Raw genomic sequence first — 111,049 nt, forward strand, 5'->3', positions numbered from 1 at the left:
GAGGGCTGGATCCTGAGCGGGCGTTCTGGCGGACGGGGTCACTGTCACGGCGATCTGTTCCTTTCGTCGGTGAAGGCGGTGAGGAGGTGGGAGATGGTGGTGGCGAAGTCGGCTAGGTCGGCGGCGGCGGCGAACTCGGCGGCGGCGTGGGCGTTGTTGGCGGCCAGGTCGCCGGGTCCGAGGACGACGGTGCAGGCGCCGGGCAGTTGCGCCGTCCAGATGGCGTCGCAGGTGAAGGCGGGTTCGGCGGCGGGCCACGGCGGGATGCCGGCGCGGTCGCGCAGCAGCGCGTGGCCCCACGCGTCGCGGTCGTCCAGCACGGGCAGCCCGTGCTTGCGCCACTCCAGGTGGGTGATGGCGCGGGCGTCGGCGGCGGTACGGCCGAACAGGGCCGTGCCTCCGAAGAGTGAGGCGAACTCGTCGAGACCCTCGTCCAGGGCGTCCAGCAGCCGCCGTTCCAGGCGGTGGGCGGCCTCCGGCGAGGCGTAGCCGATGTTCAGCAGGAGGGAGCCGCCCCCGTACACCTTGTTGTGCCGCGTGCCCGTGTGCAGGCCCGCGACGCAGACCGCCGCTTCGGACGCCGCCGGGTCGAGCGCGCGGCCCAGGTGCTGGGCGAGGAAGCCCAGCAGGACGCTGGCGTTGTGCCCGCCGCCCGGACGGTCGTCGACCGCGTCCGAGCCGTCGACGGCGATGCGCGCCGTCATCGCCGCCGTACTGCGCGGCAGGAAGCGCCCGCCGGTCGGCTCGCAGAAGACGTTCAGGCGTCCGGTGAAACCGCGCCGGACCAGGGGGCGCGTGCCGAAGACGCCCATGGCGCCGCCCTCTTCCCCCGCGACGGCCTGCACCAGCACGCCGATGTCGCGTCCCAGCGCGGGACGGTGCGAGCACGCCGCGCGGATGCCCGCGAGCAGCGCCACGGCGGGCCCCTTGGCGTCGATCGCTCCGCGCCCGTGGAACCGTTCGCCGTCGAAGCGCGCCGGTTGCAGCCCCGCGACGGTGTCCAGGTGGACGTTGAACATCACCGTGCGGGCGGCGGGCAGGTCGTCCGGCCCCAGCCGCAGCACGAGGCTCGGCTGGTCGGCGAGGAAGCGCGGGCACGCCATGGCTTCGCGAACCGGCGCGGGGACGGGCCCGGCGGCGAGGTCGGCCGGTTCCGCCGGGGCGTGCCGCACGACGCGCAGGCCGATCGCGGCGGCGTGGCGGCCGTAGGCGTCCTGGGCTTCGGCGAGGCGGGACGGCGGCGCGTCCGGTCCGGTCTCCAGCGGGCCGGCGGTCGGCAGGTCGAGGAGGCGGAGCAGCAGGTCACGGTCGCCGGGAGTCAGCGGCGGGGGAACCGGGTGCGCGGTCATCGTCCGCCGCCGGTCGGGGGCGCCGTCCGCGCGACGAGTCGTTCCAGGGCGCGCCCGCATGCGACGAACCCGGCCCGGTCTCCGGTGCCGGATCCGAGGTGCGGCCGCAGCTTCACGTGCGGCTCGATGGACAGCACGCCGCCGTACCCGTTCCGGAACAGCACCTCCAGGCACTCGGTGACCCGGGCCTCGCCTTCGCCGGGCGGGACGAAGAGGGCCTCGCCTCCGGCGCCGGCCCGCGCGTCCTTCACGTGGACGTGCACGACGTGGGACACGATGTCGCGCAGCATCGGCAGCGGCGGATACCCGTGCGCCACGCCGTTGCCGATGTCGAACAGGAGCCGCAGCGCCGGGCTGCCGATGCCGGTGACCAGGTCGAGCATCCGGTCGGCGCGGGCGCCCGCCCAGCCGGCGCAGTTCTCGTGCGCCAGCACCAGCCCGTGGTCCTCGGCGCGGCGCGCCAGCTCGCGCAGCCGCTCGCGGGCGCGGCGGCCCCACTCGGGCTCGTCCAGGCCGCCGCGCGGATACGACATGACCCGCACCAGCGGGGTGCCGAGCACGGCGCAGCGGCGGGCGAGGACCTCCAGTTCGCGGACGTCGGCGGCGAAGTCGCCGGTGGCCGGACGGGACCAGTCGCCGATCTTCGAGGCGACCCCGGCCACGGACGTGCCGGTGGCCGCCAGGCGCTCGGCGGCCCGGCGGAACGCGTCCTCGTCCAAGGCGGCGATGGGCGTGCCGTCGATGGTGCGCAGTTCCAGCCGGTTCCAGCCCAGCTCGGCGACCGCGCCGATCTGGCCGGCGAGGTCCGGTGCCGCCTCGTCACCGAGCCCGGCGAGGCGGACCTCCGCGGGCGCGGCCTCAGTGCACGGCATCCCGCACCTCCTCGCGCGGGCGCGTCCCGGCCCCTTGCAGGGCGCAGAGGTGCTTGGCCTCGGTGAGCAGCCGGACGGCGTCGACCTGCACCGGCAGCGTCCGGTGCATGCCGGCCGCCGGCCCCGCGTACCGGTCGTAGGCGCCGCGCAGGAACGCCGCGAACGCGTCGTCGGTGAACACGTGCCGGGCCGTGTCGCCGCCGGGGCGCACGACCCGCAGCTGCGCGGTGTGGTCGGCCTCGCTGCAGGGGTAGTGGCCGATGAGGACGGCCCGGTCGAATTCGAGGGTGATGCGCCGCTCGCGGACCGGCGAGGTGAGGTCGGAGTCGATCTCGGTGCGGGCGCCGGTGAAGTGGTCGAGCCGGAGCCGGGCGCGGCCGAGGCGCGGGATCCGTAACGGCTCGACGACCATGTCGTCCCAGGAGGCGGCGGCGATCCGCGCGCCTCCCGCGAGGCTCAGCACCACGGCGAGCGCGTGCGGCAGCTCGACGTCGAACGCGGTCGGATGGTCGTGGGCGGCGGCGCTGCGCGTGAACCGGGGCTTGTTCTGGATCACCTCGATGCGGCGCAGTTCCCCGTGCTGCCCGCCGCGCACCGCCGCGCGCAGCCGCCGAGTGAGGGCGCTGTCGAGCCAGTGCGTGACGACGGTGACGTCCAGGCCCCAGCGGCGCCGGATCCGGGCCACGGCCACCAGCCCGGCCAGGTCCACGGCCAGCGGCTTCTCCACGATGATCTTGCGGTAGCCGAGCCGGGCGAGGCCGGCCAGGACGCTCGCGCGGGCGCCGGGCGGCGTGCACAGGTGCACCACGGTCCGGGCCGGGGGACGCAGCCGCGCCGCCTCCTCCAGCGACCCGGCCGCGACCACCCCCGGGACCTGCACCGGCGAGCGGAACGGGTCGACGGCGAGGACGGGCGTCCGGGCCAGCAGGCCGGGGGCCGCGGCGCGCACCCGGGCCAGCGCCGGCAGGTGCAATCCCTGCCCCGACCTGCCCATTCCGACGATGAGAGTATGCAGCATTGCAGGTCAAGGCCCTTTCCGGTGCACGCGGAGAATCCCGCCGGACGGCACGGGAAAACCGGCGGTCCGACAGCGAGCCAAGCTAATTGACGTAACGTCACAGGTCAATGACGCTCCGTTGCGACGATCCTTATCCGCCGAGTAACCGCACGTCAGAGACCGACGCCGGATCGAAAGTAACTACAAACCGTTACAGCAACCTTGCTGAGCGTTATGAACGGAGAGTGCGAGGGCATCAACACCGCGTCCCCACCGCCACGGCTCCAGGAGCTCGCATGTCCAGTCCCGCACGCACCCCCGCCGCCATCGCCGCCGCCGCGCTCTCGGCGGTCCTGCTCACCTCCGCCGCCGCACCGGCGAGCGCCGGGGGACGGGCCGCCGCCCCGGAAGGCAAGATCATTGTTTTCGTGACCGAGGGCGCCCAGGTCTCCCTGGCCGGAACCAGGCTCAGGGAATATCCGGCGGCGACGACCTGCCAATCCATGCCTCCGGGCGCGCACGTGGTCGCCAACGACAGCAACGGGCGGGTGCTCCTCTTCACGGACCCGTTCTGCGTGTTCCCCACCCCACCGCCGTTCAATTTCATCTCCCCCGGATATGGCGCGCACGTCTCGCCGACCGGCAGCTTCCGGATCGGCTGACCGTCCCGCACCTCACTAGCCGTTCGGCTACTCGAAAAGTAGCCGAACGGCTAGACATAGGGGCGTCCTGATCACTAGCCTCGGGCCACTACTCGCAAGTAACCACCGGCGGTTCCGGAACCGGTTCCGGGGTGGGGATGGGGAGTCCCATGGCCGAGATCAGCCGCCGCACACTGCTCGCCGGCGCGACGGCGGCCGCGGGGCTCGCCGCCGCCGGGGCCACCGCCGCCGGAGCCCCGCACGCCCGGGCGGGCGCGCGCCGGCGCGTGCCGGTCACCCGCGCGGAGCACCGCCTCGTGATCATCGGCTCGGGATTCGGCGGCGGCGTCGCGGCGCTGCGGTTCGCGCAGGCCGGGGTGCCGTCGCTCGTCCTCGAACGCGGCATCTGGTGGCGCACCGGACCGGACGCCGAGACGTTCCCGCACGCCCTGAGCCCGGACAGGCGCGCGATGTGGATGGGCCTCGACCCGGAGCTCTTCGGGATCCCGATGCCCGCGCACGACCCCTACACCGGGCTCCTGGAGCTGGTGAAGGGCGACGGCATGAACATCATGTGCGCCGCGGGCGTCGGCGGCGGGTCGCTGGTGTACCAGGGCATGACCCTCCAGCCGACCGAGGACCTCTTCAACGCGACCATGCCCGAGGGGCTCGACTACGCCCGGATGGACCGCGTGTACTACCGGCGGGTGGCGCGCATGCTCAAGATCCAGACCGCGCCGGACGAGCTGATCGACAGTGCCACCTACCGGCCGTCCCGCATCTTCGCCGGCAACGCCGAACGCGCCGGCTACGCGGTGTCGAAGATCCCGATGCCGATCGACTGGTCCTTCGCGCTGCGCGAACTCAAGGGCGAGATGAAGCCGTCCTACACCAACGGCGACTGCTCGCTGGGCGTGAACAACGGCGGCAAGCACTCGGTCGACGTCACCTACATCGCCGCCGCCCAGGCCACCGGTCTCGTGACGGTCGCGACCCGGCACAACGTCACCGATGTGGCCAAGACCGCGGACGGCCGCTGGCAGGTCCTCGTCGACCGCATCGCCACCGACGGGACCGTCCTGGAGAAGAAGATCATCACGACGCGGGCCCTGGTCATGGCGGCCGGCACCGCCGGCACCACCAGGCTGCTGATGCGCGCCGCCGCGAAGGACCAGATCCCGGACATGCCGGACGGCCTCGGTACCAACTGGGGCACCAACGGCGACCGCATCTACGTCTGGACGGACTTCGCCGACGACTTCGGAGCCCCGCAGGGCGGCCCGGTCGTCTACGGCAGTAAGGAATGGGACGACCCGGCCACCGCGAACACCGTCATCCAGGCGTCCCTGCCGCCGCTGCCCGCCAACCTGCGCTCCACCATGCTCGTCGGCTACGGCGTGAGCGAGGGCCGCGGGCACTTCACCTACGACGCGAAGAGGGACGACGCCGTCCTGCGCTGGCCGCAGGGCGGCGACGGCCCGCTGTACGCGCGGCTCCAGGAGCGCGCCGGCAAGATCGCCGGGCCGGCGTCGCTGCTCCTCGACACGAACGCGGTGGTGCCGTCCACCTGGCATCCGCTCGGCGGCGCGTCCATGGGCATCGTGTGCGACCTCGCCGGGCGCGTCCTCGGCCACCGCGGCCTCTACGTCCTGGACGGGGCGCTCATGCCGGGCACCACCGCGGCCTGCAACCCGTCCATGACCATCGCCGCCGTGGCCGAGCGGGCCGCCGACGAACTCGTCGCCCGCGACGTGGGAAGCGCCATCTGATCCGCGCGCCCCCCGCGGCCTGGGTAGGCTCCGTGGTCTGCTGGACCATCGGGCGGGGCAGAGGAGCGTGCGCAGGTGGGGACGGCGCGGAGCCGTTTGCTGACGGCCGCCTTGGAGCTGTTCGTGCGGCACGGGGTCGGCGGCACCTCGCTGCAGATGATCGCGGACGAGCTCGGCGTGACCAAGGCCGCCGTCTACCACCAGTTCCAGTCCAAGGCGGACATCGTCGGCGCCGTGATCGCGCCCGCGCTCGCCGAGCTGGAGGCCGTGGCGGACGCGGCCGAGGCGCGGCGGCACCGCACCGACCGGCTGCGCGTCGCGCTGGACGGCGTGGTCGACCTCGTGGTGCGGCACCGCCGGCTGCTCGCCATGATCATGACCGATCCGCAGGTGGGCCGGCTCGTGCGGAGCCGCCCGCCGCTGCTGGAGCTGGAGGAGCGCATCGAGGCCGTCCTGACCGGCCCGGACCCGGACGCCGAGACGCTCGTGCAGAGCGCCATGGTCAGCGGCGCCCTGATGCTCGCCGGCCTGGATCCGCGGCTGGCCGAACTGGACGACGACACGCTGCGCGGCCACCTCAGCGCCACCGTCTACCGCATGCTCCGCCTCCGCCGGCGCACACCGCCCTCCCCCGGCTGACGAGGATGGCCCAGACTCCCAAGGAGGATCCCGTGCCCGACGACCGGCCCCTGATCAGGGTGAGCGACGCCGATCTGGACGATCTCCGGGCGCGGCTGCGCGCCTCCCGCCGGCCGGCCCCGTGGCCCCTGGACGGGTGGCAGGCCGGCACCGACCCCGCTGAACTGGGCCGCCTCGTGGAGTACTGGGCCACCGGCTACGACTGGCGCGCGCAGGAGGCCGCGCTCAACGCGCTGCCCTCCCACACCGCCGACATCGACGGGACGCCCGTCCACTATCTGCGCTTCGACGGCGAGCGGCCGGACGCCCTGCCGATCGTCCTGACCCACGGGTGGCCAAGCACGTTCCTGGAGCTCACCGCCCTCGCCCAGCGCCTCGCGGCACCGTCGCAGCACGGCGGTGACGCCGCGGACGCCTTCACCGTCATCGTCCCGTCCCTGCCGGGCTTCGCGTTCTCGCCCCAGCGGCCGTCCCTGCCGCCCGCTCTCCAGACCCACGAGATCTGGCACCGGCTCATGCACGGCGAACTCGGCTTCGACCGCTACGCCGCGCACGGCGGCGACCTCGGAGCCGGTGTCACGTCCCGCCTCGCGGAGGCTTTCCCGGACTTCCTCACCGGGATCCACGTCCTGGCCGTCGCCGTGCCCGCCGGCTACGACCCCGCGAGCCTCACCGCCGAGGAGCGGGCCTACCTCGACGAGGTCGCCGCCTGGAACGCGGAGGAGGGCGGCTACCAGCACCTGCAGAGCACCCGGCCGGTCACGCCGGCCCACGCCCTGTCGGACTCCCCGGCCGGCCTGCTGGCCTGGATCGTGGAGAAGTACCGCGCCTGGAGCGACAACGACGGCGACCTGGCGGCCCGGTTCAGCGACGACTTCGTCCTGACCCAGGCGTCGCTGTACTGGTTCACCAACAGCATCTCGACGTCGTTCCGGCCTTACTACGAGTACGTCCACGGCATGACCAGACGCGTCGAGCGGGTGGACGTTCCCACCGCCGTGGCCGTCTTCCCCGCCGATCTGAGCAGGCCCCCGCGTTCCTGGGCCGAGCGCACCTACAACGTCGCCAGGTACACCCGGATGCCCCGCGGCGGCCACTTCGCGGCACACGAGGAACCCGGCCTCCTCGCCGACGACATCACCGAGTTCTTCCGCCCCCTGCGTTCATAAAGGGATGGACGCGGTGGCTTGGGCATCGAGGTCGCCTTTCCCTAGCGGTGACACGCTGCCCTCACGTGGCGCGGGTGAGTCCTTCGTCGATTCGGGTGCGCAGGGTGCGCAGCGCCTGCCGGAGCTCTGCCGGTTCGATGTCCGTCATGTCGGCGTCGAAGGTCAGGAGCAGCCCGGCCACCCCTGCCCATGACCACGCGCCGAGCGTGAGCCGGCAGGTGGAGTCCGCGGTGTGCTCGACCGTCGATCCGCCGGGGGCGAACCTGGCGACGACGGGCGCGGGCAGCGCGATGAGCGCCGACCCGCGGCACGGCCACTCCGCCGGGGTGTCGCCGCGGTCGTGCGTGCTCATGACGAAGGCGGCCGGATCGCCGTGCGGGACGTCGCGCCGCTGGAAGGGCGTCCCCGTGGGCATGCGCGGTCCGAGGCGGTCGACGCGCACCGCGCGCCACCGGCCGGCGTCCGGTTCGAACGCGACGAGGTACCACCGTGCCGCCCACACGACGAGGTCGTGCGGTTCCAGCGTGAGCGTCACCGTTCCCTCCTCGCCGGAGTAGTCCGCGCGGACGACGTGCCGCCGGTTGATCGCGGCGCCGAGGGCGCGGACGGCCTCGGCGTCGATCGGCGCCGCGGGGAACTCCCAGTAGTTGCGGGCCGCGGAGACGGTGAACGACTCGGCGTGCGCGCGGCTGCGGGCGGGCATCGCCTGCCCGAGCGTGGCGAGGGCGCGGGCGGCGTTCTCCCGGATGCCGGACAGGATCGCCGGGACGGTCTGCAGCGCGACGGCCGCCGCGACGGCCTGGTCCTCGTCGAAGACGACCGGCGGCAGCCGGGTGGCGCGGCCGAGCCGGTAGCCGCCGCCCGCCCCGCGCACGGCCTCGATCTCGTATCCGAGTTCCCGGAGCGTGTCGATGTCGCGCCGCACGGTCCGCACCGACGTTCCGAGCCGGGCGGCGAGTTCCCCGGCGGTCAGCGTCGCGCCGATCCCGAAGATCGACAGCAGCTTCAGCGCCCGCGCGGAGGTGGCGGCCATCGCTCCCCACTCCTCACGCACAAAGCGGTCACTCGGCGGCAACTATAGCGGCGATGGTTCCCGGCATGACCGCTTCACAGATCCCTCACGAGGGCACGCGCGCCCCCGCCGGTTCGCCGGCGCCGGTCTCCGGCGCGGGCGCGGGCGCGGCGCTCCTGGTGGTGCTCTTCGCCTCGTTCCTGGACCTCCTCGACGGGACGATCGTCACCGTCGCGGCCCCGGCGATCGCCCGCGACCTCGGCGCCGGCGACGCCCAGATCCAGTGGACGATCGCCGCCTACGTCCTCGCCCTGGGCGCGGGCCTGATCACCGGCGGGCGGCTCGGCGACCGGTACGGCCGCAAGCGCCTGTTCATGATCGGACTGACCGGGTTCACGGCCACCTCCGCGCTCTGCGCACTGGCCGCCGGGCCGGGCATGCTCGTCGGCACCCGCGCCGCGCAGGGGCTGACCGCGGGGATCATGGTCCCGCAGGTGTTCGGGATCATCCGGGCGTCGTTCGCCCCGGGCGAGCGCGCCAAGGCGTTCGGCGCCTACGGGGCGGTCCAGGGCCTCGCGTCGGTCGCGGGCCCGCTGCTCGGCGGCCTGCTCGTCGACGTCGATCTGTTCGGCCTGGGCTGGCGCACCATCTTCTGGATCAACGTGCCCGTCTCGGCCCTGGCGCTCGTCATGGGCGCGAAGGTGCTGCCGGAGTCGCGCTCCACCTCGACCGCGCGGCTCGACCTCCCGGGTGCGCTGCTCGCGGCCGCGGGCATCCTGCTCCTGCTGCTGCCGATCATCCAGACCGGGCCCTGGGGGTGGACCTGGACCAGCTACGCCCTTCTCACCGCCGGGATCGTCATGCTGGCGGTCTTCCTCGTCCACGAGCGGCGCCTCGCCGGACGCGGGGGCGAGCCCGTCCTCGATCCGGCTCTGCTCCGGATCCGCGCCTTCACGGTCGGCCTGGGCGCGTCCGTGCTCTTCTTCGGCGGCATCGGGTCGTTCTTCCTCACCCTGTCGGTCTACCTCCAGGACGGCACCGGCCGCACCGCGTGGGAGACCGGCCTGGTGATCCTGCCCTACGCGCTCGGCTCGATCGTCACCTCGGGGCTCGGCATCGCTCTCGCCGCCCGGGCCGGGAGAGCGTTGCTGATCTGCGGCTCGCTCACCATCGCGGCATCGCAGCTCGTCCTGTGGGCGGTCGTCGGGGACGGCGGCGATCCCGGATATCCGCTCCTCGCCCTCGCGCTCTTCATCGGCGGCCTCGGGCTCGGTCTCTGCGCGCCCATCCTCGTCAACGTCGTCCTCGCCGGAATCCCCGCGCGCGACGCCGGTGCCGGGGGCGGGGTGCTGTCGACCGTCAACCAGATCGGCGGCGCCATCGGCATCGCCGTTCTCGGCACGCTCTTCTTCACCACCGCCACCGAATCGGCGACCGGCGCACCGGAACGGGGCGACTACGGCCATGCGCTCGGCACCGTCCTCGTCGTCTCCGCCGTGCTCTACGCCGTGGCGGCGCTCGTGATGTCCGCTCTCCCGAAGAACGCGGCCGAGCACGTCGACCACTGACGTGCGTGCGGGAGAACCGCACCGCTCAGCCCGCTTTGGGGGCTTTCCGGGACGCGGGTTCCCGGGCTGCCCCGCCGGATTCCGCTCCGGCGCGGTTCGCCTGCATCTCGATGCGGGCCGGGGACGGCCAGTGGACGTCGTAAGCCCAGCCCAGCTTTTCGAGCAGCCGGATCAGGGCCGCGCTCGGGTCGGTCTGGCCTTTGAGGACGCCGTGCCGGGCGCTGGTCGGCTCGACGTGGTGCCAGTTGTGCCAGCCCTCCCCGAAGGTCAGCAGCGCCACCCAGCGGACGTTCGAGGAGCGGTCCCGGGCGGCGAACGCGCGGTCGCCGAAGCAGTGCGCGATCGAGTTCACCGACCAGGTGACGTGGTGGACGATCGCGTAGCGGACCAGGCCGGCCCAGAAGAGGGCCGTCCAGAAACCCGTCCACGACCAGGAGAGCAGGCCGCCGGCGGCGGCGGGCAGCAGGAAGGACGCGGCCGCGATCGCCGGGTAGGCCGCGTCCACCCGGCGGATGTCGGGGTCGGCGAGCAGGTCGGGCACCCAGTGTTCGCGGTTGGACCGGCGGCGGGCGCTGTAGAACCAGCCGACCTGGGCGTGCAGCAGGCCGCGCAGCAGCGCGAGGCCGGTGTCGCCGTACACCCAGGGCGAGTGCGGATCGCCCGGTTTGTCGGAGTACTTGTGGTGCCTGCGGTGTTCGGCGACCCACAGTGTGGGCGGCCCCTGGAGGGCCAGCGCGCCCGCCAGGGCGAACGCCGTCCGCACCGGGCGGGGGCAGCGGAAGGAGCGGTGGGTCAGCAGGCGGTGGTAGCCGACGCTGATACCGAAGATGTTGACGGTGTACATCGCCAGGGCGAGCACGACGTCCAGCGGCCCGACCGCGCGCCCCCACGCGACGGGCACCGCCGCGATCACCGCGATGGGCGGCAGGACGACCAGCGCGACCAGGTAGGAGTGCCGGCGGGCCTCCGAGACCCGGACCGTCTCGACCTTCGCACGCTCCGCCATGCTGCTCCCCCCGCGATTCGACCCCCATTGAACTGCGGAAACAGTGCGCAAGGCAGTTGCCTGAGAGATAGGCAATCGTCACCGTATGAATTGACTTAACTACTCAAAGTGTCGAATCCCTTGGCGGCGGCAGCACCGGTTCCTTACTCTCTGGATCCGGCCGATCACGAGTTCGGAGTTGGTGCCATGCGGCATGACGGGTATCTCGCCACCTACGACGCCCTCGTCCGGGCCGATCCGCCCGGCGCCCAGGCCCGGCTGGCCGCGTGGTTGCGCGCCGACTGGCGGGAGCTGTTCGCCGAGCTGCGCGCCGACCGGCCCGTCCTCGCGGCCCCGGCGTTCACGCTGGTCACCCGGCACGCCGACGTCGTGGACGTGCTGTCGAGCCCGGCGTCGTTCCCGGTCAGCGCCTACCGGCCGTCGATGGAGGCCGCGCTCGGCGCCCCGATCATGCTGACCCGCGACGCGACTCCGCTGAACTGGCGCGAGAAGGGCCTGATGCAGGCCATGCTCGCGCCCGAGGACGTGCCCGCCGTGCGCGCGCTCGCCGGGGAGCTCGCCGAGCACGCGCTGGACGAGGCCGGCGGGGAGCTCGACGCGGTCCCCGGCCTGTTCCGGGGCGTCCCGCTGAAGGTCTGCGCCCGCTACTTCGGTTTCCCCGGGCCGGACGAGCCGACGCTGTCGCGCTGGTCGCGGGCCATCATGACCGACGTCACCGCCAACTTCGCCGGCGATCCCGGCGTGCGCGCCGCGTCGGCCGCCGCGGGCGCGGAGATGATGGCGTACCTGCGCGGCCTGGTCGCCGAGCGGCGGGCCGCACCGGCCGGCGGGGACGTCCTCGGCCGGCTGGTCCGCACCCGGCTGCCCGCCGAGCTGGGCTTCGACGACGAGCGCGTCGCGGTCAACGTCGCCGGGCTGCTGCTCGGGTTCGTCGAGAACGCCGCCGGGTCCATGACGAACGCGGTGTCGCTGCTGCTCGGCCGGCCCGAGCTGCACGCCGAGGCCGCCGCGGCCGCGGACGACCCGGGGCGGTTCGACCCCTATGTCTGGGAGGCGCTGCGGTTCGACCCCTTCCTGAAGATGATCGTCCGGTACTGCGCCCGCGACCACGTGCTGCCCAGCGGGGCGACCGTCCCGGCCGGACGCCTGGTCCTCGCCGCGGTCGCCTCCGCCATGTTCGACGGCACCGCCGTCGCCGACCCCGCGGCCTTCCGGACCGACCGGCCCGCGCACGCCTGGATGCACTTCGGGCACGGCCCGCACGCCTGCCTGGGCGTGCACCCCGGCCGCGTCGTCATCGCCGAGACCGTCCGCCGGATCATGCTGAGACCCGGCCTGCGCGCCGGCGGGGACGTCCGCCGCGACCGGGACGTCTTCCCGGACGGCTACCCGCTGGCGTTCGACGCCCCGGCACGCGAGGAGGCATGACCATGCGGGACAACCGCCCGAGCGCCCGGGGCTTCGCCTCCGACGGCGCCCGCAACCGGCTGAAGTACCTGGCGCTCACCCACGGCCGGCCGCTGTGGCGGCTCGCCGAGAGCTCCACCGCGCTGCGCCGCCGCATCAACGCGACCGTGATCGACCAGGCCGTCCGGGAGATGCCGCCGCGCCCCGAACCGCTGAGCACCATGGCGCCCTACACGTCCTGGTCCTCGCTGACCGACCGCACCTACAGCGGCCGCCATCTGCCGCCCGTCCCCGGCCAGGAGACCGGCCGCCCGACGGTGGAGCAGGCCGCCGACCTGTTCGTCCGCGACGGCGAGATGACGCCCTGCCCCCGCTCGACCGTCCTGTTCGCCTACTTCGCCCAGTGGTTCACGGACGGGTTCCTGCGCGGGGAGTCCCGCGAGCCCCGCGACCCGCGCCGCAGCACGTCCAACCACGAGATCGACCTCAACCCGCTGTACGGGCTGACCCCCGAGGCCACCGACGCCGTCCGCGCCCATGAGGGCGGCCTGCTGAAGAGCCGGCTCGTCAACGGCGGCGAGTTCCCGCCCTTCCTGTGCGAGGACGGCAAGGTCAAGGCGGAGTTCTCGGCACTGACGGCCGTGCGCATGGAGCGGCTCACCGACACGCAGCGCGACACCCTGTTCGCGACCGGCGGCGACCGCGGCAACGTGCAGGTCGGCTTCACGATGATGACGGTGCTGTTCCTGCGCGAGCACAACCGGGTCGCCCGGACGCTCGCCTCGGAGAACCCCGGCTGGGACGACGAACGCCTCTTCCAGACCGCCCGCAACATCGTCATCGTCGAGGTCATCCGGCTGGTCGTCGAGGAGTACATCAACCACATCACGCCGTACCACGTCCGGTTCCTGCTGGACCCGCGCCTCGGCCGGACGCTGCGGCACGCGCCCTGGCACCGGCAGAACTGGGCGTCGGTCGAGTTCAACCTGGTCTACCGGTGGCACAGCCTCATCCCGTCCAGCCTGGTCGTCGGCGACACCGAACTGCCCGCCGCCCGGACGCTCTTCGGGGCCGCCCTGATCCCCGGCCCCGGGCTCGGCCGGCTGTTCGAGGACGCCTCCGAGCAGCGCGCCGGGCGCATCGGCCTGTTCAACACCGACCCGCTGCTGCGCGAGGTCGAGGTCTCCTCGATCGCCGACGGCCGCGCCCTGGGGCTGGCCTCCTACAACGACTACCGCGCCCACTGCCGCTTCCCCAGGACCCGCGGCTTCGCCCAGGTCTCGGGCGACCCGCGCGTCCGGGACGCCCTCGCCGACCGGTACCGGAGCGTGGACGACCTGGAGCTGTACGTCGGCCTGTTCGCCGAGGAGCCCGGCTCGCCCGCCGCCGTCCTGCCGCCCCTCCTCACCAAGATCATCGCGATCGACGCGTTCTCGCAGGCGCTCACCAACCCGCTGCTGGCCCCGCGCGTGCTGACCCCCGCGACCTTCACCCGCACCGGCCTGCGGATCATCGCCGAGACCCGCACGATCAGCGACGTCCTGGCCCGCAACACCCCCGAAGACCCCCGCCCCCGCTTCGTGAGCATGACCTGGCGCGGAGCCCGCCGATGACCGCCCCCGACAAGCCCGGCCCAGCACTCGGCAGCGCAGCCGACGCGGCCGGCCCGGCGCCCGACAACGTGACCGGCGGCGCCGCCGGCGGTGCGGGGCTGCCGGCGGCGGCGCGGGAGCTGGCCGAGATCGCGCACGCGCTGCGCGAGGCGTCCGCGCACGCCACGGCCGTGCTCGGCGATCCGCAGGTCGCCGCCGCCGCGTGCCGCGCGCCGCGGGAGGGGTGGCGGGCGCAGCGGGCGCTGGTCCGGGCGATCACCGACCCGGCCGGGCTCGGCTGGGCGCCGTCCGGCGGCGTGCTCGGCGTCCTCGGGGCCAAGATCGGCGGGTTCGCGGGCACGTCCAGCCTGCCCGTCGCGGTCATGACCACGTCGCTGCGGCTGCGGATCGCCGCGGTCGCCCGCACCGATCCCGCGCTCACTGGCGACCCGCTGGTCGGACGCCTGATCGAGGCGGCCGGCGAGGGCCGCGCCGGCGTGGCCGGCGCACTGCGCGACCTGGTCGGGGAGCGCGGTGCGGCGGGCGCGCTGACCGCCGTGTCCCCCGTGTTCAGCGAGGTCCTCGCGCTGCGCGCGCTGCTCGACCGCAACCCGCTGAACGACCACACCGCCTGGCTCATCGCCACCGGCATGGGCGCCGCGACCGCCGACCCGCTGACCGGGCTGAGCAACCGCGCCATCGCGCGCCTGGACCGCGGCCTCGGCGCCGCCGTCCGCGCCGAGCCGTCCTCGCGGGAGGCCGCGCGGTTCTGCCGGGACGCGTCCCTGCTCGGCCTCCTCGGCGACCTGCGCGCGATCGGGCCGACCGGCCGGGCGCTGGTGCTCACCGTGCGCGGCCCCGACGACGTCGAGCGGTACGTCCTGCTGGCGCCCGGGATGCGGATGGGCGTCCCCGACGACGCCTCGCCCGCCGACCTGCTCGGCGCGTTCAGCAGCACCGTCCAGGACAGCGGCCCCTACAGCCGGTCCCTCGCCAAGGCGATCGCCGACCACCGCATCCCCGCCGGCGCCGACCTCGCCATGATCGGCCACAGTGCGGGCGGCGCGGCGGTCATGAGCCTGAGCCGGGACGCCGCGCTCAACGCCCGGTACCGGCTCACCCACGTCGTCGCGATCGGCTCGCCGATCGACTTCAAGGAGCCCGCGAACCCCGCGACCTGGGTCGCCAGCATCACCAACCAGCACGACATCATCCCCAGCCTGGACGGGCAGGGCGCCGGGAACTGCTTCGCCGACCGGCCCGACCGGTACGTCGTGGACTACACCGACCCGACGCACCTGTTCCCCGCCTGCCACAGCCTGGAGCACTACGCCGCCAACATCGAGCACGACCTCCCCGACGCCCGCGCGCACATCGAACGGCGGCTCGCGCCCTACACCGGCCCCGTCGTCCAGCGCCGGCTGTACCAGCTCTACGACGACCCACGGCGCCCCGCCGGCTTCCCCTTCCTCACCGTCGCCGCCCGCGCCGAGCCCACTCCCGACGGCCCGGTGGAACTGCCCGCGCGCACCTCGGACGCGGCGACCCTCACGGCCTGGTTCGCGACCGACGCCGCGGCCGACGCCGCCGCGGCCGTGCTCGCCGGGGCCGACGGCGCCGTCCCGGTCCGTGTCGCCGGACGATCACTGGTCGCCCTCTCCGTCCGGGACCACCGCGCGAGCACGCTCGGGCCGCACCAGGAGATCACCCTCGGCCTCCTGGTCCACGACCCGTGGTGCCCCCGTCCGGTCGGCGTCTGGCTGGACCTGCTGCGCCGCCCGCACCTGCGCGGCGCCGGCCTGTGGACGCTCGCCACGGCACTGAGCACGCCCGCCGCCGGTACCGCCCACCGCAACCTGTGGAGCGAGCATGCCTTCACCGCCACCACCCGCGTCCGCCTGAACGCCCGAAGCGCCGCCGTCACCGTCGACACCCAGCACGACCGCGTCCTGACCTTCGCCGGACCACTCGGCCCGAGCAGCCCGGCGCACTCCGGCGACCTGGTGCTCTACTCCACGCTCGCGGGCGCCACGCTGCGCTCGCTCGTCCACACCCACGGACCGTCCCGCCTGCACCCGGCACCGCGAGCCCGCCTGCACGCCGCCGGCGACCATCCCCTGGCCGACCTGCTGCGCGCCCTCGGCCTCGACGGCGCCCGCCCGGTCCTCTGCCGCACCGGCCGGCACCAGATGCTCCGGCGCGACGCGGGCGCCCCCGTCTTCCCCGCTTAGGAGGCCGCCTTGCCCACCCGCCGCCCGGTCGCCGACGCCGCCGCCCTGCTCCTCGCCGACGCCGAGGCCGTCGAACGCGCCACGGCCCGCCTGCGCGCCCTGGCACGACGCCTCCAGGACGACCCGGCGACCCCACCCTGGTTCGCCGCCGCAGCCGACGCCCACATCACCGCCGCCGCAATCGCCGCCACCGACCTGTCCGACGCGGCCACCCGCCTCCGCGCCCTCTCCGAATCAGCCGCCCGCACCACCGCCCCGCCCTCCCCCGCCTCGGGCGGCTGAACCGGAGCCTCCCGGGTGGATCACCAGGCGGCGATCCACCCGAGTGCTCCTCTGGCCACCGCGACTCACATGTCGGCGAACTCGAGCGGCACCGACTTGTATCCCTCGACCTCGTGCGGCAACTGGAGCTGTTGTGCCGAGGCGGAGGCGACCAGGGTGCGCATCACGGAGGTGAGCGCCCGGGACAGCGCCTTCTTGTTCTCCTCCTCCCTTCCGGGCTCCGCGATGTACGCCGCGAGCGTGCTCACCTCTTCCAGGACCGCCTCGCTGGCCGTGCCGAAGCCGTAGGAGACGAGGCCGGGGCGCCGGCGCCATCCGGGATCGCGCAGCGCGGCGAAGGACGAGCGCCAGGTCCCGCCGTCGCTCGGAATCCCGTCGGTCAGCAGGAAGACCACCGGCCGGTACGCCTGGACTCCACCGGCCTGCAGACCGCCGATGTCTCCGTCGATCCGGTCCCGCAGCAGGTCGAACATCGCACCGTACTGGGTCCTCCCCTGGCACTCGACCACCGGCAGCCCGGTGAGCTGGGAGATGTCGGTCATCGGGAGGACCACGTGCGGACGGGTGTTGAACGAGACGATCGACAGGTGGATGAACTCCGCGACCCTCGGGCTGGCGTAGAGGGTGTCGACGACCTCCGTCAGCGTGGCGTTCAGCAGTTGCTCGAACGGCTTCATCGAGCCGGACGTGTCGAGCACGAGGTAGGTCGGCAGGCCATTGCGGCGGCCGGTCTCACGCTGCTCGGCGCGTCCGGTGGGCGCGGTGTATCCGGCGGCGGCCGGCTCGCTGTGCGGTTCCAATTGTTCTCCTCGGGTCAGGATCGCAGGGCGATCACGGCGATGAATGCGATGAGCAGGAGGACGGTGACGATCCACACGGGGGAGCATCCCGAGCCCGTACGCTCCGGCGGACGGCTCCGGTCGGGTCCGGTCGGCGGGGTACCGGCGGAGGCGCCGGACGCAGGCGCGGACGGGGTGCGCTGTGAGGTGCGTGGAGCGTGCGGGGCACGAGCCGGGCCGGCCGTGCGGGGACCGGCCGGCGTGCTCCGCCGCGGCGTGGACGGGGGCCGAGGCACGGACGACGGCACTTTCGGCGCTTGTCCACCGTTCGGCCGCCACGGGACCGTTCCGGTCACGTTGGCTCCGCTGGGGACGCCGTGGTTCTGGCGCCCACCCGCCGACGCCGTACCGGAGCGGGGGCGGGCTCCCGTCCCGGTGCGGCCGCCGCCGATCCGCGAGCCGGTGGCGGCCGGCCCGTCCATCGCCGAGAGGATCTCCTCCAACCGGGGGCGGGCTTCCGGTTCCGTGGCGTCGACGCATGCGGCAAGGAGGGCGATGAGGTCCGGGTACCTCGGGTAGAGCGCGGCCATTCTCTCGACCGCCTTGCCTCGCTCCTGCCGGAGCCCGGTCGTCGTGCGCGCCACGAGCAGCGCCACCTTGTACCGGTCCGTATGGGTGGTGAGGGGTCGTGACTCGTCCGCGAGCGGGTCGTCCCAGTTGTGCGTCTCCAGGTGGTCGCGCCTGCCCATCCGCACGGTGTCCATGTCGATCACCAGGACCCGGTCGGTGCCCGGGGCCCAGAACGCGTTCGCGAAGGACCAGTCCCCGTAGACCAGGCCATGGCGCTCGAAGAGCGCGGCGACCGCGACGATCTCCCGCATCGCCGCGAGCCGGAGCGCCGGCGTCGGCACCGGCAGCCCGAGCCGCTCGATGTCCCGGTCGGCATTGGCCAGCAGGTCCACCTCGATGGTCTGCCGCCGGGTGCGGCCCTGCAGCAGCGCGACGTCCCCGGTGAACGCGTCGTCCGCGCGCGCCATGAGCGTGCCGACCGTGCGGTAGCCGTCGACCACCCGGGAGACCGGCCAGGCGATGCTCCGGTCGACCAGCGCCAGGTCGCCCGCGGACATCTGGCCGGGCAGCTCAATGAGGTCGTCCAGCGCGATGTGGCCGATGCGCGCCGCCGGCTTGTAGCGCTTGACCAGCCATCCCGGGTGGCCCGGGGCCTCATGGATCACCGACGACTCCCCGTTGTCCCGGGCGACGACGGTGGCCGCGTCGTAGCCCTCGACGTCGCCCGACCGGACCAGCCGGGGGAAGGGAGAGTCCGACCATGTCCTCACCGCGGCCCTCCCCGGTCCGGGCACCACACGACGACGGCGGTCCGGTCGTCCTGTTCCCCCCTCGCCTCGAAGCCGACGTCGTCCACGAAGTCGCTGATGTGGGGCGGCCGCGCCCACCGGCCGGCGAACCACGCGCCGAGGTCGGGATGGCCGAGCGCGTCGCCGATGCCGTCGGTCGCCAGCGTCAGCACCGCACCCGGCGCGAGGCGGAACGAGGTGCCGGCGGGATGCGGATGGTGGGGCAGGAACTCCTTCAGCTCACTGCGGCCGTAGCCGCTTCGCACGTCGCCGGCGACCTGCCGCCACGACGATTCCGCGCGGATCCACGCGCTCACGTCCGCGATCGACCACACCCGCACCCACCGGGTGCCGTCCGCGGCGGCGTCCAGGTCGACCGCGGCGGCGAGTACCGCCGCGCGCACCGCCTCCGGTCCGACCCCGCGCTGGTGCGCGGCGCCCGCCATCTGCCGCGCGGCCGAGACGAACCACTCCCGCGCCCGCGCGTCGTCCGGCCCGCCGGCGGCCTCCGCCCACAGGTGCCGGATGAGCGCGCCCGTCGCCACGCTCGCGCCGAGGTGGGAGTGCGGGCTGTCGGACATCCCGTCGGCGACCGCGACGACCAGGTGACGGTGGCCCTGGTCCACGGCGATCCGGTAGGCGTCCTGGCGCGGCTCGACGGGCACCTCGCACCGGTGTCCGGGGCCGACGATCGATGCCGCCCGCACCTGGAGGCCGCCGACCTTGGCGGAGTCGGCCGCGATTCCGGACGGGCCGGGCTCGGGCGGAAGCAGCCAGGGCTGCTGGTGGGCCTCGCTGGACGTTCCGAGCGGCCGGGGGAACCGGCCCGCTGCGGACGCGGGCCGCGCCGCCGGCTCTCCGGCCGGACCCGCCGCGTCGCTCGCGTCCGCGGCGGGTGCCCCGTCCGCGTCCGGTACGGGCGCCGGCGCGGTGGCAGGCGCCGCGCTGGGAGCGAAGGCCGGGCTCCGTCCGGATTCCGAGGGCCAGGCGTCCGGTGCCGGAACGCCGGTCGGTCCCGGAAGGGGCGGCGCTGGGCGAGCGGTGGGCTGATCAGCGGTCACGTACCTCTCCCGATACCGGAGTGTTGCGAGGTGGTCCCTTCGCGCCTGGAGCAGGAGCAGGCAGACGATCAGGACCCCGGCCGCGGCGAGGCAGAGGCCCGCCGCGGCTCTGGGGGCCCCGCCCAGCACGGCGCCCGTGATGCAGGCGAGCAGGACGAGCAGGGCACCGACCGCGACCGCGGCGCGTCGCCGCACGTACATCGCCTGTTCCGGTGCGGTGCGCGCGTCTCGCCGGGGCGGCCGATGGTGGCGGGTGGTATCGCCGCGCCTCATGCTTTCCGGCCTCCGTCGCGGCTCCCGAACGATTTCCAGCCGGCGACGCCGTCACTCCCTGAGGACTCTCCGGGAGCCCCGGACGCCGGCGGAGTCCCCAGCGGCGGCGGAACCGCGGGCGGTGGCGGAACCGCGGGCGGTGGCGGTGGCGGCGGTGGTGTAGACGGCGCGTCGGGGCGCGACGGTTCCGGCGCGGACGAACCGCTCCCGTTCCCGTTCCCGTTGCCGTTCGCGGTCGCGTTCCCGTTCGCCCCCGGTTTCGGGCCGGGGAGCGCCGGCGGTGCGGCCGGGGGCGGGGGGACGGCCGGTGCACCGAACGCGGTGACCGCCTCGCTGTCGGCGACCCGCTCCAGCGGTTGCAGCAGCAGCCCGCGCATGTTCTCGACGTCCGCTTCCTGGATGAAGCCCTTGTCGACCATCTTGTCGAAGAGCGCCATCTGGGCGTTCTGCGTCATCTCCCGGCGCTGGGCGATCATCCGCAGGATGTCGCCGACCTGGTTCGGGTGCCGGTCCAGGAAGAGGAACAACAGGTCGTCCTCGCCCTTGGCCGTCCGGCGCAGCGCATCGAGGCGCTGCCGCTCGAGTTCGACGTTCTGCCTGTCGGTCACCAAGTCGCGCTCCAGGCCGCGCGTCTTGTGCTGGAACTCGGCCGTGTGCTCGTCGATGTGCAGCCGGACCACGACGTTGAAGACCGTGATCCCCTCTTCCAGGGCGAACGGACCGCGCAGTTGCATGTCCAGCAGTTCGCGCTCGGCGGCGATGCAGTCGTCGATGTCGTACCGGCGGGTGACCTGGTAGAAGCGCTCGAGAAGGCGCGACTTCACCGCTTCCAGGGCGTCTTCGAGCGCGTAGGCGACGATGACCTCGGCAGCGGTCACGCCCCACGTCACGTCCGCTTCGAGCTGGAACCGCATCGCGTCGTAGCGGCTCGGCACGCTGGCGCTGATGGTGTCGTGGTGCCGGCGCACGTCGACCAGATACCAGTTCTTGTACCGGTGGGCGTCGAGCATCGAGGCCCGGCCGAACGGCGGGACGGCGACGCCGCCGCGGTCGGAGTAGACGAGCGCCATGCCCGGTGAGGGGGCGGGACCGCGGTCCCCGAACGTCACCGGGCCGGATCCGACGATGAGGCCGGACGGTGCGGGGCCGTTCCCCTGGTGCGGGTTCATCGGAGGGTCCTCCTCGCGTCGAGGGCCGCGCGGACCGCGGCCTCACATTTCGGGGCGTGCGACCATCGGGACACGGTGATCCGGACGATGCGGTCGGTGCGGCGGTCGAAACCGACGGCCGCGAGGAGCCAGCCGAGGAGGGCGGGGCCGGACGGGGTCTCCTCCAGCAGCCGCGCCCATTCTCCGAGCACGTCCTTGGCGGCCTCGTGCAGGTCGGGAGAGTTGAGCGTCGCGTGCCACAACCGGACGACCTTGTGCGCCGAGGCGGGATCCGCTGCGGCGTGGCACAGCAGCGTCGGCCGCCACGCCCCGTCCTCGGCGATCTGGCCGAGATCGGCGGCGGCCAGCAGGAACCCGAGGCGCCCCGTGACACGGACTCCCGGACGGCGGCTGGTCACCCAGTCGACGAGCAGGTCCAGCGCCGCGAAGGCGAACACGCCGTCCCGGTACTCCAGCATCTCGGCGACGCTGGTGCACACGGCCTCCTTGACCGCCGCACGGTCGTCGCCGGCGAGGAGCTCGAGCAGCGTGACCGCCTCGGCGCAGTTCCGCGCCGCGCCTCCGGTCAGGGTGACCCGCCAGGCGCGGGCGGCGGTCGCGCGCAGCAGCGGCCTCGTGTCCTCGGTGCTCCACGCGTTGACCAGGCCCGTCACGGCATCCCGCAGTTCCCCGCGTTCGGCGGCGACGCCGAGCGCGGTGGCCGCGGCGTCGCGCGCCTCGTCGTTCTCGGACCGCGCCCAGGGCAGGATGATCGCGGAGCGGATCTGGTCGAACGACTCCGCCGCGAGGATCCCGGTCGCGACCGCGGCCCTGATCCGGACGGTCGGGACCTCGGTCCGGACGCAGAGCCGCAGCCAGTTCAGCAGCTCCGGCCTGATCTCGTCGTACTCCTCCCAGACGTGCAGCAGCAGCCGCCGGGCCAGCCCCGGTTCCTGGAAGCGCACGACCCGCCCGGGAGCGGTGCCGCCATGCCGCGCGGGCAGTTCCGATTCGACGAGGTGCGCCTCGATCTCGCGCAGCCGGGCGCTGCGGGTGCCGCCGAACGGCGTGGGCGTCCGAGGCGGCTGGTCCGCGGGTTCGAGTCGCCGGGCCAGCAGATCCGCGGAGTTGGCGACCAGGTCGTAGTGCTCCCCGCCGAGCGTCGCGACCGCGATCGCGAGGGTCTGCGTGGCCGGGTCCGCCATCCCGCCGAACCACCGCTCCAGGTCGGGGACGCGGTGCACTGCCAGCCGGGCGCGCACGGTCTCGGCGACCGGGTCCCGCGCGGCGGCGAGCAGCAGGGCGAGCCGGACGGCCTGACCGGGCGAGGCGTCCCGCAGTTGCTCGCGGCACAAGGCGGCGACGGCGGGATCCGCGAGCAGGCTCCGGGCCCGATCCTGCGTCGCCTTCGCCCCGAGGTGCGAACGCAGCACATCGTGCGGGTCGGGCGGCGACACGTCCACGATGTGCCGTCCGAGGTCCGGGTCGGCGAGGCCGGTGGTGTGGGTGGTGGTGATGACGAGCCTGCGGTCGGCACCGAGCTCGGCGGCGAGCCGGTCGAGGTCGAACGCGCGGAGCTTCGCCGCGGCCTGCGGGGACGGGTCGGCCAGGAGGTGGCCGCCGGGGCCCAGGTCGGTACCGGCGAGGGAACCGAGGTCGGTCTCCGGGTGCAGCCGCCGCACCGTGCCGAGCGCGAGGCCGAGCAGCAGCCGCCGAGCCAGCGCGTACCTGCCGGTCCCGTCCGCGCCCCGGAGCACCACGACGCGGCGATCGCGCACTGCCGCCTGGGCGCGGCCGAAGCCGGGAGGGGGGACGAAGCAGCGGTCGAGCGCCAGGTCCTCGTCGCTGAGCGGCACCAGCCGGATACGCGCGGCCCGGCCCTCGACGGTGATGTAGTTGATCATGTCGCGGCCGACGAACCGCTCGGCCGTCACCGTGGCGCCGGCGAAGTTCGAGCGGGCGTCGTGCTCGGTGCCCAGCCGTTCGCCGGTCTCACCGGGGTGCGCGGCGCGGTGCGAGAACTCCCGGCCGAGGTCCTGGGCGTCGCGCGGCTCCGCGCCGTCGGGGTCCGGCTGCGCGGCGGCCTCGGGCTCGGCCGGGACGCCGTCCTGCGGCTCCGGTGGGGCGGCGGTCATCGGCCCGCCCCGTCCCCGTAGTTGATCTCGTCGCGGCCGACGAACTTGACCGCCTGGATGTTCGCGCCCGCGTAGTCGCCGGTGGGACCCTCCGCCTGCCGGACGGGTGGCCGTGCGCCGGGGGCCCGGGGGGCGGGTGAAGCCTCCGTGTTCGTGTCGGTGCCGGTATCGCCGGTGTCCAGGTCGACCCCGGCCAGGTCGTGTCCGGGAACATGGATCCAGGCTTGGCCCATGAATTCCTTCATCCGCACGGTGACCTGCCGGAAGTCGGCGGGGTCGAGTGTCGTGTGCTCCCCGGCGACCGTCCCGGTGAAGACCGGCTCGGAGAGGACGACCGCGAGCGCGGCACCCGTGCCGTCCAGCGCCCGGCGCAGCGCTGCGCTGTCGCACAGCCTGCTCGCGACCACCAGTCCCGCGCCGGCGTAGCCCTTCGCGGCCGGGAGCGCGGGACCGTAGTGGACGGCCATGCGCAGCCGCAGCTCGCGGCCGGCCGGGACGTCCCTGTTGTAGCGGCGCAGTTCGGCGTGCAGGTGCCGGACGTAGTCGTCCACGACACGGGGCTCGGGCTCACCGGCGGGGAGCACCGCGACCTCCCCGTCGCCCGCCTCCTGGATCCACCAGCCCGAGCGCCGGAGTCCGGCCCGGTCGCCCGCCTGGTCGAGTACCGCGCTCAGGCCGCTCTGCATGCGCCGCTGCCAGTTTCCGGTGGTGCCTCCGTAGCCCTTCGCGTCGACGGAGACCACCAGCCGGCGTGCGAAGTCATCGCCTTCCGCCACTGTGCCCAGCCCTTTCGTCGGTGGGTGTTCGCGGAGAAGAGTGCCACCAAGCACTGGGAGAGATGTCGCATAAATACGGCGTCCCGCCCTTCTGACCCCGGCAATCACACCGCTCACCACAGAACGCCGCATTAATACGTGATCTCTTTTCCCTCGGCGCGTTTCACTGGTTCCGAATCGAATGGAGGGGGCGCATGCACCAGCATGAGACGGGCACGGCGGATCCGGCGGCCGATGAAACGGCCGATGTCACGGCCGACGACGTGGTGGTCGCGCTGACCGTCATGACCGCCGGTCAGGCGTATGTGCAGCATGCCGACACGAAAGTGTCCATTCTCATCGCGCTGCAGGCCGGAGCGGTCGTGGGGCTGACCACCGCACGCGCGGCCGGCCCGGAACCCACGACGATCTCCACCACGCTGTTCGGGGCGTTCCTCGCCGCGTCCGTGGTAGCCGGATTCCTGCTGCTGCTGGCGCTGCGGCCGCGCCTCACCGGGGACGCGGCGCCCAGCCGCTACGGCATCGTGCGAATCCCGGAACGGCCGCCCGCGGGCGCCGCGGCGCAGCGTGACGAAGCGTGGGCGCTGGCCCGCACGCTCGCCGCCCTCGCGGAGGCGAAGTACCGGCAGATCGGGCGGGCGATCCCGTGGATCACGCTCGCGCTGATCACCGGAACCGCGGCCGAGATCCTCACCTGAGGAGGGTGTCCACCGCGTGACGGGCCGTCCGCATGCTCGTCCCGCCTAGGGCGTCGCGTCGGGCTCGGCCGCGCGGCGCAGGCCGGCCTCGTCGAGGATCACGACGCTCCGGTAGGCGGAGGTGATGAGCCCGTCCCGCTTGAGCAGGGACACCGCCTGATACACGGCGTCCTTGCCGGCGCCGATGAGCATGCCCAACTCCTCGTGCGAAAGTGCGACGCCAAGGGCCTTGCCCGTCGGCTCCACCGGCCGGCCGTGCTGGTCGGAGAGCAGCAGGAGGACGCGGGCGAGCCGGACGTGCACCGGGAATCCGGCGAAGTCCAGCCGGCGCTGGTTCGCCCACTGGAGCCGGTCGGCGATCGTGGCGTTGAGCGCGAGCCACGCCTGCGGATGCTCCCGCAGGAACGCCATGAGGACCGTCGCCGAGACCTTGTGCGCCCAGACCTTCGAGCAGGCGGTCACGGTGGCCGAGCGGGGCTGCCGGTGCAGCGCTCCGAGTTCTCCGACGATGTCGCCGGAGAGCCGGATGCCGAGCAGCCCGTCCCGGCCGTCCGCGAGACGGCCCGTCACCTTGACGCAGGCCGTCGAGTCCAGACTGTCGGAACGCAGGATGAACGCGAAGTCGGTGAGAGGGTCGTCCTGCCCTATCAAGACGGTTCCCTTGCGGAAGGGTGCCGCAGGCGCGACGCGGAGCAGCGCCGTCCGCATCGGGGGCTCCATCCGGGAGAGCAGCGTTCCCGTGACCCACTTGCCCATCACGTCGTTCATCGGCACATCCGCCCCCACGCAGAGTCTCTCGGTCCGGGAGCCCGAGAGCATCTTAAACGAGGGCAAGAAGTCCGTGCCGTCCCTTTACGAGTGAACCGGGAGCGGCCTATTCGTGCTCTCCGAGATGCTGTGCGGCCGGCCCGCACATAAAACGATCTTGACTGCGATCAGAGCTTATGGTCCACGTTGACAACGTTCCTGACGGATGGCTGGTGCAGGTGCGCCGCGGCGGCGCGGTGATCGGCCGGCAGCGGATCATCCTTGGGGGTGGGTGTTGTGGAGGAAGGTGGTGACTGTGCGGTTGAACTCGGCGGCGTGTTCGATCATGGCCCAGTGGCCGCAGCGGTTGAGGAGGAGCAGGCGGCTGTCGGGGATGTTCGCCAGCAGGTAGAGGGAGTTCTCGAAGGGCACCACGCGGTCGTCGCGGCCGTGGATGAGGAGGGTGGGGGCCTTGATCGCGGGGAGGAGTTCGGGCTTGACCCAGGTGGGCAGGGGGGTGCCCTTCGGGAGGCCCTCGACGTAGTTGCGCAGGTGCTCGGGGCGGGCGAGGGCCGCGTCCGAGCGGGCCCGGCACAGGTCCGGGGTGGCGAAGGCGGCCTTGTCGAAGCACATGATCTCGACGAGGCGGCGCATGTTCTCCGGGGACGGTTCCCGGTAGGTCTCGATGAGGACCTTCAGGCCCTCCGACGGGCCGCCGCCGGGGGCGAAGAGGGCGGGTGCCCGGGTCACCGGCGGGCCCATGGTGACCAGGTGGGTGATCCGGTCCGGGTGCTCGGTGGCCAGGCGGAGGCTCGTCTGCCCGCCCATCGAGTTGCCGACGAACGCGGCCTTGCCGATGCCGAGGGCGTCCAGGAACTGGACGGCGGCGTCGACGTGGTCGAGGCGGTCGACGGTCGCCGCGTCCGAGTCGCCCCAGCCGGGCATGTCCACGGCGTACACGTGGAAGTGCTCGGCGAGCGCCTCGATGTTGGCGGAGAAGTTGCTCCAGCCGGTGGCGCCCGGCCCGCTGCCGTGCAGGAGGACGACCGGGTGCCCGTCGCCCGCCTCGTAGTAGCGGAGCTTCCAGTCCCTGGTCGTGACCGTGCGGGCCGTTTCGGCCTGGGTCAGCGGCATCAGCGGGCGTCCTTTCCGGCGAGCAGGGCGGCGACGGCCGCGGGCGGGCGGTGGCCCCAGCTGTGCAGCCGGTCCAGGGTCTCGACCTGCCAGGTGTCGTCGTCGACGAGCAGTCCGCCCCAGCCGTACTCCACGCTGAAGCCGGACGGGGTCTGGACGTAGAAGCTGAACATGTGGTCGTTGGGGTGCATGCCGAGGGTCATCTCGAACGGCTGCCCGGCGTCCATGCAGCGGTCGTAGGCGGTGCCGACGTCGCGGATGTCGGTGACCTCGACCATGAAGTGGTGGGTCTTCTTGGGGTGCGGCATGTCGCCGAACGCCACGGAGTGGTGGCGCGGGTTGCAGCGCAGGAAGATCAGGTCGGCGACGGCGCCCGGCGCGAGTTCCTCGACGATGATGTCGGAGATCCGGAAGCCGAGGAGCCCCTCGTAGAAGGCCAGGTAGGTCTCGCGGGCGACGCCCCGGGACAGCAGCACCTGGTGGCCGGCGCCTCCGGTGCCGGTGACGAAGTCGCCGAGCAGCACGTCGGAGTGGAACGGGGTGGCGGCGTCGGCGAAGCCGGTGACGAGTTCGACGCGGTTGCCCATCGGGTCGGCGGTCACCACGATGCGGTCGACCTTGCGGGACGCGGCGAGCGCGGCGCCGCCCTCGGCGGCCTCGACGCCGGCGGCCCGCAGGCGGGCGGCGATCTCGTCCAGGGCGGCATCGCTCTCAACCTCGTAGCCGCTGGCGGCGAGGTCGTCGGCGGGGCCCTGCCGGACGAGCCAGCGGTACGCCTTCGCGTCGGTCCGGAAGGCGATGGAGTCGGCGGTCCCGTCCGCGGGTTGCATGCCCAGCAGGTCGACGGCGAAGTGCTCCCAGTCGCCGAGGCTGCTCGCCTCATAGACGACGTACGCCAGTTCCTTGACTCCCGTCATGGTGATCCTCTCCTTTTGTCTAGGCGGGCACGGCCAGGCCGGAGGCGTCGGCCGCGGCGACGAACCTGTCGGGACGCACCGCGACGGCGCGGACGCCGTACCGGGCCAGCCACGGCAGCAGGACCTCGTCGAGATCGACCAGTTCGTCCGGGCCCTGCGTGTAGGCGGTCTTCGGGCGGATCGCGAGGTACCGGGCGCCGAGCGCGTCCCACTCGGCCTTCTCCCCGGACGTGAGGAGCGTCGCCGGGTCGGTGTCGGCGCCGAGCAGCACGAAGCCGTCGCCGAGCAGGTCGTCGAGGCGCGCCATCCGTCCGGTCGTGTCGCCCGCGATGGGCTGCGGGACCATGCGGCCGACGATGCTCGCGTCCCCGACCGGGCCGCGCAGCCGGCCCGCGGCGAGGACGGGCGGCGCGATCAGCGGCGGCTCGAACGGGGTGACCGTGTTCGCCGGGATCCGGTTCATCTCCTCGATCTCGGCCGGGGTCGCCTCCTGCTTGATGACGCGGCCGAGCTGGACGGCCAGCCCGGTGTAGAAGGCCGCGTTCGGGCGCCGCTCGGCCTCGTAGGTGTCGAGCCAGCTCTCATCGAGGTCGCCCTTGAGGACACGGGCGAGCTTCCAGCCGAGGTTGTGGGCGTCCCGCATGCCGGTCTGCATCCCGGCCCCGGCCCACGGCGGCATGAGGTGGGCGGCGTCCCCGGCGAGGAAGACCCGTCCCGCGCGCCAGGTCTCGGCCATCCGGGTGTGGTGGCGGTAGAAGGCCCACTGGTGGATCGAGACGTCGTCGGTGCTGACGCCCATCGCCTTGAGCAGCGGCCAGACGTCGTCCTCGGACGCGAAGTCCGCCTCGGTCTCGTGCGGTTTGAGCGGGATCTCCCAGCGGTGGTTGCCGGCGGAGAGCGCGATGTCGACGACGGGACGCTGCTTGTCCGACCAGAACGTGAGGAAGTCGCGGTCGGGCCACCAGCGCTTGACGCGGCAGTCGATGACGATCCACTGCGCGTCGAGGGTGTCGCCGAGCAGGTCGGACCCGATCAGGGCGCGGGTGGCGCTGCCGCCGCCGTCGGCGCCGATCACGTAGCGGGCGCGCACGGTGCGCGGCTCGCCCGTCGCGGTGTCGGCGGCGGTCACGGTGACGCCGCCGGCGTCCTGCTCCAGGCCGGTCGCCTCGACGCCGTAGCGGACGTCGATCAGGTCGCCGTACTCGGCGGCGCAGGCGCGGAGCTCAGTCTCCATGGCCGGTTGGTAGATGTTGTAGAAGCGGGGCTTCGGGCCGAGCGCGGACGGCGGGTGCTCGACCCGCATGATCTCGGCGCCGTCGTAGGTCACCCAGCGCAGCGCCCGCTGCGGCTCGATCACCCGGGCGATCCGCGCGTCGATGCCGAGGCTCTGGAAGATCCGCATCGTCCAGTCGTTGACGGTGACGGCGCGGGCGCGCGGGTAGATGTCGCGGTCCCGTTCGAGGGCGACGACCGAGGCGCCGTGCCTGGCCAAGGTGAGGGCCGCGGTCACCCCGGTGGGGCCGTATCCGACGATCGCGACGTCGGCGTCGAAATGCTGGGTCATGCGGGCTCCGAGGGGCGGTCCGATCGGGCAGGTTTTGTACCGATCGTTCGGTACGATCGTGACCACCTTCACACGTCCGGCGGCGGGCGTCCACGCTTTTCCGCAGGACAGAACCGCAGGTGGCGGGCCTACCGGCACGGACATCTATGCTTCACCCCGTGGCGGACGAGAAGGTGGACGAGAAGAACGGCAACCGCCGTGGCCGCAGGTCCCGGGAGGAGATCCTGGACGTCGCCTCGCGGGTCATGGCGGAGCGCGGCTACGCCGCCACCTCGCTGTCGGTGCTGAGCCGGGAGACCGGCCTGCCGAAGAGCGCGGTCTACCACCACTTCCAGTCGAAGGCCGGGCTGCTGTCGGCGGTCATGGCGCGCGGCGCCTACGAGTTCTTCGCGGCGATGCGGGACGCGCAGGCGGGCGGGCCCGAGGGCGGCACCCCCCGCGAGCGGCTGACGTGGTACCTGCTGCGCACCGGCGAGGTCTTCGCGGCGCGCCCCGACTTCCTGCGCCTGCACCTGATCCTGATCATGAGCGCGGAGGCCGCCGAGGCCGAGGTGGACGCCATCGTCGAGCAGGTGCGGCACGACGGCCGCGCGCACATGAACACGATGATCGCGGCGTCCTTCGCCGCCGAGGGCGCGGAGGTCGCGCAGGCCGTCGCGGACGAGCTGGAGTACTTCGGCATCGCCGGGTTCGACGGCGCCTTCGTCGCGACGCAGGCCGACCCCGCCCGCGGTCTCGCCGGGCAGATGACGCTGCTCGCCGAGGCCATGGCGGCGCTCGGCGAGGCGCGGGTGGCCGCGCTGCGCGGGCGGTGACGCACGGTGACGTGCGGCGAGGCGCGGGTGGCCGCGCTGCGCGCGCGGTGGCGGGCGGTGGCGGGCGGTGACCGGTGGTGGCTCGCGGTCAGCCGCCGGTCAGACCGCCAGGAGGCTCTTCTCCAGGGCGGTCGCCGCGCTCTTGAGGGTCGCGACCAGGCGCGGCAGGTCCTCCTTGCCGTAGCGGATGCTCGGCATGGAGACCGAGAGGCCCGCGACCGCCGTCCCGTCCGGGTCGCGGACCGGCACGCCGACCGCGACGAGGCCCCGCTCGGAGCGGCCGTCGTTGACCACGAAGCCGTTGCGGCGGACCCGGGCCAGCTCCGCCCGCAGCTCCGCCGGATCGGGCCGGGCGCCGGCGGGCTCGTCCGGCCGCCGCCCGGCGTACAGGGCGTCCAGCTCGTCCGGTGGCAACTCGGCGAGCAGGAGGAGGCCGCCGGTGGTGCGGTGCGCGGGGAAGACCATCCCCTCGCGGGAACCGACCCGCAGGGCCTGCGACGATTCGACGCTCGCGATGAACCGGGCGGTCCGGCCGGTGCGGACGGTCAGGTTGGCCGACTCGTCGAGCAGATCGGCGAGCCGGCGCAGGTGCGGCAGCGCGGCGGCGCGCAGCCGGGACGCGGCCGACTGGGAGTGCGCGGCCAGTTCCAGGACGGGGCCGACGCGGTAGGAGCGGTCCGCGTCCTGGACGGCGAAGTCGCGGTAGACGAGCATCGCCAGCAGCCGGTGCGCGGTCGAGCCGGCGACCCCGAGCCGCCCGGCCACCTCCGTGACGGTCATCGGCCCTTCCAGCTGGAGCATCGCGGCGATCCGGAGGGCGTTGTCCACGCTCGCCACGGCGTACGGCGGCGGGGTCTTCAGCGGCTTGTCCACGCGGCGTCGGCCCTCCCCGTTCTGCGATCCAGAATGAGCTTTCTGTCCTGCGAAACCCACCGCCAGGGTACGTCCCCGCCGCCCTTGCCCTGAACCCGCCGGGGGCGGGAGATCGCCGCATCATCCCCCGTCGGCCACCGCCCCCTCGCGCAGGGGAGCCGGGCGTCCGCGGCGGGTCTCGTGCGCGGCGGCGAGCAGGAGGTAGGCGCTCGCCGTCCAGGTGTAGGCGCGGTCCCGGAGGCCGGCGCCGGTGAGGGCGTCGAAGTTCTCGGCGAAACCGGAGCGTTCGCACAGGGCGCGGAACCGGGTGCTGATCTCGTCGGCGAGGGCGGTGCGGCCGGCGCGGCGCAGGCCGTCCTCGATCAGGACGGTCGCGGGCGCCCAGATGGGCCCGCGCCAGTACCCGTCGGAACGGTAGTGCGGCGACGCGGGCAGTTCGGTGGCCAGGCCGAACTCGGTGAGGTGCGCGGTGATGCGGCCGGTCAGCGCCGCCGCGGCGGACGGCGGGAGGGCGGCGCCGAGGACGATCGGCATCAGGTCGAGCAGGCCGTCGGTGTGCCAGGTGTCCCCGGAGCGGACGCCCCGAGCGGCGAAGCGGTCGCCCTGCCAGAGCCGGGTGAAGAGTTCGCTCTGCAACTCGTCGGCGGTGGCCGTCCAATGGGCGGCGGGACGGCCCAGTTCGGCGCCGAGCCGCGCCAGCTCGCGGATCTGCAGGATCAGGAACGCGCTCAGGTCGGCGGTCTCGACGACCCGTTCGGGGTCGAAGGCCGTGGCGTTGTCCCAGCCGCTGTCGTTGCCGTGCTCGTAGTGCGGGAACGGGCTGCCGGGGACGCGGCGCGCGGTGAGCCAGAACCGCGTCCACGCTTCGAGCTGGGTGTGGGCCAGTTCGAGGTCGGAACGGTCCAACCGCAGGCGGCGGCGCAGGTGGCCGAACGCCCAGCCGTGGATCGGCGGCTTGACGTAGTTGAAGAGGACCTCCGAATGCGTCACCGAGTCGGGCAGGGCGCCGGAGGAGTCCTGGTGGTCGAACAGGATCTCGTACTGGTCCCAGGCCAACGCGGGGTCGCCGGCGGCCAGGGCGAGGGCGTTGAAGCAGTGGTCCCAGCTCCACACCTTGTTCATCCAGTGCTTCGACATCAGGACGCCCGGACGCCCGAGGAAGCCCCCCGGGCGGACGGTGGCCGACCACAGGACGTAGGCGGCCAGCTCGGCGGCCGGCGTGTCCGGGCTGCGCCAGGGGGCGACGGCGTCGGCGAAGGCCGCGAACGCCGACAGCGCCGCCCCGGCGACGGCGTCGAACGGCGCGGACGGGACGTAGGGCGGACGGGCCGTCCCGTACTCCTCGATCACCGCCTCCCAGGAGCCGCCGTCGCCGCCGAACGTCAGGCCGCGTTCGGCGTCCCCGAGGGACTGGGCGCCGTGCGCGGCGGCCTCGCCCGCGATCAGGGTCGCGCGGTAGCGGTGCCCGGTCTCGTAGGAGGTGAAGACGTGCGCGCCGGCGGCGTCGTAGAAGTAGGTCCCGGTGAACGGGGTCAGCTCGGTGATCGCGGCGTCCAGCCGCAGCGCGAGGCCGGTGCCGCGGAGCCGCACGGTGTCCGGCGACTCGAACGCCGCCTCGACCGTGCCGGACGCGTGCGCCCAGGTCAGCCGTCCGGGCGTGGCGGTGATCGTCGCGGCGGCGCGGGCGCCGTCCGCGAGCGGGGTGAGGCGCAGCACCGGGTTCAGCCCGCCCCGGTGGGAGACCAGGTGCAGGTCGTCGGCGAAGGTGGCCAGCGCGGTGACGGGCGAGAGGGCGAGCCAGGAGCCGAAGGTGCTGAACGGTATTTCCTGGACGGAGAAGGAGGGTCCGGGAGTCATGGGGAAGCGAGCTCGTTTCTGGAGGAGGAGGCGGGAGGGAGTCGGTCCTTGACGGCGCCGTCAGTCCTTGACGGCGCCGGCCGTGGCCCCGGCGGCGATGTAGCGCTGCGCGCCGATCAGGATGAGCGTGGTCGGGACCGACGCCACGACCGCGGCGGCCATGATGGCGTTCCACTGCTGGTTGTTGTTGCCGATGTAGTGGTAGATCCCGAGGGTGATCGGCCGGTACCGCCCGCCGCCGTCCAGCGTGCTGGCGAAGATGAAGTCCGACCACGACCACAGGAACGCGAACAGCGAGACGGTGACGACGCTGTTGCGGCTGATCGGCAGCACGATCGACCAGAACGTGCGGAACGTCCCGGCGCCGTCCACGCGGGACGCCTGGAGCAGCTCCCGGGGGATGCCCGCCATGAAGGCGGTGAAGATCAGCACGCCGAACGGAACGGCGAGCGTGGAGTCGGCGAGGATCAGGCCGGGCAGCGTGTTCAGCACACCGAGGTTCAGGTAGATCGCGTAGAACCCCATCGCCATGATGATCCCGGGGATCATCTGCGCGGCGAGCAGCAGGAAGCTCAGCGCACCGGACCCGCGGGGGCGCAGCAGGCCGAGCGCGTAGCCCGCCGGCGCCGCGATCATCACGGTCAGCAGCACGGTGCCGAGCCCGACGAGGAGGCTCGTCCCGAGGTAGGGAAGCTGCTGGTCGAGGACGGCGCGGTAGCCGTCCAGGGTCGGATGCGCGGGGAAGAACGACGGCGGGGTGCGCCGCATGTCCTCGTCCCGGGTGAGCGAGTTGTTGAGCATCCAGTAGACCGGGAACAGCATGATCGCGGTCAGCAGCAGCGCGATCCCGGTCTTCCACCACGATCCCGTCGCCCGCACGGTCGCGCGCGTCACAGTGCCCCCCGCTGCCGGCGCTCGAAGCGGATGTAGAGCAGGCCGAACGCCAGCGCCGCCAGCACCAGCAGGTTCCCGACGGCGGCGCCGGGCCCGAAGGACGGCAGCGGGTTGGCGAACCCGAGGTGGTAGGACCAGGTGGCGAACGTCGCGGAGGAGTCCGCGGGCCCGCCCCTGGTCATGATCCAGATGATGTCGAAGACCTTCAGCGTGTAGATGAGGCCGAGCATCAGCGTGATCGCCGAGACGGGGCGCAGCAGCGGGAAGGCGATCCGCCAGAACCGCTGCCAGGCGGACGCTCCGTCCAGCGCCGCCGCCTCGTACAGCTCGTCCGGGATCGACTGCAGCCCGCTGTACAGGATGACCAGGTTGAACGGGATGCCGATCCAGATGTTCGCGATCGTCACCGAGGTCAGCGACCAGTGCGGCGAGGTCAGCCAGTCCACCGGCCCGATGCCGGCCAGGCCGAGCAGCCAGTTGACGGCGCCGGACTCGGAGTTGAGCAGCAGCGTCCAGGTCGAGGCCGACACGATCAGCGGCAGCAGCCACGGCACCAGGAAGAGGGCCCGCAGCACCACCGACAGCTTGAAGTGCCGGTTGAAGAATACGGCCAGGCCGAGCCCGATCGAGAACTGGAACACCAGCGACACCAGCGTGAAGACGACCGTGTGCCAGAGCGCGGGCCAGAACGTCGCGTCGCGCACGACCTCGGCGTAGTTGTCCAGCCCCGCGAACGGCGCCCCGCCGTGGACGAACGACCGGACGTTGTAGTCGCGCAGGCTCAACTCGACATTGCGGTAGAGGGGGTAGGCGTAGAAGAGGGCGAGATAGGCCACCAGCGGCAGGAGGAACGCCCAGGCCGTCCAGTGGCCGGAGCTTCGGCGCACCGGGCGTCCGGGCGCCGCCTTCGTGTCGGTCATCGGCGTCACTTCACCGAGGACTGGGCCTTCGCCATCGCCTCCTGGGGCGTGGCGGAACCGCTCAGCGCGCTCTGCACGGCCGTCCACATCTGCTGCGAGATCTTCGGGTACTTCGTGCCGAGGTCGTCACTGGTGCGGCCCTTCGCCGCGTGCACCGCGTCGACCCAGACCTTCAGGTCGGGCTTGGCCTCGACCTGCTTCTGCTGGATCTGGCTCGTCGGCGCGATGTAGGAGAGCGTGCTGACGGCGGTGTAGGAGTCGTCCCCGCTGGTCAGGCAGTCGCTGATCTTCTTGGACGTGACGTAGCGGCCGGTGTCGTCCTGTACCGGGACGGTCACGAACTCGCCCCCGGTCGGGGCCGGGGCGGTGCCGCCGTCCTGCCCGGGGATCGGGATGATCCCGTACGGGAAGCCCGCCTTCTTCACGTTCTCCAGCTGCCAGGTGCCGTTCTCGGCGAACGCGTAGTCGCCGGTCGCGAACTCCTGCCAGCTGGTGGTCTGCGTGTTGTTCAGGACGGACTTGGGCGCGTAGCCCTTCTTCAGCCAGTCGGACCACAGCGTCAGGGCGCCGACCGACTGGGGCGTGTCGAGGCCGGTGAGCTGCGCGCCCGCACCCCAGAACCAGGGGAGGAACTGGAAGCTGCCCTCCTCGGTGCCGATGGCGGAGAACGTGATGCCCTTCTCGCCGGCTGCCTTCACCTTCTGGAGGGCTGCGGTGAGGCTCGTCCAGTCCTTGATCGTGGAGACGTCGACGTCCGCGGCCTTCAGGACCTTCTTGTTGTAGAAGAGCGCGAGGGTGTTCGCGCCGATCGGGGTGCCGTAGGTCTTGCCGCCGGCCTGCCCGGCCGCCAGCAGGTTGGGCTGGATCATCGAGGTGTCGGTGCTGGTGTCGGCCGTCGTGGTGAGGACGCCGGCCTCGGCGAGCGTCGACACGACCGGGTTGTCGACGATGAGGACGTCCGGGGGGTTGCCCTGCTGCGCGGCGAGCAGCGCCTTGTTGGTGAGGTCGGTGGTGTCGTAGGCGGTGCGCTTCACCTTCACGCCCGCGCCGGTACCGCACTTGTCGAGCAGCTTCGCCCAGTCGGAACCGGCCTGGTACTGGGGGTAGGGGTCCCAGACCGTGTAGGTGCCGGCGTCGGCAGCGTCGCCGCCGGACGAGCAGCCGGCCAGCGCGGCCGCGGCGAGCGCGGCGGCCGTGCCCGCCGCGAGGAGGCGCGTCCTGCGGGGGTGGTGGGGGTGGGTCATCGCGTCGTCCTTTCCGGGTGCGCGCGCCCCGGCGCGGCACTGCATCGAACCGGTTCGCCGAACCGGTTCGATGCACGATAAGCGTCCGGCCGTCGCAGGTCAATGGACCGACATACCCGTGAGCGAACCGGTTCGACGACGCGCGACAACCGATATCGTGAGCGCACAGGTTGGAGGAGCCTTGTCGAATCGGTTCGATGACGCGCCGTCCGTGACCATCGGGGAGATCGCCCGGCGGGCCCGGGTGTCGCGCAGCACGGTGTCCTACGCGCTGAGCGGGAAGCGCCCGGTGTCGGAGGCCACACGGCTGCGCATCCAGCAGGTCATCGACGAGATGGGGTACCAGCCGAACGCCAGCGCGCGGGCGCTCGCCCGCGGCGAGACGCGCACGCTGGGCCTGGTCTTCCCGCCCGCGAGCACGCACTACACCGACATGCAGCTCGACTTCATCGGCGGCCTGGTCGACGCGGCCGCCGTGCGCGACTACGACGTCCTGATGTCGCCGGCCGGGGCCGAGGACCGCGGGTTCCACCGGCTGATCGGGGAGCGGCGGGTGGACGGCGCGGTCCTGATGGAGATCCGGCTGCAGGACGCCCGCGTCGACCGGATGCGCGCGACCGGCTTCCCGTTCGTGACGATCGGCCGCACCGCGGAACCGGACGGGACCAGCTGGGTCGACCTCGACCACGGGCGGCTCGTCCGGCACTGCGTCCGGCACCTGGCGCAGCTCGGCCACCGGCGGCTCGCGCTCGTCAACCGGTCCGAGGAGCTGATCCGCGCCGGGTACGAGTCGGCGCGGCGCGGCCAGGACGGGTTCGAGGCGGCGCTCGCCGAGCACGCGGTGTCCGGCCGCTCCTACCAGTGCGGCGACGACGCCGCCTCCGGCGAGGACTGCGTGGAGCGGATCCTCGCGGACGACCCGGGCGTGACCGGCATCGTCACCCTGAACGAGGCGGCGCTCGGCGGGCTGTACCGGGGGCTCGGCGCCGCCGGGCGGGCGATCCCCCGCGACATGTCGGTCACCGGCATCGTCGGCAGCCGGTGGGCCGAGGCCGTGACGCCCGCCCTCACCGCGGCCGACGTCCCGTCCCGCGAGATGGGCCGCATCGCCATCGACCTGCTACTGGAGCGCATCGGCGCGCCGGCGGCCCCGCTCCGCCACCAGCTACTGACCCCCCCGATCTCCCTACGCGCCAGCACCGCCCCAACCACCACCCCACCCACGACGCAACCGGCCGCGACGTAAGTGGCCGCGACGTAAGTGGCCGCGACGTAAGTGGCCGCGACGTAATCGGCCGCGACGTAATCGGCCGAGACGCGATCGACCCGGAACCTGATCACCCCGGGGCGCGATCAGCTTGGGGCGTGGTCAGCTTGGGGCGTGGTCAGCTTGGGGCGGTTGAGTCTCGGACGATGAGGCGGCCGGGGTGGTGGACGACGCCGGTTCGGTGCTCGCCCTCCAGGGCCGCGATCAGGTGGTGGGCGGCGGTGGCGCCGAGGCGTTCGAGGTCGAGGTCGACGGTGCTGAGCGGCGGGCGGCTCTCGGTCGCGAAGATCTCCCAGTTGTCGTAGCCGATGACGGCGACGTCGTCCGGGACCCGGCGGCCGAGGTCGTGCAGCGCGTCGATGGCCCCGTAGGCGATCTGGTCGCTGCCGCAGAACAGCGCGTCCACATCGGGGTCAGTGGTGAGGAGCATGCGGGTCGCCTGCCGTCCCCAGCGCTGGGACCAGGCGCCGTAGGACGGCCGGCCGCCGGCGAGGGGCAGGCCCGCGGCGTCCAGCACCGCCAGCAGCCCCGCCGCGCGGTCCCGCGCGGCCCGGTAGCCCGCCTCGCCGGTGATGTGCGCGATCCGGCGGCGGCCGACGACGAGGAGGTGCTCGGTGGCGAGGCGGGCGCCCCCCACGTCGTCGGCGACGACGGACAGGTCGCCGGGGTCGTCGGACTGCCCGTAGGCGTACACGACCGGGACCGGGATGTCGCCGGTGAGCGACGCGCGGACGTCGTTGCGGTCACCGAGGACGATCAGCCCGTCGACCTGCCGGGCCAGCAGCGTGCGGATGTGCTGCCGCCGCCGGACGGCGTCGCCGCGCGCGTCGCACAGCAGCACCGACATCTCGCCGTCCCCGAGCGCGTTCTCGACGCCCAGCAGGACCGGGATCGCGAACCGCCCCGCGAGTTCGTCGGTGAGCAGCCCGACCGTCCGGCTGCTGCCGGACAGCAGGCCGCGGGCGAGCGCGTTGGGCTGGAAGGACAGCTCCGCGGCGACCGCGAGGACGCGGGTGCGGGTCTCCGGGGCGACGTCCGGGCGCGCGTTCAGCGCCTTGGAGGCCGTCGCCACCGACACCCCGGCGCGCCTGGCCACCTCGGTGAGGGTCACTGGTGCGGAGGAACGTCTGGTCACCGAAAGCCTTTCCGAGCTTCGAGCATTGTAAGCGGGACGCGGCTGAAAGAGCCCCTTGACAGACCGGCTCCGGCGTTCTTACCTTCCTCCCGAAAACCTTTTCGGAGCTTGGTCGCCGCGGCCGCCGGGCTCACCCGCACCCCACCCCCCGCTCCCCCGTCCGCCGCCCTCGGGCGCCGGCGGCCCACCCCCCGAGGTGATCCATGAGTTCCAGACGCCGCACGTTCCTCGCCGCCGGACTCGCCGTGAGCGCGATCACCGCGCTCCAGACGGCCGTCCCCACCACCGCGCACGCCGACGGATCCACGCTCGTGGTGAACGCCGCGGCGCCGTTCCGTCCCGTCACCCATGTGGCCGCCGGCGGCCTCTACGGGCTGATCGAGGGCGACCGGCCCGCGAACGCGCTGCTCTACCCGCTGCACCTGCGCACGGTCACCCAGCCCGCGCCCGGCGTCCGCCAGGCGCCGAACGGACAGCCTCCCGCCGGCGACGCCCTGCTGGTCGCCCCGCAGGCCGACAGGGTCGGCGCGTCGGTGATCATCCGGATGCCCGACATCTACCCGAACTTCCCCTACCGGTGGGTGAGCTGGGACGACTGGCTCGGCAAGGTCGACGCCCAGGTGAACGCCCGGCTCGCCAAGACCGCCGTCACCAACATCGAGGGCTACGAGCTCTGGAACGAACCCGACTGGACGTGGAACACGGCGGCGGCGGGCGACTTCAACGCCGGCTGGGCCCGCACGTTCCGCCGCGTCCGCGCCAAGGACTCGGTCACGCCGATCATCGGGCCGAGCCTGAGCTGGTACAACGCCGACTACATGCGGTCGTTCCTGACCTACGCCCGCGACAACAACGTGCTGCCCGACGTCGTCTGCTGGCACGAACTGGCGCAGGACCCGTCCGCGATCGCCGCCGACATCGCCGCTTACCGCGCGCTGGAGAGGTCGCTCGGGATCAGCCCGCGCCGCATCGCCGTCAACGAGTACGCGGGCACCGACGCCGTGGACCGGCCGGGCGCGGTCGCAAGCTTCATCGCCAAGCTCGAACGCGGCGGCGTCGACTCGGCCGACCGCGCGTTCTGGTACGAGTACGGGACGCTCAACGGGCTCGTCACCGACGGCCATCCGACCGGCACGTACTGGCTCTACAAGTGGTACGGCGACATGGCCGGGTCCATGGTCGCCACGACGCCCGCCGCGCAGACCGGGCTGGACGGCTTCGCCTCCTACGACGGCACCCGCAAGATCGTCAACGTGGTCGCGGGGCACGCGTCCGGGACCAACACCGTCCGGGTGACCGGGCTGAACGGGCTCGGGTCGTCCGTCCGGGTGCGGCTCGAGTCGACGCCGTACTCGGGACGGCACACGGCGGTCGCGGGCCCCACGACCGTGTGGGACAGGACCTACACCGTGAACAACGGGGAGATCTCCGTCCCGGTCACCGGCATGGACGCGAGCTCCGCCTACCACCTGGCCATCGAGCCGGCGGGCGGCGCGCCCGCCTACCAGCACCGGTACGAGGCCGAGAACGCCGCGGTGTTCCGGGCCGAGCGGCTCTCCTCCGGCAGCGCCTCGAACGGCGGGTACGTCGGCCGGATCGACAACACGGGCGACGCGCGCACCGACAGCTACGTCGACTTCATCGTGAACGTCCCGTCCGCCCGGACGTACACGATGAAGATCGGCTACGCCAACGGCACCGGGGCGACGGCGACGCAGGGCATCGCCTACAACGGCGGCGCGTGGTCCACGATCGGCTACCCGGCCACCGGCGGCTGGGGCCAGTTCGGCGCCACCGTGTCGACGACCGTCGACCTGCCCGCCGGGTACAGCGTGATCCGGCTGGCGAAGGGATCGCCGTACTTCCAGGGCGGCACCGGCTACGCCGAACTGGACTACATAGAACTGAACTGAAGCGCGCCTCCGCCCGGCCGTCCCGCCCCCTCGCCGGCGGGACGGCCCCGGGCGCAGCCGTGGTCAGCGGGCGCGGATGCCGTCGAGGATGAGCGCGACGACGTGCTCGGATTCCGCCACGGCCCCCGGGGTGTTCCACTCCGCGGCGTGCAGCGGGTCGTGGAAGCGGCTGGTCGCGTTGAGGACGGCCCGCGCGATCACCTCCGGCTCACCGGCGGCGAGGTCACCGCTCCCGATGCCGTCGGCGACGATGGCGCGGATCTGTTCGACCAGGAAGCCCACATGGGCGGACGCCACGCTGCTGTGCTCGGCCGCCAGCACCCGGAAGGTGGCGAACAGCTCGGGGTCCTCTTTCGCCTTCGCCCATTTCGCGGCGAACATGGCGGTCAGCAGGCCGCGCAGCCGCTCGGCCGGGGGCCGTCCCGGACCCCGGGCGGCCGCGGCGAAGTCGTCCCGCACCCGGTCGAGCCAGCGCCGGATCACGGCCTCGCGCAGCGCCGCCTTGGACGGGAAGTGCCGGTACACGCTCCCGTGGCTCACGCCGAGCAGCCGCGCGACGTCGAGCACCGTGGTCTTCTCCGGACCGTGGCGGCGCAGCACCTCCTCGGTGGCCGACACGATCATCTCCGCGTCCAGCGGCTCCCCGCGCATCGCCCCTCCCCGCCTCGTTCCTGCCCGGCCCGTTCCCTGCCCGGCCCGTTCCCTGTCCCGTCCGATCGCCGGGTCTTCCCAGCGAGGAACGTACGCGAAGGGCTGACAGAAACCAAGTTATGTCAGTCGGTCACCCACCTCCGTGCTGACAGATTTTGAAATCTGTCATTCGTCAGTTGTACGGTGTCGCCATGACCACATCGCGAGGAGGCCCGCCCATGAGCACCCCGACGGCCGTGTTCGCCGGACGTACCGTGGCCCGGGTCGGCTACGGCGCGGCCCAGCTCGAACGCCTGCGGGACCGCCGCGACGACGCCGTCGCGCTGCTGCGCCGCGCGGTCGAGCTGGGCGTGAACCATGTCGACACCGCCGAGTTCTACGGCTTCGGCTTCGCCAACGCCGTCATCCGCGAGGCGCTGCGTCCCGAGGACGGCGTTCTGGTCGTCACCAAGGTCGGCGCCGAACCGAACCCGGGCGGGCGCGTTCCGCTGCGGATCGCGCAGCGCCCCGAGCAGCTGCGGGCCGGTGTCGAGGAGAACCTGCGCGGTCTCGGCACCGACCGGCTCGCGGTGGTCAACCTCCGCCGCCTCGACACCGGCCCCGGAATGCGTCCCGAAGGCGACCAGGTCGTGGACGTCGACGACCAGCTCGCGGTGCTGACCGACCTGCGCGACGAAGGGAAGATCGACGCGATCGGGCTGAGCAGCGTCACGCCGGACATCCTGCGCCGCGCCCTGCCGGCCGGCATCGCCTGCGTGCAGAACGCCTACAGCCTCGTCTCGCGTGACAACGAGGACATGCTGCGGCTGTGCGCGGACGAGGGCATCGCCTGGGTGCCGTTCTTCCCGCTCGGCGGGGCCTTCCCCGGTCTGCCCAAGGTCGCCGGGGAGCCGGCCGTCCGCGCCGCCGCCGAGTCGATGGGCGTCACCGCGTCCCAGGTCGGTCTCGCCTGGCTGCTGCACCACGCCCCGAACGTGCTGCTCATCCCCGGTACCGCTGACCCCGTCCACCTCGCGGCCAACATGGCGGCCGGCGAGATCACCTTCGACGCCGCCACCCTCGCCGCCCTGGACGCCGTCGAGTCACGGTCCAGCGAAGTCCCGCTCGGCTAGGAGGAGGATCATGAAGGCCATCATCCACCGCGCCGGCGGCGGGCTCGAGGTGCTCCGGCTCGTCGATCGCGACCCGCCCGCGCCCGGCCCCGGCGAGGTCCGGGTCGCGGTGTCGGGTGTCAATCCGGCCGACGCGCAGGCACGCTCGGGCGGCCCCGCCGGATTCCCCGAGGTCACCCCGCATCTCGACGGGGCCGGTGTGATCGACGCCATCGGCGCGGGGGTCGACGGGAGCCGGGTCGGCGAGCGGGTCTGGCTGTTCATGGCCGCCGCCGGACGCCCCACCGGCACCGCCGCCGAGTTCACCGCCATCCCCGCCGAGCAGGCCGTTCCGCTGCCCGACGAGGCCGGGTTCGACGCCGGTGCCGCGCTCGGCGTCCCCGCGCTCACCGCGCACCGCGCGCTCACCGTCGCCGAGGACGGACCGCGCCGCCTGCGGCCCGGCGCGCTCGCCGGCCGGACGGTGCTTGCCGCGGGCGGCGCCGGGGCGGTCGGGCACGCGGTGATCCAGCTCGCCCGCTGGGCCGGCGCGACCGTGATCGGCACGGTCAGCGGCCCGGAGAAGGCCCGGCTCGCGACCGCCGCCGGCGCGCACCACGTGGTCGGCTACCGCGAGGGCGACCCGGCGGCGGCGATCCGCGAGGCCGCCCCGGACGGCGTCGACATCGTCGCCGAGGTGGCGCTCGGCGCGAACCTCGCACTGGACCTGGCCGTGCTCCGGCCGCGCGGCACGATCTCCACCTACGCCAACGTCGGCGGCAAGCCCGTCGAACTGGACGTCGTGCGGAACATGGTGCTGAACACCCGGTTCCAGTTCCTCGTGCTCTACACGGCCGGTCCGGAGGCGCGCGCCGCGGCCGTCGAGGACGTCGCCGCCGCCGTCCGCGACGGCGCCCTGCCGGTCGGCGAGGAGCACGGCCTACCGCTGGTCCGCTTCCCGCTCGCCAGGACCGCCGACGCGCACCGCGCGGTGGAGAGCGGTGCGGTCGGCAAGGTCCTGGTGGACGTCCCGTCGTGACGCCTCGGCGGGGTCGGACGCGGTCAGTCTCTATGCGAGGGCGATCGACGGCGAGCGGAGCGGTGCGGCCACCAGGTGCGGTCGTCCAGGCAGATGACCAGGGCGGGGACCTGCAGCGACCGGACGAGCAGCGTGTCGACCAGGACGCCGACGGCGACGGCGAGCCCCACCTCGGCGACGGTCACGTCCGGGATCTGGGTGAGGGCCAGGAAGGTGCCCGCGAGGACGAGCCCGGCGGCGGAGATGACGCCGCCGGTGGCGGTCAGGCCGCGGCGCACCGCCTCCGCCGTCGCGGCGCGCCGGCGTTCCTCGCGGATGCGCTCCATCAGGAAGATGTTGTAGTCGACGCCGAGCGCGACGAGGAACACGAAGATGTAGACGAACAGGTCGGCGGCGACGCCCCCGTGGCCCAGCGCGTGGGTGAACAGCAGCACCGAGATCCCGAGCGAGGCGGCGAAGGACAGGACGACGGTCGCGAGCAGCAGCAGCGGTGCGACGGCCGAGCGGAGCAGCAGCCCGAGGATCAGCCCGATCGCCAGCAGGACGAGCGGGACGATCAGCAGGGTGTCGCGCAGCGCGGCGTCCCGGTAGTCCGCCTGGATCGCCGGCATGCCGCCGACGAGCGAGCCGGGCGCCACGTCGCCGAGCCGGTGCCGGAGCCTGTCGATGGTGCCGGCGGCCTCGTCCCCGTAGGGCGGGACGCCGAGTTCGACGCGCAGCGTGCCGCGGCCGCCGAGCGGAGGCGCCTGCTCGGCCCCCGCCACGCCCTCGGTCGCCGTCGCGGCCCGTCCCGCCTCGGCCGCCGTCGCGGGGCCGGCCCCGGCGGGCAGCACGATGGTCAGCGGATCGGACGCGCCGTCCGGGAAGTGGTCGGCGAGCACCTGCCGGCCGGTGACGGACTCGCTGCGCGGCGGCACCTTGTCGACCGGGTCGGCGCTGACGTGCAGGCCGGCCAGCCCGAGCGCGGCGGCGGCCAGCGCGCCGGTGACGAGCGCGGCCACGAGCCGGGGCCGGTGCCCGACGAGGCCCGCGACGGCGCCCCACAGCCGGTGCCGCCCGGCGCCGCGGTCGCGTCCGGGGGACGGGACGCGCGGCCACAGCAGCCACCGCCCCGCGCAGGCCAGCAGCGCCGGCAGCAGGGTCAGCATCGCCGCCAGCGCGACCGCGATCCCGGACGCGGCCACCGGTCCGAGCCCGCGCAGCCCGGCGAGGTCGGCGACCAGCAGGCAGAGCAGCCCGGCGGCGACGGTCGCGGCGCTCGCGACGATGGCGGGGGCCGTGCGGCGCAGCGCCTCGGCCAGCGCCTCGTGCCGGTCGGCGTGCCGGGCCAGCTCCTCGCGGTACCGGCTGAGCAGCAGCAGCGCGTAGTCGGTCGCGGCCCCGAACACCAGCACGATGAGGATGGCCGACGACAGGTCGGTGACCGCCAGGCCCGCCCTGGCCAGGCCGTAGGCGCCGCCCCGGGCGACCATCACCGCGAGGCCGGCGGCGAGCAGCGGCGCGAGCCACAGCACCGGGCTGCGGTAGGTCAGCAGGAGCAGGACGGCGACGATGGCCATGCTGGTCAGGAGCAGCGGCCCGTCCACGTCGCCGCCGTCGTTGTCGGCGTCGAGCGCGGCCTCCCCCGTCACGAGCGCGCGGAGCCCGTCCGGGCCCGGGTCCGCGACGGCGGCGCGCACCCGCTCCACGGCCGTGGCGACGGTGCCGTCGCCGGCCTCCCGGGGCTGGACGGCGACGCTGAACAGCGCGGCGGCGCCGTCCGGGGAGGTCTGCACGGGCCCGGGTGCTCCCGCGCCCGGCACACCGAGCCCGGCGACCTCCGTGCGGGCCGCCGCGATCGCGGCGCGGTCGGCGGCGGTCAGCGCCCCGCCGCCCGCGCGGTGGTGGACGACGATGGCGGTCTCGGCGTCCGGACGGGCCGGATCGGGCTCGCCGAGCCGGGCGACGACGCTGGACTCGAACCCGCCGGGCAGGTAGGCGGCGGAGTCGTCGCGCTGCACCTCGCCCAGCCGCGACGCGAACGCCGTGGCCACGACCGCGAGCGCGATCCAGCCGAGGAGCACCGGCCATTTCGCGGCTCTGATCGTCCGCCCGAGCCGGGTGCCGGGAGGTCGTCCCGAACGGGCACGGGAGGAGTTCTGGGGTTTCGTTTCGGCCATACCGTCCAGTCCAGCCGCGCCCGCCCGTCCGCCGCATCGCCGAAACGAGCGCACCGACCGGCCCCGGCTACCCCGCAAGAGCCATTCGGACCCGCCGCCCGATTGGCTCTTAGGAGCGATGTCACCCACTCCATCCACATCTAGCATCAAGGCAATGACCAGCCAGAACACCACATCACCCGGAAAGGCGACGCCGCCCGGAAAAACGGCAGCGCCCAGAAAGGCTGTGGGCCTCAGAATGGCCGCGGGGGTCGGGAATGCGGTGGGCGAGGCGGCGCTCGGGACCGCGGCCGTCGTGCCCGCGTTGATCGACCAGGTGACCACCGACACCTCGGCGGCGGCCTGGGCGGCGCTGGCCGGTTACAGCGGCGTCGCGGTCGGCTGCCTCGCGCTGCGGCGGCACCGGCCGCTCATCGCGTTCGGTGTGCTGCTCGCCGTCCTCGCCGGGGTGGAGGTCGCCGCCGCGTCCGCGGAGACCAAGCTGAGCGGGCTGACCGTCCTGCCGGTGGCGTTCGCGCTGTACGCGGCCGGGGCGTACGCCGCGCCGCGCCGGTCGGCGGCCGCCCTGGTCCTGGGGGCCGCCCTCGTCGCCGCGGGCCTCGCCGCCAACCACCTCACCGCGCCCGAGGACTGGCGCGGCGGCTCCGACGTGGTCGCCTACGTCGCCGCGCTCCCGGTCGCGTGGGCGCTGGGCGTCGCCGCCCGCGGCCACCGCGGCCTGCTCGCCGCCGCCGAGCGGCGCGCGGCCGACGCGCGCCGCGAGCAGCACCTGCTCGCCGAACGGGCCGCCGCCGCCGAACGCGTGCGCATCGCCCGCGACATGCACGACGTCGTCGCGCATTCGCTGACACTGCTGGTCGTGCACGCCGAGACCGTCCGCGCCCGGTCGGACGAGCTGCCGCCCTGGGCGCGCGACCGCGTCGACGCGCTGGCGGCGGCGGGCCGGCAGGCCGGCGGCGAGCTGCGCGAGCTGCTGCGGGTCCTGCGCGACGGGGGCACGGCCGCCGCGCCGCGCGCCCCCGCACCGACGCTGGCCGGGCTTCCCGCGCTCGTGGACGCCGCCCGCACCGCCGGGAACCCGACCACCCTGACCGTCACCGGCGAGGTGTCCGCGCTGCCGAGGACCGTCCAGCTCACCGGCTACCGCGTCGTCCAGGAGGCCCTCGCCAACGCGCGCCGCCACGCGCCCGGCGCCGACGTGGCGATCCGCGTGGACGCCGGCGGGCCGGACGTCCGCATCGAGGTCGACAGCGGGGCATCGGCGGCGGACGTCCCGCCGTCCCCCGGAGCAGGGATCGGCCTGCCCGGCCTGCAAGAGCGCCTCGCCGCGCTCGGCGGCGGGCTCGACGCCGGGGCCGTCCCCGAGGGCGGCTTCCGGGTCGCGGCCACGATCCCGCTGGACGCTCGCGATGCCGCCCGCTGACCGCCGCGTCACCGTCGTGATCGCCGATGACGAGCGCGTCGTCCGCGACGGGCTCCGCGCCATCATCGAGACCCAGGACGACATCGAGGTCGTCGGCACCGCCGGGGACGGCGGCGAAGCGCTCCGGCTGGCGACGGCGATCGCCCCCGACGTGCTGCTCCTGGACGTGCGCATGCCCGGCGGCGACGGCCTGTGGGTCCTCGAACGGCTCGCGCGGCAGGGCCGGCTCGGACGCACCCGGGTGCTGATGCTCACCACCTTCGACCTGGACGAGTACATCGACGAGGCGCTCAGCACCGGTGCCGCCGGCTTCCTGCTGAAGAGCAGTTCCTACGAGGAGCTGCTGGCCGCCGTGCGCGCCGCCGCCTCCGGTGACGGCGCGCTCAGTCCCGGGGTCGCCCGCCGCGTCATCGACGGCTACGTCGCCCATCGCCGCGGCTCCCGTCCGGCTCCCGCCGACCTGGCGCGCGTCGGTGCGCTCACCCCGCGCGAGCGGGACGTGCTGCACCTCATCGGCGACGGACTCAGCAACGCGGAGATCGCGCGGCGCCTCGTCCTGTCCGAGCACACCGTGAAGTCGCACGTCAGCCGGCTGCTCACCAAGACCGGCTGCCGCAGCCGGGGGCAGGCCGCGGCGCTCGCCCACCGCACGTCCGGCCGCTGACGCGTGGCGGGGTTCGTCGCCGAGTACGAAAACGGGCCGGGTTCGTTGTCATCGCGGCCATGGTCCGGCCAGGCTTAGATAGATACCGTTGTCTATATGACGGGACACCGGTTCTGGCGCGGCCTCGCCGCGACCGTGATGGCGGCATGCGCGGTCCTCTGCACGGGGGCGGCCGCGACACCCGCTTCGGCGAAGACGACCTATCCCGTGGGCGACCTCTGGACGGCGGTCGGCAACTACCTCTTCAGCCCAGACGCGGTCGCCGGGGCGAACGTCTGGACCTGCCGGCCGTCCGGCGAGCATCCGGTTCCGGTGGTGCTCGTGCACGGCACGACGTCCAACCTCGGGTTCTCGGGGGCGCGGCTCGCGCCGGTCCTGGCCAACGCCGGGTACTGCGTCTACGCGTTCAACTACGGCGAGACGTCCGCCAGCCTGGGGCGCGTCTACGGGCTCGGCGACGTCGCGGAGTCGGCGCGCACGATGGGCGCGTTCGTCGACAGGGTCCTGACCGCGACCGGCGCCGGACGGGTCGACGTGATCGGCAACTCCCAGGGCGGGATGATGCCGAACTACTACATCAAGCGGCTCGGAGGCGCCGCGAAGGTGCGCACCATGATCGGGCTCGCGCCGACCAACCACGGGACCACCATGGGCGGCCTGGTGAACCTCGCCCGATCGCTGCAGGTGCTCGGGCTGGTGAACGACGCGTTCCGCTTCGTCGGGGCGCCCGCGTACCCGCAGCAGGAGGACGGCTCCGACTTCCAGAACGCGCTGTTCGCCGACGGGGACACGGTGCCCGGCGTCCGCTACCTGACGATCGCGACGGCGCACGACACCACGGTCACCCCGCTGACGAACTCCTTCCTGCACGGCGGCGACTCCACGAACATCCTGCTGCAGGACCTGTGCCCGGACGACCCGGTGGGCCACTCCGGGCTGTGGTTCGACGGGCCGGTCGCGCAGATCGTCCTCAACGCCCTCGGCCCCGGCGAGCCCGGGTTCACGCCGCAGTGCACCGCCTACGGCCCGAACATCTGACCCGTCGGTTCTCGACGGTCAGTTCTCGGCCGTCTGGAAGCTCGTCAGCAGCGGGCCGCCGAGGAGGGCGCGGGCGCGCAGCCGGGTCGGTTCGTCCAGGTCGTCCACCAGCATCAGGCGCGCCACCTCGGCCGCCTCCTCCTGGTACGGCCCCGGCAGATGGACGGCGTCGCTGAGCAGGAGCAGCAGCCGGACGGCGGCTTCGGAGCCGGCCTGGCGGATCACCGCGAACAGGCCGGGCCGCTCGGCGGCCAGCCAGGCGCGGGCCGCCGCGGCGGAGCCCAGCGGGACGGGTGAGGCCGTCCCGCCGGAGAAGCGGCCGGGGAGGGCGTCGCCGGGGCTGAGCAGCCGGCGGGCCTCGGCGGCGACGGCGGTCTGGTGGCCGACCAGCCGGGCGAGCGCCGCGTCGCGCTCGGCGGCGGCGTCCGGGCGGCCGGCCAGCTTCGCGCGGGCGAACAGCCGGACCAGGTCGTGCAGCCGGTAGCGGCCGGCGCGGCCCGTCTCCAGCAGTGCGGCGTCGGCGAGCGACTCGCACAGCTCCTCGGCCCGGCACTCGGGCAGGTCCAGGAGCGCGGCGGCGGCCGGGAGGCCGAAGTCGGCGGTGTCCGGGACGGCCAGCAGCCGGAGTCCGCGCGCCTGCGCGGCGGTGAGGCGGTCGTGGCTCGGCTCCAGCGCCTCGGCCACGCCGACGTCGCCCAGGCTGAGCCAGTCGAGGCGGCGGTGCCCGGCGGCGAGCCGGTCGGCGAGGTCGCGCAGCGTCCAGGCGGGACGGCTGCGCAGCCGCGTCGCCGCGACGCGCACCGCCAGCGGCAGGTGCCCGCAGGCCGCCACCAGCCGCCGCGCCGACCGCGGGTCGCGTTCGGTCGCCGGGCGCCCGCAGATCCGGGCCAGCATCGACACGGCCTCGTCCGGGGTCAGCACCGGCAGGTGCAGGGCGCCCGGTCCCGGCAGCCCGGCGAGCACCCGCCGGCCGGTGACCAGCACCGCGCAGCCGGGCTCGCCGGGCAGCAGTGGGAGCACCTGCGCGAGGTCGTCGGCGTCGTCGAGCAGGACGAGCACGCGGCGGGACGCGAGCGTCGTGCGGTAGAGCGCGGCGCGTTCCTCCAGCGCGCGCGGGACGGCCGTCACGCCCAGGGCCTCCAGGAAACCGGCGAGGACGGTGCCGGGGTCGGCCGGGTCGGTTCCCGTCCCGCGCAGGTCCGCGTAGAGCTGCCCGTCGGGGAACCGGCTCCGCACCGCGTGGGCGGCGTGCAGGGCGAGCGCCGTCTTGCCGACGCCCGCGAGGCCGGACACGGCGGCGACGCGGACGGCGGTCGGGTTCCCGGCGGAGAGGATCTCGATCACCTGGCGCACCTCGGCGGCCCGTCCGGTGAAGTCGGCGACGGAGCCGGGCAGCTGCGCGGGCACCGGGGCGGGGGCGGGGCGGGCGGGCTCCGCCGGGTTGCGGAGGATCTCCAGGTGGGTCCGGACGATCTCGGTGCCGGGGTCGGTGCCGAGCTCCTCGGCCAGCAGGCCGCGCGTCCGGGTGTACAGGTCGAGCGCGTCGGCGGTCCGGCCGGTGGCGTGTAAGGCGCGCATCAGCAGGGCCCGCGGCCGCTCCCACAGCGGGCGCTCGGCAACCAGCTCGGTCAGCCCGTCGATGGCGCACGCGTGGTCGCCCAGTTCGATGTCCAGCGCGGACCGCTGCGCCAGCGCGTCCGCGCGCAGATCGGTCAGCCGGGCCCGCTGCCGCTCGGCGAACGGGCCGGGGACGCCCGCGAGGGGCGCGCCCCGCCACAGCCCGAGGGCCCGGTCCAGGACCGCGCGGGCGGCGGCGCCGTCGCGTTCGCGGCGGCGCTTGTCGGCGAGCGCGACCAGGTCCTCGAACTCGACGACGTCCACCCGGACCGGCTCGAGTTCGAGGCGGTAGCCGTCGCCCGCCGTGTGCAGCAGCCGGGACGGGACGCGCGCGCCGCGGCCCGGCTCCAGCAGATTGCGGAGCCGGTTGGCGTAGTTGCGCAGGGCGCGGGCGGCGGTGGGCGGATGGTCCCGCCCCCACATCCCGTCGATCAGCTCCGCCGAGCCGGCGGACGCGCCCCGGGAGAGCGCGAGCACCACCAGCATCGCCTGCTGGAGGGGCGGCCCCAGCGGCAGGACGGCCCGGTCCCGCCAGACCTCCGGCGGGCCGAGCAGGCTCAGCCGCGGCGCGGCCGGCGGCGCGGCCGGCGACATCGCGCCGCCCGCGGCGGCCGCGTCCAGGGGTCCGCCGGGGCCGGCGCCGATCCGGCGCGCCCACCGGTCGACGGGCCCGGCCGCCTCACCCGGGGCGTCCACTACCGGGCCCGGGAGAGCTGGACGGCCGCGTGGACCACGAATTCACTGCCCCAGAATGACCACATATAGACCAATTCTCGACCTTCGGGTTGGCGGTTCACAGGGTGCGGGCGACGGAGCGGCCGAAGAACTCGATCTCGGCGATGGCGACCTGCTGGTCCTTGCGGACGGTGCCGTAGGACGCGCGGATCGTGAACCGCACCCGCACGACGTCCTCGCCGCGCAGCTTGAACTTCTGCGGCCCGACGGCGTCGTCGAACTGGAGTTCCCGCGTGCGGCTCTTACCGTCGGACGAGAAGACGGTCGCCTCCAGAGTCTGCGGACGGCCCTGCGTGCGCTGGGTGTCCAGCCGCCGCGAGATCCCCGGCGTGATGACGACGTTGAGCAGGCGGCGCGGCTGGGCGAAGCCCGCCTCGATCCACTGGCCGTGGGCGGCGCCGCTGTAGCCGACGCCCCAGTAGGAGTCGGCGAACCCGTCGAACGCCTTGTCGGGGCCGTTGCCCGGCTGGGAGTGCGACGCCTTGGCCTGGCTCGGCGAGACCGACACCCGCTTGGCGAAGTGGTCGATCACCCCGTTCACGGCCGTGCCGGCGTTCGCCACCGAGAACACGCCCAGCCCGAGCGTCAGCAGGGCGACCGGGATCACGACGACGAGCCGGGACATCCCGCGCCGCAGCCGGGGCCGGTCGCCCGCCCACGGCTGCTCCCGGTCGGGCTCCTCGTAGAACTTCCACCAGGGCCGCTTGGCGCGCGACCCGGCGCGGTCCAGCTCGGCGAGGCTCATCGCGCACTGGCGGCAGAAGCGCCGGCCGCGGGGGTTGGCGGTGTCGCACCACGGGCAGACGACGCCGCCGGCGAGGTCCAGGGGCTCGGGCTCGGTGACCGTCCTGACCTGCGGGCGCGCCTCCTCGGGACGTCCCGGCAGCACCGGCGTCACGGCGGGCGGCACCTCGTGGGAGCGCTCCCGCGTAGGCACGGGGACGAGCAGCCGCCGCGCCCGCTCCTCGTCCTCGGACGGCAGCGTCGTCCCGGCCGCGCCCGTGCCGACCGGGCCCGTGCCGGAAGCACCCGTGCCGGCCGCGGCAGTGGGAGGCGCGGGCGGGTCGGCGGCGTCCACCGCCGGAGCGGTCCGGCCGGCGGGCGGGGTGGCGTCCGGGAGCGGCTCGGTGGTCGCCTCGGCGCCGTGCGGGTGCAGGGACGGGCCGGGCGCCGGTGTGCGGTCGCGCCAGTCCAGCACCGCGCCGCACACGTCGCAGAACGCGCCGGACTGGCCGTGCGCGCCGCAGTCGTCGCAGGTCTCGGTTGCGCTCATGAACCTTCTTCCAGGGGAAGGATCCGCAGGGTGTAGGGCAGATGCGCGGGACGCGCGGCGGCGACCACGTCGTCGAGCCGCCGCATGTCCACGGCCGAGGGGTCGGGCACTCGCAGGAACACCTCCAGGCGCGGTTCCGGTTCGCCCGGGAACACGCCCAGCGGCCGCTCCGACCACGCCGCGCCGCCACTCTCGATGATCTCAGGTTCGACGCCGAACGCGAGCCGGACGGCGGCGGCCAGCCCGCGCCGGGTGCCGCGCAGCCGGTGCAGCGCGGCGGCGGACGCCACCGTCGTCCGGGCCCGCTGCTCCGGCTCGTCGCCGCGCAGCTCCGCGCCGACCCAGCCGGCCAGCCACCCGACGAAGTCGGCCGGGGCGAGGGCCGGGCTGAAGTACGCCTCCACCGAGTCGAGCGTCCCGGCGAACGGGCCGAGCAGGTCGTCGAGCCCGGCGACGAAGCGCTGCGCGAACTCGTCCTCGGCGTAGATGGCGGGGAGCAGCCCGCCGAGCGGATCGGGCCCGCGCAGCCCGTCGACCGCCCCCCTCACCGCGCCCGCCCGGTCATTCGGCGCCGCCCAGGACGCGGACCTTGTGGTCGTAGGAGAAGAACAGCGCGGCCGGGGACAGGTCGATGCGGTCGACGGCGTCGCCGCGCTTGCCGGTCAGCGGGTCGGCGGCGTGCAGCCGGACCTCGTCCACCAGCTCGACGCCCGGGACGCGCTGCAGCACCGCGAAGATCTCGCCCGCCTGGAGCGGCCGCCCGAACGGCCAGCCGCGCCCCTCGCCGCCGCCGGCGAGCGGGTCGACGTAGCCGTGCAGCGCGTCCAGCGCGGCGCCGCGCACCGCCTCGGCGTTCGCGGCGGCGAAGCAGTGCACCGTCGCGACGACCGTGACGCCCTGGTAGAACGGCGGGCCGACGGCCAGCCGGACGCCGAGCGGGCGCCGGTCGTCCAGGTAGCGGGTGACGCGCCGCAGCAGGTCGTCGCCGGGCACGAGCTGCTCGAAGCGGAGCCGCCCGGCCGGGTCCGCCGCGGCCTGCGGCACGACCAGCACGCGGACCGCGCCCGGCCCCGCCTCGTCCACCGGCAGGCAGCGGATGCGGGCGGTCTCCGGCGCGGCGCGGCGGGCCAGCTCCTCGTAGTCGCGGGCGGTGACGGCGCGGTCCTGGGCGCGCAGCGCGATCGGCGCGCGCCGCTTGGCCTCCTCCAGGGTCTCGCCGTCGACGCCGCCGACCGCCGCGTCCCGGTTCTCGACCCGGGACACGTACGGGACGGAGCTGCGCAGCACGCTCAGCGCACCGCGCGCCACGTTCCCGGCGCGGCCACCGCCCGTCCGGTAGCGGACCGCGCGCAGCAGCGCGCCCTTCGGCGGGACGGCCCCGTACTGCCTGATCCCGCCGTCCGGGGACCGCACCGCCGGGCCGAACGCGACGTCGCCGGTGGCGGCGTCGAGGCGGAAGTGCCGGTCGTCCGGGCCGGACGCGGCGAAGTGCTCGACGGGCTCCCAGCGCTCCCAGCCCTCGCCGTCCGACGACTCCAGGAGCAGCGCCGGGTCGCCCGCGACGATCGGCGCGTGCGCGGTGGCGAAGCGCTGGCCGGGGACGCCCTCGGACTCGCCGAGCGCCTCGTCGTGCACCGCCTCGGCGTGCACGGCGCCGGTCGTCCCGCCGATCGTGTACGCCTCCACCGCGCGGACGGTCGGCGACACCGAGTAGAACGGCTGCCCGGGGGCGGCCTCCGTCACCACGCAGCGCAGCCAGGCGGCCTCGTGCGCGCCGACCCGCGACCGGGCGTGCCCGGACGGGACGTGCAGCACGACCTCGCCCGGCCGGTTGAGGCCGCCCGTCCCGTCCGACTCGACCGCGCAGGCGCGCCAGCCGTCCGGCGTCCACGCCTCCCAGCGCAGCGGCGGCTGCCGGGGGTCGACGCCGACGCCGTCCACCCGGCTGTCCAGGTCGAGGGCGACCGCGCACGACGGGACCGCCGCCGACAGGCCGAACAGCAGCGTGTCGCCGGGCCGCGGGGATTCGGTGAAGCAGGCGACGTCCGTGCCGTCCAGGACGTCGGAGGTGTGGTCGGCGGGCGCGCGGCCCTCCGGCTGGACGGTGAGGCGCTCCAGCGCGCACGGCGGGATCACCAGCTCGTGCTCGGTGGTGAAGACCACCGCCTCCTCGTGCTCGGTGCGGCGGGTCGCGACCTCCGTCGCGGCGGGCAGCACCACCCGCTCGTCCTGCGCCGCCGACAGCCAGAACGTGACCGCCGCGCGGGCCGTGGACGGCGGCAGCAGGGTGAAGTCGAGCAGGTCGAGGAACGCCAGGTAGCTGCGGTCGGGGACCCGGTTGAGCCGGTAGACCAGCTGGTCCGCCATGTGCGCGACGGCCTCGATCAGCGTCACGCCCGGGTCGGACACGTTGTGGTCCGTCCACTCCGGGCAGCGCCGCTGGACGTAGCGCTTGGCGTCGTCGACGAACTGCTGGAAGCGCCGGTCGTCGAGGTTGGGCGAGGGCAGTGCCATCAGGCGGCCCCTTCCGCGTGGCCCGCGGCGGCGGCGTCGCCGGCCCCGTCCTCGCCCTCGGGGATGACGTAGAACGGGAAGACCAGGTTGCGGGGGTTGTTGGTGCCGAGGATCTCGTACCGGACGTCGATGTGCAGCAGCCCGCGCGTGCCCGGCACCGCCGTGACCGCCACGTCGTGCACCTCCACGCGGGGCTCCCACCGGTCCAGGCTGGCCCGCACCTCGTAGCCGATCCGCCCGATCGTCTCGTCGTTGACCGGCGCGAACACCAGGTCGTGCACGGCGCAGCCGAACTCGGGCCGGTAGGGCCGCTCGCCCGGCGCGGTCGCCAGCACGAGCCGCATCGCCTCCTCGATCTCGTTCTCCCCGGAGACCAGGGCGATCCCGCCCGACGCGTTGACCCGCATCGGGAAGCCCCAGCCGGAGCCGGTGAACTGCTCCCCCATAGCCCTCTCCTAGAACGGTCTGCCGTTGGTCGTGGTGATGCCGGTCAGCGCGACGCTGACGCCCGCGACGGTGACCGCGCCGGCCGCCTTGGCCGTCAGCACGCCGCCGGCGCTGAGGTTGAGCACGCCGGCGGCGCTGGTGTTGACCGCGCCGCCCGCGCTGATGTTCACGGAGCCGCCCGCGCTGATGCTGACGGCGCCGCCCGCGTTCAGCGCCAGGTTCGTCCCGGCCCGCACCTGCACCGCCGTCGCGCCGGTGATGGTGACGATGCCCTTGCTGTCGACCGAGAGCCGGGTGCCGGTCTGGTTCATCTCGATCGTCATCCGGTCGTCGCCGGTGGCGAGCGTGACGCCCTTGCGGCCGGGCGCGTCCCGCAGCTCCAGCCGGTTCCCGGTGCGGGACGCCAGCGCCCGCCAGTTGATCTTGCCGCCGGCGCCCACCACCGGCATCCGCTGGTAGGCGGGCAGCCGGTCGATGCCGTTGTAGAGGCCGCCGATCACGTACGGGTGGTCGAGCGCGCCCCGGTCGAACGCGACGAGCACCTCGTCGTTCACCTCGGGCATGATCAGGCTTCCGCCGCGCCGGCCGCCGAACTGCATGACGCGCGTCCAGTCGCTGACGTACTCCTCGTCCAGCCAGGGGAACCGGAGCTTCACCCGGCCGAGGCGGCGCGGGTCCTTGACGTCGGTGACGAGCGCGATCGCCACGCCGGGCAGCCGCGGCGCGGGCGCCGTCGAGCCGCCGCCGGACGCCAGCCCGAACAGCGACCGGTGCTGCTCGCCGCTCACCGTGACCAGGCACTCGTACCGCTCGCCGCCGGAGAACATGTGCCGGACGGCGGTGACGGTGTACTTGCCCTCGAACGGCCGGCCGATCCCGTTCAGCGCCACCGGCAGGCCGGGCCGCAGCCTGGGGTCGCCGCGCACCAGCGCCTCCAGCTCGGCGAACGCCGAACTCACGTCCGCCGCCAGCCCGTCGGCGGCGCCCGTCACCTCCCGCTGGCTGTCGTAGGGGATCTCGGTCTCGGTCAGCGTGGCCTTCCCGAACGCCGACGCGGCCTGCCCCGGCGTCGACCCGATCGCCAGTTCCGGGCTGCGCGCGGCCGACTTCCGGGCCGTCAGCGTCCGCTTGGCGGTCATGTCCCAGCCGCGCGCGGACGCCTCCTGCACCTGGTCGGACGCCGTGATCCCGGTGCGGCAGCGCAGCAGGTTGACGCCGAACTCCAGGACGTAGTGGTTCTGCGCCGCCTTCGTCCCGGCCCCGGGTGCGCCCGACGCGGGCTTCGGCTCGACGAACCGGAACTTCCCCTCGTCGTCGCAGTACATCTCGACGTCGTTCTCGCGGGCCAGCCGCGCCAGGAACTCCCAGTCGGTGACGTTCGCCTGGGAGATCTGCTCGTACACGACCTTGGTCGAGTCGATCCGCCCGACCTTGAGGCCGTTCCGCGCCGCGAGCTTGCGCGCGATGTCGGACGCGGTCTGGTTGACGTACCCGGCGACCCGCCGGTTGCGCAGCAGCCGGTGCGACGGGTCGTGGCCGCGCAGCACCGTGTACTTGCCGGTGGCGTCGAAGTCGGCCTCCAGCGCGGTGACCTCGCCGGTGAAGATCGGCTTGCCGCCGTCGCGTCCGGCCGCGTACGCGCGCAGCTCGACCTCGGCGCCGATCCGCGCGTTCAGCAGCGGCACCACCCGCCGGTGCGGGTCGCGGAACGTCAGCTGGAACGCGGCGGGCACGTTCACGCTGGTGTCCACCCACGCCTCGACGAGCAGCGGCTTGACGGTCGGGGGCAGCGGACGGCCGTCCACCTTCACCCCGACCAGGTTCGTATGAGTCCCCGCGGACATCCCGCCCCCTACGCGTCGATCTCTTCGGGGGCGGGGAGCAGCAGCTCCCGCCCCGGCCGGAGCCGCATCGGGTCGTCGATGCCGTTCAGCTCGGCGATCGGCCGCCACGCGGTCGCGTCGCCGTACTCGCGCCACGCCAGCGCCTGCAGCGAATCCCCCGCCACCACCCGGTGCACGCGCCGCGCCGTCAGCGCGCCCGACGTCGGGTTCTGCCCCGGCGTCTGCTGCGGGATCTCCTCCAAGCCCAGCCGGCACGTCGCCCGGATCGGCTCCCCGTTGGACGCGAACAGCGTGTAGGACGCGCTGACGTCCCGCATGTACGCGACGAAGCCGACCGTCCGGAACGTCCCCCACTCGAACCGCACCCAGGGCGGCGACGACCGCAGCGGACGGCTGGACGGCTCCACCTCCAGGCACTGGAACAGCGCGTCCACCGCCTCGCGCACGTCGTTGGAGCCGGGCTCGTCCGAGCAGTCGAGGAAGATCTCCAGGTTCAGGCTGCGCGGGTTGGGCCCGGTGAACTCCTGCTTCCCGCCCGCCCGCTCGGCCGGCGTCGGCGTGTACTTCCAGGTCGACGAACCGGACAGGTCGAGGGAGTTCGGGTTGAACTGCAGCTTGATCCGCTTCTTCAGCCCGCCCGGCTGGACCGAGTCGCCCGACGGCGGGAAGTGCACGTTCAGCGTGGCCCCGACCCGTCCGTGCATCGTCTTCGGCGCCATCACGCACCCCCAGACGCGGTGAACCCGTGATGCGCGATCTCCAGTACCTCGGTCGCCACCGTCGCCTGCTCGGGGTCGAGCGTCGGCCCCGTCCAGTTGACGGGGATCGCCTCCCGCAGCCCCCAGCTGGCGATCAGCGAACCGTCCGCGCGCAGCACGTCGATCTGCACGTCGGCCCGCTCGATCCCGGTGGCCACGGACGAGATCCAGGTCGCCACCTTCGCCGTGTCGGCCGTCACCGGCCGCGTCAACCGCACGTTCGAATGCCGCACCCGCGTCGGCAGCTGCCACACGAACCCGTTGTTGCCGCCCTCCTCGAACTGCTCCACATCGACCTGCGCCGCCAGCCCGTCGCACCCGTTGAACGCACCGAAGCTCACCCCCGAAACCGTCAACCGGAAGAACAGCGACGACGCCGGGTCCTTGGTGGTGGTCATCTGCAAACTCCTCTCACCGGCGCCGATCCCTCAGCCGCCCGACCCGCTCCCGGTCCATCCGCAACTCCGCCCGCAGCAGCCGCGCCAGCGGCTCCACCAGCCGCCGCGCCAGCTCATCGAGCTCCCCATCACTCCGCTGCTGATCCACAACCGCCACCCGCCGCTTCTCCGCCCTGCCCCGCCCCGGCGCGGCGCCCCGCTGTCCCCCCACGACCGCCCCGGCCGCCGCAGCCCGCCCGGACGCGGCCGCCCGCTGCACAGGCACGGCCGAGCCGGTCACCGCACCCTCCCGCCCTCCCCGCGCCGCGGGTCGAACCGGCAAACCCGGCCCCCCACCCGGCTGAGCCTCGGCCTTCGACGTGGGCGTACCCGGCGCGGGCACATGCCCGGCGACCGGCACCCCTGCCGCACGTGGCCCGGAGAGCGCACCGGACGCGGGCCTCCCCGGCACGGGCCCCGCGGACACAGCCGCGCGCTGAACGTCCCCGCCCGTCCGCCCGGCACGCCCCGCCGGCCCCGCAACGTCGCGCCTCCGGCGGGTGACCGGTTGGATCGGCGGACCCACTCGCGCCACCCCCGCGTCCACCCCACCCGAGCCGGGTTCCGCAGCACGCTGAACGGACGCACTCTGCCCCGTACGCGGCGCGCCCCCGCCCTGCGGCGCGGACACCCCGGCCCCGCCCGCACCGGACGCGGGAGCCGAGGCCGCCACCACACGCCGACCGAGCACGGCCGGGCCGGCCGCCGCAATCCCGTGTGCTCCGCGGGCAGCGGGTTGGACGGGCGAACTCACCTGCCGCCCCGAAACGTCCACACCATCTGAAGCCCCGCCCCCCACAGCAGGCGGGACGGGGGTGGCTCGCCCCGCCCCCGAAGTCGCACCCGCACGCGGCGCTGCCCCGGCCCCTGGCGCGGACGCGCTTGGAAGCACCCGCTCGGCACGTCCAGCGACCGGCGCCCCTGCCGCGCGCACCACAGACACGGGATCCGAGGCCGCCGCCGCACGCTGCACTGGCGCAGACGACTCGCCCACCCCAGGCCCACCCCTCACGCGGGTAGTGGGTTGGATCGGCAAACCCACCCGCCACCCCGAAGCCTCCGCAGCAGGCTGGACCGGCGCGGCTTGCCCCGCGGCCAGCGCTGCACCAGCACGCGACGCTGCCCCGTCCTGTGGCCCGGCCGCGCCTGCCCCACCCACACGCCCCCGCTCGTCACCCGGCGCACCTGCCACGCCCGACACGGAGCGCGCACCGGACGCAGGACCCACCGACGGCACAGTCGCACGCTGGACGGGTGCGGACGGCTCCGTCACCGCAGGTCCACGCCTCACGCGGGTAGTGGGTTGGATCGGCAAACCCACCTGCCGCCCCGAAGCGTCTACACCGGCACCCGCTGCGGGCTGAACGGGCGCCGCCCCCGGGGCCGTGGCCGCACGTGGCGTCGCCCCCGCAGTCGGCGTGGACGCGCCCGGCTCGCTCACATGCTCGGCACGTCCAGCCCCCGGCGCCACTGCGGGGCGCGGCTCGAAACTCACACCGGACGCGGGAGTTCCCTGCCCGGACGCGGCGGACGCGGCCGCGCGCTGGACGGGCACGTCAACCCGCCGCCCGGAAGCGTTCGAGCCACCACCCGCCGCAGCGGGCTCGACGGGCACGCCTTGCCCCGCGATCGGCATCGCAGTTACACGTGGCGGTGCCTCGGCCATTGGCGTGGACGCACCCGCCCCGCTCACACGCCCGCCCTGTCCCGCGACCGGCGCACGCGACTCGGAGCGCGCACCGGACGCAGGACTCCCGGGCACGGAAGCCGGAAGCGCAGCCGGGGCTGCGCCGTCATTCCACGTGGGCGCGCTCGCCCCACCGACACGCTCGCCCTGCCCGGTGACCGGCGCGTCCGCCACGCGCGGCTCGGGGTGCGCGCCGGACGCGGGAGCCGGGGCCGCTGGCACCCGCCGACCGGGCACGGCCGGGTCGGCCGCCGCAGCCCCGCGCCCTCCGTGGGCAGCGGGCTGGACGGGCATGGGCGGCTTGGTCGCCCGTTCCTGGGCTGCGGGTTGGGTCGGTGCAGCCGCCTGCGGCGACGATGCGTTCGCACCGCGCGCGGGGTGCGCGGCGCGCTGGACGGGCGTGGCTTGCCGTGCAGCCTCACGTCGTGCCGCCTCGGCGTTCAGCGTGGACGCGCTCAGGCCGTCCACGCTCTCGGCCCGTCCAGCGACCGGCGCACCCGTCGCGCGCGGGCCTGACGCGGTACTTCCGTGTGCGCGAGTCGCGGACGCGTCGGCGCGCGGGCCTGGTGCGGTACTTCCGTGTGAGGGAGTTGCGGGTGCGTCGGCGCGCTGTACGGGCTTGGGTTGTTCTGCGTTCGGGAGTGTGGGCGCGGGGGGCGGTGTCTCGGTCTTTGGGGCGGGCGTGGTCGGTCCGCTCGCGCGTCTGTTCTGTGCTTTTGCCACGTGTGGCTCGGAGCGTGCGCTGGAGGCGGGGCTCGCCGAGGACGCAGTCGTGCGCTGGACGGGCCTCGGTGGATCGGTCGGCGCGGGCCCACGTCCTACGGGTGTGGCCCGTTGGGTCGGCAAACCTGCCTGTCGCGCGGAAGCGTCCGCAGGGTTCGAAGATGCGCGCGCCGTAGTGGGGGTGGGCGCGTGGGTCAGGGCGCTCGTGCGCTCTGCGGCGGGTGGGGTGGGGCGGTGGGGGGTCAGGTGGCGGAGGGGCTTGGGCTGGGGTGGGGCACTCGTCAAAGGGGTGCGAGACGGGGGCGGCTCGGGAGGTGCGGGGGCCTGGACGGGCATGGGGACGTCCGCGCTCTGGCGGGCGAGGGGCCGGGGTGCGGTGCCCAGGCCGCCGGTCAGGGAGGACGGCGGGGCGGCGCGCAGCAGGCGGGTCGGTTCGCGGGTCAGGACCGGGTTCTGCCAGGTCGGGAGGGTCGGGCCGAAGGCCGGGTCGCTGATCGGGCGCAGGAGCACCTGCGTGGGCGGGGGCAGGGTCGTCCAGGCGGGCCGGGACGGGGCCGCCGGCTCGGAGGCCGGGACCGGGACCGGGGCCGGGGCCGGGCGGGCCGGGCGGCGGAAGGGGTTCCAGGGCATCAGGTACCCGCCCGGGTCACCAGGGAAGCGATCTCCCGGACGTAGCGGCGGCGGTCGGGGTGCTCCAGGTCCAGGATCTCCTCGCGGCTCCAGTGGAAGTGGAAGGCGATGTACGCGATCTCCTCGCGGAGCCGGTCGGGTGCGTACGTCACGATTCCCCCAGGCGGCTCCCCGCGAGGTCGACCTCGAAGGTCTCCGCGCACGCGGGGCACGCCACGGCGGCGCGGGTGTGCCCCTCGGCGTTGATCTGGCGGTAGAAGTCCTGCAGGAACGCCAGGTCGGACGCGAACAGGTTCTCCACGACGCCGTCGTGGACGGCCGGGAGGTCGCCCAGGCGGGTGACGACCCGTCCCAGCAGGACGACCGAGAGGTACGGGGGGTTCTCCCGCACCCGGACGTCCTGCAGGGGGACGAGTTCGTCCTTGGCCGTGGCCAGCCGCATCGCGCCGCGCCTGTGCACGGTCCCGGACTCGTCGACGTAGCCGCGCGGGAGTTCGAACTCGAACTCGGTCCGCATCGGCCCGGACGGTTCGGCGGCGGGGGCGGAACGGCGCATTACTCGATGGTCAGTTCTTCGAAGGTGATGGTGACCTGCTCGGTGAGGGCCGAGGTGCCGCCCGCCTCCGGGTTGCTGGCCTCGATGCCGCTGCACCAGGCGTTGCGCATGTGGTACCGCTTCACCGGGCTGTTCTGGTAGTCCATCAGGATGATGGAGGCGTTCTTGCGGGCGCTGCCCATGTCGCCCTTGAGCGACGCGTTGATCCAGTCGTTGAACGCCTTGCTCTGCGTCATGCCGCGCGTGACGCTGCATTCGCCCGCCTGCGCGACGCCCGGCATCTTCTTCGTGACGGGCTTGCCCTGCGCCGAGTTCTGCTTGAACTCGATGACGTCCTGCTTCTGCGACAGGCCGGTGACGGACTGCAGGTACTCGACCATCACGCCGTCGATCTGCAGGCCGAAGTTATGTGCCGCTACGGCGTCGCCACCGTCGAAGGTCATCGTTCGCTCTTTCCGTTGGGAGAGTGGGGGTTACTCTTCGAGTTCGCCGCCGCCGGAGATCTGCGCCAGGCGGAAGACCACGAACTCGGCGGGCTTCACCGGCGCGATGCCGATCTCGCAGACCACGCGGCCGAGGTCGACCGACTCGGCCGGGTTGGTCTCGGCGTCGCACTTGACGTAGAACGCCTCCTCGGGGCTGGCCCCGAACAGGGCGCCGTCCCGCCACTCGGTGACGAGGAACGCGGAGATGTTGCGCCGGATCCGCGCCCACAGCGCCTCGTCGTTCGGCTCGAACACCACCCACTGGGTGCCGATCAGGATCGACTCCTCCAGGTAGTTGAAGTAGCGCCGGACGTTCAGGTACCGCCACGCCGGGTCGGAGGAGAGGGTCCGGGCACCCCACACGCGGACGCCGCGGCCGGGGAACGCGCGGATGCAGTTGACGCCGATCGGGTTGAGCAAGTCCTGCTCGCCCTTGGTGACCTGGAGCCCGAGGTCCACGACGCCGCGGACGATCTCGTTCGCCGGTGCCTTGTGGACGCCGCGTTCGGCGTCGCTGCGCGCCCAGATGCCGGCGACGTGCCCGCTCGGCGGCATCAGCTGCGCCTTGCCGGACGACGGGTCGAACACCTTGATCCACGGGTAGTACAGCGCGGCGTACTTGGAGTCGTACCCGGCGGTCTCCTGCCGCCAGTCGCGGACCTGCTTGGCGTTCAGGCCGGGCGGCGGGTCGATGACCGCGACGCGGTCGCCCATCAGCTCGCAGTGCGCGATCATGCCGAGCTGGACGGCCTTGACGCCCTCCATGTCGATCGCGCCGCGCTCGTAGGCGGCCATCAGGTCGGGGGCGCACACCATGGTGACGGCGTCCAGGGCCTCCAGCCCGCCGAACCCGGTGCGGTCGGCGGCGTCGCCGAGGTAGTCGTCGGGGCCGATGCCGCGGCCGTCCGCCGCGGTCGGCGCCGGCACGGGCGCGGGCTCCAGCTTCACCGTCTGGGCGTCCGGCCTGGCGAGCTGCGCCGCCGGGGCCGCCTCCTCGACGGTGATGAGCTTCGACCGCTCCTTGACCTGCGTGACGATGTAGGTGCGGGCCGCCTTCTTCGCCGACACGTGGAAGCTCTCGACGACGGTGTCGTCCACCTTGACGTTCAGGCGGAACCGGTCGCCCTTGTCGTCGGCGTCGACGTCGGCGACCTCGACGCTGATCTCGCCCGCGGTGCCGGACGGCAGCGCCGACACCCGGAACCCGCCGAGTTCGGCGGGCGCGCCGGCGGCGAGCTGCCGCGGCATGGCCCTGGCGCCCGCGCCGTGTCCCGACGTCCCGCCGACGCGGATGACGTAGCAGGTGGTGCCGCCGTTGTTGAAGAACCCGTAGACCGCGTGCGCCAGGTAGTAGCCGTCGGCGAACTCACCGAACGCCGCGACGTACTGCGACCAGTTGGTCACCAGCGTGGGCTCGTTCAGCGGCCCCTCGGGCGCGAACCCCACGAAGGCGGCGACGGACGTGCCGACACCCTCGATGGGACGCGACCCGCTGGCCACCTCCTCGACGTACACACCGGGCGACAGATATGTGGCCATGCGCGACAAACCCCCACAGAGCGATCAAGGTCTCACCAGCGTGCCGTCCGGATCAGGCCACCGAAACGTCGGAACGGACCTCTCCGGAGGCAACCTTCCGCGCACATTCGTGCAACCGCCCGCCCCGCGGACGCCGGTTCCCGGGGCTCAGGACGCCATCTTGGACGCGATGCGGGCGACGGCGCCGTCGCGGTCCGCGGCCATCTTCTCCGCCTTCCAGTCGAGCCCCAGCGCCGCGATGATCGACAGCGCGCTCCCGGCCGGGATCTCCACGCCCGCGACCGGTGTGTCCCGCTCCCCGGCGGCGGAGTCGCGGTCCTGCTCGCCGGCCAGTTCCCAGAGGGCGCCGGCGACCAGCTCGCGCTTCCCGGGGCCGAGCGGCTTCATGACGTTCAGGGTGGCCAGGACGCGGTCGCCCGTCGTCCGCTCGGTCCCGGTGTCGTCGAGCCGCGCCCGGTCCCAGCGCTTGCCGAAGTACTTGCTGGTCTTGTACGCGGCGACGGCGAGGCCGAGGGCGGCGCCGAGCCCGGCCAGCGCCCAGCCGAGCGGGGTGGCGGCGATCGCGGCCCCGGCGGCGAAGGCCGCGACCAGGGCGGCCACTCCGGCGAGGGCACCGGCGATGGAGCCGGCCGCGACGGTCGCCTTCTTGTGCGTCCCGCGCGCGTTCTTCTTGAGCGCGTACGCGGCGATGGCGGCGGTCAGCTCCGCGTCGCAGCGGCGCTTGGCCTCGGTGGCCTCGGCGATCCGGTCGGCGACGTTCTCCGTCCGGGCCAGCACACGCTCCAGTTCGGCGCGCACGAGGTCGGCGGCCGGGTCGGTGGTCGCCGCGAAGGCGGTGTCGATCTCCGCCGCGAACCCGGTCATCGAGGCGGGCACCGGCGCGCCCGCGGGCTCGGGCCGGTTCGCCAGCTCGCGGGACTTGGCCTCGACCTCGCCCCGCCATTCCCGCTGGGCCTGGTAGAGCTCGATGAGCGCCCCCGCGAGGTCGCGGGAGTACATCAGCGTCCTGAGCTCGGAGTCGTCGGTGCCGCCCGCGCCGAGGACCTTCGCGAGCGCCTCGGCCCGCTCCCGCGCGTGGTGCGCCTTCCGGATGTAGCGTCCGCCCTGGATCAGGGAGGCGGGCAGGGTGAACGCGCCGCCGACCCCGCCGACCACGTCCGCCGCGCCGGACTCCGCGACCTTCAGCGCGCCGCCCGCGATGCTCACGGTGTTGCCGGTGAGGTTGAAGCCGTCCTGCGCCGCGTCGCCGGCGGCCCCGTTCCAGGCCCTGCGGTGGTCGCGGTGCGCCGCCGTGCCCGCCTCGGTGCCCTTCATGCCGCGCCGTGCGCCGTGCATCGTCCGGGCGTCGGCGTAGAGCCCGGCGGCGGCCGCTCCGGCCCCGATGCCCGGTGCCCCGAGCCCCCCGCTGAGGGAGGACGAGGTCGAGGCGTCCGAGTCGGAGAACCGGGAGCCGACGGACGCGGCCGTCCCCATCGCGGTCATCGCGCCGGACGGTTCGGCGGCGTCCTTGAGCGCCGTGGCAGCCTCGGTGCTGGAGAGCCGCTGGACGGCCCCCGGCCCGGCCGGCGTCCCGGCGGCCTGGGCGGAGACCGGTGCGGAGACGACCGGGGTGCCCGCCATGGCGCGGCGGGCGGTGGCCTCGGCCTCGCGCTCGAAGCGGTCGGACGGGTCGCTGACCTTCAGCCCGGAGCCCGTGTCGGTGCCCGCGACCGGCCCGGACCGCTGCTGGACGACATGGGTGAGCTCATGGGCGAGCATCGTCCGCCCGGCCGTCGAGCCGGTGTCGTAGCGGCCGCGCTGGAAGACGATGTCGCTGCCCGTGGTGAACGCGTGCGCTTGCACGGACTCGGCCGCGGTGTGCGCGGCGTGGTCGGTGTGGACGCGGACGTCGGAGAAGTCCGCGCCGAGCCGCGCCTCCATGTCCGCGCGGACCGCCGCCCCGAGCGGCGCGCCCGGACGGCCCAGCGCCTCGTGCACGGCGGACCGCTGCACGTCGTGGCCGCAGGACGGGCCGTGCTCGTGCCGTTCCGCCGCCGCCCCGGCCACGGCGGCGTTGCCCGCCGCGCGCTGGAGGGCGAGCAGCTGGGACGGCCCGAGACCGGCCAGTGTGCCGCGCGCGGCAGCGGCGGCGGCCCCGCCCGCATGCGGGGCCCGCCGCCGGCTCGACCGCTCGCCCGCGCCGGTACGCCCGTTCTCGGTCACACGAGACTGCTCGAACATACGCCTGAGCGTCCCGCCCCGGCGCCGCCCGTACCAGGGCGAAGGGAGCACAACGGCGGGCAGCACGGCCTGCACGATCGGGCATCCCGGCCCATTCGGGCAGGACATGCTGCACGGGGTGCTGCTCGGTCGGACGTTTCCCGGAGAGGAGGCCGCTCGTAGCGTCGGAGGGTGAGTATCTGGTCTTCGCTGGAACCGCGGTCCGCGACGGTCGATCCCGGGAAGAGCACGACGGTCGCGCTGCGCGTCCGCAACACCGGCGACCTCGTCGAGGAGTACCGGATCGGTGTCGCGGGCGACCCGGCGGTGTGGGCCCGGGTCGAGCCGGCCACGCTGCGGCTCTACCCCGGCACGACCGGGACCGCGGAGATCGTGTTCGCGCCGCCGCGCACGCCGGACGCGGCGGCGGGCGGGCATCCGTTCGCGGTCGAGGTGACGCCGACCGAGCAGCCCGGCGCGAAGGAGGTCGTCGAGGGCCACCTGACCATCACCCCCTTCACGGTGCTCCGGGCGGAGCTGGTGCCGCCGGTGGTGCGGGGCCGGTTCGGCGCCAGGCCGAAGGTCGCGGTGGACAACCTCGGCAACACCAAGGTCACCGCGTCGCTGAGCGCGAAGGACCCCGGCGGGCGGCTGGGCGTCGAGCTGCATCCGGCGAACGTGCAGATCGAGCCGGGCCGGGCCGCCTGGGTGGACGGACGGATCAAGCCGGGCGGCATCACCTGGTTCGGGCAGCGGGAGTCGCGCCCGTACACGGTGCACGTGCTGCGTTCCGGGCGCGAGCCGGTGGAGGTCGACGGCACCTTCGAGCAGGGCGCGATCATGCCGCGCTGGCTGCTCGGGACGGGCGCGTGCGTCCTCGCGATGGCGGTGGCGTTCACCGTCGCCTGGTTCGCGTTCCAGCCGAACTTCTCCTCGCGCGCACGGGACGGCGCGATGAGCCCGATGGGCAACCCGCTGGCGCTGCCCAGCCAGCCGGAGCAGAAGGCGTCCCCGAGCCCGCCGGAGAATCCCAAGGCCGCCCCGAGCAAGCCGGCCGGGCAGGCCGAGCCGAAGAAGAAGCGCAAGCCGCGCCCGCTGGGCGGGCCCGGGTCGATGCTGTTCTACCTGTCCGGGGGCGGGCCGTGGATGAACCCGCCGCCGCCCGGCGAGCAGGCCCAGACGTGGAGCGTCCCGTCCGGCCAGAGCTTCCCGGCGGTCGGGAAGGACTGGCCCAAGGGCGGCAACCCGGCCATCCGCACGATCTACAACCTGAACGAGGTGCGGCGTCCGGGCAGCAGGCCGACCTTCGACTTCTACGTCTGGTCGCCGAGCGGCGCGACCGGCGTGACCGTGTCGGCGATGTTCCTGTGGCAGTTCGACGGGACCGAGGGCGCCCTCGACCGGCTGGACGTCTTCAAGCCGATCCGGCTGCGGGCGGACGGCGCCTGGCAGAAGTACACCGAGCTGGCCGGGCTCCAGTACTCGGCGGGGTCGGAGTACAAGCCGCTGAAGATGGGCCGGCTCGGGGTCGCGTTCTACGTCCGGTCGCCGGGCGGGCAGCCGGTGGAGGTCCGGACGAACGTCCCGCCGGGCGACAAGTACGTGTCCGCGCTCCGAATCCCCTACGTCAAGCAGAAGTAGTCACCGGCGGCAGTGGTCACCAGGTGCCGGGCAGCAGGCGGCCCATCTTGAGGTATTCGCGTTCGGCGCCGGTCAGCACGTCCGCCATCGAGACGGGACGCCCGGCGGCCGCCGCCAGGTAGGCGGCGGTCGTGGCGGCGCTGCGGATCGCGCCGCCCGCCAACTCGAACTCTCGGGCGCACCGCTCCAGGTCGAGGTCGTCGCCGCACGGCAGGGGCGGCGCCAGGCAGTGCGCCCACAGCGCGCGGCGCCGCACCGCGTCCGGGAACGGGAAGTCGGCGATCACGTCGAGGCGGCGGGTGAACGCGTCGTCGATGTTGGCCCGCAGGTTGGTGGTGAGGACCGCGATCCCGTCGAACGACTCCAGCCGCTGCAGCAGGAAGGCGCTCTCCAGGTTGGCGTAGCGGTCGCGGGCGTCCTTCACCTCCGACCGCTTGCCGAACACCGCGTCGGCCTCGTCGAACAGCAGCACGGCGTCCAGCCGGTCGGCCTCGGTGAAGATGCGCTCGAGGTTCTTCTCGGTCTCGCCGACGTACTTGTCGACGACCGCCGACAGGTCCACCACGTACAGGTCGAGACCCAGTTCGCCTGCGACGACCTCGGCCGCGAGGGTCTTGCCGGTGCCGGACTCGCCCGCGAACAGCGCGACCACGCCGCGGCCCCGCCCGCCGCCGGTGCGCAGCCCCCAGTCGCCGAGCACGCGGTGCCGGTGCCGGGCCCGCGCGACCAGCTCGCGGAGCCGCCCGGCCTCGTCCGGGGGCAGGACCAGGTCGTCCCAGCCGACGGCGGGGCTGATCCGGCGGGCGTGCTGCTGCAGGCCGACGGCGTTCTGCAGCCGCGCCCCCCGGTGCAGGTGCCGGGCCTCCGGACTGACGCCCTCCAGCGCGGCATAGTCGAGGGCCGCGCGGACGGCACGCCGGATCTGCCCCCGGTCGAACCGGTACGGGGCAGTAGCCGCCGCCACGTCGAACGCGACGTCGGCCGGAAGTTCGGCCGCCCACGCATCCGCCTCCGGCGGCGGCGCCGCGAACTCCAGCACAAGCGGCTGCCGCCGACTCCAGGCCGGGTCGTAGGGCAGCACCCCAGCCAGCACGACCGGCACCATGCCCACGTCGTCGGGAGAAGCGCCGTCAGCGAAGGCGCCGGCAGAGGTGGCGCCGGCGAAGCCGCCGGGAGAAGCGCCGTCGGCGAAGGCGTCGGCAGAAGTGCCATCAGGGCAGGCGTCGGTGAAGGCGCGGGCCTGGGGGCCTGTGGTGATGGGGCCCGCGACTATTCCGGCGGAGCGTAGGCGGGCCTCGCGGATCAGGGTCGGGATGAGGGCCTCGTCCAGGCGTGACAGGTCGGCCCGCAGCACCGGCCGTCCCGCGCCGCCGAGCACCGCCGCGCCCGGCGCCATGCCCGACCCCTCGCGCGTCTCCCGCAGGTACACCACGCGCCGCACGGGGGCCAGCGCCCGCAGCTCGGACGGGACGGGCCCGGAGGCGTCCCCGACCTCGGTGACCGCGCCGGACAGCGCGCGATCGAGGCGGTCCCCGCCCAGCAGATGGTCGGTCACCCGGTCCGGTACGCGCAGGGCGCGACCGAGGAACGGGCGGTCCTCGTCCTCCAGGACGAGCAGGCCGCCCGCGAGCAGCGGCCCGGACGGGCCGAGCCGCGCGCGGGCCGCCGCCGACGCCGCCGGGCTCCCGCACAGGTCCAGGGCCAGGCCGACGGTCGCGCGGCGGCGGCTCACATCGTCGTTGAGGTAGCCGTACAGCGGTTCGAAGGAGCGGTCGACGTCGGGCGCGAGCGCGACCAGCAGCAGTTCGGCGTCGAACGCGTCCAGCCCGAAGCCGGCCGCGAGCCGCGCGAGCCGGGTGCCGCCGGCACCGTCCTCGACCTCGCCGACCGCACGGTCGTGGGCGGCGTCGCGTCCCGGACGCGGGACGCCGAGTTCGGCGAGCCGCGCCGCCCCCTCCGGCGAGACGTACAGGCCCCGGAACGGGTCCTGCGCCGTGGGGTCGGCGGCGGCCCTGTCCTCCACCAGGACGCGCGCCCGCCGCCGCAGCAGCTCGATCCTGGCCAGCAGGTGCCCGGCCGAATCGGTCAACGCACCGCCCCGCGATCCACGACCCCGCGATCCACCGCGCCGCGGTCCACCACGGTGACGTCGAGTTCCTCCACGGGCGGGCCGACCGGGTATTCCGGCGAGACCGGGAACGGCGCCGTCACGACGACGTCCAGGGACGGTTTCAGCTCCCCGCCCAGTGCCGACCACAGATCGGCGATGGCGCGCGACTCGACCGGCGGGACGGCGGCCGTCAGCGGCACCGGCGCGCCGAACCGCCGCAGCGCCCCGTCCGCCGGCAGGGACTCGCCGGGCAGGGTCTCGTTCCGCAGCAGGCAGGCCAGTACCGCCGACAGCATCCGGTGCTCATCCTCCGGGCGCTTGGTCCACGCCGTGACCAGGTACGACAGCCGGAAGTAGCGCGGCGGCTGGCGCCGCGTGGTCACCCTCCCGTCGGCGTCGCGGACCTGGAGCGGGCCCCGCTCGCGCCGGCCGGTGTCCTCCCGGACGTCGTACAGGTAGGCGTTCACGGCCGGGCCGTTGCGCTGCGCCGCCCACTCCCGCGTCGGCGCGTCGAACACCACCTTGACGTCGCTTCCGGCGAGCGCGTCGCCGTCCAGCAGCGCGCGCAGTGCCGCGTCCACCTCGTGGAGCATCAGATGTGCCCCTCGCGGATGGCGTACGCGACCAGGTGCGGGCGGTTCTTCAGCTGGTACCGCGTCATCATGCTGTGCAGGACGTTCTTCACCGTGCGCTCGGAGTAGGAGAGCTTCGCCGCGATGTCGGCGGTGTCGAACCCGTCGGCGACCAGCCGCAGCACCTCCTTCTCCCGCTCGGCCAGCCCGGCGGCGGTGAAGCCCTGCTCGCGCAGCGCGCCGCGCTGCAGCCGGCGCACCTGCTTCAGCAGCCGGCCGAGCAGGTCCGGGGGCAGGTCGCCGTTGCCGCGCGCGGCGGACTCGATCGCCCGCGCGATGCCGTCCGGCGTCGCCTCCTGCCGCCACAGGATCGCCACCACCCCGTGCTCGACGACCTCCAGCAGCTCGGCCTCCTTGATCCGCCCGGCGATCAGCACCCGGCGGGTCCGGCCGGCGCGCCGCAGCATCGCCAGCGCGGTGTCGTCGACGCCGTCGGCGACCACCACCGTCACCTGCGCCTCGGCGGTCCCGACCAGCACCAGTTCCGGACGGCCGCGCAGCCCGCCGGTCACCCCGGCCAGCGAGATCGGGTCGGCCGCCTCGACCGCGACGGGGATGCGCATCGTCATCTCACTCACCCGCCGCATCGGCGACCTCGGCGACCCCGGCGGGACGCTCCTCCGCGGCGTCCTCCCCGGCGGACCGCGCCTCCGGCGGCACCGCCAGCGCGCCGCCGGACCGCACCGGCCAGGTCGTGCGGGCGCCGGGCACCCGGCCGACCGCGATCACGGCGCAGCCCGCCGGGACGTTCGCGGGCACCGCCCGGCCGTCGTCGACGAACACCACCCGGCCGCGCTCGCCGCCGTCGCCCACGTCGGTGCCGCCCAGGTCGGCGGAGGACCCGCCGAAGCCGACCATGCGGATCCGGACGCCGTCCGACCAGGGGCTGTTGCCCAGCAGCCCGGACAGCGTCCGCACCGCGCGGCGCGCGTTGCCGCGGGTCCCGTCGAGCGCGATCGGCCCGGGCGTCTCGGCGAGGTTCACCCAGGTGTCGGGCCGCACCGCCACCAGCAGCGGGAACGGGCGGTGCGGGCCGATGTCGTCGGTCAGTTCGGTGATGTCGGACGCGGCGAGCGTCCAGCGGTCGCCGTCGGCACGCCAGGGCTGCGGCGCGTCGGGGTCGGGCGCGGCGAGCACGAGGGTGAGGGCGGTGTCCGCCAGCAGGACGGTGCGGACGGCGGGCACCTCGCGGCGCTCCTGCTCGCAGTCCACCGCCAGCAGCCGCAGCGCGCGGTCGACCCGGCGGGTGGCCTCGGGGTCGGCGCCCGGCGCCACCGCCTTCTGCCTCGGCGTCCGGCCGGCGGGTTCGCCCCGGCGCCGGACGAAGATCCCCGCCACCGCGAGCGCGGCGAGGAGCGCGATGACGCCGGCGCCCACGCCGATGACGATCACCGTCCCGGTGCCGAGCCCGCCCTCGTCGTCGGAGGTGGCGCTCACCGGCCGCGCCGGGTGCGTCCCGGCCGGCTCGGGCAGCGCGACCGCCGGGTTCGGCTGGTCCAGCTCCGGCAGGGCGCCCGTGGGGGGCGCGGCCGGGGCCGACACCTCGGGCGGCGCGCTGACCTTGGCCTTGCCGGACGGCGTCTTCGACACCTTCGGCTTCGCGGCGGACGCGCCGTCCTCCTGCTGCTGCTTCGGCGTGCGTTTCGGGGCGGGCTGCTGGGCGGGCGCGGAGCCCCCGCACGCGGCAGCGCGTCCGGGACGCATCCGGATCGAGGTCACCCTGTCGCTCGGCAACTGGTTCGTGCTGGAGTTGGGCGGCAGGCACAGCATGGGCTTCCCGAAGCCCGCGTCCTCGTACAGGCCCATGTAGGACGACGTCCGGTTGATCACGGAGTCCGCCCGGTCGTTGAGACCGGCGTACTTGCCGATCAGCTCGACGTCCGCACCCGGGTTGTTGGTGCCGATCAGCAGGCCCTGCAGGCCGGGATCGGCGTACAGGCACCACCAGCCCGCGTTGTCGCGGCACTCGCCCGCGTGCGCGGGCGGCGCGGTGAGCGGTATCAGCGCGGTCACGGCCACGAGAACGGCGCCGGCCAGCGCACCCGCCTTCCCCCGAAGGCCGATCATCGGTGTCTCCTCCTGCTTTTTCTCGCCCAAACAACATCATCCGGGCGGACAACGCCCGGATGATCATCTAGCGGAGGGAAACCCTAGAAGGACCCGATAACCAACGGATCATCGTTCGATCAACGCCGCAGGCCACGCCCGCCTTCGCGGGCGGGGGACCCCGGCGGTCGCCGCGCGAGCCTGCTACTACATTTGTAGAAGCAGGGTTAGGGTCGAGTGAGACCAACGATCAGCGGAGGATCCAATGGCTTTCTGGGACAAGCTGCGCGAGTCGACGCAGACCATGCAGACGCAGCTCCTCAGCAAGAAGAACGATCTGAAGAGCGGGGCGTTCCGGGACGCCAGCATGGCGATGTGCGCGCTGGTCGCGGCGGCCGACGGGAGCGTGGACCCGTCCGAGCGGCAGCGCACCGCGTCGCTGATCGCCTCCAACGAGGTGCTGCAGAACTTCCCGGCGGACGACCTGCAGCGCCGCTTCAACGACTACGTGTCCAAGCTGACCGCCGACTTCGACTTCGGGAAGGTGTCGGTCCTGCAGGACATCGGCAAGACCAAGAAGAAGCCCGCCGAGGCGCGCGCCGTCATCCAGATCGGCATCATCATCGGCGGCGCCGACGGCAACTTCGACAACAGTGAGAAGGCCGTCGTCCGGGAGGCGTGCTTCGCGGTCGGCCTGGACCCGGCCGAGTTCGAACTCTGACCGGCCCCTGACCGCGCGGCACGCCCGCCCGGCGCCCCGTCGCGGCGCGGCCGCTCGGCGCGCGGGCTCGGCGGGTGGGTCAGCGGAGGGCGAGGAGCGGCAGCAGGGACGACGCGATGACGTGATCGAGCTGGAGGGTCGCGGCGGTCAGCGAACCGGAGACGACGCCGTTGCCCAGCAACAGCAGCGGGCCGGTGACCGCGTTCTTCGCCGGGGGCGTGCCGAGCAGCGCCTCGACGCGCTCCACGACCCCGGACTCGGCGAACGCGGTCACCGCCGGTCCGGCGGGCCGGGCCGCGCGCGGCTGGGCGAGCGCGACTTTGGCGAGCGTCCGGGCGACGAAGGCGCGGTCGCCGGTCGCCTCCGCGGCGTCCTCGTCCGCCCACCGCTCCACCGCCAGCCGCAGCCGGCCGTCCAGCGCCCGCAGCGGCGGCAGCACCGCCGCGGCCAGGGCCCCGGCGGCCAGGTAGCGGTGGTGGCGATGCCGGAGATGGGACGCCTCATGCTGGAAGACGACGTGCAGTTCCCCGGGTGACAGGTCCCGCAGCAGCCCCCGCGAGACGATGACCCCGCCATGGCGGCCCGGGACGGCGACGGCGATCGGGACGTCGGTGTCGAGCGGCTCCCGGACGTCCGCCCGCGCGGCGCGCAGCTCGCGGACCCAGCCGGCGACGGCCCGGCCCGCGACCAGGGCCCCGGCGGCCGACAGCACCGCCGCCGCGACGCCGACCGCGTCCGGGACGGGCCGGTCGTCGCCGAACAGCGCCCATTCGGGGACGTGCGCGGCGGCGGACGGCGCCAGCGTCGCCGCGTAGTTGATCGCGACGAACACGCCCGTGCCGAGCGCGGCGACCGCCGTCATCGCGCCGGTCGTCGCCAGCAGCCGCGCCGACCAGGACGGATGCAGCCGTAACGGCGCCCGGCCGAGCACCGTCCCGAGCGTCAGCATGAGGGCCAGGGGCAGGAAGGTGAACCAGTTCACCCGTCGCCTTCCGGACGATCGGCGTCGAGGAACTCGCGCAGCTCGCGCGCCTCCTCGACGCTCAGCGACCGCGCGAACCGGTTCAACACGCTACCCGGATCGCTGGCGTGCCGGAGATGCTCGCGCATGCGTCCCGCCACCAGCTCCGACTCGTCCACGGCGAGCCGGTACCGGTAGTGCCGTCCCGACCGGACGCGGGTGACCAGCCTCTTCTCGTGCAGCCGGTGCAGGATCGTGTTGACCGTCGTGTAGGCCGGGTCGCCGTCCAGCCGCGCCCGCAGCTCGGCCGTGCTGGCCGGGCCGCCCGCCGCGGCCAGCGCCGCCAGGACCTCGGCCTCCAGCCGCCCCAGCGGCCTGCGCGCCACCGGCCTCACCCGCCTTTTCGCAGGACGTCCGGTTCCAGGTAGACCAGGCGGGCGATCGGCACCGCCGCGCGGATCCGCGCCTCCGCGTCGTTGATCGCGTCGGCGACCTCGCGGGCGTCGTCGCGCAGGTCCACGGCGATCTTCGCGGCGACGAGCAGTTCATCCGGCCCGAGGTGCATGGTGCGCATGTGGATGACCGAGGGGACGTCGCGGCTCGCCACGATCGCCTCCCTGATCAGCCGCACGTGCTCCGGCCCCGCCGACTCGCCGATGAGCAGGCTCTTCACCTCGGTGGCCAGCACGATCGCGATGGCGGTGAGCAGCACGCCGATCGCGGCGGTGCCGATCCCGTCCCAGACCCCGTCGCCGGTGATCAGCGTCAGCCCGACCCCGCCGAGCGCGAACACCAGGCCGGCCAGCGCGCCGGTGTCCTCCAGCAGGATCACCGGCAGCTCCGGCGACTTGGACCGCCGGACGAACTGCACCCAGCTGGACGTCCCCCGGCTGCGGTTCGACTCCTTGACCGCCGTGCGCAGCGCCGTCCCCTCCAGGGCGATCGCGACGAGCAGCACCGCGATCGGCACCCACTGCCACGAGTCGATCGGATGCGGGTCGCGGATCTTGTGCCACGCCTCGTACAGCGCGAACAGGCCGCCCAGGCTGAACAGCACGATCGCCACCAGGAACGCGTAGATGTAGCGCTCGCGCCCGTACCCGAACGGGTGCTCCTCGGTGGCGCGCCGCTCCGCGCGCTTGCCGCCGATCAGCAGCAGCGCCTGGTTGCTGGAGTCGGCCACCGAGTGGATCGCCTCGGCCAGCATCGAGGACGAGCCGGTCAGCGCGAACGCCACGAACTTGGTGACCGCGATCCCCAGGTTCGCGGCGAGCGCGGTGAGGACGGCCTTGGTGCTTCCTTCGGCGCTCACGTGCTCTCCCGCCGCCGTTCGGCCCGGTGCGCCCGCCCGGACGCACCCGTTGAAACTACACTTGTAGCAGACCGGCGACGCCGATGGGAGGTCCCGCTACTCGCGCTCGGCGTCGCCGCGGTGGAACCTGTTCCACAGGAACCGGCCGACCTCGACGAGCCCGCTGATCACCAGCGCGATGCCGAAGCTGAGGACCAGTCCCATGACCGGGTCCTCCCCGAAGGCCGCCCCGCCCAGGTAGCCGATCAGCCCGGCATAGGACGCCCACAGGACGCAGGCGACCACGTCGAACGGCGTGAAGCTGCGCAGCGGGTACCGCACGATGCCCATCAGCAGCGTCGCGGCGGTGCGTCCGCCCGGAATGTACCGGGCGATGATGATGACGAGGCCCCCGCGCCTGTCGAAGATCCCGGCGGCCCGGTCGTAGGCGTCGCGCCTGCGGCGTCCGGACCGGATCCACCGCTCCAGCCGGTCGCCGGCGAAGCGGCCGATGAAGTAGGACACATGGTCGCCGCAGAAGGCGCCGGCGGCCGAGAAGGCGATGACCAGGGGGAGGACGGTGTCGCCCTTCGCCGCGTACACGCCCGCGGTGATGATCAGGGTCTCGCTGGGGATGACGGGCAGGAACGCGTCCAGCAGCGCCATGCCGAGCAGTGCCGCGTAGATCCACGGCGACGTCATCGTCCCCTGCAGGGCGTCCAGGATGGCATCGCCCACGACCAGTCCCCCTCACCGCGACAGTGCGCCCGGCCAGGGCGGACGCACCGGCCACCTGCCCTGTTTCCCGGCCGGCCGATCTGATGCCGGTGAGGGGGAGATTCGCCCGGCCCGAGGCCGGCCGCGGTGTCAGGGACGGGTGGAGCGGCGCCAGACCGTGCCGATCTGGGTGCCCGCCCAGACGGTGGTGGTGTGCGGGACGCGGGTCATCGAGTACGCGGCCACCGGGACGGGCGGGGTGGCGCGGGTCCACGACGATCCGTCGAAGTGCAGCAGGTGGGAGGCGTCGTACGGGCTGGACAGCCACACGCCGCGCCGTCCGTCGGAGGCCATCGAGCCGAGGAACCCGACCGCGGACATCGGGCGCACCTCGCCGGCCGGGTCGGACGGGCCCGGGATCTGGTGGACGGTGAACTCCGAGCCGTTCCAGTGGTGCAGCGTCGGCGGCACGAACAGCGGGTGCTGCTCAAGGGCGTAGAACCAGACGTCGTCGGGGGCGACGTACTCGATCTGCAGGATCCAGTGGGCGTAGGTCGTCCCCCACGGGACGCGCGTCCACTCCGTGCCGTCGAAGTGCCACAGCGGGGTCGGCCCGGTCTGCGACTCGCCCGGCCCGCCGGCCCAGACGTCCCCGGCGGTTCCGGCGGCGATGGCGTTGAGCCCGGACGGCCGCTCCAGGGTGAGGGAGGTCGCCCACCGGCCGTGCCGCCGCACGGACACCGTCGTGGCGTCCCCGGCGATCCCGGTCGCCCACAGGCCGCCGGTCCGGTCCAGGTCGATGGCCTGGAGCAGCGTGCCGCCGGGTCCGGGCGCCGCCGCCCAGCGGCGGCCGTTCCAGTGCAGCAGGTCGGTGCGCTCCCGGGGCTCCGGGCCGGCGGCGAGCGCCCAGGCGCTCGCGGCGTGCCGGGCGCGGAGGTCGTTGACGGCGGCCAGCCCCTCGGGCAGTGCGGCCCGCGTCCAGCCGCGCGGGGTCCGGTGCAGCATGACGGCCCGCGCGTCCGGCTGGAACACGTTCTCGCTTCCGCCGGCGAAGACGTGCCGCGGGTCCGGTGCGGCGATGCCGAGCAGCTGGCTCCGGCCGGCCGGCGCCGGGACGGGCACGTCGGCCCACTCGCCGGGCGGCGGGGCTGCGGCGCGAGCGCTGCCGGTCAGCGGGCCGGTGAGGGCGGCGCCGAGCAGCGCGGCGCCGCCGAGCGTGAAGGCACGGCGGGACGGAAGGGGGTGCGGACGATCCACGACGTCTCCTCGGCGGGGCGGGACTAGTCGCTGCCAGTATTTGGTGGCATGATCACCGGGATCCACCTCCTGACCGGTAACGGCCAGCCGGCACCGCCCGCCCGCCTGCCGGGCCTCAGAAGGGGAAATCGCGGTCCTGGTCGCGGGTGGTGATCCATTGGAGGTCGCAGAACTCGTCGGCGGCGAAGCCGAGGCCGAAGCGGCCCCAGCCGGTGTCCTTGACGCCGCCGAACGGCATCTGCGGCTCGTCGTTGACGGGCTGGTCGTTGACGTGGACGATGCCGACGTCGAGCGCGGCGGCCAGCCGGAGGCCGCGCGGGCGGTCGCCGGTGATGACCGAGGCGACGAGGCCGAAGTCGGAGGCGTTGGCGCGGGCGACGGCGTCCTCGGCCGAGTCGACCGCCTCCAGGACGACGACGGGGCCGAACGTCTCGCCCTGCGCGATCTCGGCCTCGTCCGGGACGTCGGTGAGGACGGTCGCCGGGTAGCAGGGCGGTGCGGGGACGCCGCCGGCAAGGACGCGTGCGCCGAGCCCGACGGCCTCCCGCACGCGGCGGTCGATGAGGGCGAGCGCCCACTCGTTGATCACCGGGCCGACGACGGTGGCCGGGTCGGACGGGTCGCCCGTCGGCAGCGCCGCGGCCCTGGCGGCGAACCGCTCGGCGAACTCCTTCGCCAGCGGCCGTTCGACGTAGACGCGGCGGGCGCACATGCAGACCTGTCCCTGGTGGACGAAGGCGCCGTATGTGGCGGCGTTCACGGCGTAGTCGAGGTCGGCGTCGCCCGCGACGATGAGCGGGTTCTGGCCGCTGAGCTGGAGCACCATCCGCTTCAGGTGCCGGCCGGCCTTCTCGGCGAGGCGGCGGCCGGTCGCCGTGGAGCCGGTGAAGTTGATCCGCTTGACGAGCGGGTCGGCCAGCAGCGCGTCGGCGATGCCGCCCGCTTCGCCGGGGGCGTGCGTGACGACGTTGAGGGCCCCGGCGGGCAGGCCCGCCTCGTGCAGGATCTCCGCCCAGAGCGCGCCGCCGGTGTAGGGGGAGTCCTCGGACGGTTTCAGCACGACGGTGTTGCCGAGCGCGAGCGGGCCGATGATCCCGCGTCCGGCGAGGGTCAGCGAGGCGTTCCACGGCGTGATCGCCGCGACCACGCCGACGGGGCGGCGGACGGCCATCGCCGTGGTGCCCTCGACGTCGGACGGCAGCAGCTCCCCGGCCGGCCGGTAGGCGAGGTGCGCGGCCTGGCGGAGCAGCTTGACGGCGAAGCCGAGCTGGACGCCGCCGAACGTGGCGCCGCAGCCGGTCTCGGCGGCGAGGGCGGCGAGCACCTCGTCGCCGCGGCGCTCCAGGATGTCGGCCGCGCGCAGGAAGACGAGCTGGCGCTCGTACGGCGGCGTGCGGGCCCAGCCGCCGAACGCGGCGTGTGCGGCGGCGACGGCCCGGTCGGCGTCCTCGATGTCGCCGGCGGCGACCTCGCTGAGCGTCTCCCCCGACCACGGGGAGAGGTTCAGGTACGAGCGGCCGGAGGCGGAGTCGCCCCAGTCTCCGCCGATGAAGTGTCCGACGCGCGGCTTGCGCCAATCCGCCATGGGGCCCGGTTCTCCTCGCTCGCGTCGTCGTCCTTCGGCCCTAGCAGAGTGCCACCACGGGTGCGGTGGCAAAAACGTTCGAATATCCGGAACGGTCAGGCCGTATTCTGACCATCGTGACCGATGACGACTCCCCGCGGCGGCGCACGCGCACGACGGCCGACCCCTCTTTCTCCGCGTCGCTGGAGCGGGGGCTGCGCATCCTGCACGCCTTCGCCGGCGACCGCTCGGTGCTGGGGGTCGCCGACCTCGCGCGGGCGGTGGCGCTCAACAAGAGCACCACGCACCGCTACGTCGCCACGCTCACCAAACTGGAGTACCTCCAGCAGGACGCGGAGACCAAGAAGTACTCGCTCGGCCCGCGCGCGGTGGACCTCGGGTTCGCGGCGATCGACTCGATGGAGCTGACCGGCATCGCCGGCCCCCCGCTCCAGGCACTGGCGGACGAGACCGGCTACACGGCCAGCATGGGCCTGAGCGACGGACTCGACGTCGTCTACGTCGACCGCAGGCGCAGCGGCCGGCGCAGCGCGCTGGCCATGGACCTCAACCTGCACGTCGGGTCGCGGCTCCCGGCCTACTGCACGTCGATGGGGAAGGTGCTGCTGGCGTTCAAGGACGCGGCGGACCTGCGGCAGCTCCTGGACCGCACCGACATGGCGCGCCGGGGGCCGCGGACGATCACCAACCGGGAGCAGCTCATGGCGGCGCTCGCCCGGGTGCGGCAGAGCGGCGTCGCGGTCAACGACGAGGAGCTCGCGCCGGGCCTGCGCTCGTTCGCGGCGCCGGTCCGCGACCGCTCGGGCGCGGTGATCGCGGCGGTCAACGTGGCCGTCCACCTGACGGTCGCGCCCGCGTCGGTGGACGCGCTGGCCGGACGCGTCGAGCCGCCGCTGCGGCGTGCCGCCGCGGAGATCTCCCGGCGGCTCGGATATCGCCCCACGTCAGAGCCGCGTTCCAAATAGCAAAGTCGCGTTCGAACTCTCGGAACAACCTGTTGCTCCGCTGATGGCGGGCTCGTACGGTCACCCCCAACATTCCGCCATCCCGGCCGTGACCAAGGAGTTCAGCGTGAGCGAGATCTCGGCACGCGGTTCGAACCGCCGTTCCTTCCTCAAGACGGCCGCGATCCTCGGCGGCGGCGTACCGCTGCTGAGCGCGTGCGGCGGGCTGAAGGGGACCGGCGGCTCGTCCTCGGACGTCCTCAAGATCGGCTACGTCAGCCCGCAGACGGGCCCGCTCGCCGGGTTCGCCACCGCCGACAACTTCGTCGTCCAGCAGATCCAGAACGCGCTGAAGGGCGGCTTCACCTCCGGCGGCAAGAAGCGCCGGATCGAGATCGTCGTCAAGGACACCCAGTCCAACGCCAACCGCGCCACCGAGGTCACCCGGGAGCTCATCAACAGCGACAAGGTCGACCTGATCGTCGGCTCGTCCACCCCGGACACCACCAACCCCGTCGCCGACCAGTGCGAGGCCAACGGCGTCCCGAACGTCACCACGATCGCCCCCTGGGAGGCGTGGTTCCACGGACGCAACGGCAAGGACGGCGAGGGCTTCAAGTACACGACGCTGTTCTTCTTCGGCATGCAGGAGTTCGCCGACTGCTTCTTCCCCATGTGGGAGCGCATGGACGTCTCCAACAAGAACGTCGCGGCGCTGTGGCCCAACGACACCGACGCCAACGCCTTCCGCCAGGGCCTCGGCCCGATGATGAAGAAGTCCGGCTACACCCCGGTCGACGGCGGCGCGTACCAGAACGGCGCGACCGACTTCACCGCGCAGATCGCGAAGTTCAAGGACTCGGGCGCCGAGCTGTTCACCTGCACGCCGATCCCGCCCGACTTCCAGACGTTCTGGAAGCAGTCCCGCCAGCAGGGCTTCAAGCCGAAGCTGGCGACGGTCGCCAAGGTCATGCTGTTCCCGTCCGAGGCGGAGGCGCTCGGGCAGCTCACCGACAACATCGCCACCGACTTCTGGTGGAGCCCGGCGCACCCGTACAAGTCCGTCCTGGACGGCCGGAGCGCCAAGCAGCTCGCCGACGACTTCGCCGCGTCCACCGGCAAGCAGTGGACGCAGGCGCTCGGCTCGGTGTACTCGCTGTTCGAGATCGCCGTCCAGGCGTTCAAGGACGCGAGCGACCCGAAGGACCGCGACGAGGTCGCCGCCAAGCTGCGCACCATGAAGATCGAGTGCATGAGCGGGAAGCTGGACTTCACCGCCGGCCCGCAGCCCGGCATCGCGATCCAGCACCCGGTCGGCGGCCAGTGGCGCAAGGGCGACACGTTCCCCTGGGACGTCGTCATCGTCGACAACTCGGCCAACAAGGACGTCCCGATCGGCGGCGACCTCAAGCCCACCAACGCCTGATGGCCCAGCACCCGATCACAGAGCCGCTGCTGCATCTCGACGGCATCACCAAGAGCTTCGGCCGGGTGACGGTCGCCAAGGATCTGACGCTGCGCGTCGCGCCGGGCGAGGCGCTCGGGATCGTGGGGCCGAACGGGGCCGGCAAGTCCAGCCTGTTCGCGATGATCTCCGGCGACCTGCGCCCGGACACCGGCGCGGTGCGGTTCGGCGGGCGGGACGTCACCGGCCTCCCGCCGCACGCCCGCACCCGCGCCGGCGTCGGCCGCACCTACCAGGTGCCGCGGCCGTTCGAGCACCTGACCGCGTTCGAGAACGTGCTGGTCTGCGCGTACCAGGGCGCGGCGCTCAAGGGCCGCAAGGCGCAGGCGCACGCCATGGAGGTGCTGGACCGGACCGGCCTCGCCGACCTCGCCAACACCCCCGGCGGGCGGCTCAGCCTCCTGCAGCGCAAGCGCCTGGAGGTGGCCCGCGGCCTCGCCACCGGCCCGCGGCTGCTGCTGCTGGACGAGGTCGCCGGCGGGCTGACCGAGCCGGAGGTGCTGGAGCTCGTCGAGATCATCAAGGACCTGCACGCGGGCGGCCTCGGCATCGTCTGGATCGAGCACGTCGTCAACGCCCTGGTCAGGACCGTCGGCCGGATGGTGTGCCTGGCGGGCGGCGACCTCGTCGCCGACGGTGCGCCGATGGACGTGCTGGCCGACCCGAAGGTGCGCGAGCTGTACCTGGGCGGCGGCCCCGAGACCGGCCTGCCCGACGAGGAAGGGGGTGGGGGGTCGTGACGCTGCTGTCGGTCCGCGACCTCACCGTCCACCACGGCCAGCTGCGCGCGGTGGACGGGCTCAGCCTGGACGTCGCCAAGGGCGAGGTGCTGGCGATCATCGGCGCGAACGGCGCGGGCAAGTCCACGCTGCTGCGCGCCCTGGCCGGGCTGAACCCGCCGACGTCCGGCTCCGTCCGCCTCGACGGCCGCGACATCACGCGGCTGCCCGCGCACAAGCGGGTGGCGGAGGGCATCGCGCTCGTCCCGGAGGGGCGGCGGCTGTTCCGCTCCCTCACCGTGGAGGAGAACCTGCTGGCGGGCACGTACCGCAGGCGCCCCGGGCCGTGGACGGTCGCCGCCGTCCACGAGCTGTTCCCGTGGATGGCCGACCGGCGCGGGCAGAACGCGTCCCAGCTCTCGGGCGGCGAGCAGCAGGCGGTGGCCATCGGCCGGGCGCTGCTGTCCAACCCGGACCTGCTGCTCATCGACGAGCTGTCGCTGGGCCTCGCCCCGGTCATCGTCCGCAGGATCTACGAGATCCTCCCGGACATCGTGGGCGCCGGCACCACCGCGCTGATCGTCGAGCAGGACGTCTCGCAGGCCATGCGCGTCGCCGACCACGTGCACTGCCTGCTCGAAGGCCGGTCGGTGCTGCGCGGACGGCCCGCCGACCTGACCGCGGAGCAGGTCGAGCACGCCTACTTCGGCATCGGCGCCGCCCCGAGCACCGCAACGGGCACTGAAACGGCGCTCACCGGCCAGGAAGGACACGACTGACATGGGCTGGCTCAACGCCGTCATCCAAGGAGTGCTGCTCGGCGGCCTCTACGCCCTGTTCGCGGCGGGCCTGTCGCTGATGTTCGGCGTCATGCGGATCGTCAACCTGGCGCACGGCGACCTCGGCGTGGTCGCGGCGTTCCTCGCGCTGGCCCTGGTCAGCGGGACGGGGCTGCCGCTGTGGATCGTGCTGGTGGTGACCGTCCCGCTGTTCGCGCTGCTCGGCTACCTGACCCAGCGGGTGCTGCTGCAGCGCAGCCTCGGCGCCGGGCCGCTCGCCACGCTGCTGGTCACGTTCGGCCTGTCGATCGTGCTGCAGAACGTCCTGCTGGAGGTCTTCTCCGCCGACACGCGCACCCTCGACGGCGGGTCCTTCGCGACCGGGTCGTTCAAGGTCTCCGACTCGATCTCGGTCGGCTACCTGTCGGCGGTGACGTTCCTGCTGGCCTGCGGCGCGCTGATCGGCATCCAGGTGTTCCTGTCCCGCACCGGGCTCGGGCGGATGCTGCGCGCCTCGTCCGACGACCAGGAGACCGCGAGCCTGATGGGCGCCGACAGCAGGCACGTGTACGGCATCGCGACGGCGATCGCGTTCGCGACCGTCGCGCTCGCCGGGCTGATGTTCGCCATCCGGTCCTCGTTCGACCCGGCGATCGGCCCGTCGCGGCTGATCTTCGCGTTCGAGGCGGTCGTCATCGGCGGGCTCGGCTCCCTGTGGGGGACGCTGATCGGCGGCATGGTCCTCGGCATCACGCAGTCGCTCGGCGCGCAGATCGACCCCGCGCTGACGCTGCTCGCCGGCCACCTCGTCTTCCTCGCCGTGCTGGCCTTCCGGCCGCAGGGCCTTCTCACGGGACGGACCGCATGACGATCTCCGAGATGGTGGCGGCCCGCGCGGCGGGCGCGCTGCGGGTGAACCGGGCGGCCCGGTCCTCGAAGCTGTCGGCCACTGGCCTGGGGCTGGGGGCGGTGGTCCTGGTGGCCCTGCCGTTCCTCGTGTTCAGTTCCGTCACCGACACGCTGGTGAACCTGTTCGTGCTGATCGCGCTCGCGAGCATGTGGAACCTGCTCGCGGGGTTCGGCGGCCTGGTGTCGGTGGGGCAGCAGGCGTTCATCGGCATCGGCGCCTACAGCCTGATCGCGCTCGCCGACTTCGGGGTGCAGCCCTACCTCGCCGTCCCGCTGGCCGCGCTCACCTGCGTGCTGTTCGCCCTGCCCACCTCGTGGCTGGCGTTCCGGCTGCGCGGCGACTACTTCGCCGTCGGGACGTGGGTGATCGCCGAGGTGTACCGGCTGCTGGTGGTGCGGGTCGACAGCCTCGGCGGCGGCAGCGGCAAGGGGCTGACCGGGCTGTCGGGCATCGACCAGACGCTGCGCGGCGCCCTGACGTACTGGGTGGCGCTCGCGCTGGCGCTGTGCACCATCGCCGGCTGCTACCTGCTGCTGCGCGGCCGGCTCGGCCTGTCGCTGATGGCGGTGCGGGACGAGGAGACCGCGGCCGGCTCGGCGGGCATCGACGTGCGGCGCGCCAAGCTGCTGGTGTACCTGGTCTCGGCCGCCGGGTGCGGCGCGGCCGGGGCGGTGATCACGGTCAGCTCGCTCAGCGTCAACCCGGACTCGATCTTCAGCGTGCAGTGGTCGGCGTACATGATCTTCATCGTGGTGATCGGCGGGATCGGTTTCGTGGAGGGCCCGCTGCTCGGCGCGATCATCTTCTTCGGCCTGCAGGAGCTGCTCGCCGACTACGGGTCCTGGTACCTCGTCCTGCTGGGCGCCATCGGCATGGCGGTGGCATTGTGGCTTCCAGGCGGGTTGTGGGGTCTGATCCGCGGAAAGACGGGGTTGAGCCTGTTCCCGGTCGGCTACCACGTGCGGAGGCCCGATGTCGCTCAGTGAATCGGCCGCCTCCCTGGCCGCCGGGCGGCTGTCCCCGGTCGAGCTGACCGAGCGGATGCTGGCCGCGATCGAGGCCACCGAGCCGCACGTGCACGCGTACGCGACCGTCACGGCGGACGAGGCCCGTGCGCGGGCCGCCGAGCTGGCGCGGGCCGGGCGGCGCGGGCCGCTGCACGGCGTCCCCGTCGGGGTCAAGGACCTGATCGACACGGCGGGCGTCCGCACCGCCTACGGGTCGCCGCGGTTCGCCGGCCACGTCCCTGCGCGGGACGCGGCGGCCGTGCGGCTGCTGCGCGAGGCGGGCTGCGTGATCCTCGGCAAGCACACGACCCACGAGCTGGCCTGGGGCGGACGCACCGACAGCGCGTTCTTCGGCCCGACCCACAACCCGTACCGGCGGGGACGCATCCCCGGCGGCTCGTCGGGCGGGTCGGCGGCGTCCGTCGTCGCCGGCAGCAGCCTGGGAGCGGTCGGCTCCGACACCGCCGGGAGCGTGCGCATCCCGGCGGCGCTCAGCGGCTGCGTCGGGTTCAAGCCGTCCCGGGGCCGCATCCCGCTCGACGGGGTACTGCCGCTGGCGCCGTCGCTGGACCACCTCGGCGTCCTCGCGGGCACGGTGGACGACGCGGCGCTGCTCGCGTCCGCGCTGACCGGGTCGCCGGTGGACGGCCCCGCCGCGCGACCGCGCGTGGGGTGGCTCGGCGGCTGGTTCGACGCGGTGCTGGCGCCCGAGGTGCGCGCGGCGCTCGCGGCCACGCGCGCCCGGCTCGAAGTGCACGGGGTCCACGTCGAGGACGTCGCCGTCCCGGACGAGCCGCGCATGCCGGAGGCCGTCCTGAACCGGATCGTCGCCGAGGCGGGCGCGTTCCACCGGGACGCGTTCAACCGCGACCCCGGCCTGTTCGGCCCCGACATCGCCGAACTGATGCGGATGGCGCCGCGCACCGCCGAGCAGGCCGAACAGGACGAGGCGGCCATCGCCCGCATGACCGCGTTCATGGAGGAGGCGCTCGGCGCCTACGACGTGCTGGTCGGCGCCACCGTCCCGATCACGGCGCCGCCGATCGGCGCGATGACCGTGGAGGCCGGGGGCAGGGAATGGCCCATCGAGCTGGTGCTGACCCGGCTCACCTCCCTGTTCAACGCCGCCGGTCTGCCCGCGGTCTCGGTACCGATCGCCCTGGCCGGCGGCCCCACCGGCGACCCGACGGGCGACCCCGGCGGCGGTCTGCCCGTCGGGCTCCAGCTCGCCGGGGCCGCCGGACGCGACGGCGCCGTCCTGGACGCGGCCCGGCTTGTCGAGCGGCTGACCCCGCCGCTGCCCCGTCCCGCCTTCGCCGAGAGGAGCCCGGTATGAGAGTGACCGCCGCCGTCGTCGACGAACTCGGTGGACCGTTCCGCGTCGAGGACCTCGACCTCGACGAGCCCGGACCCGGCGAGGCCCTCGTGCGGGTCGTCGCGTCCGGGATCTGCCACACCGACGAGATCACCCGCCACGGCGACCTGCCGATGCCGTTCCCGAGCGTGCTCGGCCACGAGGGCGCGGGCGTGGTCGAGGCCGTCGGCGCGGGGGTGACCGGCGTCCGGCCGGGCGACCACGTCGTCATCGGCTGGCCGTCCTGCGGGACGTGCCGCAACTGCCGCGACGGCGAGCCGCGCTACTGCGCCCGCCTCGGCGAGGCGCTGGCCGGCGGCGGCCGGCTGCTCGGCCCGCGCGCCGGGCAGAGCGCGCTGCGCCGCGCGGACGGCTCGCCCGTGCACAGCCACTTCTTCGGCCAGTCCTCGTTCGCGACGTACGCGCTGACCTGGGCGGACGCGCTGGTCGTCGTGCCCGCCACCGCGCCGCTGGAGCTGCTCGGCCCGCTGGCCTGCGGCATCTCCACCGGCGCCGGGGCGGTGTTCAACACGCTCAAACCCCGAACCGGATCGAGCCTCGTCGTCTACGGCGTCGGCGCGGTCGGGCTGGCCGCCGTCATGGCCGCCCGCCTGTCGCCCGCCACGACGATCATCGTCGTGGACCGGCACGCGTCCCGGCTCGCGCTGGCCGCCGAGTTCGGCGCGACGCACACCGTCGACGCCGCCGCGACCGACCCGGTCGCGGAGATCCAGCGGATCTGCGGCGGCCCCGCCGACTACGCGCTGGAGTGCACCGGCGTGATCGACGTCGTCCGGCAGGCCGCCGACAGCGTCGGCATGCTCGGCACCTGCGTGCTCATCGGCGGCGCGCCCGCCGGCGCCGAGTTCGCCCTCGACCACCTGACCACGCTGTGGGGCAAGCGCGTCTTCGGGACGCTCGGCGGCAGCGGCCGCAGCGCCGTCCTCATCGGCGCCCTGGTCGAGCTGCACCGCCAGGGCCGCTTCCCGTTCGACCGCCTCGTCCGCTTCTACGAACTCGCCGACATCGACCGGGCGCTGGACGACAGCCGCCGCGGCGAGGTGCTCAAGCCCGTGCTCCGCATGAAGCACTAACACGACAGAAGAAGGAGGAACCGCCGTGGGACTGCTCGACAGTGTCGACTGGCAGGGAAACATCTTCAAGAACGGTGCGTGGACGGCGGCGCACGGCGGCGGCGATTACGCCGTGGTCGAGCCCGCCACCGGAGCCGAGTTGGGCCGGATGGGGCAGGCCACCGCGCAGGACGTCGCCGATGCCGCCGCGAGCGCCGCCGCCGCCCAGCGCGAGTGGGCCGCGCTGCCGCACACCGCCCGTGCCGCCGTCCTGCGCAAGGCCGGCGACCTGTGGCAGCAGCACGCCGAGGAGATCAGCGGCTGGAACGTCCGCGAGGTCGGCGCGGTCCCCGGCATCGCCGGGTTCGCGCTGCACGTCGCGGCCGAGGAGTGCTACGAGGCGGCCGGGCTGCCGTCCCGCGCGATCGGCGAGATCATCCCGTCGGAGGAGCCGCGGCTGTCCATGGCGCGGCGCATGCCGGCCGGCGTGGTCGCGGTGATCTCGCCGTTCAACGTGCCGATCATCCTCGGCATCCGCTCGGTCGCCCCGGCGCTCGCGCTCGGCAACGCCGTCCTGCTCAAGCCCGACCCGCGCACCGCCGTCACCGGCGGCACGCTGATGGCGCGGGTGTTCGAGGAGGCCGGGCTGCCGCCGGGCGTCCTGCACATGCTGCCGGGCGGCGTGGACGTCGGCGAAGCGCTGATCACCGACCCGAACGTGCGGGTCATCTCCTTCACCGGCTCCACCCCGGTCGGCCGCCGCATCGGCGAGCTGGCCGGCCGCCACCTGAAGCGCGCCCACCTGGAGCTCGGCGGCAACTCCGCCCTGCTCATCCTGGACGACGCCGACCTGGACGCGGCGGTGAACCTCGCGACCTGGGGCTCGTTCTTCCACCAGGGCCAGATCTGCATGACCACCGGCCGCCACCTGGTCGCCGACCGCCTCTACGACGACTTCGTGGAGCGCCTCGCCGCCAGGGCCGGCGCGCTCTCGGTAGGCGACCCGGCGGGCGGCGAGGTCGCGCTCGGCCCCGTCATCGACGCCGGCCAGCGCGACAAGATCCACGGCATGGTCACCGCGAGCGTCGACCAGGGCGCGAAGCTCGCGTCCGGCGGCACCTACGAGGAGCTGTTCTACCGTCCGACGGTGCTGGCCGACATCCCGCTGACCGCGCCCGCGTTCGCCGACGAGGTCTTCGGCCCGGTCGCCCCGGTCACGCGCGTGTCGTCCGTCGCGGACGCGGTGGAGCTGGCCGGAGCCGGCGACTACGGCCTGTCGCTGGGCATCGTGACCCGGGACGTGATGCGCGGCCTCGCGGTCGCCGAGCAGATCCCGACGGGCATCGTCCACATCAACGACCAGACCGTGAACGACGAGGCCAACGCCCCGTTCGGCGGCGTCCGGGCGTCCGGCACCGGCTCGCGCTTCGGCGGCGCCGCGGCGAACATCGAGGCGTTCACCGAGACCCGCTGGATCACCATGCGCGGCGAGCCCCCCCAGTACCCCCTCTGACCACCCCCCTCGTTGATCTGCGGCGTGTTGTTGTTTTCAAGGCGCTCATAACAACAACACGCCGCAGGTCAACGGGGGTGGGGGTCGGTGGTTAGGAAGGACGTCAGGCGTTCGCTCTCCTCGGACAGCTCGGTTTGGGTGGATTTCGAGAGGGCGTGCAGGGGGGTGACCACGACCGTGCCGGCGGTGACGGTCCAGGTGGCGGCGACCCGGCCGTCGACCAGCACCACGCGCTCGCCGTCGAACGAGAGCATGCGGTGGGCGTCGTCGATGATGCGGCCGCGGTCCTGGTAGCCGAGGATCGCGTTGTCGAACGCCGGCAGGAAGCGCACCGGGGCGGGCGTGTCCGGGTCCGGGCGCGGGGCGTCGGGGAGGTCGAGCAGCTCGCGGCCGCGCTCGTCCCGGAAGGCGACCAGTTCCCCGCGCACCGCGGCGACCGCGGCCGGCAGCCCGGCGAGACCGCACCAGGCGCGCAGGTCGGACGTGGTGGCGGGCCCGAACGCGGCGAGGTAGCGCCGGACCAGCCCCTGGCCGACCGGGTCGGAGTCGCCCGAGGGCAGCGGGTCGATGTCGCGGCCGAGCCAGGCGGACAGCAGGACGTGGCGCACTCCGGCCTTGGTCCGCCACAGCCCGCGCGGCGGCGCCTGCACCATCGGGACCATGGCGCCCAGCATGTCCATCAGCGGCCGCCGTCCCGCCGCCGACCAGCGCTCGGGGAGCTCCTGGACGACCTCCGCGATCGTGCGGGGCCGGCCGTCGGCCAGCACCGCGCGCCCGACCGCGGCGAGTTCGTCGAGGTCCACTCCGTCGAGGTCGCGGCGGTAGGCGCCGAGCACTCGCTGGCGCAGCATGGCGTTGTGGCGCGCACGCCAGGCGAGTGTGTCGGCGGCGGTCATCAGGTGGACGGTCCGGCGCATGAGGTGAGTGCGCACCACCCGCCGATCGGTCAGGAGATCCGAGAGCGCCGCCGGGTCGAACGCGCGCAGCCGCGACCACAGTCCGACGAACGGCTCCTGCGGTTCCTGCGCCTGCAGGCCGCCGAGGTGGGCGACGGCGTCCAGCACCGGTAGGTCGGTGCGTTCGAGCAGCAGTTGCCGGGCAAGGGCGGCCCGGTTGAGCGCCCGGTCGTCCAGAACGGTCATACCGCCCACCGTCGCAGGAGAAGCGGTCAGATTCTGTCCGCTTCTCGCCGGCGCGGGGTGACGGTTGCCGGTTCGCTCGCGCGGCGCGGCATGACGAGGGCGCGGCCCGCACAGGCCAGGAGTGCGCCGAGCCCCCAGCCGGCGACGGCGTCGGTCGGCCAGTGGTAGCCGAGGACGACGGTGGCGATCGCGACGGCGACGGCCATGGCGTGGGCGGCGACCGTCCAGCGGCGGGACGCGCCGGTCACGGCCGCGATGAACAGCAGGCAGGCGGCGGCGTTCGCGGCGTGGCCGGACGGATAGGACAGGAACCCGTCGGTGAAGAACGTGTCCTGGCCGGTGCGCGGCGGTGTCCGCGCCAGCACGATCTGCGCCCCGCGGATGACGAGTTCGCTGGCCACGAGCCAGACCCCCGCGCGGACCAGCAGACCCGGGCTGCGGCGCCGCCGGGCGGCGATGACGGAGGCGACGGCCGTGACGGAGCCGACCAGCCAGTACTGGCCACCGTTCACGATCGTCCGCCAGCCGAAGTGCCAGGCACCGCTGCGCGGCGGCAGGCCGTCGGCGAAGACGCGGCCGTCGAACTGCCGCAGCAGGCCGCCGGCCAGGACGTCCGCCGTCACCGCCGCCGTGACGAACGCGGCGACCAGCGCGAGCCTGTACGGCCGCGCTCGGGCGAGGAGCACCCCGCCCCCTGTCCGAGGCTCCCGCATCCTCCAATCCTGCCCGATTTCGCTGACCCCCGGCTTAGCGCATGGCCAATAATGGCGATCATGCATGGGGCGGAGGCCGGCGAAGAACCGGTCGAGTTCGGGCCGGGGACGGCGCAGCGCTGGTCGTGGGCGGCCTTCGCCCTGCTGCTGGTCGTGGGCGTGGTGGCGTACGCCCTGCTCGCGTCCGACCTCCTCGTGGTCGCGCTGGTGTCGGCGTCCTCGCTCGTGCCGCTCGCGGCCAGCGGGCTCCTCGGACGGGTCCGGCCGCCGACCGTCGTGGACCGGGACGGCATCCGCTGCAACACCGCGTTCTCCTTCCAGATACGGCGGTACCGCGTGCCGTGGACGGCGATCGCGCGGGTCGACGTCCACAAGCGGGGGCGCCGGACGTTCGCCATGCTCCGGCTGACCGACGGGGGCCGGATGACCCTCCAGCACCCGGCGGGCCCGCAGGTGCACGAGGCGGTCGCGCTCATCCAGCGGCGGCACCTGGCGGCCTGCGGCGGACTGCTGCCGGCCGTCGACCGCGTCCCCCTCCCCTGGCGCCGGTTGCACGCCTGGGTGCTGGTCGCGGCGATCGCGCTTCCCGTCGCCAGCGCGATCGGGCTGGTGACGTGGATGTCCGCGGCGGTCGAGGGCACGAGTTCCCCCGAAGATGTCGCCGCCTGCGACCAGATCCCCCGCGAGGTCGCCGCCCGGGTGCTGCCGGACGGCGACGTCCACGGCTTCGACAACCCGGCGGCCTGCCGCTGGAGCACCGATCCGGCCGCGCGGAACGGCACCTGGATCGACTTCCATATCGTCGCCCGCCAGCCCTCCGAGTCCGACCGGTCCTACCGGGAGGCCCAGAAGGCGATGCGGGCCGCCGGGCGGACGCCGAAACCGCTGCGCGGCGGCGACGGCGACGCCTACACCGCGGCCTGGCCGGACGGCTGGGGCTTCACCGCCCAGGGAAGGGCGAACGTGCAGGGCTACCAGGTGATGGTCGCGGTCCACAGCCGGACGGCGGCCTCCGCGGAGGAGGCCGAGCGGCAGGCCGGCGACGTCCTGCGCGCGGTGACGGAGAAGCTGGCATGAGGCTGAACAGGCGCGAGAGGGGGCTGCTCGCGGGAATGCTGCTGCTGTCGGTCTTCCTGTGGGCACCGTTCCTGACGATGACCGCCGCCCTCGGAACCGACGACGACGAGCACGTGCCGCCGCGGACACCGCTGGTGGATCTGTGCGCCTGGTTCCCGTCCCCGATGGTCGCGCGACTGGTGCCGAAGCCCCGCGCCCCCAAACCGCAGGCGTACTTCACCGGGGAGGTGCTGTGCGACTGGGTCGGTGACGACGACCGCACCGAGCTGGGTCTGATCGCCTACCGGCCTTCCGGAGTGCTGACCCCCGAGAAGGAGGTCTACGAGGCGCGCGAGTTCTACACCAGCAAATCCGGTGCCGGCGAGTCGGCGGGGATCGGGGAGATGAGCACGGTCAGCGTCCGGCACGGATCGGACTACACCGAGGCGCACGTCGTCGTGCTCGACGGCATCCTCGTCGCCGAGGTCACCTACCGCGTGCCCGGCAAGCGGGCGGACATCGCCGGCAAGGCCAAGGAGGCCGCCGTCGAACTGCTGAAGCTGCTGCCCCCGAAGGGCCTGTGACCAGGGCGGCCTCAGCTGAGCTTGGAGCCGCGCGATTCCCAGTAGCGGTCGCGCAGCACGGCGGTTCACCGTGCTGCGGTTCACCGGACACCTACAGCGTGGAGGCCCCGTCCTTCAGGGCGGGGAGGAAACAGCGGCACGGTGCGGAACGGTGACCGTCCGGGTTTTGTCGGTGGCCGTCTGTATGGTTCGGGCATGTCTCGGTACCGGCTGTGTCCGACCCCTGTCCAGGAGGCGGGGTTGCTGGAGCATTGCTCGCACGCCCGGTACGTGTGGAACCTGGCCGTGGAACAGCACGCGTGGTGGACGTCCCGGCGTGGCCCCGCCCCGAACTTCGCGGTGCAATGCCGCCAGTTGACCGGGGCCCGCGCTGCGAACCCGTGGCTGGCGGCCGGGTCGGTGACGGTGCAACAGCAGGCGCTCAAGGATTTCGCGCAGGCGATGAGCAACTTCTTCGGCGGCACGCACCGGCGTCCCACGTGGCGCAAGGCCGGGCTGCACGAGGGATTCCGGATCGTCGGAGCCCGTGGCCGCCAATGGGACGTGCGGCGCCTGTCGCGGCGTACCGGTGAGGTGCGGGTCCCGAAGGTGGGTTGGGTGCGGTTCCGGTGGTCCCGCGCCGTGCCCGACGGGGTGAAGTCGTTCCGGGTGGCCCGTGACCGGGCCGGGCGGTGGCATGTCGCGTTCGCTGCGATCCCCGACCCGATCCCCGCGCCGGGCAACGGTGAGGCGGTCGGCGTCGACCGGGGCGTGGCGGTGTCCGCCGCCCTGTCGACCGGGGAGATCCGCGCCGTGCCGGGCCTGGCCGAGGCCGGGGCCAAGCGGCTGAACCGGCTGTTGCGGCGTCTGGCCCGAGCGAAGCGGGGGTCGAACCGCCGTGCCCGTGTCAAGGCCGCCATAGCCCGGCTCAAAGCGCGTGAGGCCGACCGCCGCAAGGATTGGGTGGAGAAGACCAGCACCGACCTGGCGCGCCGCTTCGACGTGATCGCGGTCGAGGACCTCAACGTGCGGGGCATGACCCGGTCCGCCAAGGGCACGATCGACGCCCCCGGCGTCAACGTCCGCGCCAAGGCCGGGCTCAACCGCGGCATTCTGGCCAACGGGTGGGGCCGGCTCGCCGCCCGCCTGGAACACAAGGCACCCGGACGCGTGGTCCGGGTGAACCCGGCGTACACGTCGCAGACCTGCAACGCCTGCGGGCATTGCGCCCCGGAGAACCGTGAGAGCCAAGCGGTGTTCCGGTGCGTGGCCTGCGGGTGGCAGGACCAGGCGGACGTGAACGCCGCACGCAACATCAGAGACACCGCCGTGGGACGCACGGCGGCTGCGCGGGGAGGCTTGCCGTTGGGCGGGCCGGTGAACCGCGAACCTCAACCCGTTCTCCTCTCTGCGTAGGAGACCGGGTTGGAATCCTCCGCCGTCAGGCAGGGGAGGACGTCAAATGGGGCGGTGCGCGAGGGCGCGTTCCAGCCGTTCCTGAGCGCGGGCCGCCTGCCGGGCGCGGTAGGCGATCGGCATGTACCGGACGCGTTCCGGCAGCAGCGGCGTGCCCCGTCCGATGACCTGCGCGACGAGGCGCAGCCGCCGCTCGTCCGCGGCGCTCCACGTCAGGCCGAGCTTGTCCCGCGCCGCCTCCGGCAGGGTGCCGACCGTGATCAGCCGCCCGATCCGCCCGCCGACCGCGCTCAGCGGCGCGAGCGCCGGCCGCAGCGGCTTCGGCACGTTCGCCGGGACCTCGCTCATCTGGCCTAGGACCTCGTGCGCCACCTTGTGCGGGACGAGCGTGTTGGCGACCATGTCGTCGAAGTACTCCCAGTACTCCGGGATGCTCGCGGGCAGCATCCGCTCCGGGACGCGCAGGATCCGGCCGAGCTGGAGGAACTCGTCGAAGATCTGCTGCTCCTCGTCCTTCGTCATCGGCGCGGGAGCGAAGTACTTGGCCGCGGTGACGGCGGCGTAGAAGCCGGTGAGATGCACCCAGGCCCACGGCTCGGCGGACAGCGCGTGGTGGCGCGTGCCCTCCTCGTCCACCGCGCTGAGCGACTTGTGCATCTCGCGCAGCCGCTTGCCCTCCTCGATGGCGGTCCGCCCGCCGTAGACCCAGGTCTGCACCGAGGCGAAGCTGCGCGCCGCGCGCCCGAGCGGGTCGGTGCGGAAGCTCGACCGCCGGTCGACCACGGTGCCGATCGCCGGGTGCATCACTTGCAGGATGAACACGCTGTTGCCCGCGATCGCGGACGTGTAGAGGCCCATCTGCTCCCACAGCAGCGAACCGGGCCCGAACGGGACGGGCTCGTCGGCGCGGTCCTGCCCGGCCGGGCGGATCGCGGGCGTCCCTTCGGTCGCGGGCGTCCCCTCGATCACCGTCATCTGCGATACCTCCTGAAACGACGACTGAGATAAGCTAAACGCGAATAAGCAGTCGCTTACAAGTCGCGTTTCGGGAGGGCCCGCCAATGGCCTCCTCACCTGGTCTGTCACCGCGCCGGATCCCGTCCCAGGACCGGTCGCGCCGCATGGTCGAGCGCATCCTGGAGGCCGCCACTCGCGTTCTGGCCGAGCGCGGGTACGACGGCGCGTCCACCAACCGGATCGCCAAGGCCGCCGGCATCAGCAACGGGTCGCTGTACCAGTACTTCCCGAACAAGGACGCGATCGTCATCGCCGTCCTGGACCGCTTCGCCGACCACCTCGCCGACCGGCTCGGCGCCGAGATCGAGGCCACGATGCGGCAGCCGTGGGAGGCCGCCGGGCGCGCCATGCTGGACGCGCAGATCCGGCTGTTCGAGGAGAACGCCGACCTGCTGCGCATCATCGTCGAGCAGGTCCCGCGGCTCGGCCCGTTCGACAAGCTCGCCGCGCTGCAGCGGCGGCTGACCGACCTGGTCCGCGTCTACCTGCTGGTGAACCGCGCCGCGTTCCGCGACGACCTCGACATCGACGCGACCCTGTGGATCATCACCGAGACCGTGGGCATGCTGTCGATCAAGTACGTCCTGGACCGGCCGCCCATCCCGCACGAGCGCATGGTGGACGAACTCGCCGAACTGGTCATCGGCTACATCCGGAGTTGACGGCCCCGTCCGGACGCCGAAAAGCTTGATCAACTTGGCCCGGCATCTGGCGCCCCGAACGGAGTTCTAGTAAGCAGAGGGGACCAACGGCTGCCGTATGTCCCATCAGGAGGCACCAGTGCAAACACGAGCGGCGATTCTGTGGGAACCGCACACCGACTGGAGCATCGAGGACATCGAACTCGACGATCCGAAGGCCGGTGAGATCAAGGTCAAGCTGGCCGCCTCGGGGCTGTGCCACTCCGACGAGCACCTGGTCACCGGGGACATGGTGCTCGACCCCGAGATCGCCAAGCTCATGGGGTGGGAGCAGTTCCCGACCATCGGCGGCCACGAGGGCGCCGGCGAGGTCGTCGCGGTCGGCCCCGGCGTGACCACGCTGAAGGAGGGCGACCACGTCGTCCTGTCGTTCATCCCGGCGTGCGGCCGCTGCCCGTCCTGCGCGATGGGCCGCCAGCACATCTGCGACCTCGGCGCGGTGCTGCTGGCCGGCAAGCAGATCGGCGACATGACCGCCCGCCACCACTCCAAGAGCGGCAAGGACCTGGGCATCATGTGCTGCACCGGGACCTTCTCCCCGTACACCGTCGTCAACGAGGCGTCCGCCATCAAGATCGACGACTGGATCCCGCTGGACCGGGCCGCGCTCGTCGGCTGCGGCGTCACCACCGGCTGGGGCGCGGCCGTCAACGTGGCCGCCGTCCAGCCCGGCGAGACCGTCGTCGTGATCGGCGTCGGCGGCCTCGGCATGAACGCGGTCCAGGGCGCCGCGATGGCGGGCGCCCGGCACATCTTCGCCGTCGACCCGGTCGACTGGAAGCGGGAGAAGGCCGCCGAGTTCGGCGCCACCCACAGCGCCGCGTCCATGGAGGAGGCGGCGGCCCAGCTCGCCGAGCTCACCTGGGGCGCCAACGCGGACAAGGTCATCCTCACCACCGGCGTCGCGACCGGCGACCTCATCGGCCCGATGATGGGCATGGTCGGCAAGGGCGGCCGCGGCGTCGTCACCGCCGTCGCGCCCGTCGCGCAGGAGGACGTCAAGCTCAGCCTGTTCGACCTGGCGATGCAGCGCAAGGAACTGGTCGGCTGCATCTTCGGCAACGCCAACCCGCGCCGCGACATCCCGCGCCTGCTGCGCCTCTACGACGAGGGCAAGCTCAAGCTGGACGAGCTGGTCACCAACACCTACACCCTCGACGAGGTCAACAAGGGCTACCAGGACATGCGCGACGGCAAGAACATCCGTGGACTGATCAAGTACTGACCCGCCAGAGTCGTCGTCCGGACGGCCCGCGCCCCGCGTCCCGGGCACGGGCCGTCCGCCATGCGGCTACGGCACGCTCCGCCCCATCGGCGATGTCCGCATCCCCGCTCTTGTTGTCACCAGGTGGAGGGGAACATCCGGTGTTTGAGGAGGGCGTCCACCCGGTCGGCGGCGTGCTTGGTGTCGCCGCAGGAGCAGAGGTAGCCGTGTCGTCCGCGTCCGGCCTCGTAGTAGGCCCAGCCTCCGCCGGGTGTGGCGTGGACGGTGACCGCAAGACGGACGTGGTCGTCCGGGCGGAACGCGAAGACCCACAGCACGGGCGGCCGCGTCGGGAACTCGTTGGCCCGATAGAGCTTGACGTGCCGGTAGCTCTTGGCCTGGATGGCGACGGCGAGCAGGTCGAGGTGCCGGATGGTCGTGGTGCGGCTCAGGCGGGTCCGCCAGCGCAGCAGGTGGCGCGCCGCCTGGACGTTCAGCGGGTGCAACGCGCCCATATGATCTTGCCTTCCTCGTTGAGCGGCCGGACGCCCCAGTCGTGGACGAGCTGTTCCATCAGCAGCAGGCCGCGCCCGCCCTCGGCGTAGTCGTCCTCGCCCTGGACGACGGGGTGGCCCGCGCCCTCGTCCCAGACCTCGATCCGGACGAGGTCAGCGCGCCGGTCAGCGAGGATCTGGACGACGATGTGCCCGGTGCCGACGTGCTGCCACGCGTTGGTGACGAGCTCGCTGACCACGACCTGGCCGACGAAGTCGTCGGCGATCCCGAGTTCGCGGAACCGCTCGGCGAGGTAGCGGCGCGCGAGCGAGGGCGCTCGGTCGGACGGCTCCAGCACCAGAGGCGGCGCCTCGGGCGTGAGAAGTGCTGCGGGCATCGGTGAACCCCTCCAGCCTGGATGGCGGGTGATCGCGACCGGACATCCGTCCTAAAACGGAAGCACCCGCCGTTATCACTCTGTGCTACTGAACGAACACCATCCAGCCATGAGAGGACGTACGCTCTCAGGAGACCTCAAGAAGACCATCAATCGGGTTGCTCCCGTTAGCGCCTGGGTTGCCTCACCACGATAGGAAGATCGACATGGCCTCGACCATCGAGAACCGCAGCCGGACGCCGGAGTTGCGATCCTTCGGTGCCGTGGTCAGGAGGTTGCGCGAGACGGCTGGGTTCAAGCAGGCGGAACTGGCCGCCCTGGTGAACGTTTCCCGCGCCTACATCGGCCATGTCGAACTTGGTAAGACTCGATGCCGTTTGGACTTCGCTAAGCGCTTGGATAATGCACTACGAGCCGACGGCGAGATCATCGCAGCTTGGAACAAGCTGCTCGAATCGATCAGGTCCGCCAAGTACGCCGCCTACTTCGTCAATTTCCCGAAGGCCGAGTCGACGGCTAATCTAATCCGCGTCTACGAGACGCACATCGTTAATGGGCTGTTCCAGACCGAAGCGTACGCTAAAGCAATTGTGCAGGACACGGACCTCCTCACTACCAGGTTGAACAGACAGAAGCAGGTCATGAGCGAGCCTGCTCCGAAGATGTTCGTGGTCCTCGAGGAGAGTGTTCTCCACAGACAGGTCGGCACGCGGGAAGTCATGCGCGAGCAACTCGAGTACCTGCTCGAGTTGTCTGAACGACCTGGTGTCCGCCTTCAGGTGCTCCCAATCGTCTACGTGGAAGACGCCCGAGCCGCATTCACCATTGCCACTCAGGCAGATCGAAGCGAGGCCGCGTACCTCGTCACTGGGACGGGAGGGGTGACCAGCGCAGACCCGAACGACCTTGCCAACCTGCACGAGAGGTTCGCTAGCCTTCAGGCAGAGGCGCTCAGTGTGAGAGACACCCGAGCCCTGATCAGAAGGGTGATTGACGAGAAATGGACCTGAGCAAAGCGGCATGGCGCAAGGCCTCACGTAGCACGGCAGAGGGCGATAACTGCATCGAGATCGCTGGGATGTCGAACGTTGTAGCACTTCGTGACAGCAAGAACCCCAATGGCCCCAAGCTAATCATCAGCCACGGTGATTTCCGGCTCCTCGCTGACACTCTCAAGAGCCTTTAACTCAATACGTATCCGCCGGGAAAGGACGGCCCGTGCCCGGAGATGATGGGCGCGGGCCGTCCGATCTGAGGGCGTCCTGTGCGGGACGTCAGCAGGTCAGGTTGCCGCCGGCCGGGACGCCGAGCATCTGCGTGAACCGCTGGTAGGCGTTCACCCGGCTCTGGACCTGCGCCGGGTTCTTGCCGTCGCATTCCACGGCGCCGTTGATGCTGCGGATCGTCTCACCGAAGCCGCGTCCGTTGACCATGGCGTTGTGACCGGTCATGGTGCCGGGCCCGTTCTGGGTCATCCAGTACCAGAGCCCGGTCTTCCAGGCCACGGCCGCGTTCTGCTCGACGAGCCACGGGTTGCCCAGCAGGTCGATGCCGAGGGCGTCGCCCGCAGCCTTGTAGTTGAAGTTCCAGCTCAGCTGCATCGGGCCGCGGCCGTAGTAGGCCGCCGTCCCGGCGGGGCAGCCGTAAGGCTGGCCTGTGTCGCAGTAGTGCGGGTAGTTGCTGGTGTTCTGCTCGACGATGTAGACCAGACCGCCGGTCTCGTGGCTGACGTTGGCGAGGAACGCCGCCGCCTCCTGCTTCTTCACCGTGTCGCTTCCGGTGTTGGCGAACGCCGGGAACGCCGCCATGGCCGAGGTCAGCCCGGCATAGGTGTAGAAGGAGTTGCGGCTCGGGAACATCTGGTTGAACAGCGCCTCGCTCACCACGAAGCCACCGGGGTCCGGCGGGTCGGCCGGATCGGTCGGACCGTCGCAGGCGTACGGGTCCCAGAACCAGTTGCTGATCACGGGGTCGTAGCCCGGGTTCTCGTGGACGGCGATGTAGTACTTGCCGTCGGTGTACCTGACGACACTGCCGACCGCGTACCACTGCCCGGCCGTCCAGTTGGGGGCTGAGCAGCCCGGTCCGGACGTCCCGCCGCCGCAGGTGCCCTGGTCGGTCCAGACTTCGGCGCTGCCGGGGGTCTCGTTCTGCGTCCACCATCGCGCCGACCAGTTGTGCCCGTTGTAGGACGCGGACGCGCCGCCGGTGTAGACGGCGGACGGGTTCCACGCCGCCGCGCACTCCGCGGCGGTGGCCGACGCCGCCGGCAGGACGGCCGACAGCGCTCCCGCCGCGAGCACCGCGGCACTGAGCATCGTCAGGAGTCGTCGCACCTGATCACTTCCTTCGGGGGTGTGTCTTCTGTGGTCCTTGCGTGAGCGGGGTGGCCCGGGGATGCGTCGCCACCACCCGGCGGCGATGGAGGTGAGCGGGGCATGGGAGCTCCATCGGATAGGAAACTTTCCTATCTAGTACGTGGCACGGTAACCCCGCGTTCGACGCCGTTCAAGATTCCGGGCGGACCGCCGATCCGGCCGCGGCATGACCACCCCAGGCAGCGGACTGAACCAGCTCGCGGCGTCCCGAAGTTCAGCGGGCTTCTAGCGAGGAACCCCGGTCCTTCAGGGCCGGGAGGAATCGCTTCCCTCGTCCACGGCGCCCCGGCGCCGGCTTGGTCCGCCCTCAAGACAACTTGGATCCTGTAATGATACAGTCACGGATTGTGAAATTGGTGGTGCAGGTGAAGCTGCTGCCGACGCCCGAGCAGGCGTCGGCACTGACCGACACCCTCCAACGGGTCAACACCGCCGCCAACCACGTTTCGGCTATCGCCTTCGCCGAGTTCGGGCTCCGCTGCCGCGAACTGCCCCTGCGCAGGCTGTGCTACGGCGATCTCAAAACCGCCGGGCTGGGCGCCCAAGCCGCCCAGCACGTGATCAAACGGGTCGTGGACGCCTACACCACCCTCCGCGCCACCATCCGCAACGGCCGCCTCGGCGGCCCGGCATCCAAGCGCCGCCGCAAAGCCGAAGCAAAACCCATCGCCTTCCGCCCCGACGCCGCGCACACCTACGACGACCGCAACCTGTCGTGGCAACTGGACGCGGGCACCGTCAGCATCTGGACGACGGCCGGGCGGTGCAAGAACCTGACGTTCGCCTGCTCGCCCGAGCAGGCCAAGACGCTGACCGGCCACCGCAAGGGCGAGTCGGACCTGGTGTACCGGGACGGGAAGTGGTTCCTGATCGCCACCTGCGACGTTCCCGAACCGCAGCCGTTCGAGCCGGTGGACTGGGTGGGGGTGGACCGCGGCATCGTCAACCTGGCCACCACCTCCGACGGCGACAACCATCAGGGGCGTCGGCTGGGCCGGTACCGGCGGTGGCAGGCCCGCAAACGCGCCGAACTCCAAGCCACCCGCACACGCGCAGCGGCCCGGCTGCTGAAGAAGCGGGCCCGCCGCGAGGCGCGGCACGCCACGCACGTCAACCACACGATTTCCAAGCAGGTCGTCGCCGTCGCGGCACGCACCGGACGCGGCATCGCACTCGAAGACCTGAGTGGGATCCGCGGACGGGTCACGGTTCCACGCGACCAGCGGGCACGCCTGTCGTCCTGGCCCTTCCACCAACTCGGGCAGTTCATTGCCTACAAGGCCCGCCGCGCCGGTGTGCCGTTCATCGAGGTGGATGCGGCCTACACCTCGCAGCGCTGCCCGCGCTGCGGACACACCGCCAGAAGCAACCGTCCCTCGCGGGACCATTTCACATGTCGTCGGTGCGGTCTCGCTGGGCCCGCCGACGTCGTCGCCGGGGTCAACGTACGCGACCGCGCACGCTCGGCGTGGGTATTCGTCAACATGCCCCAACCCGCCCCCACATAGCCCGGGAGCGGGTGGATGCGACCCGTGACCGCCCACCCGTAACGGGCAGTCGGGAGCGCGAACAAAGCCCCCCAAGGACCGAACGAGCAAGCTCGGTCCCTTCAGGGCCGAGTAGTTGACCACAATCTGCCGATGGACAGGCCGTTGACCGGCACTGTCTGCCTAAGCATGAGTGAGCCGGGAGAGCGGGGTGGGCTCTCCCGGCTCTCCCGGCTTGCTCGGCGGGGTTCAGATGCGCGGGCCGCGCCGCGTCATCGCACGTAGATCTGCGGCTGGGGCGGGGTCGCCATGCGGTCGCCCAGGAAGAAGCTCGGGTGCGGCGGCTGGTTGTAGGCGGTGTTCTGCCAGGCCAGGGCCGTCCGGTACTGGGTGTCGTGCAGGAGCGTGTAGATCTTCCGGTCGGTGACGTCCCACGTCGTGTAGATGCGGAGCCGGGTGTTGTCGCTGGTGGGCCAGACGACCTCCTCGCGCCAGTCGCCGAACAGGTCGCCGCTCAGCGACGGGACGGCCTTCGTGCCGTTGTTCGAGTGGACGCCCGACGCGGTCAGCAGCCGGGTGTCGCCGGACGGCCCGTACTTGTCGATGTGGGTTCCGTCCAGCAGCTCGCGCACCGGGTCGGCGTCCCACCAGACCAGGAAGTTGGTCGACGACGGCTTGCGACCGGCGTTGTTGCCGGTGACGCTGCGCAGCTCGGAGACGCTCGACGACCAGAACTCGGCGCCGAGCCGCCCGTTCCAGATGTCCCCGGCGACCCCGCGCCCGTTGTCGCAGCACGCGGACGTCTGCCACAGCACCTGCCCGTTGTGCGGGTCGATGTAGAGCGACGACGGCTGGCCGGACGACTCACTGACCTTGAAGTACTCCAGCCCGGGACGCGCCGGGTCGAAGTCGCCGAGGTGCTGCGCGTCGCCGTGGCCGGTACGGGTCGTCCACAGGCCGTAGCCGTTGTCGTCCACCGCCATCGCGCCGTAGACGATCTCGTCCCGGCCGTCCTGGTCGATGTCGCCGACGGACAGGCTGTGCGAGCCCTGGCCGTCGAAGCCCCGCCCGGTGTTGGTGGAGCTGTTGGTGTCGAACGTCCAGCGGCGGGTGAAATGCCCGTCCCGCCAGTCCCAGGCGGCGATGACGGTCCGGGTGTAGTAGCCGCGCGCCATGATCAGGCTGGGCCGGGAGCCGTCCAGGTAGGCGGTGCCGGCGAGGAAGCGGTCGACGCGGTTCCCGTAGGAGTCGCCCCAGGACGAGACGCTGCCGCGCGGCGGCACGTAGTCGACGGTCTGCATCGCGCCGCCGGTCCGTCCGTCGAACATGGTGAGGTACTCGGGGCCGCTGAGGATGTACCCGCTGGAGTTGCGGTAGTCGGCGCCGCCGTTGCCGATGACCCGTCCGGTGCCGTCGACGGTGCCGTCCGCGGTCTTCATGGCGACCTCGGCGCGGCCGTCGCCGTCGTAGTCGTACACCTGGAACTGGGTGTAGTGCTGCCCGGCGCGGATGTTGCGGCCCAGGTCGATCCGCCACAGGCGCGTGCCGTCCAGCCGGTAGGCGTCGATGTAGACGTCGCTGGTGTAGCCGCTCTGCGAGTTGTCCTTGGAGTTGGACGGGTCCCATTTGAGGACGATCTCCAGGCGCCCGTCGCCGTCGAGGTCGCCGACGCTCGCGTCGTTGGCGCTGTACTCGGACCCGGGCCGCTGGATCGGCACGTCGAGGTATCCGTCGCCGAAGCGCAGCGACGCCTCGGACGACGCCCCTTCGCCGCCGTTCACGATCGGCCGGACGGTGTACGAGGCGTCAGCCGGGGCGCCCTGGTCCCAGTAGTTCGTTGAGCCGGTGACCGTGGCGATCCGGGACGACCCCCGGTAGAGGGCGAACGTCGTGCCGGCCGGGTCGGTGCCGAGCAGCCGCCAGCCGACGTAGTTGCCGTCGCCGGAGCGGACGCTGATCAGCCCGCGGTCGAGGTCCTCGGCCTGGCGGGCCGCGGCGGCGGTCGCCGGGACGGGCACGGCGGCGGGCAGGGTCGCGGCGACCGCCGCCGCGACGGCCAGGGGCAGCAGCTGGCGGAGCAGGGGGATGCGTCGTGCTGCGGGTCTCACGGGGACTCCCTCGGGAGTGGGCGGGGGGCTTTCCCCCTAGTCGCCCGGCGTGGCCCGAAAGGTTGCCGCTCAACCGTGCCCGCCCAACCGGGCCGCTCAACCGGGGCCGTCGGCGAGCAGCCGGGTCAGTTCCGCGACGCCCTTGGCGGTCTGGCTCTTGACCGTGCCGACCGCGATGCCGAGGACCTGGGCCGTCTCCTTCTCCGACAGGTCGAAGGCCAGCCGCAGCACCACGCACGCGCGCTTGCCCTGCGGCAGCCGCAGCAGCGCGGCGCGGACGTCCACGATCGCCGGGACGTCCGGCCCGTGCAGCCGGTCGTCGAACCCGGCGCCGATCCGCTCGGCCCGGTCGCGCTCCCGGACGAGGACGCGGATCCGGCTCCGCGCCATGTTGACGACCATCCGCCGCACGTAGGCGAGCGGCTGGTCGGCGGCGCGCACCCGGTCCCAGCGCCGCCAGGCCGCCGCCATCGCCTCCGCCGCCAGGTCGTCCGCGCCGTCCGGGTCGCCCAGCAGCACGAACGCCAGCCGCGCCAGCTCCCGGTGATGCCGCCGGAAGAACCCCTGGAACTCACGCGCATGGGAGCGCTCCCACATCTGTTCTGGAACCGCCGTCACGGATTCCACCGGGGCGCCCTCTCCTCTCGGCTCCGGGCCCGTACAGAAAGCGCTTTCAGGCGGAGGTAGAGACGCGTCCGGACAACCGTCAACACCCCTTCCACAACCACCACCGGGCACCGGCACGCGACGGCCGGGCCCGGAAAGTGGGGGTGCTCAGTCTTGGACGCCGGCGGCGAGCATGGGGGTAAGGGTCAGGCCGGGGTGTTCGCGTTCGAGGGCGCGCAGGCGCCACTTGTCGGTGAACACCGCTACCAGGGAGCCGTCCAGGGGGCGGGCCAGGACTTCGGCGCCGCGGCGGCCGGTCAGTTCCTCGGCGGACTCCTTGTCGGTGAGCCGCGCGGTCGAGTAGTCGAGGCGGGTCAGCTCGATCGGGGCGCCGAACTCGGTGTCCATGCGGGCGGCGACGACCTCGAACTGCAGTGGCCCGACCGCGGCGAGGACCGGGGCCTGGTCACCGCGCAGGTCGCTGCGCAGGACCTGCACGACGCCCTCGCCGCCGAGCTGCTCGATGCCGCGCCGGAACTGCTTGGCGCGCCCGTTGTCCTTGGCGCGCGCCACCATGAAGTGCTCGGGCGCGAACGCGGGGATGGGCGGGAACTCCACCGGGGTCTTCGTGTAGAGGGTGTCGCCGACGGTCAGGCCGGACGTGTTGGGCAGCCCGATCACGTCGCCTGGGTAGGCGGCGTCCAGCGTCGAGCGGTCGCGGCCGAACATCGTCTGCGCGTACTTCGTCGCCAGCGGACGTCCCGTGGAGGCGTGGACGAGGGTCATCCCGCGCTCGAACCGGCCCGAGCACACCCGGATGAACGCCAGCCGGTCGCGGTGCGCCCGGTCCATGCCGGCCTGCACCTTGAAGACCTGGCCGGAGAACGGCGCCGCCACCGGACGCTCGGCCCCGCTCGTGGCGGCGCGGGCGGACGGCGCGGGCGCCAGCCCCCGCACGGTCTCCAGCAGCGCGCCGACGCCGAAGTTGGGCAGCGCCGCCCCGAACAGGACGGGCGTGCACACCCCGGCGCGGAAGGCGTCCATGTCGAGGACGGCGCCGATCTCGTCGAGCAGCTCCAGCTCCTCGACGGCGGTCTGCCAGGCGTCGCCCTCCTCGCGGGCCGCCTGCTCGGCGGGCACCCGCTCCTCGATCGCGCGGGTCGCACCGCCGGGGGTGCGGCGGAACCGGGTGAACGTGCCGGTGGCCCGGTCGATGAGGCCGCGGAAGTCGCCCGCGGCGCCGACCGGCCAGGTCAGCGGGGCGGGACGCAGGCCGATGCGCTGCTCGACCTCGTCCAGCAGTTCGAGGGGCTCGCGTCCGGGCCGGTCCCACTTGTTGACGAACGTGATCACCGGGATGCGGCGGTGCCGGCACACGTCGAACAGCTTCAGCGTCTGGGCCTCCAGGCCCTTGGCCGAGTCCAGCAGCATGACGGCGCCGTCGACGGCCGCGAGCACCCGGTAGGTGTCCTCGGAGAAGTCGGCGTGGCCGGGGGTGTCGAGAAGGTTCAGCAGCGCGCCGCCGAACTCGAAGCGCAGCACCGAGGACGTGATCGAGATGCCGCGGGAGCGTTCGATGTCCATCCAGTCCGACCGGACGCCGGAACGTCCGTGCTTGCCGTGCACCGCGCCGGCCTGCTCGATCGCCGCCGCGTGCAGCGCGAGGGCCTCGGTCAGCGTCGACTTCCCCGCGTCCGGATGGCTGATCATCGCGAAGGTCCGGCGGCGCGCCGCCTCGGCCGCCACGTCCTCGGGGGTTCCCGCTCCGCCGCTCAACCGCGGCCCCTTCCCGTCGTCCCTCCGGCTTTTCCGCCGTAGCGAGCCTACGTGCTGCCGCCGACCCAGGTGGCGGCGGAGGGGTGCGGGGCGGGGAGCGCCCGGCCTTGTACTACGGTTCGTAGTACACCATGCGTCCGGACACCACGAGCGGGAACACGAGCGAGCAGGCGCGCGCCGACGGCGGCATGAGGCTGCTGAGGTCGGCGGCGTTCTCGGCCGTGTGCACGGCGGTGTCGGCCACCGCGCACGCGGCGGCGTCCGGGGCCGGGGTGCCGTGGTGGTCGCTGCTCGCAGGCTGGGTCGTCACGCTGTGCCTGGTGGCGCCGCTCGCGGGACGGGAGCGGTCGCGGCCGGCCATCATCGCCATGCTGCTGTGCGGGCAGATCGTCCTGCACACGGTGTTCTGCTTCGGGCAGTCACCGGCGCCGGCCGACCCGGCCATGCCCGGCCACCACGGCATGGGCGTCGACCTGATGCCCGGTCCCGCCATGTTCGCCGTGCACCTGGCCGCCGCGTTCCTGCTCGGCCGGGTCCTGCATGGCGGCGAGGCCGCCCTCTGGCGGATGGTGCGGATCTCGCGGCGGACGGCGGGCGCGCTCCTCGCTTTCGTGCTCGTGCGGCCGGTGGTCGTCCCGCCGCTGGACGCGCACGCCGGGACGCGCCGCCGCACCGATGAGGAGACCGGACGGGGCGAGACCCCGCTGCTGGACCACGCCGTGGTCCGGCGCGGCCCGCCCGTCCCGGCGATGGCCTGAGCTGATCTCCCTTACGTCGTGCCCGGCGGGCACGGCGTGCTCGACCACGCGTCGCCGACGCCCCTCATTCCCGGAGGCTCCATGCCTGCCCGATTTCCGAGAACCGTGCCCGCCCGGCTGGCCGTCGCCGCCGCGGCGGTCGCGCTGACCGCGTCCGCGTGCGGCGGCACCGCGGCCGAGAGCCGCCCGGCAGCCGCCGCGACCGCGACCCCGTCCGCCGGCCCGTCCGGGTCCGCGATCCGGCTGGACCGGCCGCTGCCGAAACCCGAACTGACGCTGACCGACGACCGGGGCCGCTCGTTCGACCTGGTCGAGCGGACGGCGGGCAAGCCCGTCCTGATGTACTTCGGCTACACCCACTGCCCGGACGTCTGCCCGACGACGATGGCCGACATCGCCAACGCCGTGAAGGAGCTGCCGGAGGCGGAGCAGCGGAAGCTCCAGGTGATCTTCGTGACCACCGACCCGGCGCGCGACACCCCGAAGCGGCTGCACGCGTGGCTCGCCGCGTTCGACTCCCGCTTCATCGGGCTCAGCGGCGACTTCGCCGCCATCCAGAAGGCGGCGCGCGGCCTCGGCATCGCCGTGGAGAAGCCGGTGAAGACCGCCGGCGGAGACTACGAGGTCACCCACGGCGCGCAGGTGCTGGCGTTCTCGCCGTCCGACGACAAGGTCCACCTGATCTACACGTCGGGGACCACGTCCCGGCAGTACGCCGCCGACCTGCCGAAGATCATCGGGGGGACGGCATGAGGCGGCCCGCCGCCGCTCTCGCGGCACTCGTGCTCGCCGCCGGTACCGTCGCCGCCTGCGGCTCGGACGGCGCGCCCGACGGGCCGCACCTCGCGGTGAGCGGCGCGTACGTCAAGGAGCCGCCGATGCCGGACATGGCGGCCGGCTACTTCACGATCGCCAACACCGGCGGGGCCGCCGACACGCTGACCGGGGTGACCAGCGACATCGCCGGGCACGCCACCGTCCACACCACGAAGCCGAACGGGGCGATGGCCGAGGCGGGACCGCTGGCCGTCCCCGCCGGCGGCCGGCTGGTGCTCCAGACCGGCGGCTACCACGTGATGCTGATGGAGTTGAAGCGCAAGCCGAAGACGGGCGAAACGGTCACGTTCACGCTGCGGTTCGCGACCTCGTCCCCCATCACCGTGCAGGCGCCGGTCCGGCCCGCGTCCTACCGGCCAGAGCGATGACCGAGCGGCGCGGGATCACCCGGCGGCGGCTGCTCGGCACGGCGGGCGGAGCCGGGGCCGCCGGGGTCGCCGGGCTGGCCGCCGGCGGCCTCGCCGGGCAGCGCTGGGCGAGCGGCGACGGCCCGCCGCTCACCGCCGTCGGCGGCACGGCCGTCCCGTTCCACGGGCGGCACCAGGCCGGGATCACCACGCCGCTCCAGGCGTCCGGGCACCTGGTCGCGTTCGACCTGCGGCCCGATGCCGGACGCGGCGGGGCGGCGGCACTGCTGCGCCGCTGGTCGGCGGCCGCCGAGGCGATGACGGCGGGACGCTCCCCCGCCGGCGACGACCAGATCGCGCGGGACGCCGGCCCGTCCTCGCTGACCGTGACGTTCGGCTTCGGCCGTTCGTTCTTCGGAAAGACAGGGCTGGCAGACCGCATGCCGGACGCCCTCGTGGAGATGCCGCCGTTCCCCGCCGACGCCCTCGACCGCTCGCGCGGCGATGGCGACCTGTGGGTGCAGATCGGCGCCGACGACCCTCTAGTGGCGGTGCACGCACTGCGCATCCTGCAGAAGGGCGCGTCAGGCACAGCAGAGGTCCGCTGGATGATGAGCGGCTTCAACCGGGCGCGGGGTGCGACCGACCGTCCGCGGACGGGCCGCAACCTGATGGGCCAGCTCGACGGCACCGGCAACCCGGACCCGTCCGAGTACGCCGCCAAGATCTTCGTCGCGGACGCCACCGGCCCGCACGCGTGGATGAACGGCGGCTCGTACGCGGTCGTCCGGCGCATCCGGATGCTGCTGGACACCTGGGACCGGCTGCCCGCCACCCGGCAGGAGCGGGTCATCGGCCGCCGCAAGTCCGACGGCGCGCCGCTGTCCGGCGGGACGGAGGCGACGCCGCCCGACCTCGGCGCGGTCGGCCCGGACGGGGCGCTCGCCATCGCGGGCGACGCCCATGTCCGGGTGGCCGCGCCGTCGTCCAACGGCGGCGCGACGATGCTGCGCCGAAGCTTCTCCTACCACGACGGCCTGCGCCCGGACGGCGCACCGGACGCCGGGCTGCTGTTCGTCGCCTGGCAGGCCGACCCGACGACCGGCTTCATCCAGGTGCAGCGCAAGCTCGACGGCGCGGACGGCCTCACCCGCTTCCTGCGGCACGAGTCCAGCGCGATCCTCGCCGTCCCCGGCGGCGCGGACCCCGGCGGCTACGTCGGCCAGTCCCTCCTGGAGGCTTGACCTTCGAGCCGGGTCGAAGGTCTACCGTCGCGGTTTGACGTCCTCCCCCGCCTGAAGGCAGGGGATTCCAGCCCGTCCCCTACGCAGGCAGGAGAGCAGGTTGGGGTTCGCGGTTCACCGGCCCGCCCGACAGCGTGCCTCCCCGCGCGGCCACCGTGCGTCCCACGGCGGTGTCTTTGATGTTGCGTGCAGCGTTGACGTCGGCGTTGGCCCGGTGCCCGCAGGCCACGCACCGGAACACCGCTTGGCTCTCGCGGTTCTCCGGTGCGCGGTGCCCGCAGGCGTTGCAGGTCTGCGACGTGTACGCCGGGTCGACCTTGACGACCCGCCCGGGCGCCTTGTGCTCCAAGCGGGTGACCAGTTGTCCCCACCCATTGGCCAGGATGCCCCGGTTGAGCCCAGCCTTCTGCCGGACGCCGACGCCAGGGGCCTCAACAGTGCCCCTGGCGGAGCGGGTCATGCCCCGCACGTTCAAGTCCTCCACGGCGATCACATCGAACCGGCGCGCCAGATCCGTCGAGGTCTTCTCCACCCAGTCCCTGCGCCGGTCAGCCTCACGCGCCTTCAGCCGCGCGATGGCGGCCTTGGCCCGGGCACGCCGGTTCGACCCCCGCCTTGCGCGGGCCAGGCGCCGCAGCAACCGGTTCAACCGCTCGGCCTCCCCCCACGTCAAACCCGGCACAGTGCAGGTGTGGCCAGTGGACAGCGCAGCCGACACCGCCACACCCCGATCGACACCGACCACCTCACCGTTGACCGGTGCGGGAACGGGGTCGGGGATCGCGGCGAACGCGACGTGCCAGCGTCCGGCACGGTCACGGGTCACCCGGAACGACTTCACGTCCGGCGGGACGGGACGCGACCAGCGGAACCGCACCCACCCCACCTTCGGCACCCGCACCTCACCCATGCGGCGCGACAACCGCCGCACCTCCCAAGCCCGGCCCCGCACCCCGACAACCCGGAACCCCTCGTGCACCCCGGCCTTGCGCCAGGTAGGGCGCCGATGCGTACCGGCGAAGAAGTTCGCCATCGCCTGCGCGAAATCCCTGAGCGCCTGCTGCTGCACCGTCTGCGAACCAGCCGCCAGCCACCCGAACTCGGCACGCGCCTCGGTCAACTGCCGCGCCTGCACGACATACCCCGGAGCCGGACCCCGACGCGGCGTCCACCAGGCGTGCTGCTCCACCGCCAGATTCCACACGAACCGGGCATGCCCGCATTGCTCCAGCAACCCCGCCTCCTGGGCAGGGGTCGGGCACAACCGGTACCGAGACACACCCCGCAACCTACCGACCACCACCGACAAAACCCGGACCGCCAAAATTAGGAGGCCACAGTGCTGCCTTGTTCCGCGCTTCCTCCCCGCCCTGAAGGACGGGGTCTCCACGCTGTACGTATCCGATGAGCACGATGCGGATTTCACAGCTCGCCGAGCGCAGCGGCGTCCCCGCGACGACGCTGCGGTACTACGAGAGCGCGGGCCTGCTGACCGCGGACCGCACCCCGTCCGGCTACCGGACGTACGGGGAGGACGCGGTCACCAGGCTCGCGTTCATCGGCTCGGCCAAGCACCTCGGCCTCCCCCTGAACGAGATCGGGGAACTGCTCACGGTCTGGGAGTCCGGTGCCTGCGCGGACGTGAAGGCCGACCTGCGCCCGCGCGTGGCCGCCCACCTGACCGAGTCCGAGCAGCGCCTCACCGAGATGGAGGCGTTCACCCGTTCGCTGCACGGCGTCCTCCACCACCTGGACGCGCTGCCCGACCGGACGGTCCCCTGCGACACCGAATGCGGCTTCCCGGACGGCGCGCCCGCCGCCAGAGAGCAGGCGATCGTCTGCTCGCTCGGCGGGGACGGCATGGCCGAGCGGGTCGCCGAATGGCGGACGGTCGTCGACGGTGCCCGGCCGGTGGAGATCTCCGGCGGTGTACGAGTCACGCTGCCCGCCGCCAAGGCCGGCGCGGTCGCCGAACTGGCGGCGGCCGAGCAGCGCTGCTGCCCGTTCTTCGATTTCCGGCTCTGCTTCGATGGTGACGTCGTTCATCTGGAGGTACACGCCCCCGCGGACGCCGCCGGCCTGATCGACGACCTGTTCGCCCCTTGACCTGTTCGCCATGACCTAGGACGTCACCGTGCTCGTCGCCCGCTCCATCGCCCTGTTCGTCCTCGCCGCCGTCCTGGAGATCGGCGGCGCCTGGCTGGTCTGGCAGGGCGTGCGCGAGCACCGGGGCTGGATCTGGGCCGGCGCGGGCGTCATCGCGCTCGGACTGTACGGCTTCGCCGCCACGTTCCAGCCGGACGCCCACTTCGGCCGCGTCCTCGCCGCCTACGGCGGCATCTTCGTCGCCGGGTCGATCCTGTGGGGCGTGGTCGCCGACGGCTACCGCCCCGACCGCTTCGACATCGCCGGCGCCCTGATCTGCCTCACCGGCATGGCCGTCATCATGTACGCCCCGCGCGGCTAGTGCGTTGATCTGCGGCGTGTTGTTGTTATGAGCGCGTCAAAACAACAACACGCCGCAGATC

The 111,049-nt window shown here is 73.4% G+C and carries 101 protein-coding genes (1 of these 101 running past the window's edge); 43 read left to right on the top strand and 58 right to left on the bottom strand.

All coding sequences use genetic code 11. The features are described from left to right. The 4 genes in view from ABZ806_RS07075 to ABZ806_RS07090 are tightly spaced (each overlapping or abutting the next) and all read right to left on the bottom strand, a layout consistent with a single transcriptional unit that may run on beyond the window. Positions 1-48, bottom strand: the beginning of a protein-coding gene (locus ABZ806_RS07075) for an Ldh family oxidoreductase (RefSeq protein WP_500215933.1). The gene continues 1,131 nt to the left of window position 1, outside the view; only the first 48 of its 1,179 coding nucleotides appear in the window; the start codon lies at positions 46-48; the stop codon falls past the left edge of the window. Continuing rightward, positions 45-1,349, bottom strand: a complete 1,305-nt coding sequence (locus tag ABZ806_RS07080) for a M20/M25/M40 family metallo-hydrolase (RefSeq protein WP_500215934.1) — start codon at positions 1,347-1,349, stop codon at positions 45-47. Before ABZ806_RS07080 ends, ABZ806_RS07075 begins: the two co-directional genes overlap by 4 nt. Continuing rightward, positions 1,346-2,221: a sugar phosphate isomerase/epimerase family protein gene (locus ABZ806_RS07085; protein WP_500215935.1), complete on the bottom strand. Its 876-nt coding sequence runs from the start codon at positions 2,219-2,221 to the stop codon at positions 1,346-1,348. Before ABZ806_RS07085 ends, ABZ806_RS07080 begins: the two co-directional genes overlap by 4 nt. Beyond that, complete coding sequence (locus ABZ806_RS07090) at positions 2,208-3,215, bottom strand: Gfo/Idh/MocA family oxidoreductase (protein ID WP_500215936.1); 1,008 nt, start codon at positions 3,213-3,215, stop codon at positions 2,208-2,210. The genes ABZ806_RS07085 and ABZ806_RS07090 overlap by 14 nt, the downstream gene beginning before the upstream one ends. Positions 3,216-3,514: 299 nt before the next feature. Between ABZ806_RS07090 and ABZ806_RS07095 the strand changes: the two genes are divergently transcribed. The 4 genes from ABZ806_RS07095 (at position 3,515) to ABZ806_RS07110 (ending at position 7,436) form a co-directional block, all read left to right on the top strand. Next, positions 3,515-3,880, top strand: coding sequence for a hypothetical protein (locus tag ABZ806_RS07095; RefSeq protein ID WP_500215937.1), 366 nt, complete (start codon positions 3,515-3,517; stop codon positions 3,878-3,880). 149 nt (positions 3,881-4,029) lie between these two features. After that, entirely contained in the window at positions 4,030-5,628 is a 1,599-nt protein-coding gene (locus tag ABZ806_RS07100; RefSeq protein ID WP_500215938.1) for a GMC oxidoreductase, read from the top strand. Positions 5,629-5,703: 75 nt separating this feature from the next. Beyond that, positions 5,704-6,267, top strand: a complete 564-nt coding sequence (locus ABZ806_RS07105) for a TetR/AcrR family transcriptional regulator (RefSeq protein WP_500215939.1) — start codon at positions 5,704-5,706, stop codon at positions 6,265-6,267. A 32-nt stretch (positions 6,268-6,299) separates the two neighbouring features. Then, positions 6,300-7,436, top strand: coding sequence for an epoxide hydrolase family protein (locus tag ABZ806_RS07110; protein ID WP_500215940.1), 1,137 nt, complete (start codon positions 6,300-6,302; stop codon positions 7,434-7,436). Positions 7,437-7,497: 61 nt separating this feature from the next. Here the strand turns inward: ABZ806_RS07110 and ABZ806_RS07115 are convergent, their stop codons facing one another. Next, positions 7,498-8,469 (bottom strand): helix-turn-helix transcriptional regulator, encoded by a 972-nt coding sequence (locus tag ABZ806_RS07115; RefSeq protein WP_500215941.1) that lies wholly within the window; start codon positions 8,467-8,469, stop codon positions 7,498-7,500. Between the two features lie 65 nt (positions 8,470-8,534). On the opposite strand from ABZ806_RS07115, the gene ABZ806_RS07120 reads away from it, so the two are divergent. Further along, the gene (locus ABZ806_RS07120) at positions 8,535-10,016 is read left to right on the top strand and encodes an MFS transporter (protein WP_500215942.1); all 1,482 of its coding nucleotides are present in this window, start codon (positions 8,535-8,537) and stop codon (positions 10,014-10,016) included. Between the two features lie 25 nt (positions 10,017-10,041). On the opposite strand, the gene ABZ806_RS07125 is transcribed toward ABZ806_RS07120, so the two are convergent. Then, the gene (locus ABZ806_RS07125) at positions 10,042-11,022 is read right to left on the bottom strand and encodes an acyl-CoA desaturase (protein WP_500215943.1); all 981 of its coding nucleotides are present in this window, start codon (positions 11,020-11,022) and stop codon (positions 10,042-10,044) included. A 186-nt stretch (positions 11,023-11,208) separates the two neighbouring features. Between ABZ806_RS07125 and ABZ806_RS07130 the strand changes: the two genes are divergently transcribed. Genes ABZ806_RS07130 through ABZ806_RS07145 form a run of 4 tightly spaced genes read left to right on the top strand, consistent with a single transcriptional unit; the run spans position 11,209 to position 16,534 of the window. Beyond that, positions 11,209-12,450 (top strand): cytochrome P450, encoded by a 1,242-nt coding sequence (locus tag ABZ806_RS07130; protein WP_500215944.1) that lies wholly within the window; start codon positions 11,209-11,211, stop codon positions 12,448-12,450. Beyond that, positions 12,447-14,042, top strand: coding sequence for a peroxidase family protein (locus ABZ806_RS07135; protein WP_500215945.1), 1,596 nt, complete (start codon positions 12,447-12,449; stop codon positions 14,040-14,042). Before ABZ806_RS07130 ends, ABZ806_RS07135 begins: the two co-directional genes overlap by 4 nt. Next, entirely contained in the window at positions 14,039-16,252 is a 2,214-nt protein-coding gene (locus ABZ806_RS07140; protein WP_500215946.1) for an alpha/beta hydrolase family protein, read from the top strand. The genes ABZ806_RS07135 and ABZ806_RS07140 overlap by 4 nt, the downstream gene beginning before the upstream one ends. A 9-nt stretch (positions 16,253-16,261) precedes the next feature. After that, positions 16,262-16,534, top strand: coding sequence for a hypothetical protein (locus ABZ806_RS07145; protein WP_500215947.1), 273 nt, complete (start codon positions 16,262-16,264; stop codon positions 16,532-16,534). Between the two features lie 65 nt (positions 16,535-16,599). Here the strand turns inward: ABZ806_RS07145 and ABZ806_RS07150 are convergent, their stop codons facing one another. The 6 genes from ABZ806_RS07150 to ABZ806_RS07175 form a co-directional block, all read right to left on the bottom strand. Further along, the gene (locus ABZ806_RS07150) at positions 16,600-17,334 is read right to left on the bottom strand and encodes a vWA domain-containing protein (RefSeq protein ID WP_500215948.1); all 735 of its coding nucleotides are present in this window, start codon (positions 17,332-17,334) and stop codon (positions 16,600-16,602) included. A 14-nt stretch (positions 17,335-17,348) separates the two neighbouring features. Next, the gene (locus tag ABZ806_RS07155; protein ID WP_500215949.1) at positions 17,349-18,653 is read right to left on the bottom strand and encodes a hypothetical protein; all 1,305 of its coding nucleotides are present in this window, start codon (positions 18,651-18,653) and stop codon (positions 17,349-17,351) included. After that, positions 18,650-19,933 carry a protein phosphatase 2C domain-containing protein gene (locus ABZ806_RS07160; protein WP_500215950.1) on the bottom strand — a complete coding sequence of 428 codons (1,284 nt, stop codon included), beginning with the start codon at positions 19,931-19,933 and terminating at the stop codon, positions 18,650-18,652. Before ABZ806_RS07160 ends, ABZ806_RS07155 begins: the two co-directional genes overlap by 4 nt. Before the next feature lie 68 nt (positions 19,934-20,001). After that, a complete protein-coding gene (locus tag ABZ806_RS07165; protein WP_500215951.1) occupies positions 20,002-21,174 on the bottom strand; it encodes a hypothetical protein in 1,173 nt (390 codons plus the stop codon). After that, positions 21,171-23,288 carry a hypothetical protein gene (locus ABZ806_RS07170; protein WP_500215952.1) on the bottom strand — a complete coding sequence of 706 codons (2,118 nt, stop codon included), beginning with the start codon at positions 23,286-23,288 and terminating at the stop codon, positions 21,171-21,173. The genes ABZ806_RS07165 and ABZ806_RS07170 overlap by 4 nt, the downstream gene beginning before the upstream one ends. Next, the gene (locus ABZ806_RS07175) at positions 23,285-24,064 is read right to left on the bottom strand and encodes a nucleotidyl cyclase domain-containing protein (protein ID WP_500215953.1); all 780 of its coding nucleotides are present in this window, start codon (positions 24,062-24,064) and stop codon (positions 23,285-23,287) included. Before ABZ806_RS07175 ends, ABZ806_RS07170 begins: the two co-directional genes overlap by 4 nt. Before the next feature lie 194 nt (positions 24,065-24,258). Between ABZ806_RS07175 and ABZ806_RS07180 the strand changes: the two genes are divergently transcribed. Continuing rightward, entirely contained in the window at positions 24,259-24,762 is a 504-nt protein-coding gene (locus ABZ806_RS07180; RefSeq protein ID WP_500215954.1) for a Pycsar system effector family protein, read from the top strand. Between the two features lie 45 nt (positions 24,763-24,807). Here ABZ806_RS07180 and ABZ806_RS07185 read toward each other — a convergent pair whose 3' ends face one another. The 4 genes from ABZ806_RS07185 to ABZ806_RS07200 all read right to left on the bottom strand — a co-directional run bounded on the left by ABZ806_RS07185 (position 24,808) and on the right by ABZ806_RS07200 (position 29,124). Next, positions 24,808-25,530, bottom strand: a complete 723-nt coding sequence (locus tag ABZ806_RS07185; RefSeq protein WP_500215955.1) for a Crp/Fnr family transcriptional regulator — start codon at positions 25,528-25,530, stop codon at positions 24,808-24,810. Between the two features lie 255 nt (positions 25,531-25,785). After that, positions 25,786-26,643 carry an alpha/beta fold hydrolase gene (locus ABZ806_RS07190; RefSeq protein WP_500215956.1) on the bottom strand — a complete coding sequence of 286 codons (858 nt, stop codon included), beginning with the start codon at positions 26,641-26,643 and terminating at the stop codon, positions 25,786-25,788. Continuing rightward, a complete protein-coding gene (locus tag ABZ806_RS07195) occupies positions 26,643-27,560 on the bottom strand; it encodes a VOC family protein (RefSeq protein ID WP_500215957.1) in 918 nt (305 codons plus the stop codon). The genes ABZ806_RS07190 and ABZ806_RS07195 overlap by 1 nt, the downstream gene beginning before the upstream one ends. Positions 27,561-27,579: 19 nt before the next feature. Further along, entirely contained in the window at positions 27,580-29,124 is a 1,545-nt protein-coding gene (locus tag ABZ806_RS07200; RefSeq protein WP_500215958.1) for a bifunctional 3-(3-hydroxy-phenyl)propionate/3-hydroxycinnamic acid hydroxylase, read from the bottom strand. Positions 29,125-29,282: 158 nt separating this feature from the next. Here ABZ806_RS07200 and ABZ806_RS07205 point away from each other — a divergent pair, with 158 nt between their 5' ends. Further along, complete coding sequence (locus tag ABZ806_RS07205) at positions 29,283-29,939, top strand: TetR/AcrR family transcriptional regulator (protein ID WP_500215959.1); 657 nt, start codon at positions 29,283-29,285, stop codon at positions 29,937-29,939. A gap of 99 nt (positions 29,940-30,038) precedes the next feature. Here the strand turns inward: ABZ806_RS07205 and ABZ806_RS07210 are convergent, their stop codons facing one another. From ABZ806_RS07210 to ABZ806_RS07230, 5 genes are all read right to left on the bottom strand, one after another. Then, complete coding sequence (locus ABZ806_RS07210; protein WP_500215960.1) at positions 30,039-30,812, bottom strand: IclR family transcriptional regulator; 774 nt, start codon at positions 30,810-30,812, stop codon at positions 30,039-30,041. A 120-nt stretch (positions 30,813-30,932) separates the two neighbouring features. Then, positions 30,933-32,669: an amylo-alpha-1,6-glucosidase gene (locus ABZ806_RS07215; protein ID WP_500215961.1), complete on the bottom strand. Its 1,737-nt coding sequence runs from the start codon at positions 32,667-32,669 to the stop codon at positions 30,933-30,935. 60 nt (positions 32,670-32,729) lie between these two features. Then, a complete protein-coding gene (locus ABZ806_RS07220; protein WP_500215962.1) occupies positions 32,730-33,563 on the bottom strand; it encodes a carbohydrate ABC transporter permease in 834 nt (277 codons plus the stop codon). Continuing rightward, positions 33,560-34,483, bottom strand: coding sequence for a carbohydrate ABC transporter permease (locus tag ABZ806_RS07225; protein ID WP_500215963.1), 924 nt, complete (start codon positions 34,481-34,483; stop codon positions 33,560-33,562). The genes ABZ806_RS07220 and ABZ806_RS07225 overlap by 4 nt, the downstream gene beginning before the upstream one ends. 5 nt (positions 34,484-34,488) lie before the next feature. Next, entirely contained in the window at positions 34,489-35,727 is a 1,239-nt protein-coding gene (locus tag ABZ806_RS07230; protein WP_500215964.1) for a sugar ABC transporter substrate-binding protein, read from the bottom strand. 181 nt (positions 35,728-35,908) lie between these two features. Here ABZ806_RS07230 and ABZ806_RS07235 point away from each other — a divergent pair, with 181 nt between their 5' ends. Further along, positions 35,909-36,973 carry a LacI family DNA-binding transcriptional regulator gene (locus tag ABZ806_RS07235; protein ID WP_500215965.1) on the top strand — a complete coding sequence of 355 codons (1,065 nt, stop codon included), beginning with the start codon at positions 35,909-35,911 and terminating at the stop codon, positions 36,971-36,973. Between the two features lie 139 nt (positions 36,974-37,112). On the opposite strand, the gene ABZ806_RS07240 is transcribed toward ABZ806_RS07235, so the two are convergent. Then, positions 37,113-38,129, bottom strand: coding sequence for a LacI family DNA-binding transcriptional regulator (locus tag ABZ806_RS07240; protein ID WP_500215966.1), 1,017 nt, complete (start codon positions 38,127-38,129; stop codon positions 37,113-37,115). A 203-nt stretch (positions 38,130-38,332) separates the two neighbouring features. Here ABZ806_RS07240 and ABZ806_RS07245 point away from each other — a divergent pair, with 203 nt between their 5' ends. Then, the gene (locus tag ABZ806_RS07245; RefSeq protein ID WP_500215967.1) at positions 38,333-40,042 is read left to right on the top strand and encodes a CBM35 domain-containing protein; all 1,710 of its coding nucleotides are present in this window, start codon (positions 38,333-38,335) and stop codon (positions 40,040-40,042) included. Between the two features lie 63 nt (positions 40,043-40,105). Here ABZ806_RS07245 and ABZ806_RS07250 read toward each other — a convergent pair whose 3' ends face one another. Beyond that, positions 40,106-40,693: a TetR/AcrR family transcriptional regulator gene (locus tag ABZ806_RS07250; RefSeq protein ID WP_500215968.1), complete on the bottom strand. Its 588-nt coding sequence runs from the start codon at positions 40,691-40,693 to the stop codon at positions 40,106-40,108. Between the two features lie 218 nt (positions 40,694-40,911). On the opposite strand from ABZ806_RS07250, the gene ABZ806_RS07255 reads away from it, so the two are divergent. Both ABZ806_RS07255 and ABZ806_RS07260 read left to right on the top strand, forming a co-directional pair. Then, positions 40,912-41,805 carry an aldo/keto reductase gene (locus ABZ806_RS07255; protein ID WP_500215969.1) on the top strand — a complete coding sequence of 298 codons (894 nt, stop codon included), beginning with the start codon at positions 40,912-40,914 and terminating at the stop codon, positions 41,803-41,805. A 10-nt stretch (positions 41,806-41,815) separates the two neighbouring features. Beyond that, on the top strand, positions 41,816-42,823 hold the full coding sequence (locus tag ABZ806_RS07260) for an NADPH:quinone reductase (protein ID WP_500215970.1): 1,008 nt from the start codon (positions 41,816-41,818) through the stop codon (positions 42,821-42,823). A gap of 23 nt (positions 42,824-42,846) precedes the next feature. Here the strand turns inward: ABZ806_RS07260 and ABZ806_RS07265 are convergent, their stop codons facing one another. Beyond that, the gene (locus tag ABZ806_RS07265; RefSeq protein WP_500215971.1) at positions 42,847-44,982 is read right to left on the bottom strand and encodes an MMPL family transporter; all 2,136 of its coding nucleotides are present in this window, start codon (positions 44,980-44,982) and stop codon (positions 42,847-42,849) included. A gap of 262 nt (positions 44,983-45,244) precedes the next feature. Here ABZ806_RS07265 and ABZ806_RS07270 point away from each other — a divergent pair, with 262 nt between their 5' ends. The 3 genes from ABZ806_RS07270 (at position 45,245) to ABZ806_RS07280 (ending at position 48,107) form a co-directional block, all read left to right on the top strand. Next, positions 45,245-46,405: a sensor histidine kinase gene (locus ABZ806_RS07270; protein WP_500215972.1), complete on the top strand. Its 1,161-nt coding sequence runs from the start codon at positions 45,245-45,247 to the stop codon at positions 46,403-46,405. Continuing rightward, positions 46,392-47,069, top strand: a complete 678-nt coding sequence (locus ABZ806_RS07275) for a response regulator (RefSeq protein ID WP_500215973.1) — start codon at positions 46,392-46,394, stop codon at positions 47,067-47,069. Before ABZ806_RS07270 ends, ABZ806_RS07275 begins: the two co-directional genes overlap by 14 nt. 96 nt (positions 47,070-47,165) lie before the next feature. Further along, positions 47,166-48,107, top strand: coding sequence for an esterase/lipase family protein (locus ABZ806_RS07280; protein ID WP_500215974.1), 942 nt, complete (start codon positions 47,166-47,168; stop codon positions 48,105-48,107). An 18-nt stretch (positions 48,108-48,125) separates the two neighbouring features. Here ABZ806_RS07280 and ABZ806_RS07285 read toward each other — a convergent pair whose 3' ends face one another. The 14 genes from ABZ806_RS07285 to ABZ806_RS07350 all read right to left on the bottom strand — a co-directional run bounded on the left by ABZ806_RS07285 (position 48,126) and on the right by ABZ806_RS07350 (position 65,554). Beyond that, positions 48,126-50,420 (bottom strand): AfsR/SARP family transcriptional regulator, encoded by a 2,295-nt coding sequence (locus tag ABZ806_RS07285; RefSeq protein WP_500215975.1) that lies wholly within the window; start codon positions 50,418-50,420, stop codon positions 48,126-48,128. Between the two features lie 97 nt (positions 50,421-50,517). Continuing rightward, positions 50,518-51,732, bottom strand: a complete 1,215-nt coding sequence (locus tag ABZ806_RS07290) for a discoidin domain-containing protein (protein ID WP_500215976.1) — start codon at positions 51,730-51,732, stop codon at positions 50,518-50,520. Further along, complete coding sequence (locus ABZ806_RS07295) at positions 51,729-52,280, bottom strand: phage tail protein (protein ID WP_500215977.1); 552 nt, start codon at positions 52,278-52,280, stop codon at positions 51,729-51,731. Before ABZ806_RS07295 ends, ABZ806_RS07290 begins: the two co-directional genes overlap by 4 nt. Before the next feature lie 13 nt (positions 52,281-52,293). Beyond that, complete coding sequence (locus ABZ806_RS07300) at positions 52,294-54,246, bottom strand: putative baseplate assembly protein (protein ID WP_500215978.1); 1,953 nt, start codon at positions 54,244-54,246, stop codon at positions 52,294-52,296. Beyond that, the gene (locus ABZ806_RS07305; protein WP_500215979.1) at positions 54,246-54,692 is read right to left on the bottom strand and encodes a GPW/gp25 family protein; all 447 of its coding nucleotides are present in this window, start codon (positions 54,690-54,692) and stop codon (positions 54,246-54,248) included. The genes ABZ806_RS07300 and ABZ806_RS07305 overlap by 1 nt, the downstream gene beginning before the upstream one ends. 9 nt (positions 54,693-54,701) lie before the next feature. Continuing rightward, on the bottom strand, positions 54,702-56,537 hold the full coding sequence (locus ABZ806_RS07310; protein ID WP_500215980.1) for a VgrG-related protein: 1,836 nt from the start codon (positions 56,535-56,537) through the stop codon (positions 54,702-54,704). Positions 56,538-56,545: 8 nt separating this feature from the next. After that, complete coding sequence (locus tag ABZ806_RS07315; protein ID WP_500215981.1) at positions 56,546-57,256, bottom strand: CIS tube protein; 711 nt, start codon at positions 57,254-57,256, stop codon at positions 56,546-56,548. Then, a complete protein-coding gene (locus tag ABZ806_RS07320) occupies positions 57,256-57,693 on the bottom strand; it encodes a phage tail protein (protein ID WP_500215982.1) in 438 nt (145 codons plus the stop codon). The genes ABZ806_RS07315 and ABZ806_RS07320 overlap by 1 nt, the downstream gene beginning before the upstream one ends. 13 nt (positions 57,694-57,706) lie before the next feature. Next, positions 57,707-57,850 carry a hypothetical protein gene (locus ABZ806_RS07325; protein WP_500215983.1) on the bottom strand — a complete coding sequence of 48 codons (144 nt, stop codon included), beginning with the start codon at positions 57,848-57,850 and terminating at the stop codon, positions 57,707-57,709. 2,921 nt (positions 57,851-60,771) lie between these two features. Beyond that, the gene (locus ABZ806_RS07330) at positions 60,772-60,924 is read right to left on the bottom strand and encodes a DUF6760 family protein (RefSeq protein WP_500215984.1); all 153 of its coding nucleotides are present in this window, start codon (positions 60,922-60,924) and stop codon (positions 60,772-60,774) included. Next, positions 60,921-61,328: a hypothetical protein gene (locus ABZ806_RS07335; RefSeq protein WP_500215985.1), complete on the bottom strand. Its 408-nt coding sequence runs from the start codon at positions 61,326-61,328 to the stop codon at positions 60,921-60,923. The genes ABZ806_RS07330 and ABZ806_RS07335 overlap by 4 nt, the downstream gene beginning before the upstream one ends. After that, the gene (locus ABZ806_RS07340; RefSeq protein ID WP_500215986.1) at positions 61,328-61,771 is read right to left on the bottom strand and encodes a phage tail protein; all 444 of its coding nucleotides are present in this window, start codon (positions 61,769-61,771) and stop codon (positions 61,328-61,330) included. The genes ABZ806_RS07335 and ABZ806_RS07340 overlap by 1 nt, the downstream gene beginning before the upstream one ends. Before the next feature lie 30 nt (positions 61,772-61,801). Continuing rightward, entirely contained in the window at positions 61,802-63,352 is a 1,551-nt protein-coding gene (locus tag ABZ806_RS07345; RefSeq protein WP_500215987.1) for a phage tail sheath family protein, read from the bottom strand. 147 nt (positions 63,353-63,499) lie between these two features. Next, a complete protein-coding gene (locus tag ABZ806_RS07350) occupies positions 63,500-65,554 on the bottom strand; it encodes an eCIS core domain-containing protein (RefSeq protein ID WP_500215988.1) in 2,055 nt (684 codons plus the stop codon). Positions 65,555-65,743: 189 nt separating this feature from the next. On the opposite strand from ABZ806_RS07350, the gene ABZ806_RS07355 reads away from it, so the two are divergent. Beyond that, positions 65,744-67,192, top strand: a complete 1,449-nt coding sequence (locus tag ABZ806_RS07355) for a COG1470 family protein (RefSeq protein ID WP_500215989.1) — start codon at positions 65,744-65,746, stop codon at positions 67,190-67,192. 16 nt (positions 67,193-67,208) lie between these two features. Here the strand turns inward: ABZ806_RS07355 and ABZ806_RS07360 are convergent, their stop codons facing one another. Genes ABZ806_RS07360 through ABZ806_RS07375 form a run of 4 tightly spaced genes read right to left on the bottom strand, consistent with a single transcriptional unit; the run spans position 67,209 to position 72,001 of the window. Next, the gene (locus ABZ806_RS07360) at positions 67,209-69,281 is read right to left on the bottom strand and encodes an ATP-binding protein (RefSeq protein ID WP_500215990.1); all 2,073 of its coding nucleotides are present in this window, start codon (positions 69,279-69,281) and stop codon (positions 67,209-67,211) included. Beyond that, on the bottom strand, positions 69,278-69,895 hold the full coding sequence (locus ABZ806_RS07365; RefSeq protein ID WP_500215991.1) for a Pvc16 family protein: 618 nt from the start codon (positions 69,893-69,895) through the stop codon (positions 69,278-69,280). The genes ABZ806_RS07360 and ABZ806_RS07365 overlap by 4 nt, the downstream gene beginning before the upstream one ends. Next, entirely contained in the window at positions 69,895-70,503 is a 609-nt protein-coding gene (locus ABZ806_RS07370) for a helix-turn-helix transcriptional regulator (RefSeq protein ID WP_500215992.1), read from the bottom strand. The genes ABZ806_RS07365 and ABZ806_RS07370 overlap by 1 nt, the downstream gene beginning before the upstream one ends. 1 nt (position 70,504) lies before the next feature. Further along, the gene (locus tag ABZ806_RS07375) at positions 70,505-72,001 is read right to left on the bottom strand and encodes a peptidase inhibitor family I36 protein (RefSeq protein WP_500215993.1); all 1,497 of its coding nucleotides are present in this window, start codon (positions 71,999-72,001) and stop codon (positions 70,505-70,507) included. A 244-nt stretch (positions 72,002-72,245) separates the two neighbouring features. Here ABZ806_RS07375 and ABZ806_RS07380 point away from each other — a divergent pair, with 244 nt between their 5' ends. Beyond that, a complete protein-coding gene (locus ABZ806_RS07380; protein WP_500215994.1) occupies positions 72,246-72,701 on the top strand; it encodes a tellurite resistance TerB family protein in 456 nt (151 codons plus the stop codon). Between the two features lie 79 nt (positions 72,702-72,780). Here the strand turns inward: ABZ806_RS07380 and ABZ806_RS07385 are convergent, their stop codons facing one another. From ABZ806_RS07385 to ABZ806_RS07410, 6 genes are all read right to left on the bottom strand, one after another. Then, positions 72,781-73,683, bottom strand: coding sequence for a M56 family metallopeptidase (locus tag ABZ806_RS07385; RefSeq protein ID WP_500215995.1), 903 nt, complete (start codon positions 73,681-73,683; stop codon positions 72,781-72,783). Next, positions 73,680-74,048 (bottom strand): BlaI/MecI/CopY family transcriptional regulator, encoded by a 369-nt coding sequence (locus ABZ806_RS07390; protein WP_500215996.1) that lies wholly within the window; start codon positions 74,046-74,048, stop codon positions 73,680-73,682. Before ABZ806_RS07390 ends, ABZ806_RS07385 begins: the two co-directional genes overlap by 4 nt. A gap of 5 nt (positions 74,049-74,053) precedes the next feature. Next, positions 74,054-74,974, bottom strand: a complete 921-nt coding sequence (locus tag ABZ806_RS07395) for a cation diffusion facilitator family transporter (protein ID WP_500215998.1) — start codon at positions 74,972-74,974, stop codon at positions 74,054-74,056. A gap of 96 nt (positions 74,975-75,070) precedes the next feature. Beyond that, positions 75,071-75,691, bottom strand: coding sequence for a DedA family protein (locus ABZ806_RS07400; RefSeq protein WP_500215999.1), 621 nt, complete (start codon positions 75,689-75,691; stop codon positions 75,071-75,073). 129 nt (positions 75,692-75,820) lie between these two features. Next, positions 75,821-76,927 carry a hypothetical protein gene (locus ABZ806_RS07405; protein ID WP_500216000.1) on the bottom strand — a complete coding sequence of 369 codons (1,107 nt, stop codon included), beginning with the start codon at positions 76,925-76,927 and terminating at the stop codon, positions 75,821-75,823. Positions 76,928-77,042: 115 nt separating this feature from the next. Beyond that, the gene (locus ABZ806_RS07410) at positions 77,043-78,512 is read right to left on the bottom strand and encodes an aldehyde dehydrogenase family protein (RefSeq protein WP_500216001.1); all 1,470 of its coding nucleotides are present in this window, start codon (positions 78,510-78,512) and stop codon (positions 77,043-77,045) included. A gap of 116 nt (positions 78,513-78,628) precedes the next feature. On the opposite strand from ABZ806_RS07410, the gene ABZ806_RS07415 reads away from it, so the two are divergent. The 9 genes from ABZ806_RS07415 to ABZ806_RS07455 all read left to right on the top strand — a co-directional run bounded on the left by ABZ806_RS07415 (position 78,629) and on the right by ABZ806_RS07455 (position 88,276). Beyond that, positions 78,629-79,477 (top strand): IclR family transcriptional regulator, encoded by an 849-nt coding sequence (locus ABZ806_RS07415; protein ID WP_500216002.1) that lies wholly within the window; start codon positions 78,629-78,631, stop codon positions 79,475-79,477. 106 nt (positions 79,478-79,583) lie between these two features. Beyond that, a complete protein-coding gene (locus ABZ806_RS07420; RefSeq protein ID WP_500216003.1) occupies positions 79,584-80,882 on the top strand; it encodes an ABC transporter substrate-binding protein in 1,299 nt (432 codons plus the stop codon). Continuing rightward, positions 80,882-81,661, top strand: coding sequence for an ABC transporter ATP-binding protein (locus ABZ806_RS07425; RefSeq protein WP_500216004.1), 780 nt, complete (start codon positions 80,882-80,884; stop codon positions 81,659-81,661). Before ABZ806_RS07420 ends, ABZ806_RS07425 begins: the two co-directional genes overlap by 1 nt. After that, positions 81,658-82,419, top strand: coding sequence for an ABC transporter ATP-binding protein (locus ABZ806_RS07430; protein ID WP_500216005.1), 762 nt, complete (start codon positions 81,658-81,660; stop codon positions 82,417-82,419). Before ABZ806_RS07425 ends, ABZ806_RS07430 begins: the two co-directional genes overlap by 4 nt. A gap of 1 nt (position 82,420) precedes the next feature. Further along, on the top strand, positions 82,421-83,287 hold the full coding sequence (locus tag ABZ806_RS07435; RefSeq protein ID WP_500216006.1) for a branched-chain amino acid ABC transporter permease: 867 nt from the start codon (positions 82,421-82,423) through the stop codon (positions 83,285-83,287). Continuing rightward, positions 83,284-84,315 (top strand): branched-chain amino acid ABC transporter permease, encoded by a 1,032-nt coding sequence (locus ABZ806_RS07440; RefSeq protein WP_500216007.1) that lies wholly within the window; start codon positions 83,284-83,286, stop codon positions 84,313-84,315. Before ABZ806_RS07435 ends, ABZ806_RS07440 begins: the two co-directional genes overlap by 4 nt. Then, positions 84,302-85,672: an amidase gene (locus tag ABZ806_RS07445; RefSeq protein WP_500216008.1), complete on the top strand. Its 1,371-nt coding sequence runs from the start codon at positions 84,302-84,304 to the stop codon at positions 85,670-85,672. Before ABZ806_RS07440 ends, ABZ806_RS07445 begins: the two co-directional genes overlap by 14 nt. Beyond that, positions 85,669-86,784, top strand: a complete 1,116-nt coding sequence (locus ABZ806_RS07450) for an NAD(P)-dependent alcohol dehydrogenase (protein WP_500216009.1) — start codon at positions 85,669-85,671, stop codon at positions 86,782-86,784. Before ABZ806_RS07445 ends, ABZ806_RS07450 begins: the two co-directional genes overlap by 4 nt. A 25-nt stretch (positions 86,785-86,809) precedes the next feature. After that, positions 86,810-88,276 carry an aldehyde dehydrogenase family protein gene (locus ABZ806_RS07455; RefSeq protein WP_500216010.1) on the top strand — a complete coding sequence of 489 codons (1,467 nt, stop codon included), beginning with the start codon at positions 86,810-86,812 and terminating at the stop codon, positions 88,274-88,276. Between the two features lie 68 nt (positions 88,277-88,344). Here the strand turns inward: ABZ806_RS07455 and ABZ806_RS07460 are convergent, their stop codons facing one another. Next, the gene (locus ABZ806_RS07460) at positions 88,345-89,418 is read right to left on the bottom strand and encodes a winged helix DNA-binding domain-containing protein (protein WP_500216011.1); all 1,074 of its coding nucleotides are present in this window, start codon (positions 89,416-89,418) and stop codon (positions 88,345-88,347) included. 26 nt (positions 89,419-89,444) lie between these two features. Further along, a complete protein-coding gene (locus ABZ806_RS07465; RefSeq protein ID WP_500216012.1) occupies positions 89,445-90,131 on the bottom strand; it encodes a phosphatase PAP2 family protein in 687 nt (228 codons plus the stop codon). A gap of 60 nt (positions 90,132-90,191) precedes the next feature. Between ABZ806_RS07465 and ABZ806_RS07470 the strand changes: the two genes are divergently transcribed. The 3 genes from ABZ806_RS07470 to ABZ806_RS07480 all read left to right on the top strand — a co-directional run bounded on the left by ABZ806_RS07470 (position 90,192) and on the right by ABZ806_RS07480 (position 93,166). Continuing rightward, complete coding sequence (locus tag ABZ806_RS07470; protein ID WP_500216013.1) at positions 90,192-91,208, top strand: hypothetical protein; 1,017 nt, start codon at positions 90,192-90,194, stop codon at positions 91,206-91,208. Beyond that, a complete protein-coding gene (locus ABZ806_RS07475; protein WP_500216014.1) occupies positions 91,205-91,771 on the top strand; it encodes a hypothetical protein in 567 nt (188 codons plus the stop codon). The genes ABZ806_RS07470 and ABZ806_RS07475 overlap by 4 nt, the downstream gene beginning before the upstream one ends. Positions 91,772-91,912: 141 nt before the next feature. Beyond that, a complete protein-coding gene (locus ABZ806_RS07480; protein ID WP_500216015.1) occupies positions 91,913-93,166 on the top strand; it encodes an RNA-guided endonuclease InsQ/TnpB family protein in 1,254 nt (417 codons plus the stop codon). Between the two features lie 42 nt (positions 93,167-93,208). Here ABZ806_RS07480 and ABZ806_RS07485 read toward each other — a convergent pair whose 3' ends face one another. Next, positions 93,209-94,141 (bottom strand): oxygenase MpaB family protein, encoded by a 933-nt coding sequence (locus ABZ806_RS07485; RefSeq protein ID WP_500216016.1) that lies wholly within the window; start codon positions 94,139-94,141, stop codon positions 93,209-93,211. A gap of 146 nt (positions 94,142-94,287) precedes the next feature. Between ABZ806_RS07485 and ABZ806_RS07490 the strand changes: the two genes are divergently transcribed. Together ABZ806_RS07490 and ABZ806_RS07495 are read left to right on the top strand one after the other, a co-directional pair. Then, positions 94,288-94,845, top strand: coding sequence for a TetR/AcrR family transcriptional regulator (locus tag ABZ806_RS07490; protein WP_500216017.1), 558 nt, complete (start codon positions 94,288-94,290; stop codon positions 94,843-94,845). Positions 94,846-94,963: 118 nt separating this feature from the next. Further along, positions 94,964-96,109, top strand: coding sequence for an NDMA-dependent alcohol dehydrogenase (locus ABZ806_RS07495; RefSeq protein ID WP_500216018.1), 1,146 nt, complete (start codon positions 94,964-94,966; stop codon positions 96,107-96,109). A 116-nt stretch (positions 96,110-96,225) separates the two neighbouring features. Here the strand turns inward: ABZ806_RS07495 and ABZ806_RS07500 are convergent, their stop codons facing one another. Continuing rightward, positions 96,226-96,603, bottom strand: coding sequence for a hypothetical protein (locus ABZ806_RS07500; protein ID WP_500216019.1), 378 nt, complete (start codon positions 96,601-96,603; stop codon positions 96,226-96,228). Further along, the gene (locus ABZ806_RS07505) at positions 96,582-96,980 is read right to left on the bottom strand and encodes an ATP-binding protein (RefSeq protein WP_500216020.1); all 399 of its coding nucleotides are present in this window, start codon (positions 96,978-96,980) and stop codon (positions 96,582-96,584) included. Before ABZ806_RS07505 ends, ABZ806_RS07500 begins: the two co-directional genes overlap by 22 nt. 206 nt (positions 96,981-97,186) lie before the next feature. Between ABZ806_RS07505 and ABZ806_RS07510 the strand changes: the two genes are divergently transcribed. Together ABZ806_RS07510 and ABZ806_RS07515 are read left to right on the top strand one after the other, a co-directional pair. Continuing rightward, on the top strand, positions 97,187-97,990 hold the full coding sequence (locus ABZ806_RS07510; RefSeq protein WP_500216021.1) for a helix-turn-helix domain-containing protein: 804 nt from the start codon (positions 97,187-97,189) through the stop codon (positions 97,988-97,990). Next, entirely contained in the window at positions 97,981-98,166 is a 186-nt protein-coding gene (locus ABZ806_RS07515) for a DUF397 domain-containing protein (RefSeq protein ID WP_500216022.1), read from the top strand. The genes ABZ806_RS07510 and ABZ806_RS07515 overlap by 10 nt, the downstream gene beginning before the upstream one ends. An 88-nt stretch (positions 98,167-98,254) precedes the next feature. Here ABZ806_RS07515 and ABZ806_RS07520 read toward each other — a convergent pair whose 3' ends face one another. Next, on the bottom strand, positions 98,255-99,316 hold the full coding sequence (locus ABZ806_RS07520; protein WP_500216023.1) for a glycoside hydrolase family 19 protein: 1,062 nt from the start codon (positions 99,314-99,316) through the stop codon (positions 98,255-98,257). Between the two features lie 389 nt (positions 99,317-99,705). Here ABZ806_RS07520 and ABZ806_RS07525 point away from each other — a divergent pair, with 389 nt between their 5' ends. Then, a complete protein-coding gene (locus ABZ806_RS07525; protein ID WP_500216024.1) occupies positions 99,706-100,866 on the top strand; it encodes an RNA-guided endonuclease InsQ/TnpB family protein in 1,161 nt (386 codons plus the stop codon). A 251-nt stretch (positions 100,867-101,117) separates the two neighbouring features. Here the strand turns inward: ABZ806_RS07525 and ABZ806_RS07530 are convergent, their stop codons facing one another. The 3 genes from ABZ806_RS07530 to ABZ806_RS07540 form a co-directional block, all read right to left on the bottom strand. Continuing rightward, positions 101,118-102,953, bottom strand: a complete 1,836-nt coding sequence (locus ABZ806_RS07530) for a rhamnogalacturonan lyase (protein ID WP_500216025.1) — start codon at positions 102,951-102,953, stop codon at positions 101,118-101,120. A gap of 96 nt (positions 102,954-103,049) precedes the next feature. Then, entirely contained in the window at positions 103,050-103,580 is a 531-nt protein-coding gene (locus tag ABZ806_RS07535) for a SigE family RNA polymerase sigma factor (RefSeq protein WP_500216026.1), read from the bottom strand. Positions 103,581-103,727: 147 nt separating this feature from the next. Continuing rightward, positions 103,728-105,335, bottom strand: coding sequence for a peptide chain release factor 3 (locus ABZ806_RS07540; protein ID WP_500216027.1), 1,608 nt, complete (start codon positions 105,333-105,335; stop codon positions 103,728-103,730). A 131-nt stretch (positions 105,336-105,466) separates the two neighbouring features. On the opposite strand from ABZ806_RS07540, the gene ABZ806_RS07545 reads away from it, so the two are divergent. From ABZ806_RS07545 to efeB, 4 genes are all read left to right on the top strand, one after another. Beyond that, positions 105,467-106,093, top strand: coding sequence for a hypothetical protein (locus ABZ806_RS07545; protein WP_500216028.1), 627 nt, complete (start codon positions 105,467-105,469; stop codon positions 106,091-106,093). 81 nt (positions 106,094-106,174) lie between these two features. Then, a complete protein-coding gene (locus ABZ806_RS07550) occupies positions 106,175-106,846 on the top strand; it encodes an SCO family protein (protein ID WP_500216029.1) in 672 nt (223 codons plus the stop codon). Next, positions 106,843-107,298 (top strand): copper chaperone PCu(A)C, encoded by a 456-nt coding sequence (locus ABZ806_RS07555; RefSeq protein ID WP_500216030.1) that lies wholly within the window; start codon positions 106,843-106,845, stop codon positions 107,296-107,298. The genes ABZ806_RS07550 and ABZ806_RS07555 overlap by 4 nt, the downstream gene beginning before the upstream one ends. Continuing rightward, positions 107,295-108,521 (top strand): iron uptake transporter deferrochelatase/peroxidase subunit, encoded by a 1,227-nt coding sequence (gene efeB / locus ABZ806_RS07560; RefSeq protein WP_500216031.1) that lies wholly within the window; start codon positions 107,295-107,297, stop codon positions 108,519-108,521. Before ABZ806_RS07555 ends, efeB begins: the two co-directional genes overlap by 4 nt. Positions 108,522-108,600: 79 nt before the next feature. On the opposite strand, the gene ABZ806_RS07565 is transcribed toward efeB, so the two are convergent. Next, positions 108,601-109,824, bottom strand: coding sequence for an RNA-guided endonuclease InsQ/TnpB family protein (locus ABZ806_RS07565; protein WP_500216035.1), 1,224 nt, complete (start codon positions 109,822-109,824; stop codon positions 108,601-108,603). 110 nt (positions 109,825-109,934) lie between these two features. On the opposite strand from ABZ806_RS07565, the gene ABZ806_RS07570 reads away from it, so the two are divergent. Together ABZ806_RS07570 and ABZ806_RS07575 are read left to right on the top strand one after the other, a co-directional pair. After that, a complete protein-coding gene (locus ABZ806_RS07570) occupies positions 109,935-110,627 on the top strand; it encodes a MerR family transcriptional regulator (protein WP_500216032.1) in 693 nt (230 codons plus the stop codon). Between the two features lie 28 nt (positions 110,628-110,655). Further along, positions 110,656-110,988, top strand: a complete 333-nt coding sequence (locus tag ABZ806_RS07575) for a YnfA family protein (RefSeq protein WP_500216033.1) — start codon at positions 110,656-110,658, stop codon at positions 110,986-110,988. The last annotated feature ends 61 nt before the right edge of the window (positions 110,989-111,049 follow it).

This window comes from Spirillospora sp. NPDC047418 (assembly GCF_040643275.1).
Lineage (GTDB): Bacteria > Actinomycetota > Actinomycetes > Streptosporangiales > Streptosporangiaceae > Spirillospora.

What these genes read in the sequence shown, in the direction of transcription:
- ABZ806_RS07080 (WP_500215934.1), bottom strand. Translation starts at nt 1,349, where the DNA reads ATGACCGCGCACCCGGTTCCCCCGCCGCTGACTCCCGGCGACCGTGAC.
- ABZ806_RS07085 (WP_500215935.1), bottom strand. Translation starts at nt 2,221, where the DNA reads ATGCCGTGCACTGAGGCCGCGCCCGCGGAGGTCCGCCTCGCCGGGCTC.
- ABZ806_RS07090 (WP_500215936.1), bottom strand. Translation starts at nt 3,215, where the DNA reads ATGGGCAGGTCGGGGCAGGGATTGCACCTGCCGGCGCTGGCCCGGGTG.
- ABZ806_RS07095 (WP_500215937.1), top strand. Translation starts at nt 3,515, where the DNA reads ATGTCCAGTCCCGCACGCACCCCCGCCGCCATCGCCGCCGCCGCGCTC.
- ABZ806_RS07100 (WP_500215938.1), top strand. Translation starts at nt 4,030, where the DNA reads ATGGCCGAGATCAGCCGCCGCACACTGCTCGCCGGCGCGACGGCGGCC.
- ABZ806_RS07115 (WP_500215941.1), bottom strand. Translation starts at nt 8,469, where the DNA reads ATGGCCGCCACCTCCGCGCGGGCGCTGAAGCTGCTGTCGATCTTCGGG.
- ABZ806_RS07120 (WP_500215942.1), top strand. Translation starts at nt 8,535, where the DNA reads ATGACCGCTTCACAGATCCCTCACGAGGGCACGCGCGCCCCCGCCGGT.
- ABZ806_RS07125 (WP_500215943.1), bottom strand. Translation starts at nt 11,022, where the DNA reads ATGGCGGAGCGTGCGAAGGTCGAGACGGTCCGGGTCTCGGAGGCCCGC.
- ABZ806_RS07130 (WP_500215944.1), top strand. Translation starts at nt 11,209, where the DNA reads ATGCGGCATGACGGGTATCTCGCCACCTACGACGCCCTCGTCCGGGCC.
- ABZ806_RS07135 (WP_500215945.1), top strand. Translation starts at nt 12,447, where the DNA reads ATGACCATGCGGGACAACCGCCCGAGCGCCCGGGGCTTCGCCTCCGAC.
- ABZ806_RS07140 (WP_500215946.1), top strand. Translation starts at nt 14,039, where the DNA reads ATGACCGCCCCCGACAAGCCCGGCCCAGCACTCGGCAGCGCAGCCGAC.
- ABZ806_RS07160 (WP_500215950.1), bottom strand. Translation starts at nt 19,933, where the DNA reads ATGTACGTGCGGCGACGCGCCGCGGTCGCGGTCGGTGCCCTGCTCGTC.
- ABZ806_RS07165 (WP_500215951.1), bottom strand. Translation starts at nt 21,174, where the DNA reads ATGAACCCGCACCAGGGGAACGGCCCCGCACCGTCCGGCCTCATCGTC.
- ABZ806_RS07170 (WP_500215952.1), bottom strand. Translation starts at nt 23,288, where the DNA reads ATGACCGCCGCCCCACCGGAGCCGCAGGACGGCGTCCCGGCCGAGCCC.
- ABZ806_RS07180 (WP_500215954.1), top strand. Translation starts at nt 24,259, where the DNA reads ATGCACCAGCATGAGACGGGCACGGCGGATCCGGCGGCCGATGAAACG.
- ABZ806_RS07185 (WP_500215955.1), bottom strand. Translation starts at nt 25,530, where the DNA reads ATGAACGACGTGATGGGCAAGTGGGTCACGGGAACGCTGCTCTCCCGG.
- ABZ806_RS07190 (WP_500215956.1), bottom strand. Translation starts at nt 26,643, where the DNA reads ATGCCGCTGACCCAGGCCGAAACGGCCCGCACGGTCACGACCAGGGAC.
- ABZ806_RS07195 (WP_500215957.1), bottom strand. Translation starts at nt 27,560, where the DNA reads ATGACGGGAGTCAAGGAACTGGCGTACGTCGTCTATGAGGCGAGCAGC.
- ABZ806_RS07200 (WP_500215958.1), bottom strand. Translation starts at nt 29,124, where the DNA reads ATGACCCAGCATTTCGACGCCGACGTCGCGATCGTCGGATACGGCCCC.
- ABZ806_RS07215 (WP_500215961.1), bottom strand. Translation starts at nt 32,669, where the DNA reads ATGACTCCCGGACCCTCCTTCTCCGTCCAGGAAATACCGTTCAGCACC.
- ABZ806_RS07225 (WP_500215963.1), bottom strand. Translation starts at nt 34,483, where the DNA reads ATGACCGACACGAAGGCGGCGCCCGGACGCCCGGTGCGCCGAAGCTCC.
- ABZ806_RS07230 (WP_500215964.1), bottom strand. Translation starts at nt 35,727, where the DNA reads ATGACCCACCCCCACCACCCCCGCAGGACGCGCCTCCTCGCGGCGGGC.
- ABZ806_RS07245 (WP_500215967.1), top strand. Translation starts at nt 38,333, where the DNA reads ATGAGTTCCAGACGCCGCACGTTCCTCGCCGCCGGACTCGCCGTGAGC.
- ABZ806_RS07250 (WP_500215968.1), bottom strand. Translation starts at nt 40,693, where the DNA reads ATGCGCGGGGAGCCGCTGGACGCGGAGATGATCGTGTCGGCCACCGAG.
- ABZ806_RS07255 (WP_500215969.1), top strand. Translation starts at nt 40,912, where the DNA reads ATGAGCACCCCGACGGCCGTGTTCGCCGGACGTACCGTGGCCCGGGTC.
- ABZ806_RS07260 (WP_500215970.1), top strand. Translation starts at nt 41,816, where the DNA reads ATGAAGGCCATCATCCACCGCGCCGGCGGCGGGCTCGAGGTGCTCCGG.
- ABZ806_RS07265 (WP_500215971.1), bottom strand. Translation starts at nt 44,982, where the DNA reads ATGGCCGAAACGAAACCCCAGAACTCCTCCCGTGCCCGTTCGGGACGA.
- ABZ806_RS07275 (WP_500215973.1), top strand. Translation starts at nt 46,392, where the DNA reads ATGCCGCCCGCTGACCGCCGCGTCACCGTCGTGATCGCCGATGACGAG.
- ABZ806_RS07280 (WP_500215974.1), top strand. Translation starts at nt 47,166, where the DNA reads ATGACGGGACACCGGTTCTGGCGCGGCCTCGCCGCGACCGTGATGGCG.
- ABZ806_RS07290 (WP_500215976.1), bottom strand. Translation starts at nt 51,732, where the DNA reads ATGAGCGCAACCGAGACCTGCGACGACTGCGGCGCGCACGGCCAGTCC.
- ABZ806_RS07300 (WP_500215978.1), bottom strand. Translation starts at nt 54,246, where the DNA reads ATGGCACTGCCCTCGCCCAACCTCGACGACCGGCGCTTCCAGCAGTTC.
- ABZ806_RS07305 (WP_500215979.1), bottom strand. Translation starts at nt 54,692, where the DNA reads ATGGGGGAGCAGTTCACCGGCTCCGGCTGGGGCTTCCCGATGCGGGTC.
- ABZ806_RS07310 (WP_500215980.1), bottom strand. Translation starts at nt 56,537, where the DNA reads ATGTCCGCGGGGACTCATACGAACCTGGTCGGGGTGAAGGTGGACGGC.
- ABZ806_RS07315 (WP_500215981.1), bottom strand. Translation starts at nt 57,256, where the DNA reads ATGGCGCCGAAGACGATGCACGGACGGGTCGGGGCCACGCTGAACGTG.
- ABZ806_RS07320 (WP_500215982.1), bottom strand. Translation starts at nt 57,693, where the DNA reads ATGACCACCACCAAGGACCCGGCGTCGTCGCTGTTCTTCCGGTTGACG.
- ABZ806_RS07335 (WP_500215985.1), bottom strand. Translation starts at nt 61,328, where the DNA reads ATGCGCCGTTCCGCCCCCGCCGCCGAACCGTCCGGGCCGATGCGGACC.
- ABZ806_RS07340 (WP_500215986.1), bottom strand. Translation starts at nt 61,771, where the DNA reads ATGACCTTCGACGGTGGCGACGCCGTAGCGGCACATAACTTCGGCCTG.
- ABZ806_RS07345 (WP_500215987.1), bottom strand. Translation starts at nt 63,352, where the DNA reads ATGGCCACATATCTGTCGCCCGGTGTGTACGTCGAGGAGGTGGCCAGC.
- ABZ806_RS07365 (WP_500215991.1), bottom strand. Translation starts at nt 69,895, where the DNA reads ATGCTCCACGAGGTGGACGCGGCACTGCGCGCGCTGCTGGACGGCGAC.
- ABZ806_RS07370 (WP_500215992.1), bottom strand. Translation starts at nt 70,503, where the DNA reads ATGACGATGCGCATCCCCGTCGCGGTCGAGGCGGCCGACCCGATCTCG.
- ABZ806_RS07375 (WP_500215993.1), bottom strand. Translation starts at nt 72,001, where the DNA reads ATGATCGGCCTTCGGGGGAAGGCGGGTGCGCTGGCCGGCGCCGTTCTC.
- ABZ806_RS07380 (WP_500215994.1), top strand. Translation starts at nt 72,246, where the DNA reads ATGGCTTTCTGGGACAAGCTGCGCGAGTCGACGCAGACCATGCAGACG.
- ABZ806_RS07410 (WP_500216001.1), bottom strand. Translation starts at nt 78,512, where the DNA reads ATGGCGGATTGGCGCAAGCCGCGCGTCGGACACTTCATCGGCGGAGAC.
- ABZ806_RS07425 (WP_500216004.1), top strand. Translation starts at nt 80,882, where the DNA reads ATGGCCCAGCACCCGATCACAGAGCCGCTGCTGCATCTCGACGGCATC.
- ABZ806_RS07435 (WP_500216006.1), top strand. Translation starts at nt 82,421, where the DNA reads ATGGGCTGGCTCAACGCCGTCATCCAAGGAGTGCTGCTCGGCGGCCTC.
- ABZ806_RS07440 (WP_500216007.1), top strand. Translation starts at nt 83,284, where the DNA reads ATGACGATCTCCGAGATGGTGGCGGCCCGCGCGGCGGGCGCGCTGCGG.
- ABZ806_RS07445 (WP_500216008.1), top strand. Translation starts at nt 84,302, where the DNA reads ATGTCGCTCAGTGAATCGGCCGCCTCCCTGGCCGCCGGGCGGCTGTCC.
- ABZ806_RS07450 (WP_500216009.1), top strand. Translation starts at nt 85,669, where the DNA reads ATGAGAGTGACCGCCGCCGTCGTCGACGAACTCGGTGGACCGTTCCGC.
- ABZ806_RS07460 (WP_500216011.1), bottom strand. Translation starts at nt 89,418, where the DNA reads ATGACCGTTCTGGACGACCGGGCGCTCAACCGGGCCGCCCTTGCCCGG.
- ABZ806_RS07465 (WP_500216012.1), bottom strand. Translation starts at nt 90,131, where the DNA reads ATGCGGGAGCCTCGGACAGGGGGCGGGGTGCTCCTCGCCCGAGCGCGG.
- ABZ806_RS07470 (WP_500216013.1), top strand. Translation starts at nt 90,192, where the DNA reads ATGCATGGGGCGGAGGCCGGCGAAGAACCGGTCGAGTTCGGGCCGGGG.
- ABZ806_RS07475 (WP_500216014.1), top strand. Translation starts at nt 91,205, where the DNA reads ATGAGGCTGAACAGGCGCGAGAGGGGGCTGCTCGCGGGAATGCTGCTG.
- ABZ806_RS07485 (WP_500216016.1), bottom strand. Translation starts at nt 94,141, where the DNA reads ATGACGGTGATCGAGGGGACGCCCGCGACCGAAGGGACGCCCGCGATC.
- ABZ806_RS07490 (WP_500216017.1), top strand. Translation starts at nt 94,288, where the DNA reads ATGGTCGAGCGCATCCTGGAGGCCGCCACTCGCGTTCTGGCCGAGCGC.
- ABZ806_RS07500 (WP_500216019.1), bottom strand. Translation starts at nt 96,603, where the DNA reads ATGGGCGCGTTGCACCCGCTGAACGTCCAGGCGGCGCGCCACCTGCTG.
- ABZ806_RS07505 (WP_500216020.1), bottom strand. Translation starts at nt 96,980, where the DNA reads ATGCCCGCAGCACTTCTCACGCCCGAGGCGCCGCCTCTGGTGCTGGAG.
- ABZ806_RS07510 (WP_500216021.1), top strand. Translation starts at nt 97,187, where the DNA reads ATGGCCTCGACCATCGAGAACCGCAGCCGGACGCCGGAGTTGCGATCC.
- ABZ806_RS07515 (WP_500216022.1), top strand. Translation starts at nt 97,981, where the DNA reads ATGGACCTGAGCAAAGCGGCATGGCGCAAGGCCTCACGTAGCACGGCA.
- ABZ806_RS07545 (WP_500216028.1), top strand. Translation starts at nt 105,467, where the DNA reads ATGCGTCCGGACACCACGAGCGGGAACACGAGCGAGCAGGCGCGCGCC.
- ABZ806_RS07550 (WP_500216029.1), top strand. Translation starts at nt 106,175, where the DNA reads ATGCCTGCCCGATTTCCGAGAACCGTGCCCGCCCGGCTGGCCGTCGCC.
- ABZ806_RS07555 (WP_500216030.1), top strand. Translation starts at nt 106,843, where the DNA reads ATGAGGCGGCCCGCCGCCGCTCTCGCGGCACTCGTGCTCGCCGCCGGT.
- efeB (WP_500216031.1), top strand. Translation starts at nt 107,295, where the DNA reads ATGACCGAGCGGCGCGGGATCACCCGGCGGCGGCTGCTCGGCACGGCG.
- ABZ806_RS07570 (WP_500216032.1), top strand. Translation starts at nt 109,935, where the DNA reads ATGCGGATTTCACAGCTCGCCGAGCGCAGCGGCGTCCCCGCGACGACG.